Origin of the sequence: Ensifer adhaerens, from assembly GCF_020035535.1 — a bacterium.
Classification (GTDB): Bacteria; Pseudomonadota; Alphaproteobacteria; order Rhizobiales; family Rhizobiaceae; genus Ensifer.
In genome coordinates this window covers 1,667,050-1,780,652 of sequence record NZ_CP083350.1, presented here as the reverse complement: position 1 = coordinate 1,780,652, position 113,603 = coordinate 1,667,050, and the positions used below count along the sequence as shown (strand labels likewise).

Below are 113,603 nucleotides of genomic sequence, written 5' to 3'. Positions count from 1 at the left end.
AGGCGCCCGCGCCTTCGAGCGAGGAAACCGGATCGATCATGCCGGAATACTGGATCGCCGGAATGAGCGTCAGGATCGCCGTGCCGAAGATCGCGGCGATCTGGCTCGACATGAAGGTGGAGATGACCAGCCCCATGGCCGTTGCCGCCGAGACATAGATCAGCCCCGCGACCGTCCAGGCAAGCAGGCTGCCGGTAAAGGGCACCCGGAAGACGAAGACCGCAAAAGCCGTCAGCAGCACGAAGTTGAGCATCGCCAGGGCGATATAGGGCATCTGCTTGCCGATCAGGAATTCGAGCCGCGTCACCGGCGAGACGTAGAGATTGACGATCGACCCCAGTTCCTTTTCGCGCACGACGCTGAGGGCCGAAAGCATGGCCGGGATCAACATCAGCAACAGCGGGATGACCGCCGGCACCATGGCGACGATGCTCTTGACGTCGGGATTATAGCGGAAGCGCGTCTCGATCTTGAACGCGCCCGTGGTTGCGGCCGCTCCATAGCGCTCTCGGATCTTGCCGGTCAGCCAATGGGCGTGCAGCCCCTGCACGTAGCCTTTGACCGTTTCGGCACGGCTCGCCATCGCGCCATCGATCCAGGCGGCGATTTGCACCGTGTCGCCGCGCGCCGCATCCCGGGCAAAACCCGGTGGGATCTCGATCGCGAGGCTCAGTTCGCCGTTGCGCATGCGCCGGTCCAGATCGGCATAGTCGGTGATCGGATCCTTCTCGATGAAGTAGCGCGAGCCGGCAATCTCGAGAATATACTCGCGGCTGGTCGTCGTCTGGTCGCGGTCGAGCACCGCAAAGGTAAGGTCCTCAACGTCCATGTTGATGCCGTAGCCGATGACGAACATCAGGATGACCGTGCCGATGGTGGCAAGCGTCGCGCGGATCGGATCTCGCACCAGTTCCAGCGCCTCGCGGCGGGTATAGCTGAACATGCGCCCGACGTCGAAAAAAACCGACTTCGGAGGCCGTGTCGCCTGAGCCGTTCGCTTAGCGACCGGCTCCAGCGGCGGCTTGGCCCTGACCACTGCGGGCATCGGCTGTTTCGCCCCGGCGATCGCCTCTTCCAGATAGGCGATGAAGGCCTCCTCCAGCGTCGCGGCGGAACGGCTTTTCATGATGCCCGCCGGCGTATCGCTGACGAGCACCTTGCCCGCATGCATCAACGACATGCGATCGCAGCGCATCGCTTCGTTCATGAAGTGGGTGGAGATGAAGATCGTCACCTGATCGTTGCGGGAGAGATCGACGAGGATCTGCCAGAAACTGTCGCGCGCCACGGGATCGACGCCGGAAGTCGGCTCGTCGAGGATAAGGATATCGGGCGAGTGGATCAGCGCGACCGCGAGCGACAGCCTCTGGCGTACGCCAAGCGGCAACGCGTCCGGCAAGGTTTCCATCACATCAGAGAGATCGAAACGCTTCGCCAGTTCCTCGATCCGCTTGGGAATGCTGTCCGCCGCCATACCGAACAGCTTGGCATGCAGTTCCAGGTTCTGCAGGACCGTGAGTTCGGTATAGAGCGAGAAGGCCTGCGACATGTAGCCGACGCGATGGCGCACCTCCATGTCGCGCGGATCGACCTCGCGTCCGAAGAGCTTTGCCGTGCCTTCGCTGGCGGCGAGCAGGCCCGTCAGCATCTTCATCGTCGTCGTCTTGCCGCAGCCGTTGGAGCCGAGGAAACCGAAGATCTCGCCACGGCCGATGCGGAAGCTGACATTGTCGACGGCGACGAAATCACCAAAGCGCATGGTGAGGTTGTTCGCCTCGATGGCGATGTCTTCGCCCGCGCCTTCCGGGCGCGGCGGGATGACGACGTCGTGATGCTCGCCCCTGATTTCCTCGGGCAGGAGCGCGATGAAGGCAGCGTCGAGCGTGTCGACCCCGGTCTTTGCAAGCAGTTGATCAGGCGTGCCCGTCGCCAGCACCCGGCCGGCATCCATCGCGACCAGCCAGTCGAAGCGTGCGGCCTCCTCCATATAGGCGGTCGCAACGATGACGCTCATGCCCGGCCGCTCAGCGCGGATGTCGTCGATCAGTTCCCAGAACTGTCGCCGCGACAAAGGGTCCACGCCGGTCGTCGGTTCATCGAGGATCAGGAGATCGGGATCGTGGATCAGCGCGCAGCAAAGCCCGAGCTTCTGCTTCATGCCGCCGGAGAGCTTGCCCGCGGGGCGCTCCGCGAAGGGAGCAAGCCCGGTGCTTTCGAGCAGGCTGGCTATCCGCCTTTCGCGTTCCTCGCGATCATGGCCGAAGAGTCGGCCGAAGAAATCGACGTTCTCGAAAACGGAAAGCGTCGGATAGAGGTTCTTGCCGAGGCCCTGCGGCATGTAGGCAATGCGCGGGCAGGTCCGGCGGCGATGGCCGGCATCGGCAATGTCGCCGCCAAGCACCTCGACGCTGCCCACCTGCACGGCGCGGGCGCCAGCAACGAGAGACAGCAGGCTCGATTTCCCGACGCCGTCCGGTCCGATCAGCCCGGCCATGCAGCCGGACGGAATATCCAGCGTCACCTCGTCCAGAGCCTTCGTCTTCCCATAGGAAAGGGTGACGGCGCTCAAGCGAACCACGGGCTCTGCCGGCGGCAGGCCGGCCCGATCAGGATCCGCCATCACTGCACCAGCGTGCCGGTCTGGCTCGCCGGCCACTCTGCATTCGGGTCGACCTTCACATAGGCAACGCCCGGAAGACCGGTTTTCACCATGCGGATGTACTTCTTCAGGAGTTCCTTCGGGATCTGCGCCTTGATGCGGAAGGTCAACTTCTGCCGTTCCTCGGCGGTCTCGACCGTCTTCGGCGTGAACTGCGCGACATCGGCGACATAGGAGACCTTGGCAGGAATGATGTATTGCGGGGCGGCATCCAGCACCAGCCGGACCTCGCTGCCGATCGACAGGCGGCCGGCCTGATCCGTCGGCAGGAAGAACGTCATGTAGACATCGCCGAGATCGACGAGATTGAGGACGCGTCCGCCGGCGGCCAGCACTTCGCCGGGCTGGACCACACGATACTGGATACGGCCGTCGCGCGGCGAGATCAGGGTGCTGTCGTTGATGTCGGCGATGATGCTTTCGACCGACGCCTTGGCAGCCTCGACCGCGGCTTCGGCATCAACGACCTGGGACTTCGCCGAATTGATTGCCGCGCTCGACGCGGCAAGCGAGGCTTCCGCAGCACTGGCGGCAGCACGTGCGCCTTCGGCGGTCGCCCTGTCATCATCCAGCACCTGCTGCGAAACGGTGCTCGTCCTCACGAGTTGCTCGGAGCGGGCAAGCCGCCGCTCGGCGGCGTCCAGTTGTGCCTTGCGCTGTGCCAGCACAGCCTCAGCCGCCGCCTTTTCGGCTTCGCGCTGCGTTACGAGGTTCTTAGCCGCTTCGACGCTGATGATCGCGCGCTGCTGCTGCGCTTCGGCCTGCCGCTTGTGCGCCTCCAATTGCACGGTATCCATCTGGGCGAGCACCTGCCCGGCAGTGACGAAGTCACCCTCGTCCACAAGGATTTCCTTGATCCGGCCCGCCGTCTTGGTCGAGATGTCGATCTCGACGGCCTCGATGCGTCCGTTGCCGCTGGCGATCCCGGCAGGCAGCGCATTGCGATCCATGTTCTGCCAGGCATAGTAGCCGCCGGCGAGCGCCAGAATGACCAGACCGACCAAGAACCAATTCTTCCGGGCTTTTTCCATTTCAGCGTCCCATCATCAAAACAGACCACGAGAATAGCCCGCGACCACTTAAACACAACCGGGAATAGGCCAGACGGACGAGGCTGCCGCATTGACTCATGTCAATTGCGGGTCAGCCGGGTTGGAGCCGATTACAGAACCAAATGCGGCGGTTGGTTCCTTGGGGGCCAGGCTCCAGCACCCGTCGTAGTCGCGGCTGAAAGCTTGATTGCAATGAACGGCTGGTTGGTAAACTCTGTTCCCACAGATCGTACCGGCGTCAAACGCAAGGCCGGCGGTAGCGGCGGCTGTGGTGAAGCGGTTCGGAACGTGACGCCAGGATTTGGGGCGGCGTGCGTAGGGCCGCAGCCGAGCGAAATCCAGAATGGCACTGCACATTTTTTCTCTCATAACGAGCATTTCGCCGAGGTTGTTAGTTGGACCTTAACAACTGATGACGCCTTCTGGTTGTCATAACTTCTAGTACAGGTTGATGAATGACTGACCAGATTGGTGCTGTGAGGCCGTTGTGGCCGGCATGGGCGCTCATTTTCGCCTACGGATTGACGCACATCATCGTTTACACGATCGATGCCGATCCTATCACCATCCTCTATGCGTTTCCGGCCACAGGGCTCGCGTTCATCTTGATGCGACTCGGACGCCGCCGCCCGAGCGCAACCCCGGCTGCGGGCTGGTGGTTGCCCATCATTCCCCTCGCGCTTTGGATGACATGGCACATCTTCGTTGAAGTGTTCGGCGCCTTTTCGATTCCTGCCATCCTCTTTCACCTGCAGTACGATCTCGGATCGAACGACCTCGCCTTGCAAATCGTTCTGCAGATCGTGAGCGCTGCTCTCCCCTTCGCTCTGGTCGTCACCTGCTGGATTGCGTTTGCTCGGGGCAATCCCCGGCTCCAACGTCTCGGTAGCGCGATCGTGTTGCCTCTTTTCATTCTCAACCCATTTACGCTGGCAACTGGGATCTACTTCACGCGCGCGTATTCAGCGGCCACGATTGCCCTGGACACATATTACTCAGATCCTCGGCTGGCAGTGGCACCGGCGGGAAAGCCCAAAAATCTCATCCGTATCATTCTGGAAAGCACCGAGCGGACCATTTGGCACGAAGAGGTGTTCAGCGACATTGCAGCGCCGTTGAAGAAACTGGAAAAACGCGGATTTTCAGCGATGGGAATCGAGCAGGCGGAGCTTACGGGATGGACCCTCGCTGGAATGGTGGCAAGTGATTGCGGTGTGCCGCTCTTCGGTCTTGGGGCGATCGACCGCAATGAGTTTTCAACAATTTCCGATTTCATGCCGAATGCGACATGCCTAAGCGATCTGCTTGCGAGAGACGGCTACCGACAGGTGTTCATTAAAGGAGCGCAGCTTAGTTTTTCGGGAACGGACCGGTTCCTCGCATCCCACAACTACAAGGAAGCACTCGGCTTTGACGAGTTGGCAGGCGAAGAGCGCGTAGCCGAGAATGACTGGGGATACGACGACGATCGTGTTTTTGAAATAGCGCTTCAAAGAATTGAGCAACTGAGCCGTGAGCCGAAACCGTATCAAGTAACGATCCAAACGCTGGGCGGTCACAGCCCGAAAGGCTATGTTTCAAAAAGCTGCACAACGCGCTCCGACATCATGAGCTACCCCAATGAAACCATGAGGGCGTTTGCGTGTACCAATACATTGACTGCGGAATTCATCGACCATCTGGATAAACGTGGCCTGTTGAACAATGCTGTTCTTGTCGTGCAAAGTGATCACCTTGCCATGCGCAAAGAATTTTACTCCGAACTCGAAAGGCAGGATCGGCGCAACACGCTGATCATTATTAAAGAAGGACTTTCGGGCGAAGTAAATCGCACGGCCGCCAGCATGGTCGACGTCTTCCCAACGATTCTGGACGCCATGAACTACAGGCTTCCCGACAACCGGGCCGGTTTGGGAACTTCGTTGTTTTCGTCGGAGCCCACGATCGTCGAGCAATTCGGCTTGGCCGCCTTCGACCATTCAATTCTGGCTGACACCGCATTGCGCGATCGTCTCTGGGGCCTGAGACCTTCTAACTGATCCACGTCCGCCGCGACCAAAGCAGGAGTCCCGAGGGGCGGCCCGACGTTCTCTCCCACCGTGGCCGCGCGGCTACCGCGCCAGTGCGACGCGACGTCCGCTGACGGGTTGTTCCAGCACATCCATCTGCACATCGTAAATCCGCGCCAGCTCTTCCGGCGTCATAATGTCGGAAGGCGTACCCTCGGCGATGAGGCGACCGGAATGAAGCGCCACGATGCGATCGCAAAAACGCGCGGCCATATTGATCTCGTGCAGCACCGCGATGACGGTGATGCCCTTTTCCCGGCAAAGATCGCGCGTCAGTGCCAGAACCTCGAGCTGGTGGCCGATGTCGAGCGCGGATATCGGCTCATCGAGCAGCAGGCAGGTCGCGTCCTGGGCGACGAGCATGGCGAGCCACACCCGCTGGCGCTCGCCGCCCGACAGGCTGTCGACCTCGCGGTTGACGAACGGGCCGATACCGGTGACTTCGATCGCCTCTTCCACCTTTGCCTTGTCGGCCGCGCCGAAGCGGCCGAGCGCGCCGTGCCAGGGATAGCGGCCGATTGCCACCAGTTCCCGGGCAAGCATGCCGGGCGCCGGCGGCGTATTCTGCGGCAGGTAGCCGAGCCGCCGGGCGAAAGCCCGCGTTCCCCAGCCAGCAAGCGGCTTGCCCTCGAAATCGATCCGCCCCGTCGTCGGCACGATCTGCCGCCCGATCAGCTTGAGCAGGGTCGACTTGCCGGAGCCGTTGTGGCCGATCAGCGCGATGGAATGCCCTGCCGGAATTTCCAACGTCAGCGGATGCAGCAGGTTGCGCCCGTCGATGGCGTAGCTCACATCATGAAGCGACAGGACGGCCTGGTCGCGGGCAAGAGGCGGAGCTTCAGTCGTGTGGTTCTGCATCTCTTCGTTCCGGCGCAGGATGGCTGGACCTGCTGTTTGCTCTATCGGTAGACATCATTGGTGGCGGAAGGTCGAGGCATCGATCGGGCAGGCCATGCCGCATTTCTTCAATCCATCGAGGTTGTAGCGGATGCAGCAGACCTTGCGCTGCAGGCAGGTGCCGCCCGAGGCGTCGGGGGTCGTCTGCGTCAGGCGGACCAGTGGATGGTCCGATGCCATCAGCGCCTGCATCTCGTCGAGCCGCGCGCGACATCGCCCGACATCGCGCCCAGCTGCCAGAGGTCGCGGACTTGGCTGCAGGCGCGGCAGAAGGCGTAAGACGCGTTGCTCCAGTGCACCCGCTCCGAGGTGTCTGTCACCTTCGCCATCCGCGCGATCAACGGCCTCACATTGTCTTCGACAATTGCGTGCAGATGCATGCTCAAGGAAGCGGGGGCTGCCCGCTTCAGCACGAAGCGAACGGGCGTCGCCATATCCGACAGGCCGACCTGAACGTCCGGCAAAGTCATCGAAAACCAGATGTCGTGCACGAGCCCATAGGCGATGACGGGTCGGAGCAATCGGCCGAAATAGCCTTGCGTCCACAGTGACGCGGCGGCCCGGCGGTCGCCCGGCCCCCAACGCCGCAACAGGCCATCCAGCGCGCGGGCAACCGGCCCCGGTTCGAGAATGCTGTCCAGGCTGACGAGATCATCGTCGTCAGCCGGCCAGGCGTGGCTCAAGGCCGCATCTGCGAACGGGACCGGAAGTGCCAGAAGCTGGCTCACCATCATCTCTTCCGCCCCAGAAGCCAGATGAGGTAGGGCGCGCCGACGAGCGCGGCGAAGAGACCGAGCGGCAATTCATAAGGGAAGGTCGCGGAGCGGGCGCCGAAATCGGCAAGGGCCATCAGCATGGAGCCGAGCAGGAAGGAGCCCGCCAGGTGCTGCGGCGCCGTGACGAGACCGGCGCGCAGGACGATATGCGGCGCGACCAACCCAACAAAGCTCAAGGGGCCGACGAGCAGGGACGCCGCTCCGGTCGCGGCACCCGAAAGAAGCAGGAGAAGCACGCGGCTCAAGCGTACCGACAGGCCGAGCGACAGCGCGATCGACGGCCCGAACGGCAGGATCGTCAGCCAGCGGCTCAGCATCAGCGCGACGGCAAGGACAAGCAGAGAGAGAATGCCGAGGAAAATTGCAGTCGCCGGCGTTGCCGTGGATGCCGAACCGCCGAGCCAGGAGAGAATCTGCCACGACCGCTGGTCGCCGATCGCGAGCAGCGCCGAAAGGACGGCCGAGCTGAAGGAACCGACCGCTACACCGGCAAGCAGCAATTTTTCCGGCGGCAGATGCCGGCGGCTGGCGAAGACCAGCACCGCCAGCATGGCGAGAAGCGCACCGAGACCGGCGCCGATGAAGACCGAGGCCGTGCCGCCATCCGGCGCGAAGGTAAGCGCTGCGGCGAAGCCGAGGCCGGCACCGCCGCTGACGCCGACCACTTCGGGGCTGGCCATGGCATTGCCGGTCATGCGCTGCAGGATCGCGCCGGTCACGGCAAGCAGACCGCCTGCGGCGGCAGATGCCATCAGCCGAGGCCATCTGAGCGGTGCCAGGTCGAGCGTTTCGGCCCAGCTCAGGATCTTCCAGCCATGTCCCGATGGTCCGACGAAGAATGCGACCGCGACAATGACGGGCACCAGGGCGAGAACCACAGCCAATGCCGGCATCAACCTCGCGCGACGAATGCTCTCCCGTGCCTCATGCGGCACTTCCATGCTGCGCACCTTGGGCAGAAGCCAGAGAAGCAATGGGCCGCCAACGAGTGCGGTGACCGCACCCGTCGGAAAATTCTCGCTGGAGGCGCGAGCAAGGGTCTGCACGATGCCGTCGCAGAGCCAGAGGAACAAGGCACCCGCAAGCGGCGACAGCGCGACAATCGCCGCAGGCCGGCGGGCTCCGCAGGCGCGCACGAAGGCCGGGGCGGCGAGGCCGACAAAGCTAACGAGCCCTACCGCAGCAGCGACGAAGCCGGCCAGCGCCGTAGCGATTGCAGCAATCGCAAAGCGGATACCGCCGAGGTTGACCCCCAGGCTGCGCGCACTGGTATCCCCGAGACCGAGAACCAGCAGTGGGCGGATCAGCATGCTGGCGAGCACGCCGAGAAGCGCGAACTCCAGCGCAAGGCCCTGGAACACGGACCAGTCCTGCTGGCTGAGCGACCCACCGTTCCAGGTCACGAGCGACATGAGATATTCGCCGCGCGCGAGCGTCATCGCCGCCGAGAGCGCAGCCGCCGTCACGCCCACGAGAAGACCGGAGACCACCATCGTCACCGGCTCGAAAGCCCGACGCCAGCCGAGCGCGAAGACAACCGCCGCTGCGCCGGCGGCACCGGCGAGCGCAACCAGGGTTCGGTGACCATCGACGATCTCGGGGACATAAAGCGTCGCCGCGACGATCGCGAGCTGGGCGCCCGCCGAGATGCCAAGGGTCGATGGATCAGCGAGCGGGTTGCGCAGCAATTGCTGGAGAAGCGCGCCGGAAAGACCGAGCGCTGCGCCCGCGACCAGCGCGACCGCCGCCCTTGGGAATAGGCTATAGGCGAGGATGATCTTGTCGAGGCTGAGGTCTGCAGGAGAAGCAAAGAGATCGCCCCATTGCGAGACCGGGACCTGGCTCGACGCGGCCAGCGCGAAGAGGGCGAGGCCGACCAGCAGGCTGGCCGATAGGAAAGACCATGCCCGCATCGTCATCCGCGCGGATCCCCCGCCTGCATCGCCTCGGCGAAAAGGCGCGCAAACCGCAGGCCTGCGGTGACGCCGCCATAGGGATTGACATTGGCGAGCTGGATGACACGCCCCTGGCGAACCGGCTTCAGCGAATTCCAGATGATGCTGTTTCGAAGGCCGCTGCGCGCCTCCACCGGCACCTCGGAGACGATGACGATGCGCGCATCGGGATCGGCAGCCAGGTTTTCGATCGGCACGGGCGCCGCGAAAGTAAAACGCGAGCGATCCGTCCAGGCATTCGGCAGACCCAGCCGGGCAAGCATGTCGCCGAACATGCTGTCGAAACCAAAGACGCGCACATGCCGTGCATCGCCGATGTTGACGACGTAGGTGGATCTGCCCGCGAAGGGAGCCATCGTCTGCCTGAAACCTTCGATTTCTCCGGCAATCTCCTTAAGCAGCGCTTCGGCCCTTTCCGAGCTTTCGAGCCGTTCGCCGAGCGCCTTGACCGCCGCCAGTGCCTTCTCAAAGGGCGGCTCGCCGCGAACATAGAACGACAGTGAGAAGAGCGGCGCGATCCGGCCGAGTGCTGCCTCATGACGCACATAGAACGGCGAAATCAGAATAAGGTCAGGCCGCAGAAGGTGAAGCAGTTCGAAATTAGGCGAGCCGCGCAATCCGAGATCGACGACATCGTTCGGTAACGCCGGCTCCACCGCGCCGCTTCGAAACTGGATGAGTTCCGTCGCGGCAACCGGCGTGAGGCCGAGCGCGCAGAGCGTCTCCAGCATCGCCCAGTCGATCGCGGCAATGCGCAAGGGCATGCCGGCCCGGACATCCGGCGCGGCAAGCAACAGCGCCGCGCCGAGAAGCAGTTCGCGGCGGCTGACGAAAGGACCCAATGCCCGCTCTCTCAATTCGCTACCAGCTATAGGTCAGCTTCCCCGTGAATGTGCGGCCGTCGCCGTAGTAGCAGCCGAAGGAGCTGCAGCTTGCGACATAGTCCTTGTCGAACAGATTTTGAACGTTGAGCGAGGCCTTGTAACCATTCTTCTGATAGGAGAGCGCGAAATCGGCGAGCACGACCGAATCCAGGTTGAAGGTGTTGGCGCTGTTGCCGTAGCGCTGGCCGACATAGCGCACGCCTGCCCCGACGCCGAGACCTTGAAGCGCCGTGTCTTCCTGGAAGATGTAGTTTGCCCAGAGGCTTGCCATATGCTCGGGTACGTTTTCGACGCGGTTGCCATCGTCAGCGCCGACGGCGATCCGGGCATCCGTGTAGGTATAGGCCGCACGCAGATCGAGCCCTTGCGTTATGCTGGCCACGCCTTCGAGCTCCAGACCGCGGACATTGACCTCGCCGATCTGCGAGGAAATGCCGGCAATGGTGCGCAGCACGTTCTTCTGCTTCAGGTCGTAGACGGCTGCCGTGAAGAAGCCGTTCCAGTCCGTCGGCTCATATTTCACGCCAAGCTCGACCTGCTCGCCCGAGGTCGGTTCGAAGGGCGTGCCATCCGGCCCGGCCCCGATCACCGGCTCGAAGGACGTCGAATAGCTGACATAGGGCACAACACCGTTGTCGAAGACGTAGCTGAGGCCGGCCCTGCCGGTCAGCTCGTGATCGTCCTGGTCGAGCGGACGGGAAACCCGTGTCAGCCCATTGAGCGACGTTCCTGAACTGCTGGTCCAATCCTGCCTGAGACCCAACGTTGCGCGCCAGCCTCCGAGCGCCAGCTCGTCCTGCACGTAGAGGCCAAGCTGCGAAAGTTCGCTGTCGACAGTCGTATCGAGCGTCGGCGCGATCAGCCGGATCGGCCCGCCATAGCTTGGCGAGCGCACGTCGATGGGCGTCGCCTGGAAGAAGCGGGTCCGCACATTGTTGTCGAAGTAGCGATAGTCGAGGCCGACAAGCAACGTATGGTCGACTTCGCCGGTCGAGAATTCGCCCTGCAGATTGTTGTCGACGTTGACTGTGTTGAGCGCTTCGTCCTGGAAGGTCGCGTTTCGCCGCAGCGTGCGGCCGTCAGCCGCAAGACCAAGCGTCGACATGCCGAGCGACTGGTAGTCCCAGTCGAAATCGGTGTAGCGGAAGTTCTGCCGGAAGATCCAGCTTTCGCTCAGGCGATGCTCGAGTTCGTATCCGAGGTTTGTCAGCGTGCGGCTGGAACGGTCGAAGGATTCGTCGCCGACATAGAAGTCGCGCGGCAGGCGAAAGTCGGTTGCGTTCAGAGTGTATTGCGGCGGCAGGCCCGAGGGCGTGCCGGGATTGTCGTGCTGGACGCTCGCAAGGATCGTCAGCTTGGTATCCTCGTCCGGCTGCCATGTCAGTGCCGGTGCGATGAAATAGCGGTCGTTGTCCAGTTCATCGACCTGGGCAGCGGCATTTTTGCCAACACCGGTCAGCCGGTATGCGAAATCCGAATCTTCAGCCAGCGTGCCGCCGAAATCAAAGAAGCCACCAAAGGTCTCGTAGCTGCCACCCTGCACGCCGACTTCGCCAACGGTCTCGAAGACCGGCTTTTTGCTGATCATGTTGATGATGCCGCCCGGATTGCCCTGACCGTACATGACCGAGGCGGGCCCGCGCAGAACGTCGATGTTTTCGAGCCCGTATATTTCGACTGCCGGTGCGCCGGCGGTGCGCATCATCCTCAGACCGTTCAGAAACTGGACCTGCCGGCCATCGAAACCTCGGATGATCGGCGTGTCGAAGCGCGGATCCGTACCGAAGGGCTGCGCCAGTACGCCGGGCGTATAGTTCAACGCCTGCCCCACCGTCTGGGCACCCTGCGCCTCGATCTGGTCATGGGTGATGACGGACACCGATTGCTGCGTCTCGATGAGCGGCGTGCCGGTCTTCGAAGCGGTCCGGCTCGACTTCGCCACATAGCCCTCGACGGGACCGCCGGCATCCCTGTCGCCCTTGGCGACGATCGCCTCGAGCTTGGTCTCGCTTTGCTGCTGCGCCATGGCGGCCTGTCCGGCATATCCCACCAAAGCGACGGACGTGAGCAGCAACCAATGAATGCGTGACATGTGACGACGAAAGCCTCTACGCGCCCCGTGTAGCGCGCTCAATCTGGAGTAATTTTATCATCTTTCTCAATGCAAAATTTCCCGCATTCCAATAAGTCGGCACCGGATTTTTCAGAACTATTGATTATGATATGAGGCGGCAGTATCGCTTTCAGTTATTACACCACGAGGCCTCATGTCGGCTCCAAAGTCGCCGCGCGCCGCAACCTTCGAGCTTCGGCACCTGCGTTATTTTATCGCCCTGGTGGAGGAGAAAAATTTCGAGCGCGCCGCCGCCCGGCTCGGGATTGCCCAACCCGGCCTCAGCCAGCAGATTCTCAATCTGGAAAGCCTGGTCGGCATCCCGCTGCTGAATAGGGCGAAGCGTTCGGTACAGCTGACGCTCTCCGGACAATTGCTGTTTGACGAAGCCCGAAAGATCGTCGCGCAGGCCGACCTCGCCTTGTCGGAGCTGCAGCGGGTCGGCCGCGGCCAGACCGGCAAGATATCGATCGGCTATGTCGCCTCGGCCGCCTATTCCGGCGTGTTGACGGAATCACTCACCTCTTTCCGTCAGGAGTTTCCCGACATCGAACTTCAACTTGTCGAGATCGAAATGCGCCAGCAGCTGACGATGATCGCGGAAGGCGAGCTCGACTTCGGCTACATTCGCCCGCCGGCGCCGATCCCGGCCGGCCTGATGACGACCACGGTTCTGCGCGAGCCGCTCGTGGTGGCGCTGCCGACGGCCCATCCGCTGGCCGCCCAGCATGCCATCGAGCTCGCGGCCCTCTCCGACCACACCTTCATAACCCCGCGCCAACCTGCCGATGTCGGCTTCCACTTAAACACGCTCGACGCCTGCAAGGACGCCGGCCTTACCCCGAAGATCAGCGCGACGGGCCGGGATTTCACCACCATCATGAGCATGGTCGCCGTCGGGCTCGGCAGCGCGCTCGTGCCGCAGTCGCTGCAATGCCTGCAGCTTCCCGGCGTGCGTTATGTTTCACTGGCGCGAAACCGGGTCACGTCGGATCTCGCGGTCGCCTATCGCAAGGTCGAAGGCTCGGCAGCCGTGCGCGCCTTCGTCGCCCATCACCGAGCACGGTATGGGCGAACTGCCTAGCGCTTCACACCGGCCTTCGCCGTTGGCGGCATGCGCTCAAGGATGCTGCGGATGACGTGGATCGTCGTGCGGCTTCAGGAGAAACCGGCGTGCAACATCGAGATAGCCGCGATAGACGAGGCCGCCGTTGATCATCAGAAGTGCGCCTCTGTGCCGGCGATAGAGCGCCGGGATCTGATACCAGGGAACACCCGGCCGCTGGTGATGCAGCACATGCAGATTGTTGTAGAGAAACAGGAGACCGAAGAGCGGCGTGCCTTCGACGATCGCCGTCCGCTCGTCGTGATGGCCGGCGTAACGGTGCTCCGCATAGGAGCGAAGCCTCGTCAGCGCCGCACCGACATAGACGAAGCCGAAGAGATAGAGCCAGAGCGGCATGCCGCAGACCACGAGGACCCAGATGAGCACGACGGCGACGCCTGCCGCATGCGCGAGCCAGATCCTTGTCCGCTCCCTGTCGCCCTGCACTATCTGCGCCAGCTCCTGCGCGAGGAAACTCAGGATCATGACCAATGGTCCGAGTGTCAGCCGGCCGAGCAGGGTCGTGTTCCACTCGGCAAGCTTTCGTCCCACCTTGCCCATGCCTTCCCAGGCGGCTCGGGTAAAATAGGAGGACTCCGGATCCTCGATCGGATCCGTCAGGTGTTCGTCGCGGTGATGGACGAGGTGGCCTTCCCGATAGATCCCGTAGGGCAGCCAGAGGGAGAGCGGCACCGATCCGATCGCATCGTTGATGCGTTGGTCGCGCGTCGGATGGCCGTGAATGACCTCATGCTGTAGCGACCCGTGCCAGGCAATCAGCCAACCGCCCAAGCCGATCACCACCGCGACGGGAAGTGACTGCCAGAACCAGGTCAGAGCGAGAAAACCGCCATAGATGGCCACGGCCAGGGCGACGGTCTGCCATTCGATGCGGGCGATTGCAGACAGGCTCGATTGCGGGGGCAGTGCGTCAGTCGACATAAGGTCTCCGGCCGGAAAAGCGATAGATTTCAATCGCCAATATAAAAAGCCGGCCAAGGCGAGCGCGCCGCATGACTTTGCGGCGAAGACACGCAAATGGGAATAGTGGTCGTGCGAAACGGCACGCCCTTAAAATATTTATTCTATGTAATTTGTGTTCTACAAAATCGCCGTGAGCCTGATGTTCGCGACGGCCATCACGAAGCGTCGCCGCCGAACCGTCAGGCGATCGTCGGGTATCCCTGACCGGCGGCATCGCGATCGAAAGCCGCCAGAGCCTCGTAGTCGCTATCTGCCAGCAGGCTGATGCCGCGCAGCGAAAGCGTGTCGCAGATTTCGGCAAGCTCCGGGTCGGCAATGGTTTCCGCAAGCACGCGGCGCAACAACACCAGGTCCTTCGCTGGCGTCGATGCTGCGGTGATGAACGGCAAGCCCGGACCTTTTTTTGTCTCCGCCAGGATACGCACGCCGGCGACGCGATCGGGGTCGAAGCGCAAGGTGTTGCCAAAGGTCACGCAGTCGATCGCCGCGATATCGGCGGCCCCGCTGGACACGGCGTCAATGCTCGCCACATGACCGCCGGTCTGCAGCACCGACGAGAAGAACCGGCCGTCGACCGCATGGGGCGCCACGAAGGCGCGAAACAGGTTGTAGCCGGAATTGCTGCCGGGATCGTTGATCGCCGCCCGCGCGCCGCGCAGATCCTCTATCGAACGCGCCGAGGATCCGGCGTTGACGATGATGAAGCTGCATTTGAGCGGACCATCGCAGCCCGGCAGTCCGTAGACCGGCGTCGCCACCAGTTGCACCTGACCGCGCAGGCGCTGGACATAGGGATAGCCGCAGGTCTGCGCAAACAGGAGATCCGGGCGAAGCCAAGGCTCGTCGTAGCGCATGTCCTCCTGCAAGGCCGCAGGCGCATCAAGCCCAACGGCACGGAGGCGATCCGCCAGCGTCTCCCAGAACAACCGCGTCGCGTCCTTCAGCGGCGCCGGGCTGACATACATGGCAAGGCTTGCGATGGGCATGGGCGACCTCGGAGCGACCTCGTGAAGGCGATCGAAAACCTATGCATTGCATAGACTTAATTCGCAATCGAAATCTACGCGAACCGTAATGGCCGCTCCAGCTCGCCAGCAGCATAGAAATCGCCTAGATTGTCTGCAATCGACGCAACACGTCAAATGCGGCCACATCCAGATCGAGGCGGACGCGCATGAAGGAGAAAACGAGAACAATCGTGATGGTGGCGCTGCCCGGCGTGCAACTGCTCGACGTCTCGGGTCCGTTGGATGTGTTTGCGGAAGCGAATGCGCAGGTCGGGCGCGAGGCCTATCGCCTCCTTGTCGCTGCGACAGAGCCCGGGCCGCTCCGCAGTTCGTCCGGCGTGCGATTGATGGCGGACTGGGTTATCGGCCGCGATTTCGACGATCCGATCGACACGCTGCTTGTTGCCGGATGCCCGAATGCGACGGAGCTACCGGCGGATGGTGTGGTTCTGGATTGGCTGCGGCAGCGCGCGCCAACGGTCCGCCGCTATGGCTCGGTCTGCAGCGGCGCCTTCTTCCTTGCCGCGGCGGGACTGCTGGCGGGGCGGCGCGTGACGACGCATTGGGCGGTGGCCGAAGCGCTCGCGCGGCGGTTCCCCGAAGTGACCGTCGAGGAAGATTCGATCCATGTGTGTGACGGGCCAGTGCGCACGGCCGCCGGGGTGACGACCGGGCTGGACCTGGCGCTGGCCCTGGTCGAGGAGGACCTCGGGCATGAAGTCGCCAAACGGGTGGCGAGCCAGCTCGTGATGTTCTTCAAGCGGCCCGGAGGGCAGCTGCAGTTCAGCCGCAAGGGGGGAGCGGCACCGGCCGGCCGCTCGGCGCTCCAGGAACTTCAGCGCTGGATCGCCGTCAATCCCGCACAGGATCACAGCGTTGCCAACCTCGCCAAGCGGATGGATCTCAGCCCGCGCCACTTCTCCCGGCTTTTCCGCAGCGAGGTCGGCATCACGCCGGCAAGCTGGATTGAGGAGGCGCGGGTTCATGCGGCCCGCCGCCTTCTCGAACGGGGCCATGAGGCGCCCAAGCAGGTGGCGGCCCAGTGCGGCTTTGCCGATGCCGATACGCTGCGTCGCGCCTTCACCCGCCATGTCGGCGTAACGCCGGCCGAGTACCGAAAGCGCTTCGCCAGCCCGGCGCTTCCCGCCAGGTAAATTGGCGGGTCGCATCCCCCTATTCGGCCGCCTGAACCCTGCCTTGCGGCTTGCTCAGATAGGGCAGAACGAAGAGATAGAGGCCGGTCGGCAAAAGCACGAACAGCGGCGGCAGGGGCAGGTAGTAGACCCATTCGGGAAGCGTCGCCAGGGGCATGCCGATAAAGATCCCGGCAACGGCCAAGGAGAATAGCAGGGACGTCCAGCGATGGATTATCCGGATCAGAGAGGTCATTCTGGCACCTTGAATTCGGGCGGTGGAGCGAGCGGTGGAGCGATCAGTCGAGCTTTGCGACGACCTCTTCCAACTGCGTGAAAAAGCGCTGCCATCCAACGGTTGCGCCCTGGAAGTAGGACTTCTGGTCTGCCCGGAAGCCGCGCTGTTCCATGCGCAGGCTCGTGCCGCCATTGGCGGGAGCGAGCGTCCAGGTGACAACGCTGGTCAGGTCCTTGGTGTCCCAGCGATAGGCAAGCGAGCGGTTCGCCTCGATCGTCTGAACCTCGCAGTCGACCTGTCCCCAATCAGCGGACAGGGTAAAGCGACGACCGACTTCGGGCACGAAATCGTTGCGCATCAGCCATTCGGCGATCAGATGCGGTTGCGTCAGTGCGCGCCAGATTTTCTCCGGCGGATGGGAAAAATTGCGTTCGACCACGACAGAGCGTGTAGTTTCGGTTGTTTCGATCATTGGTCCATTCTCTTCAGCAAATCATCGAGATCATCGAAGCGGTCCTGCCAGAAGCCGGCCATCTCCGTCGTCCAGTCAACCAGGGTCGCAAGCGCCTCGCGCTTTGCGCTGTAATAGGTGTAGCGGCCCTCATGCCGGTCGTGCACGAGCCCTGCCCCCTTCAGGATCTTCAGATGTTTGGACACGACCGGCTGCGAAACCCCGGCATCGGCCAGCAACCCGACGACGGTCGTATCTCCCTGGCGGCAGAGGTGCTCGAAGAGCCCACGACGGGTGGGATCGGCGAGCGCCCGAAAAACCGCATCCTGCAACTGCGACATATCTCATACCCAATTGGCTATACGTCATCATATAGCCAATTAGGTATGCGTTTGTCAAACGCGTAGTGATTGCGGCCCGCGCACAGATCATTTCCTCAACTGTCGGGAAAGATCAGCCTACTGGGAGGATACGTCGATCGCTTCGCCGATCGCGTAGAAGTGTCCGCCCGCGACATAATGCAGGCTGCGCAGGGCCGGGTCGGCGGTCTCGAACATCCAGTGCCCGTCCCGAAATACGCGATCGTCCGCCCAGGCGGCGATGATCTCGCCGATAAACAGGTCGTAGCGGCTTTCGATGGACGGCTCGGAGATCAGCCGACACGCCAGCCAGGCCGAACAGCCGGCAACGAAGGGCAGTTCATGCTCTGGCATGTGGAAGAGCGCGACACCGGCTTTGCCAAGCTTGTCCGGATCGTCGTGCAGGCTCGTGGTGCCGACCGCATGGGTCAGCACCGCCTGGGTCGCGGTTGGAACCTGGATGCAAAATAGGCCCGCCTCCTCTGCAAGGCTACGGGTGCGGGTGGCACTGTCGAGCACGACGGTCAGCTTCGGCGGATCATAATCGAGAGCACAGGCCCAGGCCGCCGCCATCACGTCTTCCACCCCGGCATGGCGGGCGGAGACCAGAACGGTCGGGCCATGGTTGAGCAACCGATAGGCCTTTTCGAGCGGAACGGGACGAATATGCGAATCCATCAAAACCTCTGCCACCGCGGCGAACCTGATCGATGGCCATTTCTATAGTGACACCACATCCCACCAACAAGGGTTGGGCTTCGCCTAACGACATCGGTTGCGATGCCGCCCCTCGTCAAGCCGGACCGCCGCCCGTCGCGCCGGCGCCCCGGCTTCCCTTCATCGCAAAATCCGGATATATTGAATGAACGTTCAGCAAATATGGAGACCGTGATGAACGAGTTGGTCCGCGACATTTCCGTTCCGAATGACTGGGATCGCCGTGGGCTGCCCGGCTGGTGCTACCACAGCGACGCCCTGCTGGAGCTCGAGAAGGAGCATGTCTTCAGGCAGCATTGGCAGATCGCCTGCCATGTGTCCGACGTGCCGGAGCCGGGCAATTACGTCGCCATGGACGTCGTCGGCGAGCGGGCACTGATCCTGCGCGACCAGGACGGCACGCTCCGCGGATTTCACAATATCTGCCGCCACCGCGGCTCCCGCGTCGTCGTCGACGACAAGGGCAGCTGCCGCAACGCACTGGTCTGTCCGTTCCATGGCTGGGTCTACAATCTCGACGGAACGCTGCGCGGCGCCGCGCGCCCACGCTCCTTTCCGCCGCTCGACAAGCAGGCCTTCGGGCTGATCCCGCTGGAACTCGAGGTCTGGATGGGCTTCGTCTTCATCCGCTTCCGTCCCGGTCCGCAGCCGTCGGTCGCCGAGGTCATGCGGCCCTTCGCCGAGGAACTCGGGCACTATGGGACGGACAACATGGTGCCCACCCAGGGCATCTGGACGCAGGAAAGCCCGGTCAACTGGAAGTCCGTGCGCGACGTCGACAATGAGGGCTACCATGTCGCCATGGCCCATCCGGCGCTGCAGGATCTCTACGGCTCGACCTATTACGACGAGCCCTTCGTCAACGGGCTTTGCCGCTCCTTCGCGACCTACAATCCGCATGCCGGCCGGCGCTGGAGCGTGAAGCAATATGTCAGCGTCGCGCCGGAAGCGACGCACCTGCCCGAGCGGCTGCGCAAGGCGTGGATCTATTTTGGCCTGTTTCCGAACGCGGTCATCGCGGTGACGCCGGAAAGTGTGCAGTTCTACCAAGAGTTCCCGCTCGCAACGGGCAAAACGCTGCTACGCGGCGGCATCTATCGCTATCCCGGTGAGACGCGCCAGCAGCGGCTCGCCCGCTACCTCGCCTTCCGCATCGACCGCGACACCCAGGCCGAGGACGTGCAGCTGACGATCTGGTCGAACGAGTCGATGACGTCGAAAGCCTTCGGCGGATTCTATCTCTCCGACCTCGAATACGGCGTGCGCACCCACCACGATCATCTTCGGGCCGTTCTGCCCGTCATGACGCTGGATCAGGCGCCGCGTGAAGAGGAAATAGCCGGCGTCAATGCGACGATGACCACGCGCTAAAACCGAAACAAAAAAGAAGGGCCGGAGTTTCTCCGGCCCTGAAATCGGCCTCGCCGGGGAATGCTGGCGGGGCCGAGGCATTTCATGCCACCATCAGCCCTTCCAGAGCCCCTCGCGCACCAGTTCGTCCATCGTCCTTCGAATACTGACATCGAGGATATCGGCCATGACGTCGATCTGGCCCGTCGTGATCGTCAGCGGTGGCGACATCACGCACATGTTGATCAGCGGCCGCACGAGCAGGCCGAGTTCCTGGCAGTGCCGATCGATGCGTTTGCCGACTTCCAAATCGAGCATCAGCGGATTGTTGCTGACGCGATCGGCGACGCATTCGACGCAGGCCATCAACCCCAGGCCACGCACCTCGCCAACGAGCGGCAGCGCTTCGAGCCGTTTCAGTGCCGCTTGGAAATGACCGGAGATCGCCCGCGCATGGTCGAGCAGCCCGCCTTCCAGGATATCGAGGTTCTTGAGCGCCACCGCACAGCCGATCGGGTGGCTGGAATAAGTGAGGCCATGGGCGAACATCGCGTCGGAATGATTGGACTGGCGCAGCGTTTCCAGAAGTTTCGACGAGATCATCACGCCGCCGAGCGGGAAATAGCCTGACGTTACCCCCTTGGCGAAGGTGATCATGTCGGGCTCGATCGAGAAGACTGCTTTGGAGGCGAAGACCTCGCCGAGGCGGCCGAAAGCCGTCACCACCTCGTCGGCGATGAAGAGGATGTCGTTTTCGGCGCAAAGCGCCCGCATGCGCGGAAGGTAGCCCGCCGGCGGCACGATGACGCCACCGGATGCCATGACCGGCTCGGCGATGAAGGCGCCAATCTTCTCGGCACCGCGCGCTTCGATCACGGCGCGGAACTCCGCAACGAGGAAATCGCAGAACTCGGCTTCCGACTGACCCGTCGGGCGGCGGAAGGGGTTCGGACAGGTGAGCTTGATCACCTGATCCGAAGCGCTGTCCATCCAGTCGTGATCGCGCGGCCGACCATTGAGCGAGGCCGAGAGATAGGTGGAGCCGTGATAGCCGCCCTGACGCGAGACGATCAGCTTCTTGTCCGGCTGGCCGCGCACATTGTTCATGAACTGCATGAAGCGCAGGGCCGTCTCAACCGCCGAGGATCCGCCCGTCGTGTAGAACACGTGGCCGAGGTCTACGGGCGCCTGTGCTGCCAGTCGTTCGGCGAGATCAACCGAGGGCGTGCTCGTCGTGTACCATGGCGAGTTGTAGGAGAGAGCCAGCGCCTGATCATGCAGCACCTGAGCCAGCTCGGCCCGGCGATGACCGACATTGACGCACCACATGCCGGCAGGCCCATCGATCAGTCGGCGCCCCTCGCCGTCCGTCACATAGATTCCGTCGCCGCTTTCGATCGCCCCGCGCGACTCGGCGCCGATGCTGCCGGCGACAGGCCAAGGCTGGACGAGATGCCGCGCGGCGAGCGCGGCGGTTTCATCCGCCTCGCGGTTGTGCACAACTGCAGGATCGAGCTTCGCGGCCATCACGGAATCTCCCATTAAATCCGGTGTCTTCCTCCACTCAACAAGTTGATAACAATCGATAATGACTACTTTTATTGAATGGCTATTCAATCAATATTGCAGAAATTCCGCTTGCGTTCAATCCCGATTTGCGTTTTGCTAATTGAGGGAACACAAAAGGCGGATACCGCCACGGGATGGATAGAATGAAGCGATCGCTGCATTTCCAGTGTCCACGCTCAGCATATCGCGCGAGGACATGCTGATGGCAGTCCTGTCGGGCGCGGGGGTGGAGCATCGGCCCGCAGAACCACCGAAAAGCCGCACACGCTGGATTGCCAGCGAAGAGGCCAGCGGCCTCGCTCTCATCTCACCAACACTGCTTTACGCGCTTGCCCTGCTCTTCCTGCCCGTCCTGATCGTCATCGCCTACAGTTTCTGGACCCAGGACTATCTGACGATCGACCGTACCTTTACCCTCGAAAATTATCGCACCGCCCTTGGCGAACCGATCTACCAGGACCTCCTGGTGCGCTCGCTGGTCATCTCGCTGGTCGTCAGCGTCGTCACCGTCACGGTCTCCTATCCGATCGCCTGGTTCATTTCCTTCCATGGCGGCGTGCACAAGAACCTCTGGCTGTTCCTGATCACCGTGCCCTGCTGGACGAGCTATCTTCTGCGCGTGATGTCGTGGAAGGTCATCCTCGGCTATGGCGGCGTGATGAATACGGGGCTTCTATCGATCGGCCTTATCGACAAGCCGCTGACGACGCTGCTCTACAATTCCAATGCCGTCGTCATTACGCTCGTCCACAGCTGGGCGGCTTTTGCGATCCTGCCGATCTACGTGTCGCTGGAAAAGGTCGACCGCTCGCTGATCGAGGCTGCGCACGATCTCGGTGACAACAAGGTGATGAGCTTCCTGCGTGTCACCCTGCCGCTTTCCCTGCCGGGCGTCATCTCCGCCTTCCTGATCGTGATGATCCCGACCGTCGGCGACTACGTGACGCCGAAGCTCGTCGGCGGCAAGGATGGGGTGATGATCGCGACCGCGATCCAGGCACAGTTCGGCAAGGGCGCCAACTGGCCGCTCGGCGCGGCACTTTCGGTGACGACCATGGTGGTCGTCTCGGCGATGGCGGGGCTCGTCGTCCTCGCGCTGAAACTCACAATGAGGCTGGCGAAATGAGCGGTCGTCACGGCATCCCGAAGTCCCGCTGGCTGCCGGCCTATGTCGGCCTCTACCTGCTCTTCCTTTATTTCCCGATCCTGCTGCTGCCGATCTTTTCCTTCAACAACGCCTCCACCACGACCTTCCCGCTGGCCGGCTTCACCACCAAGTGGTACGTCACGCTCTGGGGCAATTCGGCCATGCTGGAAGCGGCACGCAACAGCATGATCGTGGGCGTCTCCGTGGCGCTCATGAGCACCATTCTCGGCATCTGCGCCGCGCGCGCACTGACGCGCTATCGCTTCCGCGGCAAAGGGCCGGCGACAGGCCTGATCATGGCGCCCCTGTTCCTGCCCGAGATCATCGTGGCGGTCTCGCTGCTGATGATCCTGCTGCAGCTCGGCATCGAGCTTTCGCTCGTCACCGTCATCCTCGGCCAGGTGGTCTTCTGCCTGCCCTATGCGATGTCGGTACTGATCTCAGGCTTCGACGGCTTCGACCGGTCGCTGGAAGAGGCTTCGCTCGATCTCGGCGAAACGGCGATCGGCACCTTCCGCCGGGTGACCCTGCCCGTCGTCGCGCCGGCGATCGTCTCCAGCCTGCTCGTGTCTTTCACGGTGTCGCTCGACGAGTTCATCCTAGCCTTCTTCCTCTCGGGAACCGAGCCGACGCTGCCGGTCTATATCTGGGGCCAGCTCCGCTTTGCCGCAAAGCTACCGGGCGTGCTCGCGCTCGGCAGCCTGATGCTGCTCATCTCGATCCTGCTTCTCACTCTTTCGGAAATCATACGCCGCCGCGCCGAATACAGGCTCAGGGCACAGGGAGCGCAGCATGGCTGAAACACCGACGATCGCAATCGAAGGCGTCAGCAAGTTCTACGGCATCTACAAGGCGCTCGACGACGTCTCGCTCGGCATCGCCGCCGGCGAATTCTTCTCGCTGCTCGGCCCTTCGGGCTGCGGCAAGACCACGCTTCTGCGCTCGATCGCCGGCTTCGACACGCCGACAGAAGGCGACATCCGCATCGACGGCCAATCGGTGATCGGCGTGCCGCCGAACCGCCGCCCTACCAATATGGTCTTCCAGAACTACGCGATTTTTCCGCATCTCGATGTCGAGGAGAATGTCGCCTATGGCCTGAAGCGCCTGAAGCTCGATGCGACCGAGGAACGCCGCCGTGTCGGCGCCGCACTCGAACAGGTCAGGCTCGGCCATCTCGGCAAGCGACGGGCGCATGAACTGTCAGGCGGTCAGCGCCAACGGGTGGCGCTCGCGCGCGCGCTGGTAATGCGACCGAAGGTGCTGCTCCTCGACGAGCCGCTTTCCGCGCTCGACAAGAAGCTGCGCGAGGAAATGCAGGTGGAACTGCGCACGCTGCAGCGCGCCGTCGGCATCACCTTCATCCTCGTCACTCACGATCAGTATGAGGCGCTGGCGCTTTCGGACCGCATCGCCGTGATGTTCGGTGGCCGGATCGCGCAGGTGGCGACGCCGAAGGAGATCTACCAGCGCCCCAACACGCGCCAGGTGGCCGATTTTCTCGGCGGCATGAATTTCATGAAAGCGCGGGTGACCAATGAGACGGCGACGCGCATTTCGGTCGAGACCTTGCGCTTCGGCGGCGTCACCATCGACAAGCCGCTCGGCTTTGCTGCCCGCAACGGCACGGCGACGATCGGCATTCGCCCGGAACGGCTGCGTGTGCTGTGGGATGACGCGCGCTCCGATTTCGAGGTCGCCGGCAAGGTCGTTGATCGACACTATTTCGGCGAGATCACCCATCTGATCGTCGATATCCCTGGCCTCGAGCAGCCGCTTTCGGTATCGGAGACCAACAATTTCGGCGCGGACGACATTCCGGTCGGCGACACGATACGGCTGGCCTACGATCCGGATGCGCTGGTCGCCGTTGCCGACTGACGAAGTTTCGGCGGGACGCGGTCGCGTCCCGCCGATTTCGCTTCTCAGTAGCCCGACTTGATCTTCTCGAACTCGGCGATCATGCGCTGGCGCAGCTCGACCGGCATCGGCGACTGGAACAGCGTGTTGGCCAGGAATTTCGAGATGTCGGCATAGCCCTTGTCGGCCAGGATCTTCGGATCGACCTGCGCCATGCCGCGGGCGTTCGCATGGCCATACCCCCAGGACTCGACCATATAGGCCGTGATCGCGGGATCGGAGATCGAGTTCAGGTAGTCATATTGTTCGTCGAGCGGCGCTTCGGCCCCTTTGAGGCGGACATAGCCGCAGACCCAAGTCGAAAGCCCCTCGGTCGTATCCTTCTTGATCGCCGCCGGAACTCCATCGGCCTGCAGGGTCGTTGCCGTCTCGTTCCACGCCCAGGCAAGGTCGACCTCGCCGCTGGCGATCGCCTGGCTCAAGTCGGTGTTGTCGGTCCAGTAGAGGCGGACGTTCTTGTGCACTTCGCGCAGGAAATCGGAGGCCTGCTTGAACTGCTCGTCGGTCATCGTCGTCCAGTCCTTGACGCCGATGGCGAGGCTCGCCAGCGCATAGGCGTCATCGACATTGTCGCCGATCGAGACCCGGTCCTTGAACTTCGGATCGGCAAAGGCGCGCAGCGACTTGATCTCATCTTCCTTGACCGTATCGGTGCGGTAGGTGAGCACGGTGTTGCCCCATTCGAAGGGCAGCAGCCAGGCCTTTCCGTCCGGCGTCGTCATCAGCCCCTTCATCGCGGCAATGCCCGGATCGATGTCGTTCCAGTAGGTCAGTTTCGAAGTGTCGAGCGGCTCGATCAGTCCAGCCTCGCGCCACTTCGCCACGCTCTGCGAACAGGGATGGGCAAGGTCGGCCTTGAAGCCGGAGCGCAGCTTCTGGAAGGCCTCCTCCTCGTCACCGAAGAAACTGAAGTCCGGTTCGCTTCCGTGCTTGGCGGTGTAGGACGGGTGGAAGGCCGGATCCTCGTAGCCGGACCAGTCGAAGATCGTGAGGTTTCCGGCGGCGTGCGCCGGCAGGGCGGTGGTCGAGACAAGCGAGGCGATGACGGCGCCTCCCAAGATTTGCCTGCACGCGTTCACCAATGTCATGCCAACCTCCTCTATTCGGCCGTTCCGGCGTTGTTGTTCCCTATTTCGGCCCTTCCCGGGTGAAATGCCTGGGGAAGGCGACGAGCAGATATTCGACGGCCGCCGCATGCGCCTTTTCGCGCGTCAGCCCGTCGCCCATCATCAGCCTCAGCCACAGCCCTTCCATGCAGGCGCAGAGCGCCAGCGTCATGCCCTCGGGCTCATAGGCGTAGCCGCCCTCGTCCTTCAGCCTCTGGCAGAGCGCCAGGAAGATCTCCTGGTATTTGACGTCGCGCGCGCCGCAGAGCGCCTGATAGGTCGGCCGCGATTTCGCCTCACCCCAGAAGGCGCACCAGGCCGCGAGCTTGCGCTTGGTGCAGATCTTGCGATCGAAATCACAGGCGACAAGGGCCCAGAGCTGGGCCGCCGCCTTGTCACCGGCCTTCTCCAGCGCCGCGCCCCAATTGGCCGCGTATTCGTCGGCCATATATTGCAGCGTGGCGATCAGCAGCTTTTCCTTGCTCTCGAAATGGAAGTTGACGATGCCGCGCGAAAGGCCGGCGCCATCGGCAACGTCGGCAAGGGTCGTTTCCGAGTAGCCGCGCTTTGCGAGCGAATCGATCGTCGCCTCGATCAGCTGTTGCCGCCGGGTTTCCTTCGAGGCCTTGCGGCCACGCTTTTCGCCTTCCGCCGCTTCCTGCACTTCAGGGGTGAGTTTCATCCGTACCGCCGTATCGATCTTCTTCAGGCGCAGATGCATGTCATGCGTCCCGCCGCATCGGCTTGATGCCACGCAGATGAGTGGGACAATGCTCCCCACTGTCAAGCACCTTCTGCATGGCCGCCCAGGTCCGGATATTCTTGGCCACATAGGCCTCGCCGACCGCCGCAACGGCCGCCGAATGCAATATTCCCTGCAGTCGCGAAAGCTCCTGCCGCGCGACGTCGCGATACCATTCGTTGCGGCTTTGCGCACGCGTCTCGACAAAACCCGCTTCTGCCATCGCCGTGAGATACGTCGCCGCCGAAGCCATGCCGAAACTCAGCCCCTCGGCCGCGAGATAGGCCTTCATCGCATCGGACGGCTCGCCATCGTGGGAGATCAACCAGTCGGAGGCGACGAAGATGCCGCTGGGCGAGAGCACACGGTAGATTTCGCGAAACACGGCCAACTTGTCCGCAACATGAACCAACGCGTCCTTCGAGAAGACGACATCGAAGCTGCCGTCGACAAAAGGCAGCGGGCCAGCCGGCGCCTGAACGAAAGTCACGTCCGCAACGCCATTGCGCGCCGCCTCCGCGCGCGCATGCGCGACGACCGGCGCCTCGACGTCAAAGCCGGTGATCCCAAGGGGATGATAGGTCCGGGCGATATGCAGCGTCACGCCGCCGGCGCCGCAGCCAAGATCGAGGACGCGTCTGCCCGCGATCTCGACCCCATCAAGCACGCGATCGACCTCGTCGGGACCGCCGGGCGAAAGATAGCCCTCACCCCAGAGCACCTCGAGGAAACGGATGGCCGTATCGTCATATTCGACGGCATGTTCCGCATCCTGATCGACCGATGACATCAGACCTCCAAGCCGTCTCGACCCCTCGCTAAAAATCCTATCGCATTATCAGCAGATTGCAACATATTTGCTGAACGCTCATTCAAAATGGATAGACAACATTCTGCTTTCCGTGTCATTTTTTTGATCAACGACAGGGGGAGCCACATGAAAAAATACGACGTGGTGATGATTGGAGGAGGTCATAACGGCCTGGTCGCCGCCTGCTATCTGCAGCGCGCCGGGCTGAATGTCGTCGTCCTCGAAAAGAACGATTGGGTTGGGGGGGCGGCCACCAGCCGCGAACTCACCCCCGGCTTCCTCTATTCCAACTGTTCCTACGTCTGTTCGCTCTTCCGCCCGGAGATCATGCGCGATCTCGAACTGCCGAAGCATGGGCTGCAAGTGATTTCTTACGAGGGCGGCGCCGTTTTCACCCGCGACGGCGACTATCTCGCCTCCTACCGCGACCACGATTCCCATCGCCGCGAGTTTGCCCGCTACTCGAAGCGCGATGCGGAAGCCTATGACCGCTATGCGCGCGACGTCACCCGGCAGTGCCGCTTCATCCAGCCGCTGCTCATGCGCACAGCACCGGACCCGTTCAGCTTCAAGCCACGCGATATCTCCGAACTCATCTATCTCGCAAAGAAGTTCGGCGAATTTTCACCGGCCGAGATGGCGGCAACCTTGCGCTTCTGGACCATGTCGATTGCGGATTTCCTCGACGAGTACTTCGAGACCGACGTGATCAAGGCCTACCTCGCGCTTTCCGGCATCATCGGCACGGCACTCGGTCCGATGTCGCCGGGCACGGCCTATGTACTGCTGCATCATTATATGGGCGAGGTCGACGGTTCGGTCGGCGCCTGGGGTTATGCCCGTGGCGGCATGGGCGCCGTCACCAAGGCGCTCGCCTCGTCGTTCCAGGCGTCGGGCGGCACCATCCGCACCGGCGCCGATGTCGCCAAGGTGCTGACCCGCAGCGGCCGCGCCCATGGTGCAGTGCTTGTCGATGGCGAAGAGGTGCACGGCAATCTCGTCGTCTCCAATGCCGACGTCAAACGCACCTTCCTCAAGCTCGTCGACGAGGACGATCTGCCGGAGCGCTTCGTCCACCGGGTCAGACACTTCAAGATGCGCGGCTCCTCCGGCAAACTCAACATCGCGCTCGACAGTCTGCCGGAGTTCCCGGCCCTGCCGGCGGGTTCCTCCTGCATTCGCGGCGACCTGCATTTCACCGACAGTATCGAGCGCATGGAGCGCGCCTATGACGACTGGAAAGCCGGGCGCTGGTCGGCCGATCCTTTCGTCGACATGATGATCCCGACAACGCTCGATCCGACGATGGCGCCACCGGGAAAACACTTCGTCTCCTGCTTCGTTCAGTACTGTCCGCCCAAGGTGGAAGGCCGGGACTGGACCGATGCCGACCGCGACGCTTTCGCCGAGACGGTCGTCAAGCAGATCAGCGACTACTCGCCCGGTTTCCGCGAACGCATCCTGCACATGGAGGTGCGCACGCCGCGCGAGATCGAACAGGAAGTGGGGCTGACCGAAGGCAATATCTTCCAGGGCGAACTCACCTTCGACCAGTTGCTCTTCAACCGCCCGGTCCCCGGTTATGCGCAGTATCGCAGCCCGGTGCGCGGCCTTTATATCTGTGGTTCCTCGACCCATCCGGGCGGCGGCGTCATGGGCGCCCCCGGCCGCAACGCCGCCGCCGAAATCCTGCGCGATCTGCGCCACACTCCCTCCGACAAGATGAGCCCGGCCCATGACGTCATTTGATGCGATCGTCATCGGCGGCGGCCACAATGGCCTGACCGCTGCGACCTTCCTCGCCCGCTCAGGCCGCAAAGTCCTGCTCCTGGAAGCCAGCGACATGCTCGGCGGCGCCGCGCGCAGCTACGCCTTCCATCCCGGCTATGCGAGCCCTGGCCTTGCCCACATCGTCAACCGGCTCGATCCGGAAGTCGCAGCAGCTCTCTCGTTCGAAAGTGGCAGCGAGGGCGAGGCACCGACGGTGGTGCTTTCGCCGACGGGGCGTCATGCCGTGCTGCGAGGCGGCTACGGAGAAGCCATCGACGGGGTGACCGAAGAAGAAGCCAGGCGCTTCCAGGACCTGCGCGGCAAGCTGACCTTCCAGGCCGCGATCCTGAAGCGGTTCCTGAAACGCAGGCCGCCGGAGATCGGCGGGATGGCGCTGGCGGATTTCGCGACGCTCGCCGGGGCCGGTCTCGGCCTTCTGCGCAAGGGACGAGAGGAAAGCCGCGACTTCCTGCGCATGCTGCTGATGAATGTAGCGGACATCGCCGACGAGTACCTGACCGACGACCGGCTGAAGGCGCTGCTTGCCTTCGACGCCACGCTCGGTATCCATCTGGGACCCCGCTCACCGACGTCGCTGCTCGGCCTTTACTACCGCCTCACCGGAGAAATGCACGGCGTGACCGGCGCGCAGGTCGTCGCCGGCGCCGGCGGCCGATCGGTGGCGACGGCCTTCGAGAGCGCGGCGACCCGCGCCGGCGTCACGATCAGGACGGGCGTGCAGGTCTCCCGCATCGTCGCCGATCGCGGCCGTGCCAGCGGTGTCGTCCTCTCCACCGGCGAGACGCTCGAAGCCGGAGCCATCGTCGCAGCCATCCATCCGAAGGCCACGTTCCTCGCCCTCACCGACGCCGCCGAGATCGGCACCGGTTTCCGCCGCGCCATCGGCAACATCCGCTCGAAGGGCAATGTCGCCAAGCTCGACCTGGCGCTCGACCGCCCCCCGAACTTTCCCGGCGTCGCGGCGGCTGATCTCCGCGGTCGGCTGGTGATCGCCCGTTCGATCGACCATGTCGAAGAAGCTTTCAACCCGGCGAAATACGGCGCGTTTTCCAGCGACCCGGTGATGGAGATCACTTTGCCGAGCCTCGGCGATCCCTCGCTGGCGCCGGCTGGCGGTTGTACGCTTTCGGCGCTCGTCGAATTCGCGCCCTACGCGCTTGCCGACGGTTGGGAGACGGGCAAGCCGGCATTCCAGAAGATCGTACTTGAGACGCTCGAAAGCTATGCCCCCGGTCTTGGCGTGAGCATCGTCGCCACGAGCCTCATGACCCCCTTGGATATCGAGGCGCGCTACAACCTGCCTGGGGGACATTGGCATCATGGCGAACTGCAGGCCGATCAGTTGCTTGTCAACCGCCCGGTCAACGCAGCGTCCGGCTACGCGACGCCGCTTCGGGGTCTTTATCTCGCCAGCGCCGGCTCGCATCCAGGCGGCGGCATTTCCGGCCTGCCCGGCCTGCTCGCCGCCCGGCAGGTCCTATCGGAGAAACGTGCATGATGATGCATCTCACAGCCTTGCGCCGCGCCCAGCAGGGCCATATCCTGACGCCCCGTCTCGAAACGCCGTTTCATCAACGCCTTACCGCACTCAGCGAGACCAATGATTGGTACAGCTGGGCGGGCTACAAGGCGCCGCATTCGATCTTCGACACGGAACTCGAATACTTCGCGATCCGCTCGACGGCCGCCCTGTTCGACATCTCGCCCATGGTGAAGTACCGCGTTCGCGGCCCTGACGCCGAGCGCTATCTCAACCGGTTGACACTGCGCAACGTCGCCAAGCTTGGCATAGGCCGCGTGCACTACACGGCCTGGTGCGACGACCATGGTCATGTCCTCGACGACGGAACGCTCTTCCGGCTTGCCGCAGATGATTTCCGCCTCTGCTGCCAGGAGCGGCACCTGCCCTGGCTTCTCGACAGCGCGGCAGGTTTTTCCGTCGAGATTAACGAAGAGACCAGCGAGATTGCTGCCTTGGCGCTGCAGGGACCAACCTCCTTTGCAGTTCTCGAAGCGGCAGGCTTTGCCGGCGTGGAAAACCTCAAGCCGTTCCAACTCGCCGAGTTTCCCGATCTCGACGGCAAGATGACCGTCTCGCGTACCGGTTTCACCGGCGACCTCGGCTACGAGCTCTTTGTCGATGCCAAGCGCGCGCTCAACCTCTGGGACCGGCTGTGGGCAGCGGGTGCGGGTTTCGGCCTGAAGGCGATCGGCTACGATGCGCTCAACCGCGCCCGCATCGAAGCCGGCTTCATCGTCACCAATGCCGACTTCATCACCGCCGAAGCCGCGCTTCGCGCTGACCGCGAACGCTTGCCCGACGAGGTCGGGCTCGACTGGCTGGTCGATGCCGAGAAGTCCTACTTCAACGGGCGCGACGCCATCTTCCGGGCTCGCGAGAAACGGGCCCTGAAGCACGTTCTCGTCGGGCTCGAAATCGAGGGCAACATCCCGGCCGAGGGCGCGATCGTCTATCACCGCGGCAAGAAGGAAGTGGGCCTCGTCACGGCGGCGATCTGGTCGCCGCTCGCCAAGCGCAACATCGCGATTGCCAGCCTTGCGCGCCCCTACGGCAGCCGGATCACCGACGATCTCTGGGTCGAAATCTATGCTCTGCGCGAACTGCGGTATCAGAAACTGATGAAACGGGCGCGTGTCGTCGCCCGGCCCTTTGTCAAACTCGACCGCCGCTCGGCCAATCCGCCCGGCCGTTTCTGAGACCGCGCGCATGGACGACGAGACGAGACGGCACTGGGAGATGATCAAGATGGCGCCCGGCATCGAGTGGTCCGGCCGCGCTCGATACGCGGCAGCAATGTTCTTCTACCAGCGCGGCTTGTTGGATGCTGAAACACTCGAAGTCTACCGCATCTGCTCTCGCCTCGATGCGGAAGACCCAGCCATGGTCCTGCGTCGCCAACAGATCGGTTCGGAATGGCTGTCCCGTCTGGGGGACGACGGCATTGCCTGAGATCGGCGGGACCTGTTTATCGGATGCCGATCGGGCGATGACGTTATCGACCGCCGAAGCGTTTAACGCCACGGGTGCTCGACACCAATCTTGCGGCGCACCCTATATCCGGCGATCGTGCGATCTTCGACCCGAGCGGCGGCAAGGGCACCAACAATGGTGCCCCCCAATTGTCAGAAGCGAACGCGGGCACCGACCTTGGCGCCGGCCGATTGCGAACCGTCGCCTTCGATGTTGAACAGCAGCGAGAAGTCAAGGTCCCAGTTGTCGTTGTTCGACAAGGCCAACCCGGCTGAAACCCGCCCGAACAGGCCTTCGCCGTCGAGCGAGGCGAAGCCGACATCGGCACCGACCGACGGCGACAGGATCAGGCCGTTTTTCAGTTCCAGCGTCCGCTCGACGTCGAAGCCGATGCTGAGACGCGCCTGCTCCTCGATGAAGCCCTTGAGATCGATGACCTCGCCGAGCGCGTTCTTCACGCTGTTATCATCGGTCTCTTCGTTGAAATAGACCGCCCGGAGCTTCGGCGTCAGCACCGTGATCTCGTCGAGCTGCCATTCGCCGGTCAGCTTCACATCCGCCATCCAGCGGGTGGTGTCGAAACTGCCCTTGAAGATGCCGGTGTCGATGTCGTTCGAGGAGCCGCCATAAAGCAGGTTGGCATCGAGGAACACGCCCTTGCCGAGTTCGAACGAGGCATAGGGGCCGGCCAGCCAGCCATTGCCCTTCAGTTCGGCATCCTCGTCGGTCGGATCGGTCATGTAGTCGTAGTGGAACGACAGGCCGAAGAGCGCCCGGTCATTGACGAGATAATCGGCACCGACGGAGAACAGCGCGAAGTTGCCCCACTTGTCGCTGGCGTCATCCTCGTCCTTGTGGAACAGGAAGCTGCCGTTCATCCAGATGTCGAAGGGCCGGTCGGTCTTGACGAAGGTTTCGCCGGCCGCCGCCGCTTCCGCCGCATCGCGCGCCGCCTGGATCTGGGTGAGGCTGGTCGAGAAGCCGAGCCGTGCACCCTTGTCCGATGGCGTCACCGCCGTCGTCACCGGATCGGTACCGGCCGCCGCCCGCCGCCGGTCGAGCAGACCGGGCGTCTGCACCGTCGAGGACAAGAGGTTCTGCCGGGTGCGGACGAAGTCGCGCACGAGCCCGTCGATTTCCTCGCCGGCGGCCACACGATCGAGCGCGATCCTGTAGGTGACGCGGCCGACATTCGACGAGCCGAGCGCGCTCTTCAGGGTGTAGCTCACGACGACGGAGCCGGAATAAGCCGGGTTCGGCGTGAACTTCAGGTAATAGCCGACCGGAGTGAAGCTGCCTGCAGCCGCTAGTTCGCCTTCGACGATCTCCGCCTTGCCGGCGATCGGCGGCGAGACCGCGGCCACCGCCGCCCCGACGAACGGACCACCGGTGGCGCCGGCATTGAGATAGACGTTGTTCGGTGTCGAGCCGGCGGGAACCTCGACGACGATATCCGGCGCCGTCACCGAGCGTGCCTTCAGTTCCAGCGAATAGACCGCCGAACCACTGGCGCCGCGGCTGTCGACGACGGCGATGGTGAAGGAATAGGTATCCGGTGTGGCGTCTGCCGCCAGCGGCCCGGTCAGTTCGCCGGTGGAGACGTTGAGGACCATGCCCTTCGGCAGGTCGCCACTCTTGACGCTGTAGATCAGCGCACCGACGCCGCCGGTGGCGGAGATCCGCGACGCATAGGCCTCGCCGACCATCGCATCCGGCAGTGCTCCTGCCGACGGGCTGAAGACGAAATTGCTGGAGAGGACGGCGATCTGATAGCGCGCCTGCCCCGTCGCGCCATTGGCGTCGGTCGCCGTCACCGCGAACTGGAAGTCGCCGTCGCCGGCCGGCCGGCCGGAGATGGTCCCGCTCGATGCGTCCAGCGCGAGGCCCCCCGGCAGCGCGCCGGATGTCACCGAATAGGTGAACATGCCAACACCACCACTCGCCGAGATCGACGTGTCCGTATAGGCAACGCCGACAGTACTTGCCGAAAGCGCTGTGCCGCTTGCCGGCGTCAGCACGATCGGCGGAGCGCCGACGCTAATCGTATAGCTGGCTGCAGCCGTACCGCTGGTGGCCGCCGTCGCGGTCACCGTGAAGGTCGCCGTACCGAAACCGGCCGCCGTTGGCGTGCCGGTAATCGCGCCGCTCGACGCGCTGAGGCTCAGGCCCGCCGGCAACGACCCGGATGTCACCGCATAGCTGATCGCACCGACGCCGCCGCTTGCCGCGATCGATGCGTCCGAATAGGGCGTACCCACTATGCCGGCCGAAAGCGCCGTGCCGGTTGCCGGCATGATGACGAAGGCCGGGGCCGTGGTGGCGATGGAATAGCTTGCGGAAGCCGACCCGGTGACGGCCGCCGTCGCAGTTATGGTGAAGTTGGCCGTGCCGAGTGCGGCGGCCGCCGGCGTGCCGGTGATCGCACCGCTGGTGGCGTTCAACGTGAGGCCATCGGGAAGCGCCCCCGCTGTGACCGCGTAGGTAATCGTGCCAGCGCCGCCAATCGCCGCGATCGACGTGTCCGAATAGGGCGCACCGACTATACCCGCGGCGAGCGCCGTGCCGGTCGCCGGCGTCAGCACCAGGGAAGGCGCGCCGACCACGATCGAATAGCTGGCCGAGGCCGAACCGCTGGTTGCCGCCGTCGCCGTCACCGTGAAGGTCGTCGTGCCATATCCGCCAGCCGTCGGCGTGCCGGTGATCGCGCCGGTCGTTGCATTGAGCACCAAGCCCGCCGGCAAAGTCCCCGACGTCACCGTGTAGCTGAACACACCAAGACCACCGCTTGCGGCGATCGATGTGTCCGAATAGGACGAACCGACCATGCCGACCGAAAGCGTCGCGCCCGTGGCCGGTGCCAATACCACCGGCGGAGCACCCACATTGATCGTGTAGCCGGCCGCAGCCGATCCGGCGGTTGCCGCCGTCGCCGTGACCGTGAAGGTCGCGGTACCAAATCCGGCGGCCGTTGGCGTGCCGGAAATCGCACCGGTTGAAGGATCAAGCGTAAGGCCCGCCGGCAGCGACCCGGATGTCACGGCAAAGCTGATCGCGCCGACCCCGCCTGTTGCCGAGATCGACGTGTCCGAATAGGAGGCGCCGACCGTGCCCGTCACCAAAGCTCCGCCAGCGGGGGCGAGCACCACCGCTGGTGCCGCGATCGTGATCGAATAGTTGACCGAGACCGTCCCATTGATCGCCGCCGTCGCCGTCAGTGTGAAATTCGCCGTTCCGAGTGCCGCGACCGTCGGCGTGCCGCTGACCGCACCGGTCGACGGATCGAGGTTCAAGCCAGCGGGAAGTACGCCTGACGTCACCGCATAGCTGAGCGCGCCGATACCGCCGCTCGCGGAGATCGAGGTGTCCGAATAGGGCATGCCGACCGTGCCGGCCGTAAGTGCCGAGCCGGCTGGCGGGTTCAGCACCACCGGCGGTGCAGCCACGACTATCGAATAGTTTGCCGACGCGCTGCCGCTGACCGCGGCCGTTGCCGTTACTGTGAAACTCACCTGACCGAGTGCCGCGGCCGTCGGCATGCCGGTGATCGCGCCGGTCGATGCGTCGAGGCTCAGCCCGTTCGGAAGTGAACCTGCCGAGATCGCATAGGTGATCGCACCGGCGCCGCCGCCCGCCGAGATCGAGTCTGAATAGGAGGAACCGACGGTTGCCAGTGCGAGCGCCGCACCGCTTGCCGGCGTCATGATCACGGATGTCGCCCCAACAGTGATCGAATAGCTGGCGGAAGCTGAGCCCGCAGATGCGGCCGTGGCCGTCACCGTGAAGTTGGATGTTCCGAAACCCGCGGCCGTCGGCGTACCGGAAATCGAACCTGTTGCCGGATCGAGGACAAGCCCGGCCGGCACGGAGCCGGAAGTGACCGCATAGCTGATCGCGCCGACGCCGCCGGTCGCGGAAATCGACGTATCCGAATAGGACGAACCGACCAGCCCCGCCGAAAGTACCGTGCCACTCGCCGGCGCCAGTATCACCGGCGGCGGCACCACGTTGATCGAGTAGCTTGCGGATGCCGTGCCGGCGGTTGCCGCCGTCGCCGTTACCGTAAATGTCGCCGTCCCCAGTGCCGCGGCACTCGGCGTGCCGGTGATCGCACCGGTTCCGGTATCGATCGCAAGACCGGCGGGAAGCGAACCGGTAGTGACACTGTAGGTGAATGGACCCAAACCACCGCTCGCCGAGATCGATGCACCCGGATAGGGCGTACCGACCACGCCGGCCGCGAGCGCCGTGCCGCTTGCCGGCGCCAACACCACCGGCGGCGCGCCCACCGCTATAGAATAGCCCGCCGACGCCGAACCGCTGGTCGCAGCAGTCGCCGTGATCGTGAAGTTCGCCGTACCAAAGGCCATTGCGGTCGGCGTGCCCGTGATTGCGCCGGTCGTAGCGTCGATGACGAGACCATCGGGCAGCGTGCCACTGCTGACCGTGTAGGTGAATGCGCCGGCGCCGCCGGTTGCCGAAATCGTCTGCGAATAGGCCGAACCGATCGTACCGCCAGCAAGTGACGAACCGGTCGTGGGCGTCAGCACCACCGGTGATGCGCCGACGACGATGGAATAGCTGGCCGTCGCCGCACCCGTGACTGCGCCCGTCGCCTGCACCGAGAAGGTCCCCGTGCCGAAGCCGGCGGCCGTGGGCGTGCCGGAAATGGCGCCCGTTGCGGGGTCGAGAGACAGACCGGCCGGAAGCGAGCCTGATACGATCACGTAGCTGATCGTCCCCGCGCCGCCGCTGGCCGAGATCGACGTGTCCGAATAGGACGAACCAACCAGGCCAGGAGACAGCGTCGTACCGCTTGCCGGCGTCAATACCAACGGCGGTGCCAACACGGCGATCGTGTAGTTCGCCGTGGCAAGACCGCTTGTCGCAGCCGTTGCCGTGACTGTGAAATGCGATGTCCCCCAGCCTGAGGCGGCCGGAGTCCCGGTAATCGCACCGGTCGTCGAATCCATGGTGAGCCCGGCCGGCAGAGCGCCTGCCGTTACGGCATAGGTGATTGCCCCCGCCCCGCCACTCGCCGAGATCGATGCACCCGGATAGACGGTATCGACCGTGCCATCCGGAAGCGCCGCGCCACTTACCGGCGTCAGCACGAGAGGCGGCGCCGCGATCGCGATCGAATAGTTGGCTGACGTCGAACCCGCGGTGGCGGCTGTCGCCGTCACGGTGAAAGTCGCCGTTCCGAATGCGGCGTTCGTCGGCAAACCGGTGATTGCACCGGTCGACGTGTTGAGGCTGAGGCCCGCCGGCAGTGCGCCCGTCGTCACCGCGTAGGTGATGGCGCCCACCCCTCCGCTAGCCGATATCGAAGTATCAGAGTAGGCAAGCCCCACCGTTCCCCCCAGGAGAGCGCCGCTCGCGGGTGTCAGCACCACCGGCGGAGCCGTGACCGCGATCGAATAGCTGGCCGAAGCCGAGCCCACGGTCGCAGCCGTCGCCGTCACCGTGAAGTGCGCGGTACCGATAGCCGCGGCTGGCGGCGTACCGGTGATTGCGCCCGTCGATCCCAGAGTGAGCCCAGCCGGCAACGAGCCCGACGTCACCACATAGGTGATCGGGCCCACGCCGCCGCTGGCCGAGATCGTTTGCGAATAGGCAGTGGCCACCGTGCCACCCGGCAAGGCGCCGGCAGCCGGGCTCAGCACCACTGGCGGCGCAGCCACCGCAATCGAATAGCTGGCCGAGGCCGAGCCCGCCGTCGCCGCCGTTGCCGTCACGGTGAAGTTCGCCGTGCCGATGGCCGCGACCGTCGGCGTGCCAGAGATCACGCCGGTCGCCGGACTGAGACTGAGCCCGTCGGGCAGCGAACCTGATGACACCGCATAGCTGATCGCTCCCGAACCGCCGCTGGCCGAAATGGTTCGCGAATAGGCAGCACCAACAGTACTCGCCACAAGCGGGCCGCCCACTGGATTGATCGTTACGGGGGGATAGGAATTGATGGTAACGGTGACGTTCTGCGTTATGAAATGAACCCCGCCTGTCGAGATCGTGGTGCTGTCCTGGACCTTCAGCCTGAATGTCGCGCTGCCCGCGGCCGTCGGCGTACCGGACAGGAGCCCGCCTGTCGAAAGCGTCAGGCCAGCCGGCAAGGTGCCGGTATCGGGCGTAAACGTGTAGGGTGCCGTGCCGCCGGAGGCGGAAAACTGCAGACTGTAGGGAACATTCACCCCGCCATCTGGTGGATTGTCCGGTGTCGCATCGATCACCGGTGCAGCGATCGTGACGTTGTAGCCCTTGTCGACCACGATTGGCGTCGGCGCGGTCGAATCCGTCACACGCACGGTGAAATTGTACGGACCGGAGCCGGTCGGCGTTCCCGAAATCACACCCGTGGGTGAAAGCGCGAGGCCCGGCGGCAAGACACCGCTGGTGCGCGTATAGCTATAGGGCGCAACGCCCCCGGTCGTGCTCAGCGTCTGGCTGTAGGGGCTGCTGATCGCCGGCGTCGGCAAGCTTGCAGGCGTCACCGTCAACGGCGAGCTCGACGGTGCAATGGTCACAGTGAAGGTCACCGGGGTGGCGTCATCGTCCTTGACGATGAAGCTATCGGACGTCGCGCCGTCGCCGTTGTTCGTATAGACGAGCTGATTGAGGAGTGGGATGTTGAACGTCAGGCTTCCGTGGGAAGGCGACTGGACGGCCGGCTGAATGAAGCCCCAATCGGAACAGGTGATGGTGACACTGCCGCCGGACGGAACCGAAATGTTTTGCGAGGTGCCGCAGAGACCCGCCTGCGCCGAAGAGGCGGCGCCCAGCGTTGCCAGGCAGAGCAACACCAGGAAGCCAAAAAAGAAGGCCAGATGGCCACGCACCCGGCGCGCTCGACCTAACGATTGCTGAAACATTGCCCCGCCCCTGTGCGCACTGCGCGCCACATGGATCGAAGTCCATCGTCGCGATCAGTCCGTTCGCTGCCTCACCCACTGACTGACACGAAATTTTGAGTCATACAACCCACGCTAGTGCGACCTATGCGAGAATTCGGGGTAGGAAGGACACGCAACCGCTCTTCCCAAGATGCTCGTTATGAGAGAAGGTGCCGCGCAGGGGCATATTCAGAGTCGTCAGATTATTGGGGGCAGCGATGACCGAAGTCTATCTCGGGCAGATCATGATGACCGGATTCGGCTTTGCGCCGAAGACCTTTGCGCTCTGCAACGGACAGTTGATGTCCATCAGCCAGAACCAGGCGTTGTTCTCCTTGCTGGGCACCTATTACGGCGGCAACGGTACGACCAACTTCTCCCTGCCGAACCTGCAGGGCCGCACTCCGATATCCTACGGCAATTCGGTGGACCAGAGATGGCAGCCCACCTATGCGATGGCGGAAGTCGGCGGCGCTGAAGCCGTCACTTTGAATTCACAGCAGATTCCCGCCCATTTTCATCAGGCGAACGGCACGACGTCCAATGGCGACCAACGCGCCCCGACGGATGCGCTCTTCGGCAAGACGGCCCTGGCGATCTATGCGCAGACCGGCGGGCCGCAGGTACCCTTGTCGCCGCAGAGTGTGGCGCCCAATGCCGGCGGGCAGCCACACGACAACCTGCAGCCCTTCAACGCCATCAACTTCTGCATTGCGCTTTCGGGCGTATACCCGTCCCGCAGTTGAACCCAGCCACCGGAGGTCAAGGATGAGCACGCCCTATATCGGGGAAATACGGATGTTCGGTTTTCCCCGTGTGCCGACGGGATGGCAGGCCTGCGACGGTTCGCTGATTTCGATAGCCGAATACGAGGCACTCTACATGCTGATCGGCACCACCTATGGCGGTGATGGCCAGCAGACATTCCGTGTGCCCGACCTGCGCGGTCGCGTGCCAATGCACTGGGGCACCGGGCCAAGCCTGTCGCCACGTGTACTCGGACAGATTGGCGGCACCGAAAACGTGACGCTGACGAGTGCGCAGCTAGCGGCGCACAGCCATACGATTTTTGCGACGACAACGACGGCGGAGGCAACGTCGGTCGGGCCGACTGTCGAGTTCGGGGCGGTGGCGAGCGATACTTTCTATGCCACGGACGTGACCGGCCTCACCGGGCGAACGACCTCGTCTGCCTCGACCGGCCCTTCAGGGGGCACTCAGCCTCATGACAACACGATGCCCACGCTCACGGTGCAATTCTGCATCGCGCTCGATGGCATCTTCCCGCAGCAAAGCTGATCCGGACCTTCACGATAAGGGGATAGAAATGACAGAGCCTTTCATTGGTGAAATCCAGCTTTTCGGCTTCAACTTCGCACCTTATGGCTGGGCGCTTTGCAACGGCACACTGCTTCCTATCCAGCAAAATACTCCCTTGTTCGCCCTGATTGGCAACTCCTATGGTGGCGACGGACGAAGCAATTTTCAGTTGCCGAATTTTGCCGGCCGCGCCGGTTGCAGTCAGGGCAGTGGTCCAGGCCTAACGCCCCACGCCATCGGGGAGGTCTTCGGATCGGAGAGCGTCACACTGCTCTCCACCGAAATGCCCGCCCACACCCACGCGTTGACGATCTACAACCAGACTGACGTCTCGAAGAGGGCGAGCACGCCGTCTGCCGGGAACTCGCTGACCCTGCCGGCTCAAAATACGGTCATGGCGGCGGTCGCCGCAAAACCGGATGCCCAGTTTGCACCCAGCATGATCGGCCCCACAGGCGGGAACCAGCCGCATGAAAACCGCCAACCTTTCCTCGCCGTCAATTTCTGCATTGCCCTTCAAGGCGCGTTTCCGTCGTTCCCGTGATACCGCACGACATTGCCGCGATCAGCTTTCCGACGCGGCTTGCGCCTGCTCGCCTGTCGGTCGCACATTTCGTGCTGCGTCATGCCACATCGGCGGACGTTCCGTTTCTGCTCGGTCTCTATCGCTCGTTTCGGGCAGACGAACTGGCAGCGATACCCTGGCCGGACGAGCAGAAGCATGCCTTTCTCGACCAGCAGTTCGCCTTCCAGCACCGCCACTACATGGCGACCTTTCCCGAAGCGGATTTTCTCGTCGTCGAGCTTGAAAGCAGGCCCGTCGGCCGCGTCTATCTGGATTTCACGCGAGACAACTGGCTCATCATCGATATCGGTCTGCTGCCGGAATGGCGCGGATGCGGCAGAGGAAGCGCCATCCTGTCGGCCATTCTCCGGCAGGCGAGCCAGTCGGGCGCCGTTTCGGTGACCCTGCATGTCGAACAGCACAATGTCCGCGCGCGAGCGCTCTACCAGCGTCTTGGATTTCGCGTAGAAGCCGATGGCGGATCACATATCCGGATGGGATGGCCTTGCGACGATGTCCGTTGCTGAAAGCTGAGGCTCCGTCAGTTGAAGATCGCCTGATAGACGATGCCCTGTTTGTCGCGGGCGACCGGCACGAGGAAGATCTCCAACGCGCCGAGCGACGCGTTGTTCAGCTTGTAGATCTGCTGCGGCAGCACCACTGCCGAACTGCTGCGGAACATGAGGGAGAAAGGCGCGCGGCGCATGCCGGGCAGAATCTGGGTCGCACCCGGCGTCGCCTCCGCCAGGGTCAACGGCATCGTGCTTTCGCCAAGAGAGAGATCGAACGCCTGGCCGACGCAACCCGCAAAATGTTGAAGCGTCAACAGTTCCATCCGCCATCCCCTCAGTGATTCCCGCTTAGGTCGATGGTGTCATTGCTACATCATTATGGTTGCGCGCAAAAGCGACAAAGGCGGGCCCCAAGGAGAGATCGACACCAACCAGCGCGCGTCGAACGCGGATCGGCGCGGACGTGGCATTCGGCCACGCCGATGCAGTGCGGGGCCGGTTCGCTCCGGCCCCGCATGGGTTCAGATTACCATGTCTTGCTGAGCTTGAGCGTGACGGTCCTTGCGTCGCCGTAACCGCAGACGAGCACGCCGCTGCAACCGCTCACATACTTCTTGTCGAAAAGGTTGGTGACGTTCAGGGCAGCGCCCCATCCCTCCTTCTCATAACGCAGCCCCGCATCGAAGACCGTCGCGGAGGGCACCTTCGCCGTGTTCTCCTTGTTCGCCCAACTCTCGCCGCGATAGCGAACACCAGCACCGAGGCTGACGCCCTCGAGCGCGCCCTGCTGCACGGTGTAGTCGATCCATAACGAGGCCTGCGTGTCGGGGACGAGATAGGGCGATTTGCCGACCAGTGCCCGGTTCGCGTCCTCGGTCACCTCGATATCCATGAAGTCGAGGCCCGCGATCACCTTCCAACTTTCGTTGAGATTGACCTTGCCCTCAAGCTCGATGCCGCGGGAGCGCACTTCGCCGGTCTGGGTGGATATGCTCGTCAGCGGGTCGGTCACGAGCGCGTTGCGTTTGGTCAGCTGGTAGATGGATGCCGTCAGCATGCCATCGAAGAAGGTCGGCTCGTACTTGACCCCGGCTTCGAACTGCTCGCCTTCCTCCGGCTTGGTGTTGCCGGTAGCTGTCACGGCCACGACCGGATTGAAGAAGGTGGCGACGCTCGCATAGGGGATCAAGCCATTGTCGAATTCATAGGCAAGCCCGGCGCGGCCGGTGACGGCGCCTTCGCTGTAGCCGAAGCTCGAGTTTTGCGTCGGAGCCCAGAAGGTGGGGCCGTTGTCGGTCTTGGTGTCGACATAGTCGTAGCGGCCATTGAGCGTGACGAGCCAAACGTCGCCGAAGCGGATCTGGTCTTGAGCGTAGACGCCAAACTGCTGCTGGGTGATCACCTGGTTGATGTAGATGGCGTTGGCCGGCTGAGGCGCGCCATAGACCGGATCCGTTGCGCTGATCGGCGTTCCCGCAGACGACGCCTGCACGTGATCCAGGCGGAAGAGCTTGTAGTCGATACCGACCAGCAGCGCATGATCCAGCGCACCGGTCTCGAACTCGCCTTCAAGACGGTTGTCGACGCCGAATGTATCGACCCTGGAGGTTGCCTCGAAGCCAAGGCGATAGAGCAGATTGTCGGGCGTTGCCGGCGTCGGCGAAACCGGGAACGGCAGGCTCGGATCGTAGTAGCCGTAGGTGTAAGGGCCGTTCTCGTGCTTGTAGAGATGACCATAGCGCAGGTTCTGGCTGAGCTGCCAGCCGCTGTCGAATTCGTGCTTGAACTCGTAGCCGAGCATCTGCTGCACATAGGTGCCGGTATCGATTGCCGGTTCACCGAAGAAGGCCTTGCGATCGATCTTGCCGAAGGGCGCATCGACGACCGTACCGACATAGGGCAGGAAACCGCCGCCGGTGTGGACCTGATCAAGGCACTGCAGCAGGCCGTAGACCGCCAGGCTGGTCGCATCGTCGGGCTCGTAAGTGATCTGCGGCAGGATGAAGCCGCGCAAATCTTCCGAATGGTCGGTGTAGTTGTTGCCGCCGGAGACCTTTCCGGTGACGCGATAGTTGATCGCGTCGTCCAGCGGGCGGTTCACGTCGATGCCGAGGAAGGCATTGCCGTTGTTGGTGATGCCGGTCTCCACATAAGCAGAGGTCTCATCACTCGGCCGCTTGCTGATGAGGCTGACGATGCCGCCCGGATTGGCGCCGCCATAGAGCACCGACGCCGGCCCTTTCAGCACCTCGACACGCTCCAGCATGAACGGATCGATCTGGAATCCGCCGAAACCATAGGAGAAGAGGTTGAGGCCGTCGAGGAAAACGCCGGTCTGCGTCGCATCGAAACCGCGGATGTAGAACCAGTCGGTGTCCGGATCGACGCCGAAGGGCTCGGCCATCACGCCTGGCGTATAGCGAAGCGCCTCATCGATCTTGTTGACGACGCCGCGATCATCCAGCTCATCGCGACCGATGACCGATACGGACTGGGGAACTTCGTTGATCGGGGTGGCAGATTTCGAACCGGTGGTCGTGGCCTTGGCGACGTAACCCTCGACCGGGCCGGTCGCATCGTCCTTGGTCGTCCCGACCTGCACCTCGATCTTTTCCAGCCGGGTCGCCGGCGCATCCTGCGCTATCGCGGCGCCCGCCGCCAGAATTGCAATGCCGGCTACTCCTCCAGCCAGCCATTCGGCCAAACCCGCCGCCCTGCCACCTACCATCATCTCTTTCATCACCCCGAGCCGCCATCGCGCCAATCCCCCGGGCGATCTGCGGCGTTAAAAAGCAAACATCAGATAAGATGAGTGTTTATATCAACTATTATGCCGGCGCTTGGAGCGATCCGCGATAATTGAACGATCCTGGGCTATTCACAGCGAACATTCGCCCGCGCGTGAGACAATTTGCTCAGGCCAAGCGGCTCCGCCTCCACTGCGCTGGCGTGGTGCCGACGACCTTGCGGAAGACCCGCGTGAAATGCGCTTGGTCCGCGAACCCGGTTTCGACGGCCGTCGCCGTCAGCGACGCGCCATTCTTCAGCAGGAGTTGCTTGGCCCGTTCGATGCGCGCATTCGTCTGCCATTGATGCGGCGCCATTCCGGTTGAGGCCTTGAAGGCGTGGCTGAAATGCGATTGCGACAATCCCACAAGCGCCGCCAGCTCCTGGAGCCGAATGCTGCGGCCGAAGTTTTCCGCGATGTAGTCAGCCACGCGGCGCATTTGCCAGGCGGCAAGCGGGCTGCGCTTGCGCGGATCGGCACGGTTGAGCTTCATCAGGTCGATGAACAGCGCGACCGTCAGACCATCACCATAGAGATCATGCAACGGCTGCGGATTGAGGCACTCCGCAGCGATGAGCCGCGCGAGTTGCAGGAAACGCTCATCATGAAACATCAGCCGGGGCCCATCGCAACGGCTGGCGTCGAGATCCTCCATCAGCCGTCGGCTGAGGACCTCGAGATTGAAGTGCAGATCGAGATGGCGGATGTATTGCACGTCGACGACATCGGCCCAGATCTCCATGCCCGCCGGGATGTAGGAAAGTCCCTGTTCGCGGTAGTTCTGCACCGTCCCAGGGCCGCCGGGCGAGAGCTTGACATTGCAGCGGCTGCCACCTTGCGCATCGAGCACGATGAACATGCGCGGATCGTCGGACACGTAGTGACCGCCGGCGCGCGCCTCGCACTCGACATCCCAGACGTCGGCTATGATCCCGTTCCATTCGCGACGGTGCAAACCGCCGAGGACCTTGAACCCGGAGATCCTGTTCTGCATCCGTGGCTGGAATGTCATCAAATGCCCAATGCTCGGGAAACCTGAGGCTGCGCCTCGATCTTTATTCCTTCCTTCTTTACTCATCTTTAATGCGCAACGGAAGCCCCGATAGGGGCACGCTTTGAAGTCCGCTATCCCAAGCGGATCAGGCCGGCATCGGTGGGGACAAACTTGCAGGCTTCAAGATAGAAATCGCGAAGATGGGGCTCGAAGTCGACATGCAGCCATTCGCAGCCTGATTGCCTTGCGTTTGCCACCGCCTCTTCGACGAGCCGGCGCGCATAGCCCCTTCGCCGCCACGGCGCCGAGACCATGGTGTCGAGCAGAAAGGCGTGCACGCCGCCGTCCCAGGCAACATTGACGAAGCCGGCAAGATTTCCCTCGAGACGCAGACAAACCCAGCCTAGGCTGAAATTGTTCACCTGTTTCCTCCAATCGTCATCGAGTACGGCGTGTTCGAAGCACTCGGCATGCAGCGCGTTCAGCTCGGCATTCGTGAAGTCGCCACGCCATAGGAAGTACGGATCGTCAGCGCGGTTTTCAGTCGTCATCTTTTCCATCCCGAGGCGGGTGTCTGTCGACCGACATGGCCTGCTCGGCGATTAGCGATAACCTCAGCTTTGCAAACTCGTCCAGCAATGCGCTCTCCGCCTTGTCGAAGGCCCGCACCAGGGCGGCATTTGCTGCCCGCTCCACCGGACAGGTGGGATGATCCTCCGAAACACCTGCGGCCAGCACCTCGCCTTCATCCAGCGCCTTCTGGATATCGAGGACGGTGAGATCGTCGAGCGGCCGCAGCAGCACCCATCCGCCGCCTCGCCCTCCCTCGGAACCAACCACGCCCTTGCGCTTCAGGGCTGCCATCGTACGGCGCACGACCACCGGATTGGTGTTCAGCATCTTCGCAATGGTTTCCGAGGTCTCGCGCCCGCCCAGGAGCCCCATATGGATGAGCACATGGATCATCCGCGCCAGCCGACTGTCTCGTTTCATATGCACCCCTATAGCGTAACTATTAATGTTACACACACTTGACCTCGCCCTATTCTGTAACTTAGATGATTACAGAATCAAGGACCCAAGGATGAAAAGACGAACGATGTTGGCCGCTCTGCTGGCGGCCGCATGGCCGGCCCATGCCGCGCCGGGTACCATCCAAGCCACGATATCAAGAGCGGAAGGACCGAATATGGCTGCTCGCACCATCGAAACGAGAACAATCCGGATGAATGTCGTCGACCAGGGAGAAGGGCCGCTCGTCCTTTTCTGCCACGGCTTTCCGGAAACCTCCCATGTCTGGCGCCACCAGATTGCGGCGCTCGCCAAGGCCGGATTTCGTGCGGTTGCGCCGGACATGCGTGGATACGGGCACACGGAATGCCCCTTGGCGATCGACGAATACACCCTGTTTCACATCGTCGGGGATATGGTCGCACTCCTGGATGCGCTCGGCGCGGAGACGGCCATCATCGTCGGCAACGACTGGGGTGCCTCGGTCGCGTGGCAGGCGGCACAGATGCGGCCGGACCGCTTCCGCGGCGTGGTCGCGATCAGCGTGCCTATGATGGCTCCGCCGCCCGTGCCGCCGACCCGCATCTTCCCGCAGACCGACGAGGCGCAGCTTTACACGCTCTACTTCCAGAAACCCGGCGTCGCCGAAGCGGAACTGGAGCGAGACATTCGACAGACGCTCCGCAAGATCCTCTTTGCGGCTTCGGGAGACGCCGGCCCCCGGCAAGCCGGGGACCGGACGCCAAATCCGTTCGGGATGGTCCCACGGCGAGACGGACTGCTCGCACGCCTCCCCGATCCGAAAGCGATGCCGGACTGGCTGACGGCTGCCGATCTCGACGCCTATGCCGAGTCATTCGCCCGTTCCGGTTTTCGCGGCGGGCTCAACTACTACCGCAACCTCGATCGCAACTGGCAACTGCAAGCATCGCTCGCCGGCGTGACGGTCGATGTGCCGGCCCTGTTCATGGTTGGCGAACGGGACACCGGGCTCAGCATCCCGGGGATGCGCGACATCATCGACGCTATGCCCCGTCTCGCACCGCAACTCATGGGCAAAGTTGTCGTGCCCGGCAGCGGGCACTGGCTCCCACAGGAGCGTGCGGACGTTGTGAGCGATGCGATCATCGATTTCGCCCGCCGCATCTGACGGCGTGAGAGCTGCGCGCCGCACCCGCGGGCGCGCAGCTGTCCATCGGCTCAGTCCGCAAGCGCGCCCGCCAGACGCAAGACGTCCTGGAGCGGAATGAGACCTTTCATCGAACCGTTGCCGGCGGCAGGCTCACCGTCTTCGATCGCCAGCGCGAAGCGGAACGCAGGGTCGGCCTCAATGCGTTGGCGCAGCGCATGGACGCGCGGGTAGCTGCGCGCGTAGTCCTCGGGCGCGATCGCCTCGTGAAAGTCCACCCAGCGTGCGACGCCGACGAACACTGCATCGGCGAGCGTCGGGCGGTCGCCCAGCAGATAGTCACCATCACCCATCATCGCCTCAAGCTGGGCATGGCGCCTGGCGACGAATTCGCGGCCGAAGACGCGTAGCGTCTCACGGTAGTCCTCGGTCGCCTCTTCCGCTTCCAGCGCCACCCACAGGGGGAAGAAGGCTCCGGTGAAGCCGGTATTGAGGAAGGCGATGAACTGGTGCATCCGGTCCGCCTCGTACGTGCCCGGCGCAAAGCTGATGCGACGCTCATGGTCGCGCGCCTCGAGCCATTGGGCGATCGCCATCGTCTCGGTGATGACGCGCCCTTCGCCGGTCACGAGCACAGGCGTTTCCACCCGGCCATTCAGGCGCTGGTAGGCGTCCGTGCGCATTTCTCCGAGCATATCGACGCGGGTAAGACGGTAGGGCTGGCCGAGCCATTCGAAGGCAGTGACCAGTCCTGCGGAACTACCGAGCGGGAAGCCCGCGGTGAAGATCGGTTCAGCGATAGTGTGCATTTCGGTTCTCCATGGTTGATGCCATGGATGTAGATGAATGGACGCTATCCCTGTAGCCGGCCAGAACAGGACTTATCGTCTATGAATGTGGACGATAAGTCCTGACATCGCTCGCTCGGGATCAGATCCTTCCTGAAGGATGGAGGCCACCTTCGTCGGCATCGACCGTGATCGACAAGGTCACATGCCGGGGACGCGTCAGCGCAAACAGCACGGCGTCGCAGACGTCACGATTGGTCGCCGCCTCGCCCTTCTTTCGCGCGCCGGCTTCGTGCCACGCTTCCACCAGTGGCGAGACGTCATCGAGATAGGGCGGATGAACGACGATCGAGCGCACGGGCGTGCCTGCGAGTTTCTGGCGCAGGCCGTCCGCCAGCGCGGCCTGTGCGCGCTTGGCGGCGTAAAACGGTACGGACACGGTCTGCAGCGGCGCATTCGGGAGACCGCTGATCGAACCGATGGTGACGATATCGGGCCGAGGCGATTGGTTGAGCAGCGGCAGCAGGCCTTGGGTCAACAGGAACGTTCCGGTGACCGCCGCATTGACGACGCCGAACACGTCGTCGGCCGAATGATCCACCTCGCTATCCTCGAGCCACATCGCGCCGTTGTTGACGAGGATGTCGACGCAGGCGTTTTCCGCCTTGATGCGCGTAACCGCTGCCGCCACGCTCTCCGCATCGGAAAGATCGAGTTCAACCGTTTGCACGCGCCTTCCGAGATTCTGGATGATCGCCTGGGTCACGTCTCCAAGCGCGTTCGCGCTGCGCCCGCAAAGCACGAGATCGCATCCTGCTTCGGCGAGCGTATAGGCCAATGCAGCGCCGAGGCCGCGGCCCGCTCCCGTCACCACGGCAAGGGTTCCATCCATCTGATTCATTTGAATTCCTTTGAAGCATGCGTTGGCGATCTCGCGCGGGCGAGCATCGAACCGTTCATCTAGGGATTGCAGCGCGGCTTTCCAAACAGATGGCTACGCGATCGAACAGATGCGCACCAAAGCAAAGTCACGTGGTCGTCATCATGCATGCTCAGCCAAGCGCGCTAGCACTTTCGGGCTGGAGAAAACCGGGCCGCTACCTATTTCGTAGGAGACCCCATGAAGAAGGCGGCAAGCCTTCAACGCGAAAGGAACACGTTATGGCAAAGAACACGATCTGCCTCTGGTACGACAAGGACGCCGAATCCGCCGCGCGGTTCTACGCCGAGGTCTTTCCCGACAGCCGTCTGACCTCAGTGCACCGGGCACCCGGCGACTACCCGTCCGGCAAGGAGGGCGATGTGCTGACGGTTGAGTTCACCGTTGCCGGCATCGCCTGTCTCGGACTGAACGGCGGTCCGATGTTCAAGCACAACGAGGCCTTCTCGTTCCAGATCGCCACCGACGATCAGGAAGAGACCGACCGCTATTGGAATGCGATCGTCAACAATGGCGGCGAGGAGAGCGCCTGCGGCTGGTGCAAGGACAAGTGGGGAATCTCCTGGCAGATCACGCCTCGCGTTCTGACGGATGCGATGGCGGCTGGCGGCGGCGAGGCAAAGCGCGCCTTCGAGGCCATGATGACCATGCGGAAGATCGACGTGGCTGCGATCGAGGCGGCACGGCGCGGTTGACGCTTGGCCACGACAGGTGATCGACCACCGCCTGTTCTGCGCCGGCCAAAAAGGCGAGTGCGAGCCGAAGGCGTTGCGCTTCTTCTGGACTTGCTTGCTAGCGCGTGCGCAGGAAGCGAAACCGTTTTTCTGGAAGGCGCCGAAAGGACGGTATAGAACAGCGCGAAGCAGCAGGCCGACACCCAATGTTTGTGGCGTCGCTTGCCCGTTGGACATGCCCTTTAGACGACAAGGATTGATTTCATGACCGAGAAGTCCCTCGCCGACAGTTTCCCCGCCGGCTATCAACCTCCGAAAGTCTGGAGCTGGGAAAAAGGCAATGGCGGCGCATTTGCCAGCATCAATCGCCCGATCTCCGGGCCGACCCACGAAAAGGACCTGCCTGTCGGGAAGCACCCGCTGCAGCTCTACTCGCTCGCAACGCCGAATGGCGTGAAGGTCACGATCATGCTCGAAGAGCTTTTGGCCGCCGGCCATTCGGGCGCCGAGTACGATGCCTGGCCGATCCGTATCGGTGATGGCGACCAGTTCGGTTCCGGCTTCGTCGAGATTAACCCGAACTCAAAGATCCCGGCGCTGACGGACCATAAGCCGAAGGGCGGCGGCGCACCCGTCCGCGTCTTCGAGTCGGCCTCCATCCTCACCTACCTCGCTGAGAAATTCGGCGCCTTCCTGCCGAGCGAACTTCGCGCCCGCACCGAGACCTTGAACTGGCTGTTCTGGCAGATGGGCTCTGCGCCCTTCCTCGGCGGCGGTTTCGGCCATTTCTACGCCTATGCGCCGATGCACATCAAATACGCCATCGACCGCTACGCCATGGAAGTGAAGCGCCAGCTCGACGTTCTCGACCGTCATCTTGCCAACCACCGGTTCCTGGCCGGCTCCGAATACACCATTGCCGACATGGCCACCTGGCCCTGGTATGGCAACCTGGCACTTGGCCAGGTCTATGGCGACGCCGGTACCTTCCTCGAGGTCCAGAGCTACGAGCACGTCCAGCGCTGGACGGCCGAAATTGCCGCTCGCCCGGCAGTCAAGCGCGGCCGCATGGTCAACCGTCTGAGCGGCGATCCGGCCGAGCAATTGCATGAGCGTCACGACGCCTCCGACTTCGACACGAAGACTGAGGACAAGATCGTCGAGAAGCAGACCGCGTAAGGAGAACAGAATGGCCAAGCTGGCTGATATGACGAAACATCGGGGTTTTCCCTACGCCATGCCGGGCACGGGCATCCAGTTCGTCATCCGTCGGGCCAATCCCAAGGGGGCAACGCCGATCAAGGCGCTGCCTCGCCATGCCCGGCCGGGATCTGGGGCCCACCGCATCGATGCGGCCTTCCTCCACGCTCTCTGGCATCATTTCGGTGCGGAACCGTTCGAGCGCGGCAATCTCGATGCCGCCCGGCTGAACCTCCTGTTCGGGCGCGAAGTGCTACCGGTGGACAAGGATTTCGATCCCGTGTCCTATGAAGCCTTGCTCGTCATCAATGAGAAGGTTGCCCGCCAGAGCTTCCCGGAATCGTTCGAGGACGTCTTCGAGGTATGACCGCTGCGATTGGGCCCTGAGCGTCTGATCGCCTGAGCCCGATCTGCCACCTCCGCCTTTTGGCATTCTTCGTTCCCGTCTTGCTACGCGCTGACGGGAACGCGCCTCTCGGCTCTCCAACTGCAGCGATGTGGCGATCGGATCGCCTGAGAATTTCCTACCCCGACCGACGGAGTGCCGCAGGAAAATCGTTCTTACATAATACACAAAATACATGGATTTTATGTGTATTGTAGTTCTCTTCTGCCGCATGATGCTGAAGCAAGGTCGAAAGGTGCACCCCATCGCCGACCGCCAGAACTCAGATCTCGACGGAGGATCCCATGTCCAGTTCCATTTTCGGCCAGGCCTATCGCCGCCGCAGCGTGCTGAAATCGCTTGCCGCCGTGGGTACCCTGCCCTTCATCACACCGCTTGCTTCCTCGACCGCGCTTGCCTCCGGCAACAAGTACGCCGGGCGCACGATCAATCTCCTGATCATCCAGCCGCATGTCGTCACCGGCAAGAAGATCGCCGAGGACTTCGAGCGGCTGACCGGCGCCAAGGTCAACGTCACGGCGGTGCCCTACGACCAGGTCAGCGTCAAGGCGACACTGGACGTGCAATCGGGCGCAAACCAGTTCGACATCATCGACTACTTCTACACCTACAAGGGCCAGCTTGCCGAAGACGGCGTGATCGAGGACGTGACGGATCTGATCGAGCGCGACAAGGCCGAGATCCAGCCGGAAGACTTCATCCAGACGATCTACGACCAATACACGCTGCACGACGGCCGCCGCTACGGCCTGCCCTATGACGGCGACAGCCACCTGTTGTTCTACAACCGCGAACTCTTCGACCGCTACGGCCTGAAGGCGCCCTCCACCTGGGACGAATACAACGAGAACGCCAAGGTGATCACCGAGGCCGAAGCGAAGAACGGCATCTATGGCGCGGCCGTTCTCGGCGCCAAGATCCCGGTCATCATCCTCTCGACGTATGCGAACCGCCTGACTGGCTTCGGCGGCAATTTCCTGAAGGCTGACGGCACCTCCGCACTCGACAGCACGGAGGCCGTCGAGGCCCTGAAGTCGCTGCTCGCCTCTGCACCCCATGCGCTGCCGACTCCGCTCGAGACACGTTTCGAAGAGGGGCTGCCCGCCTTCCTCAACGGCAAGGCGGCGCAGATCGATTTCTGGACGGATCTTGGCGGCTATGCCCAGGATCCCAAGGGTTCGAAGATCGTGGACAAATGGGGTGTGGCTCGCATTCCGACCGGCGGCAGCAACAAGACGCCGCGCCTCGCCTTCAACGCCGGCTTCGGCTTTGCGATCACCAGCGGCTCAAAGAACAAGGATGTCGCCTGGGACCTGATCAAGCTCGCCACCAGCAAGGACTATCACGAGCAACTGCTGGCCTTGACCGGCTCGGGCATCGACCCGGACCGCCAGTCAGGCCTGAAGTCGGAGAAGTTCAAGGCATTCCAACCGCTCGTGCAGCCACTGCTCGACGACGGCGCATTGGAGAACAGCCTCGCCTGGCCGACCGCCGTCTATGCGCCGAAGCTCGAAAATGCGCTGACCGACGAGCTGGCACTGGCGCTTGCCGGCAGCAAGAGCGCAGAACAGGCGATCGCCGATGCCCACCAGGCCTGGACCGAGATCATCGAGACCAACGGCTGATTGCTCCCTGGGGGCGTTCGCTTCCTCCCGGCTGCGCCCCCTCCTCTATTCAAAGGTGAAAGACCATGACCTCGGAAACCTTGCCGAAACGCAGGCTCGGCCACACCGGCTTCGATATCACCCCCGTCGGCTTCGGCGCCTGGGCAATCGGCGGCCCCGATTGGGGATGGGGCTGGGGAAGCCAGGACGACAGTCAGTCGATTGCGGCGATCCGCCATGCGGTCGAGCGCGGCATCAACTGGATCGACACGGCTCCGGTCTACGGCCTCGGTCATTCCGAAGAGATCGTGCGTGAAGCGCTCTCGACGATACCGAAATCCGAGCGGCCGCTGATCTTCACCAAGGCCGGCCTGGTCTGGGACCCGGACAATCGCAACGCCCTTCCGGCCCGTATCGGCAAAGCACAATCCCTTCGCCGCGAGGTCGAGGCTTCGCTGAAGCGGCTCGCCGTCGAGGCCATCGACCTCTACCAGATGCACTGGCCGGCCAATGACGGAACGCCGGTCGAAGACTATTGGGCAACCTTTGCCGACCTCAAGAAAGAGGGCAAGGTCAGGGCGATCGGGCTTTCGAACCATGACCGGGACCTGCTGCAGCGCGCGGCAACGGTCGCGCCCGTCGATGTCGTGCAGCCGCCCTTTTCCGCAATCAAGCGCCAGTTCGCCGAAGCGGACCTGCCCTGGGTTCGGTCGCATGGCGGCGGCGTCATTGCCTACAGCCCGTTGCAGTCGGGCCTGCTCACCGGCGCCTTCACGCCGGCCCGCGCCCGGGCGCTTCCGGCAAACGACTGGCGATCGCGCGACGAGGAGTTTTCCGGCGAGGCGCTGCACCGCAATCTCGCCTTCGCCGAGGGGCTGAGACCGATCGCCGCGCGCCACGACACGACAGTTGCAGCGATCGCTGCCGCCTGGGCGCTCTCCTGGCCCGGCGTGACCGGGGCGATCATCGGCGCGCGACAGCCCACGCATATCGACGGCTGGATCGCTGGAGCAACCGTCGCGCTCACCACCGGCGACCTCGATGATATCGAGGATATGCTGTTTGCCACGCGGGCCGGCAGCGGACCGACGCGCCCGGTTCTGGCAGAGGCGACATGACCGTCGTCACCCTCGACGCCGTTGGGCCAGACGCCAATCGATTTTCCGCGCGCCGGGGCGACCCATGGGAACGCTTCGGCCGCGCCCTGTGGATCGCCCCCGTCGTGTTCGCACTTGCCGTCACGACGCTCTACCCGACGGTCTTCCTGCTTGGGCTCGCCTTTAGCAAGAGCACGCTTGGAAAACCGTTCCGCGGCTTCGTCGGCGTCAAGCATTTCGCAACCGCGCTTCAGGATCCGATCTTCCTTTCGGCAATCGGTAGAAGCGTCGCCTATGCGCTTTCGACGTCGCTGCTGCAGCTTGCGCTCGGTTTCCTGATCGCCCTGCTGTTCACGTCGCTGCTGAAAGGCGGCCGCTTCCTGATGAGCCTTGTGTTGCTGCCGTTGATGACGCCACCCGTCATGGTCGGCATCGCCTGGAAGCTGATCTTCGCGCCGGCAGGCGGGCTTCTGAACGGCACGTTGATCAACTACGGCGTGATTTCCCAGCCGATCTCTTTCCTCGGCCACCCCCTATTGGCTTGGCTGGCGATCGCTGTCGCCGATCTCTGGCAATGGACGCCCTTCATCGTCATTCTCTGCTTCGCGGCGCTTTCGACCATCCCGGAGGGTGTGCGCGAGGCCGCGCTCGTCGATGGCGCGAATGGCTGGCAGCGCTTCTGGCACATCACGCTGCCGCTCGTCGCAGCACCGCTATCGTCGATCTATCTCCTGAAGCTGATCCTCTCGTTCAAGCTCTTCGACCTCGTCTACATCCTCACCTTCGGCGGACCGGGCTTTGCGACGACCTCGGCCGGTTTCTCCATCTATCGCCGGGCGATCGAACAGTTCGATGTCGGTCGAGCGGCCGCCGAGACGATCATCTATGCGCTGGTCATCGGCCTGGCGACGCTGCCGGCGGTGCGCCTGCACCAACGTTTCGAAAGGCGCGAGATATGAGGTTGGCCGGACGGCATCTCTGGCTGGGCCTTGCGACGGCGCCGATCGTCGGCTTTTTCGCCCTGCCCATCCTCTATCTCCTCGCCGTCTCCCTGAAGACGAAGGACGACGTGCTGAACGGCGCCTTCTGGCCGACGGCGACAACGCTTGCCAATTGGCCCGCGGCCTTCGAGGCCGCCAACGTCGTCGGCTTCATCGTGAATTCCGTGACCGTGTCGCTGCTGGCGGGCTTTCTCACCATCGCACTCACGCTGCCTTCGGCCTACGCGGTGCTGCGGTTGAAGATCGGCGGCAAATGGCTTTCGGACGTAACGCTCTCAAGCTACATGGCGCCGCCGATCGTGGCGCTCATACCGCTGTTCTTCCTCTTGAAGACGAGTGGACTGCTCGACACGCGGGCCGGCCTCGCTCTGATTTACGGGCTTGCCAATGTGCCGGTCGCCTTCTGGCTGCTGACACCGTTCCTGCGCCGGATGCCGCTCGAGATCGAGCAGGCGGCCGCAATAGACGGAGCCGGGCCGTTTCGCATTCTGCTGCAGATCGTGGTTCCGATCATTTCGCCCGGCATCGTGGCGACCTTCATCATTGTCACGGTGCTCGCCTACAACGAGTTCCTCTTCGCCTCGGCCTTTACCTTTTCCGACGCGACTCGAACGTTGCCGGTCGGCATTTCGCTCTTCCAGGGCGACAGGCTGGTGAATTTCGGCCAGATGGCCGCAGCCTCGCTTGCGGGCATCGCCCCGGTCTACCTGATCGCCCTGTTCATGCAGCGCTACCTGGTCAGCGGGCTGGCGCATGGCGCGGTGAAGTAGGCGTGAAGGGCGACCGTGTTTACTGCGCCTTCTCCACCTGGCCGCGGATCTCGCCGTCGGGGAATTTCGCCGTGTGGATGTTGAGATACCATTTTCCGCCTTGCAGATCGGCGAGCTGCTGATCGGTAAGCTCGGCAGAGCCCGACTTCATCGATGTCGAGATGTCGACGACCGGATCGGCTTTCTCGCCCGCGGCTGCCGGGCCGTGGAAATGCGCGGCGGTCGCGTCTCCCGACAGGCCCGTGGCGGTCACCGTCCAGGTCGCCTTCTTCGTCGTCGTGTCGACGGTGAGTTCGCCGGTGCCCTTGCCCGCGCTTTCGTTGGGCGGCACCTCACCCGATCCCGTCATATCCGCCTTGAACTTCAGGGTTTCGGCCGAAACGCCGCCGGCCGCCAGGATAGCAATGGCCGCGACGCCAGCCAGAAGGGAATTCTTGTGGATCGGTCGCATCTCGCATCCTCCAGAACAGGTGTTGAGCAGACCTTCCAACCCCGGAAACCGGTTTGGGTTCCGATTGCCGGACCCCAGACGGAATGTGGGCTCTATCGTTCTCGGAAATCCGGCACCTCAGGGCGCAGGTTTCGATGCCAGCGACGCCGTCACCAGGCGCTCGACATGCGCCGCATTCGGCGCGCCGCCAAAGAGGATTCGGTACATGATCGGCGCGACGACCCCGTCCATGACGGTCTCGACATCGGGAAAGACTTCGCCACGCTGCTCGGCGCGCTCGGCGATCGCCTCGATCTGTTGCCGGGTGAAGTTGCAGCACTGATAGGCGCCGGTTCCGTCCTGTGCTGCAAGCACGTCCCGGATCATTTCGCGGCCCGGCCCCGAGGACATTTCCTCGGCATATTGCTCGGCCCAGGCCATCAGGTCACTGCCGAAGCTTCCAGTGTCGACCGGCACCATGTCCGGCCGCAGCCGCTCGACCGCGACGTCGGCGAGCAGTTCCTGAAGGTCGCCCCAGCGACGATAGATCGTCGAAGGCGTGACACCCGCTTCCGCCGCGATCAGCGGCACCGTGACCTCGGTGCGCTCAAGCGTCGTCAGCAAGGTCTGCACGGCCTTGTGTACCGATGCCTGAACCCGGGCGCTTCGGCCGCCCGGTCGCGGACCTTCCCTTGTCGCCATTCGCTCCAACTCCGTCTTTCTCCGACCGATCGGCCGATGCTTCAGAAATTCTCACAGCAGCATAAAAGCAAATAATTTGCTTTTAGCGGAAAGCCCACCTACATCTGCCAAACGCAACGATTTAGCTTTAAGGGTGATATAGATGTCTTCCTCCTCCGAATCCAGAGAGAGCGCGCGCCCGGCAAATCCCATTGCCTTCTACGCCGTCACGCTCGCGACATTCTTCGGCGCGTCCTCGGCGCCAACCCCGCTCTACCGCTTCTATCAAGAGCACTTCGCCGCCAGCCCGGTGGAGATGACGGTCATTTTCGCGGTCTATGCCTTCGCACTTCTGGGAGCATTGCTGATCGTCGGCTCGATCTCGGATCATCTCGGGCGCAAGCCGGTGATTTTCGGAGCACTGATCGTCGAGATGGCCGCCATGGCGCTGTTCGTCCTTGCCGACGGAACCGGCTGGCTGATCGCGGCACGCATCGTGCAGGGGCTTGCGACCGGCGTTGCCGGCGCGTCGATCGGTGCGGCGCTCGTCGATGTCGATCACGCCAGAGGGCAGCTCGTGAACTCGCTCGCACCGTTGATCGGCCTTGCCGTCGGCGCGCTCGGCACCAGCGCGCTGATCCAGTACGGCCCGTTTCCGCTTCACCTCGTCTATGTGCTCCTCTTCGTCGGTTTCATAGCGCAGGCGGGGGCGATCTGGCTTATACCTGAAACCGGCGCGCGCCGTCCCGGCGCCCTGTCCTCGCTCATGCCACGGGTCGCCATTCCGCAGCGCGCCAAGCGGCCGCTGGCGCTGGTCACGCCCGTGAACATCGCGAACTGGGCGCTTGGTGGCTTTTATCTCTCGCTTGTCCCCTCGCTGGTCGCCGCCACCACGGGCAGCAAGAACCCGCTCACCGGGGGCGCGGTGGTCGCGGCGCTGATGACCGCCGGCGCGCTCGGCGTCTTCTTTCGCCGCGCCCGCGCCCCTCAGGCAAATCTGATGTTCGGCGTCTTGAGCACCACCCTTGGCATGCTAACCGTGGTTGCCGGAACGCACCTCGCCCATGTGCCGGTCCTGATCGTCGGCACGCTGGTAACCGGCGTGGGCTTCGGTACCAGCTTCCTCGCCACGATCGGCTCGGTCATGCCGCTGGCAAAGGCGGATGAGCGCGCCGGTCTGCTCACCACCATCTACATCCAGAGCTACCTGGCCTTCAGCCTTCCCGCGATCCTCGCAGGCTTTCTGGCAAAGGCGCTCGGCTACCAGCTGACGACCGACATTTACGCGGCAGCAATCATCGGCATCGGTATCCTGGGCCTCATTACCAGCCGGACGTCTCCGGAGAAAGAACCAAGCATGGCCTGACCAGCGGCTAAATCCGCACCCGCGAAAGCCACTCCTCCGTCGTCGTCACCTCCACCTGGACCGAGAAACGGCTGCCGAGGAGGTCGAGCGCGGCATTGTGTGTCTGATCGAGCGAACTGCAGACGGCATCCTTCAGCAGGATCACCCGGTAGCCAAGGTCGATCGCTCCGAGAGCGGTCGCCAGCACGCAGACGTCCGTTTCGCCACCCGTCACCACGACGGTTCCGACATCCTGATGGGCGAGCACGCTTTCGAGCTTGCCGCTCAACCAGGGCGAATAGGTGCGCTTGTCGAGAACGCGGGCAGGCGGCACCAGGCGCTGCAGGGGAGGAATGAGATCGACCAGACCCGGATCCAGCCGTGTAGCCGTCATCATTGGCCATTTTTCATAGTAGGGTCGCCACATGCCCGGCATTTCGGCCGGCGTGTGTGGGGGGACGAAGCGGGTAAAGACGGTGCGGTCAGGAACGCGGCTCGCAACCTCGACCACCTGATCAGAGATCGTCGCCATCCAGTCCGTCTGCCACGGCGTTTCCTCGTTGAACATTCGCTGCATGTCGACGCAAATATGAATCCAGCGTTCGGCGTTCATGATCACAATCCACCCGACACATTGGGCCGCCCGACGTATTCGGGTCCGACGAACAAACGCCGCGGGATGAAATGCGGTTCCTTATCCCGACGGTGCGCAATCGACGCATGCATCACCAGCCAAGCCCGGCCCCGGCCCTTCACGAGGGGCTCCCTTCGAAAAGGGCCTTGAGCGCCTCTACCAGTGCGGCACTGGCGAAGGGCTTGGAGAGGATTGGAGCCGCATGATGCGTTCCGCTCAGGGCCGTTTCGCCATAACCGCTCAAGATGAGAAAGGGGATCGATCTTTCATCGCAGGCGTCCGCGACCGGGAGCCCGCTATGCCCCTGGAGGTTCATATCCAGAACGACGGCATCGATTTTCGCCTCGTCCCGCAGAAGCCCCAATGCCTGCCCCACGGTGGGGGCTGGGCCGATCACTTCACCGCCGGCATCGAGCAACGTGTCCTCGATCGACATGGCCACCAGCATCTCGTCTTCGACGACAAGGATCCGGTGCCCCGCCAATATGCCAGACATGCTCACTCCCCCCTGTCGTCCATGCCGGCGTGCTTACCGTCGACGAAGTCCATCCCGATCGTGCAGCTGACACCCTCCGGCTCGAATCGGAGATCGACGGGATGCCCGAGTTCGTTGGCGAGGCCACGATTGAGAACGCGCAGCCCGAAACCCTGGCGGCGAGGGGGCGAAGCCGGTGGCCCGCCGCGCTCTTCCCATCGGACCGAACACACTCCGTCGCAATGCCACGAAAGTCCGACGCGGCCACCGGGGCTCGATAGAGAACCGTATTTGATCGCATTGGTCAGCAACTCGTTGAACGCCATCGAAAGGGCGAGCGCCTGTTTCGGGCTGATGCGGATCGCAGGTCCGTGGAGCGACACGCGCCCATCCTCGATCCAGGCTGCGAGTACCGCCTGAACGATGTCGTTCAGGTACACCGCCTGCCATGCCTCGCGGGTCAAGAGGTCGTGCGCCTTGGCAAGCGCAAGCAGTCGGCTATTGAAGGCTTCGGCAAACGCTTCTGGAGTATCCGCGCTTTTCAAACTCTGATCGGCAAGGGATTGCACGGTCGCAAGCGTGTTCTTCACACGATGATTGAGCTCGCCGATCAGCAGCTTCTGGCGCTTCTCCGCCCTGCGCTCCTCGGTTCGATCCCTGAAGATCTTGAGGTAGCGATCGGGTCCGCTCTCTTCGACTGGAAGCATGACGCCCGAACCCCAGAAACGGGATCCATCCTTGCAGTAGTGCCAGCGTTCGTTGGTTGCGCGGCCCTCTTCTCGCGCCTCTCGCATTTCCTGTTCGGGCACATCCGACGCGCGGTCTTGCGCGCTGAAGAAGATGCCGCCGGGCTGACCAAGAATCTCGGTGTCGCGATAGCCGAGAAGCCGTTCGGCGCCACTGTTCCAGCTCGCAATCCGCCCGGCACCGTCGAGGGTGATGATTGCGTACTCGCTGGCACTATCGAGGATGATCCGCAGCCGCTCATTGCTGCGGCGAAATCCCTCTTCGGCTCGCTGGTGCGCCTCCTCGATGCGCCTGCGCTCGATGCTGAAGCCCAGTTGCCGCGCGATGGTCAGGGAAAGGGCGGCTTCCTCCTCCGTGAAGACGTGCGGGACTTCCCGGTAGGTCATGAACTTTCCGATGACCACGCCGTTGGCAGTCAGGGGAATGAAGGCGAGCGCACGGATACCCTCCCCCCTGATGGTGTCCTTGAGCGCCTGGGATTCGTCGGCAAACTCGATATCGCTGACGAAGATGGGGGTGGCGTCGCGGTCGCCGGGCCGCCACGGCGAGTGACCATCGACGGCCCGTCGATAGCCCTCGGAAAGCCCGCGCGAGGCAACGAAACGCATCACCCCCGCATGGTCGAAGAGCAGGATCGAAGCGCGGCTGCAACGCAACGCCCGCTCGATCGCATCGAATGTGGCGTCGAATATGGCGGCGATCGAATTGGCGCGGTAGAGCGCATCCGTGAACTGGAACAGAGCCGCCAGCTCATCCGCCTTCTTGATCCAGGAGCTGTCGACGCCGGATGAGTTTTGCCTCATGTCTGCACCCCGATTCCCAGCGATAGGTCTGCCGGGATCGACCCCTTGCAAGGCTGCCACCACGAATCCGCTTGTGAGATGGGTCCCACGCCCGGTGGCCAAAAGAAAACAACTGTGGCGGGGCGCCTCGAATTCAAGCCCGGAGCGGCGGTCGACTGGGCAAATCACGGACAAGTGCAAAGAGTGGCCAGCGCGCGAGGACTGCCGATATCCGCAGCCAGCATCTTTGAATCTGCTCGAAGAATTGCACGCGGCGGCTCATGCTCCTTCTCAAGGTGCGCCGGACTGGTTCACCGGCAGGCTATGCAGCTTAGCGCGGGCGCTCACTTTGATACGAGCGACCCAGCACCGCTGAACGCCCGCGTCAGGGCGCCTCGACAAGCGACTTCAGCCGGCCGAGCGTCTTGTCCCAACCCTCTGCGATCGCCGCGAGGAACGCGCGCGCCTCCTCGATACGACGCGGATCGACAGCGTAGAGCACCTCCTTGCCGTGACGCTCGTGCACCACCAGCCGCGCCGCGACCAGCACCTGCAGGTGCTTCACGATCGCCTGCCGGGTGATTGCCTGCCCGTCGGAGAGCGCGGTTGCCGACAGGGCACCGGCCGCCAGAAGCCGCGTGACCAGCGCAAGGCGGGTCGTATCGCCCAGCGCCGCGAATACGCCCGCCAGGTCCCGCTCAGGCGTGTTCGACATGGCGCTTGATGTTTTCGATCTGGGCACTCCAGCCGCCGTCATTCATCAGAAAGGCGCGCTTGCGGCGATGCGTTGGCACCGCTTCGAAGCCGGATTCCGTGACCGTCACGCGCGTATCGCTACCAACCGGTTCCAGCCGGAATTCGACGAGCGTCGTCGGCTCCCGCACGGGATCGCATTCGGCATCGAGACCGTAGGGGATCCAACGGAAGCTGAAGAGCCGCGGCGCATCCATCGCCTCGACCGTGCAGAAGACCGCATTCGGCTCGGGCTGGCGGATCGGCGCCGGCTCAAGACCGATCGAGGCCTGATATTTGGCGATGTTTTCTTCCTTGAACTCTCCTTCGAAGGAGCCGGTTATGGACCGCCCGGGAGCAAAGGGCTCGTTCAGCCTTACACCGAACCACTGCCCGAATTCGGTGACATCGGTTATCGCCCGCCAGACACGCTCGATCGGCGCGCGCAGCAGGATTGCCTTTTCGATACGATCGAATGAGCTCATGTCGCTTTCCTTTCGTGCAACGATTTGGTTGCAGCATAGAGGCCATCGAAGGATGCGCAACCAAAACGTTGCACATTATGCTGACTGCCCCGACGCGGCGGCGGTACTCACTTCGTCGGCACAACCCGCCACACCTTGTTGCCGACATCGTCGGCGACGAGCAGCGCGCCGTCACGAGCGATCGCGACGCCGACCGGCCGCCCCAGCGCCCTGCCGTCATCGGTCAGGAAGCCGGTCAGGATATCCCGCGGCGGGCCCGCCGGTTTGCCGTTGGCGAAAGGCACGAAAATGACCTTGTAGCCGCTGCGCGGAACCCGGTTCCACGAGCCGTGCTGTCCCACGAAAGCGCCGTTCTTCATCTCCGGCCCGAACAGGTCGCCGGCATTGAAGGTCAGGCCGAGCGAGGCGGTATGCGGGCCGAGCGCATAGTCCGGCTTGATCGCGCGCCCCACCAGCTCGGGGTTCTGCGGCTTGACCCGTGGGTCGATATGCTGCCCGTACCAGCTGTAGGGCCAGCCGTAGAAGGCGCCATCCTTGACCGAGGTCATGTAATCGGGAACGAGATCGGGCCCGAGTTCGTCGCGTTCGTTGACGGCAACCCAGAGCGCGCCGCTATCCGGCTGCCACGAGAGGCCGTTGGGGTTGCGAAGTCCGGAGGCGAACTGCCGCATCTGCCGGGTGGAAAGGTCGATCTCGTGCACGGCGGCCCGTCCCGTTTCCTCGACCATGCCGTTTTCGCCGACATTGGAATTGGAGCCGACGGTGACATAGAGCTTGGTCCCGTCCGGGCTGGCGATGACGTCCTTCGTCCAATGGTAGTTGCGGCCCGCGGGCAGGTCGACGATCTTCTCGGCCGGCGCCGTAATCTCGGTCACACCTTGCCGATAGGGAAAGGCGACGATCGCGTCGGCGTTGGCGACGTAGAGCTTGCCGCCGATCAACGCCATGCCGAAAGGCGAATTGAGCCCGGTAATGAAGGGTGTCTTCGTTTCCGCCACACCGTCACCATCAGCGTCGCGCAGCAACGAAATGCGATTGGCGCTTTGGCTTCCGGCGCCTGCCCTGCCCTGGATGAGATGGGCAGCAAACGCGCGCACCGAAAAGCCGGGCTCGGGCTTTGGCGGCGCGTTGCTCTCGGCAACCAGCACATCGCCGTTCGGCAGTACATGCAGCCAGCGCGGATGGTCGAGGCCTCCCGCAAATTCCTTGACCGATAGTCCCTGCGCGGCTGTCGGCATCGTGCCCGGAGGCCAGGGCGTGGCCTCCGCGACATTCACGGACGGCACGAGCTCCACCTTTGGATCGACCAGAGCCGGATCAGAGCCATAGGTCTTTTCGATCGGCACCGTTGCCTGCTGTCGCGACAGGTAGGCGAAGCTCGCTCCGCCGGCGGCCAAAAGCACGCCGAAGATCAGAAGGACGACGAGAAGCTTTTTCATGCGGTTTCCTTCGATGTCCAAACCTAACGACAGCCGGCTACAGGCGTTCCAATCGCCGGAGGAAAAGTGCTGAAAAATTCACACGGAATCAACGTCGGCGGATCGTCTCCCGGAACGATTGATCGCGGATGCGGGACGACCACGATGAGCGTTGCTGCGCAATTGGCTGCCCGGCGCGAAGCGCCCTGTTGATGCGGCTGAAAAAGCGCTGGACGAACGCCGCTCGCTCAAGCTTTAACGGAGGCCGAGGAGAGCTCCTTCGGGGGCTGCAGTCTACCGATCGGAATACCATGCCAATTCATGAACTCGCCGCGCTTGGCGCCGCGACCTGCTGGGCGCTCACGGGGTTGATCTCGGCCGGGCCGGCCGGCCATCTTGGGGCACCTGCCTTCAACCGCCTCCGGCAGATCTTCGTCACAGGACTTTTGGCGATCTATGTGCTCTCCACCGGGACGTGGCGTGAGCTGGATGCCACAAGCGTCACACCGCTGCTCCTGTCAGGCTTGATCGGCATTTTCATTGGCGACACACTGCTCTTCGCTGCGCTCAACCGGCTCGGTCCGCGCCGCTCCGGCATCCTATTTGCCCTCAATGCGCCGATCGCTGCGTTTCTCGGCTGGCTGGTGCTCGGCGAAGCGCTTTCGCCCACAGCGGTTGGCGGCATCGCGCTCACGGCCACGGGCGTGTTCCTTGCCATTCTCTTCGGCAAGCGCCGGGCGCAGATGCATGAATGGGAAAAGATCAAGGGACCGCTTTGGATCGGCGTCCTGCTCGGCCTTGGCGCTGCCACCGGCCAGGCGATCGGCTCGATCATCGTCCGCCCGGTCATGGCCTCCGGCATCGATCCTTTTGTCGCCTCCATGCTGCGCGTCGGCATTGCCGCCTTCTGCCTGAGCATCCTGCTCCAGCTCCCCATTCCATCGGTCAAGCCGAGGGCGCCGCTGACCCTCAAGGTCGCGGCAATGACGGCGCTCACCGGGGTACTCGCTCTTGGCATGGGGATGACGCTGCTGCTCTTTGCGCTCTCCGGCGGCAAGGTGGGCATCGTATCGACGTTGTCCGCAACGTCGCCGGTCATGATCCTGCCGATGCTGTGGCTCAGGACAGGCGAACGCCCCGCCGCCGGCGCCTGGGCCGGCGCTGCCCTCGTCGTCTGCGGCATGGCGCTGATCTTCATTCGATAAGGCCTCGCGCCCCCTACCGAGGCGCATGCGAACACGGTGCGCGGCGGTGCGCTATCGCTCAACGCGACGACAACCCTTGCGGTCAGCGGATTTTGCGATGGCGCGCTCCGAATTCGCGGAGCATGGCGTCTCGATCCTTGATCATGCCATTGAATTTATTTTTATATTCTCAGCTTCGACCGCCGATGCTCAAGCGGTGGTAGCGAATCATTAACCATGATTAGATACCCACAGCCTCCTAAACCGCTGGCTGATTCGCGAGCGTTCGTTAGCATCGGCAGCATCCAATGCGAAAATCACCGCTCGCGGTCCACTCCCGACGTCTCGGCCTTTTCACGGCATTGGCCTCTTTCGCAATGACGATGCCCTCACTTGCCCAGTCCGTCTGGACAGGCAGTGCCGACAATGAATTCAGCAACGGCTCGAACTGGTCTCCCGGCTTGCCCGGCACCGGCGACGCTGCCGAAGTGGAAAATGGTTCGCCGCAAGTTACCGACGACGCTGAGATCCGCACGCTCTACGTCGACGGCGGCAACGTCACGATCTCCAATACCGGCGCGCTGACCGTCGCCAACGGTACTGCGATCAACACGGGCAGCGTCAGCATCAACGCCGGCGGCGCTCTGAACTCCAACGTCGATCTGAACGGCGGCAACCTTTCGGTCGACGGCGATCTCAACGGCAGACTGACGCTGAACAACGGAAACGTATCCGTAAACGGCACGCTCGGCAGCGCCGTCGTCGGTGCGACGACATCGCTCTCCAACAACGGGCAAGCCGGCGACCTCGACGTTTCCCAGGGCGGGACTTTCGTCAACAACAGCGGCGCCGAGGCCGGCGCCACCACCAATGCCGGGACCACGTCCAACGCCGGAACGATTGCCTCGCTGACGAACACGGCCGGAAATTTCACCAACAACACCGGCGGCACCGTCACCGGCAAGACGACCGTCTCGGGCGGAACCGTCACCAACAACTTCGTCGTGACCGACGCGGACGTCGCTGCCGCTGCCGCCTTCGTCAACAACAACGGCGCGACCGCCGGAAACATCAGGAACGCCGGCACCCTGTCAAACGCCGGCACCATCGCATCGGTCCGGAACGACGCCGGAAGCTTCACGAACAATTTTGGCGGAGAAGTCACCGGTGAAACGACGGTGACCGGCGGCAGCGTAACCAACAACGCGACGCTCGGTTCCGTCTCGGTCGGCCAAGGCGGTACGTTCGCAAACACCACCGGCGCCAAAGCCGGCGCGGTCACTAATGGCGGCGCCGCATCGAACGCAGGCACGATCGCCTCTCTGACGAATACGGCGGGCAACTTTGCCAACAATGCCGGCGGCACCATCACCAGGACGACGACGGTTGCCGGTGGATCCGTGACGAACAACTTCGTCGTGACCGACGTGGACGTCGCAGCGGCTGCCGCCTTCGTCAACAACAACGGCGCCATCGCCGGTAACGTCAGCAACGCCGGCACGGTCTCGAATGCCGGAACCATCGCGTCGCTGAATAACCGGGCCGGTCATTTCACCAACAATGGCGACGGCAAGGTCACCGGTATGACGACGGTCGCCGGCGGCACCGTCGTCAACAATGCCGTGCTCGGGGACGTGCAGGTCGGCGCCGAGGGCACGCTGACCAACAACAGCGGCTCCAGCGCCGGCAACGTGACCACGGCCGGCAAAGGCGCGAACGACGGAACGATCGCCTCGCTGAGCGTCAGCGACGGGCGGTTCGCCAACACCGGCACGATCAGCGGGACAGCAACGGTCAGCGGCGGTTTGCTGGTCAATGACGGCACGGTCGGCGGTCGGATCGACATCTATGACGGCGGCCTGCTCTCGGGCAGCGGCGTGGTCGGCGGTCTGACGGTCGGCGCAGGCGGCGTACTTTCCCCGGGCCCGGGCATTGCGGTCACCACGGTTAATGGAGACGTGACGTTCCGCTCCGGCTCGGTCTACCAGGTGGACGTGGACGCGGCCGGCCTTTCCGATCTTTTCGCCGCCTCCGGTGCAGTCACCATAGAGGGCGGCCGGCTGGACATCCTTGCCGGCACCGGCGGCCACGGCCCCGCAACCGACTACAGTATCCTGACCGCCAGCAGCGTCACCGGGACCTTCGAACAGGTGACAAGCAATTTCGCCTTCCTGTCGCCGACGCTGAGCTATGGCCCGACGAGCATCGATCTCCGGCTTGACCGCAACGCCGTTTCCTTCACCGAACTGGCGGAAACGGCAAACAGCCGGGCCGCGGCCGGGGCCATCGAAGCCCTGGGGCCAACGAACCCGCTTGCCCTGGCCGTGCTGTCGCTGGATGCCGGTACGGCCGGCCACGCCTTCGCGCAGTTGAATGGGGAAGTGCATGCCTCGCTGAAGAGCGAAGTGCTGTGGGAGAGCCGTTTTCCGCGGGAGGCAATACTCGACCACACGGCCGCCCCACGCACGAGCCGCAGCCAAAAACCGGACGACGGCGCGTTCTGGACCGCGGCCTATGGCGCAACGAACCGGCTATCCGGCGATGGCAACGCGGCAAGTGTCGACTCTCACACCGCCGGCGTGGTGTTCGGCGCTGACGCGGAGATCTCCAGCGAATGGCGTCTCGGCGGCATCCTCGGCTACAGCCATCTCACCATGCAGCCGCAAGCCACGGTCGATTCCTACCATGCCGGCCTCTATATCACCGGCGAAGCCGGGCCACTCGACCTCACGGGCGGCGCGGTCTATTCGCGCAATGAAGTCGCGACGCGGCGCGACATCGCCTTCGGGCAGTTCTCCGATCGGCTGCGAGCCGACTACGAGAGCGATACGGCGCAGGTCTTTGCGGATCTTTCCTGGACGCTGGAAGCCGACCCGCTCAAGCTGCAGCCTTTCGCAAACGTCGCCTATGTGCATCTCGATACCGATGCCTTCCGTGAAACCGGCGGCGCGGCCAAGTTCTCGTCGAGCGATGCCTCTGATGAACTGACCCTATCGACAATCGGCATTCGCTGGTGGGCCGACCTCCCAGCCGCCGAGATGCCGGTCGAACTCTCCGGCATGTTGGGTTGGCGACACGCCATCGGCGACCTGTCGCCCTCGGCTCGGCTCGCTTTTGCCGACCCCGGCTTTTTCACGATCGCCGGTGTGCCCTTGCCGCGCGATGCGCTGGTGGTGGAGGCCGGCCTTTCCGCCAGGATTTCGGAAACGGCCTGGCTGGCACTCACCTATGTCGGCGAATTTGCCGACGGCGTTCAGTCGAGCGCCGGACGGGCAAGTCTACTCGTAAACTTCTGAGCCGCGGCGCAGTTTCCTTACCGCCACCCCCCTGCTGCGTCGCGCTTGACGCCTCAGGCTCGGCAAGGGCATTCTCCACAAGCTGCATCCGGAACTGACTGCAACCATTGGGCAAGCACGAATTGCAGTGGCCGAACGTCCGCGGGAATACCTGTCTGCGACGTGAATGGATTGCGGACGACCCCTCGACTTTGCGGCGGGCCGGCATCTTGATGCGAACGTTGTCGCCAGCTTCGGGAGCGAGGGCCATGACTGGAATAGCATCCACGGACAGAGCAAGGGAAAGCACCGGTGCTGCTGTCGAGCCCAACACGGCCGCAGCACCGGCAAAGATCGCCGAATTTCTCGCCGCGCATGGCGGCCCGTTCTACGAACTTCAAGCCCGCCTGAAGCTGTTGCATGCGAATGCCTTGCAGTCGGGCAGGCGGGCGGTGCTCTTCGTTGCCCTTGCCTGGGGCGGGCCGTTTCTACTTGGCTTGCCGCAAAGCCTGTCGATCGACCAGGGTGCCTACCTCGCCGATCCCGGCGCCTGGGCGAAGTTCTTCGTGGCGATTGCCGCCTTCGTGCTGGCGGAGCAACAGGTGGAGCGCGGATTGCGCATCAAGCTCGGGCAGTTTACCCGGGCGCCGCTCATTGCGCCTACCTCCATGCCGGCCGCCACCCACGCGGTCTCGGTCGCACTTCAGCGACGCGACTCGTGGCTTGCCGAACTTGTCTGCCTCGCCCTCGCCGCGATCGCCGCGCTGCTGTCCTTCCTCAATTTCCATATGTCCGACGTCTCGTTCTGGGCGGTCGAACATTCGGCTGAGGGCAACCGGATCACGGCCGCGGGCTGGTGGTCGATCTGCGTCAGCCTGCCTCTGTTCGTTTTCCTGTTCCTGCGCGGCGTCTGGCGGCACTTGGTCTGGGCACAGCTTCTGCGCAAGATCGCGCGGCTGGAACTTCGCCTGGTGGCAGCCCATCCGGACGGCAAGGGCGGGCTCGGTTTCCTTTCACAATACCCGAACGCCTATGTCTTCTTCGTCTTCGGCATGAGCGCAGCGATCGCGGCCGCCGTCATGAAGCATCTGCTGCAGCAGTCGGTGTCGATGACCACGTTCAGCATGATCATGAGCGGTTGGCTCGCAATCGTGATCGCGTTCTTCGCCTATCCCCTGTCGGCCTTCTCCAAACCGCTCGCACGACTGAAGGAGGCGGGGCTGCTGATGCTCGGCGTCCAGGCAACACGCTTCCACCGTGCCGCCGAACGCAAGGTGCTCGGCCGCAACGTGCTCGCCGATACCGCACCGGAGCCGGACGAGGAGATGGCGGACCCGAGCAAGCTCTTCGATACGACCAACAAGCTCTCTTCCGTCCTCGTCAGCCGTGCCTCGGTCGTGCCGGTTGCGGCCGCCGCCCTCATACCCTTCGCATTCGCCGGCGCAACCAGATTGCCTTACAAGGAAGTCTTCTCGGTGCTGAAGAAGCTCCTGCTGCTGTGACCCGCCAAATTCAGGCGCCGCGGCCAGTACGCGCTCATCAGGACCGATGGCGCAGGCTGGCGAAAAACCTACCAGCGCCACCGCGCCGCGCGCCCGACGGCCAGAGGCGAAGCTTGCAGCCCGCGCTCGATGGCGCCGCCGAGCGACAGAACCTCTTCGTCGGCATAACGGTGGCCGACGATCTGCAGGCCGACCGGCAGACCGTTTTCGGCAAGGCCGGCAGGTAGCGAGAGAGCGGGGCACTGCGGCAAGAGATTGAACGGGCAGGTCATGTCCAGCCCGAGAAAACGCCCGTCCGGCGTATCGCCGACGTAGTCGTCGTCGTCAGCCTCGGCGAAGGGCGCGGTGACTGCACATGTCGGACAAAGCAGCGCATCATAGCGGGCAAGGATGGCGGCGAGATCACGCCACATCCCGGTTCGCAGCAGCTCCACCCGCTTGTAGTCGGCGGCCTTCATGCCAAGTCCACGCTCGATCAGTTCGACCACGATCGGGTCCATGCGCTGACGATGATCGTCGATCGCATCGCCAAAGAACGCGGCCATGAACACGCACCAGAGATCGTACCATTGGTCGTTGACGGCTCTGGACCAGCCGATGTCCACGAGGTCCACTGTGGCGCCCGCCGCGCGAAGCTGCTCGACCGCGGCAAGGATCACGGCCTGCACGGAGGCTTCGACGCTGTAGTAGCCAAGATCCAGCGAAAGGGCGAAGCGGCGGCCCACAAGGAAGCCTGCCTTTGCCCGCTCAGGCGCAAAGGAGAGCGGCAAAGACGAGATATCCGCATCGTCCGGCCCCGCCGTCGCGGCCATGAAGGCGATCGTGTCGCCGACGGTGCGCGCCAGCGGGCCGAAATGGGAGATGTTGTCGAAGACGCTGGGCAGGATCGTCATTGGGATCCGGCCAAGGCTGGGCTTGAGGCCGACGGCGCCCGAGAGCGCGGCAGGGATACGTATCGATCCACCCATGTCCGTGCCTTCGGCGAAGGGGACCACCCCGGTCGCGACGGCGACCGCCGAACCACCGGACGAGCCGCCGGACGTGCGCTCGGGATTCCAGGGATTGCGGGTCACGCCCCAGCGCGGGCTCGCCGTGAAACTGGAATGGGCGAATTCCGGCGTCGTCGTCTTGCCGATGAGGATCGCGCCGGCAGCTTCCAGCCGCGCGATGCAGAGTGCGGTCTCCTTGGGAATCCAGTCCCCACGCGTCCAGGAGCCGAGGGTGGTGAGATCGCCCCTGGTCGGCGTCAGGTCCTTGGCCGCGAAGGGAACACCCAGAAGGGCGGGCGCCTCGCCTCCGGCAGCGGTCAACGCGTCGGCCGCCCGTGCCGATGCGATTGCAGCCTCTTCGCGCAGCAGCGTGAAAGCGTTCAGTTCCGCGTTGACGATTTTCGCGCGGCGCAGCGATTCGACAACGACCGCTTCGGCCGAAAAATGGCGGGCGCGAATACCGGCGGCAATCTCCGTTGCGGAGAGATCGAGCGGATGCGGGTGCGCCGGGGCGCGAGAAAGCGTCTGCATGGCTGCGGACTCCGTGCTAGGTCTTCTGTTCGACAGGTGGGGATTGGACGTGGCAGCAACATCCGGCGGAGCGAGCGCCTATATCGATGCCTGGAACGCCGGGCTTGCCGAAGCGGTATCGAATCTCGGCGAACCCGGTTTCCCGGAGGCTCTGGAGCGGTCGCTTCGGCAGCTCGTCTCCTTCGAGATGATGAACGGCTTCGCCTATTCGCCGGGCGGCAAGGCCTTCGATCTCCATAACGAGCGCATCGTGGGCGACCGCGACACCATCGTCGATCACTACCTTGCCGGCGCCTACATCCTCGACCCGTTCTACGATGCCGTCCGTAACGCAAGACGCGATGGCGGCGTGCTGGTGATGCGGCGGTTGGCGCCGGACCGCTTCACCGAGACGGAGTACTTCCGCCGCCACTATCAGGCGACCGGCATTGTCGACGAGATCGGCTTCATTCTGGCGCTTCCGCATGTCGATGCGGTGCTGTCGCTTTCGCGTATCGGCGACGTGCCCGGTTTCTCCCGCAGCGACATCGCACGGCTGGAAAGTGCGGCGCCCGTCGTGCGGGCGCTCGCCGAACGGCACTGGCGCACGCGGTTCGACCCGCCGCGCGAGGAGGATGGTGCGGCAGCGACGATCAGCCATCCGTTGCTTTCGAAACGGGAACTGGAGATCGTGACCCTCATCCTCAAGGGCCACTCGACCTATTCTATCGCTGCGACGCTGGGCCTGTCGCCGAACACGGTCAAGGTGCATCGTCGCCAGGCCTATGCCAAGCTCACCATTTCCAGCCAGGCGGAGCTCTTCCATCTTTTCCTCAGCCGCCGCTGATCACTCGACGAACTCGACTTCCGGCGGTGCAAGCTGGAAGAACCGGGTGAGATAGGCGAGATAACACACGCCGACCGCCAGCCAGATGATACCCAGCAGCTTGGCGTGGCCATCGAGGTTCCACAGCAGGAACAGGTCGCAGACCGCGCCGACGGCCGGCACGACAAGCCCCAGCAAGGCGCCAAGCGGCCGCACGATCGCATTGCCCTGCAGATAGAGCGCGATCACCGAGACATTGACTGCGGTGAATGCGAGGAAAGCGCCGAAGTTGATGAAGGACGTCGAGGTCGTCACGTCGAGCGTGAGCGCAAGCAGACCAACGATGCCGACGAGCACGAGATTGAACACGGGCGTGCGCCATTTCTCATGCAGCCTGCCGAAGACCCCCACCGGCAACACGCCGTCGCGACCCATGGCGAAAAGCAGCCGCCCGACACTCGCCTGTGCCGCAAGCCCCGAGGTGAACTGGGCCACGACCAGAGTGGCGAGGAACAGTGTCACGAAGAGATCACCGCCGATCATCAGGGCGATTTCCGTAGCGGCGGAGTCGACCGACGTGAAGACGCCGCCGGGGTGGGCAAGCTGCGTGACATAGGCCGACCCCGTAAAGAGAATCCCGCCGATGACCGCGATGATCATGATCGCCTTCGGCATGGTGCGGGTCGGGTCACGGGTCTCCTCCGTCAGCGTGGAAACCGCATCGAACCCCAGGAAAGAATAGGCCGCAATCGCCGCGCCGGCGACGGATGCGCTGAACGGCACGTTCGCCTCGAAGAATGGTCGTATCGACGCAAGCCCGCCGACACCATTGATCGCCGCGACATAGCGCGCCGCGAGCGCAACGAAGGCCACAAGCACGATGAGCTGTACCAGCATCAGTACAACATTCACCCGGTTGGCAAAGGCGATACCGATGACATTCACGGCCGTTGTCAGCACGATGAAGCCGACGATCCAGAGCCACGCCGGAACGGTCGGAAAAGCCGAACTCAGATAGGCGGCGCCGATCAGCCATATGACCATCGGCAAGAAGAAATAATCGAGCAGGACGGCCCAGCCGACGAGGAAGCCCGCGCCGGAATTCAGCGCCTTGCGGGCATAGGTGTAGGCGGATCCGGCGACCGGATAGACCTTTGCCATGATGCCGTAGCTAACGGCCGTCAGGAAAATCGCGAGCGCGGCAATGAAGTATGCCATCGCGGTCGTTCCCTGGCTTGCGGATGCGAGCGCCCCGAACGTGCCGAACACGATCATCGGCGTCATATAGGCAAGCCCGAACAGCACCACGGACCACAGGCCAAGGGTTCGATCGAGTTTAATGTTTTGCGTCATGTTCCCCTCCTCCAACGAACAGACCGGAAGCGTCGGGGAAACCGGGGGCTATGCCAATAACCCTAGGGTGTTATGGCAGTCGACCGTGCCGCAACGCGGCTGGGAGAGGTGGCCGACTGACGTAGAGAGCGCAGCCGTTCACCTCTTTGGTCCGCCGGCGCGCTCACGCCGAAAGCAAGGTTCGCGTCAGCGGGTGCCTGGCGTCGGAAAGGCCGTCGATGACATTGAAGTGGTGCCGGTCCGGCTCCACGACGGTCGCCGTGGTCGCGCCCAGCCCGGTCCAGATATTGGCGAGCAGATCGTTCTGGCGCAGGAACTCCGCGCGCTCGCCGCCACCGACCCAGCAGGTGATGCGGGCATCTTTCATCGGCCGCAGCAGCGCCGGGCTCTCCGAAAGAGCCTCGGCCTCGTCGATCGCGAGCTTCTCGTTCATCCCGGTCGACATGATCGGACGCAGATCATGCACGCCTGAGATCGAGACGACGTTGCGGATACGCCCCTGGACATCGGGCGAAAGCGGCGCGGTCGCCGTGATCATCCGGCTGACGAGATGGCCGCCGGCCGAATGGCCGGTCAGCATCACCGGACCATCGACCAGTTTCGCCGCCTCACCGACGGCGACCGCCACCTCCTCGACGATCCCCGCGATGCGGATGTCCGGGCAGAGTGTGTAGGACGGCATGGCAACGGTATAGCCATTGGCGACGGCGCCTGCGGCAAGGTGCGACCAGAAGCTCTTGTCGAGTTGCAGCCAGAAGCCGCCATGCACGAAGACGACGAGGCCTTCGGCCGGGCCATCCGGGAAGAAGAGGTCCATGCGGTTCCTGGGCCGCTCGCCATAGGCAACTTCAAGTTTCGCCAGCCCTGACGCGGAAAGCGCATTGCGGAATGCTTCCGATGGCCCGGTCCATGCCTCCGGCCAGCGATCGCCGCGCGCAATGTTCACGCCGTTGGCATAGGCGTCATTCCAATCGGAAACACGGTGTTCCAGCATCGATGCAATCCTCCCTCGGATGTCTCCCCAAGCATAGAAATCGCCTGCCACACCAAGAAACGCAATGCATCATTCGAAAAAACTTTAGGCTTGAAATAATTTTGGACTGGTGCGATGCTGCCCCATGTTCAGCCGAGAAGTGGAGGTCTCGCTGTGCCTGTCTCGATCCCTGGAACCGTCGCCGCGACGGCACGCCCCATCGGCAGCGATGCGGCGATGGCCGCGACCTGCACGCACGCCAGGGTTTCGCATCACCGCAAGACTTTTATCCGGCTTTGAAAGATGCCTGGGCAACAGGCAGGAACTGAACAAGGGAACAGCCGCCACATGCTTGGACCGACTTCGCACGTCGATACGTTCACACGCGACCACCTGCCGCCACCAGAAGAATGGCCGGAGTTCCTTCTCGAAGGCTTCGACTATCCGGACCATCTCAACGCCGCCGTCGAATTGACGGATGCCATGGTCGCCAAGGGTTTTGGCGACCATACCGCGCTGATCGGCAACGGACGCCGGCGAACCTACAAGGAGTTGTCCGACTGGACGAACCGGCTCGCCCATGCGCTCGTCGAGAACTACGGCGTGAAGCCCGGGCACCGCGTGCTGATCCGCTCGGCGAACAATCCGGCCATGGTCGCCTGCTGGCTGGCCGCCACCAAGGCCGGCGCCGTCATCGTCAACACCATGCCGATGCTCCGCGCCGGTGAACTCGCCAAGATCGTCGACAAGGCCGAAGTCAGCCTGGCGCTTTGCGACACGCGGCTGATGGAAGAGATGATCGTCTGCGCCAAGGACAGCCGCTACCTGAAGCAGGTCGTGAGCTTCGACGGGACCGCGAACCACGACGCGGAACTCGACCGCATCGCGCTCGACAAATCAGTGGTGTTCGAGGCAGTGCATACCGGTCGCGACGATGTGGCGCTGCTCGGCTTCACCTCGGGCACGACGGGGATCCCGAAGGCGACCATGCACTTCCATCGCGATCTCCTGGCGATCGCCGACGGCTATGCCCGAGAAGTGCTCGGCGTCACGCCTGACGACATCTTCGTCGGCTCGCCGCCGCTCGCCTTCACCTTCGGCCTCGGCGGCCTTGCGATCTTCCCCTTGCGCTTTGGAGCCGCGGCAACGCTGCTTGAGCATGCGACACCCGCGAACATGGTGGAAATCATCGAGAAATACAGAGCGACGATCTCCTTCACAGCGCCGACCGCATACCGGGCGATGATGAAGGCGATGGACAACGGCGCCGACCTCTCTTCACTTCGCGTTGCGATCTCGGCGGGCGAAACCCTTCCAGGGCCCGTCTTCGAGGAGTGGACGGCGAAAACCGGCAAGCCGATCCTCGACGGCATCGGGGCGACCGAGATGCTGCATATCTTCATTTCCAACCGCTTCGAGGACCGCAAACCCGCCTCGACCGGAAAGCCGGTCGGCGGCTACGAAGCGCGGATCGTCAATGACGACATGCAGGAAGTCCCCCGCGGCACGATCGGCAGGCTTGCGGTGCGCGGCCCGACCGGCTGCCGCTACATGGCCGACAGCCGCCAGCGCGACTATGTCCGCGACGGTTGGAACCTGACCGGCGACGCCTTCTACCAGGACGCGGACGACTTCTTCCATTTCGCCGCCCGTTCGGACGACATGATCATCACCGCCGGCTACAATATCGCCGGTCCCGAGGTCGAGGCCGCCCTGATTTCGCACCCGGAAGTCGCCGAATGCGCCGTCGTCGGTGCGCCCGATACGGAGCGCGGCCAGATTGTCGAAGCCTATGTCGTTCTGATATCTGGCGTGTCGGCGGACGACGCAACGATCAAGCGTCTGCAGGATCATGTGAAGGCGACGATCGCGCCTTACAAATATCCGCGATCGGTAAAGTTCCTGGACAACCTGCCGAAAACAGCCACAGGCAAGATCCAGCGGTTCCGATTGCGGTCGGAGAACTGAAAACAATGAGCAAATCATACGACCCTTCGAAAGAAGGCGCCCAAATGTCGTTCAAGGGACGCATGTCCTATAGCGACTACCTGATGCTGGAAAAGGTGTTGGACGCGCAGGAGCCACTTTCCAAAGCCCATGACGAGATGCTGTTCATCATCCAGCATCAGACGTCGGAGCTCTGGATGAAGCTCGCGCTGCACGAGATCAACGCCGCCGTCCGTTCGATCCGCGACGACCGGCTGGAACCCGCATTCAAGATGCTGACGCGCGTCGCCCGCATCTTCGAGCAGCTGAACAGTGCCTGGGACGTGCTGCGCACGATGACCCCCAGCGAATACACCACATTCCGTGAATCGCTCGGCCAATCCTCCGGCTTCCAGTCGTGGCAGTACCGGGCGATCGAGTTCCTCGCCGGCAACCGCAACGTCGCGATGCTCGGGCCGCATGCGCACCGTCCTGACATCATGGAAAAGCTGGAGGCGATTCTCGCCGCGCCGTCGCTCTACGACGAGGCGATCCGGCTGCTTTCGCGCAACGGCTTCGATGTCGGCGAGGAAGCGGACAAGACGGATTGGCGCGAGACGCGCGCGGAAAGCGACAAGGTCTTTGCTGCCTGGCAGACCGTCTACCGCGATCCGGAGCGCTACTGGATGCTCTACGAACTCGCCGAGAAGCTGGTCGATTTCGAGGACTATTTCCGCCGCTGGCGCTTCAACCACGTCACGACCGTCGAGCGCATCATCGGCATGAAACGCGGAACCGGGGGCACATCCGGCGCGTCCTATCTGAAAAAGATGCTCGAAGTGGAACTTTTCCCCGAGCTCTGGCACGTGCGCACGGGTCTCTGATAGAACACAACCCATAAGGGAACCAACAAAGGGAGAACAGCATGAACCGCATTCTGGCCGCGAGCCTTCTTGGCCTTTCGCTTGCGACATCGAGCCTTGCCCATGCCGAGCCGGTGAAGATCGGCGTCATCACCACGCTTTCGGGCGGCGGTGCCGGCCTGGGCATCGACATGCGCGACGCCTTCACGCTGGCGATCAAGCAGTCGGGCAACAAGGACGTGGAACTGGTGATCGAGGACGATGCCCAGAAGCCGGAACTTGCGGTACAGATCGCCGAGAAGATGATCCAGGGCGACAAGGTCGACCTGATGACGGGCATCATCTGGTCGAACCTCGCAATGGCCGTCGTGCCAAACACGGTCGCGCAGGACGTAATCTATCTCTCGCCCAACGCCGGTCCCTCGGCACTTGCCGGTGCGAACTGCAATCCGAACTATTTCAACGTCGCCTACCAGAACGACAATTTCCATGAGGCGATGGGGCAATACGCCAACAAGGACTACAAGAACGCCTTCATCCTGGCGCCCAACTATCCGGCCGGCAAGGACGCGCTGACCGGTTTCAAGCGCTACTACAAGGGTGCGCTTGCCGGCGAGATCTACACGCAGGTCGGCCAGACGGACTATGCCGCCGAAATCGCCCAGATCCGCGCCTCGGGCGCCGACACGGTCTATTTCTTCCTGCCCGGCGGCATGGGCATCGCCTTCATGAAGCAATATGCGCAGTCGGGCGTCAACATCCCGGTCATGGGCCCCGGCTTCTCCTTCAGCCAGGACGTCCTGCCGGCGATCGGTGATGCAGCCCTTGGCGTCAAGAACTCGGCGACCTGGTCGAAGGACCTCGACAACGAGGCCAACAAGAAGTTCGTCGAAGCCTTCAGGACCGAATACAAGCGCCTGCCGTCGATCTACGCGGCGCAGAGCTGGGATACGGCAAACCTGATCCTCGCCGCCCTTTCCAAGGCAAGCGTCAAAGACAAGGACGCCTTCCGCGCAGCACTTAAGGCAGCAGACTTCCAGTCGGTACGCGGCAAGTTCGTCTTCAACAACAACAACCACCCGATCCAGAACATCTACGTGCGCGAGGTGGTCAAGGAAGCCGACGGCGTGCTCACCAACAAGATCATCGCCACCGCCTTCGAAGACCATAAGGACGCCTACGCCGAGAAGTGCAGCATGTAGTGCCCTGCACCTGTCGTTGCCCGGGTGCGCGGCCCTGATGCCGCCATCCGGTCGATGATCCATGTCCTTCTGACATCAAGCTTGGACCGGTCTCTTGTTCACCGCACTCCTGATCGAACAACTGCTCAACGGGCTCCAGCTCGGTGTGATGCTGTTTCTGATGGCCGCCGGCCTGACTCTGATTTTCGGGGTCATGGGCCTCATAAACCTGGCGCACGGCTCACTCTACATGATCGGCGCCTTCGCCTGCGCAACGGTCGCAGCCGCCACCGGCTCCTTCTGGATCGGCCTCATCGCCAGCCTTGCGGCCGCCGCCGGTGTCGGCGCGATCATCGAGGTCGCCGTCATCCGCAGGCTCTATGACCGCGATCATCTCGATCAGGTGCTCGCGACCTTCGCGCTGATCCTGATCCTGTCGGAAGGCGCGCGCTGGCTCTTCGGCTCGTTCCCGCTTTATCTCGACATACCACCCATACTGCAGGGTGCGGTGCCGCTGCCGGGCGGCGGCCAGTACCAGCTCTACCGCCTGGCGATCATCGGCGTCGGCATTGCCGTTGCGATCGGCCTCTATCTCCTGATCTCCCGTACCCGGCTCGGCATGCGCATCCGAGCGGGCGAGTCCGATCGCGAGATGATCGGAGCGCTCGGTATCGACATCGGCACGCTCTATACGGTCGTCTTTGCGCTGGGAGCCGCGCTTGCGGGCTTGGCCGGCGCGCTGGTCGGTGCGCTGCAATCCGTACAGGTAGGCATGGGTGAGCCGGTGCTCATCCTCGCCTTTGTCGTCATCGTCATCGGCGGCATCGGCTCGATCAAGGGCGCGCTCGTCGGCGCAGTGATCGTCGGCGTCGTCGACACCATGGGCCGCTTCCTGCTTCCTTCCTTGCTCGCATTGACCATGCCCGCGTCGCAGGCGACCACCATCGGTGCGGCGCTCGCCTCAATGCTGATCTACGTCGTCATGGCCCTCATTCTCGCTTTCAGGCCAAGCGGCCTGTTTGCGGCGCAGTCGTGAGGTCGAGATGAACCGCGAAACCACAATCAACCTGCTGCTCGCCCTTGTGCTTCTCGGTGCGCCGATGCTGGCCGTAAGCTTGGGCGAACCCTTCTACGTGACGCTCGCAACCCGCATCGTCGTGCTGGCGCTTGCCGCCGTCGGCCTCAATATGGCGCTCGGGCTCGGCGGGCTGCTTTCCTTCGGACATGCGGCCTTCTTCGGCCTCGGCGGTTATGTGTCCGGCATTCTCGCCACGCACGCCTTCAATGCCGAGCCGCTCTTTGCCGGCATTCCGGCGACGACATCGATGCCGCTGATCTGGGTCGCCGCCGTCGCAGTCGCCGGCCTCATCGCGTTGCCGATCGGTGCGATCAGCCTGCGCACATCGGGCGTCTACTTCATCATGATCACGCTCGCCTTTGCGCAGATGATCTATTACTTCGCGATCTCCTGGCCGGCCTATGGTGGCGAGGACGGCCTGTCGATGTCGATGCGCAACGCCTTTCCCGGCGTCAACACGGCCAAGCCCCTGCCCTATTTCCTGATCTGCTACGCGGCACTGATGGCGACGCTGCTTCTCTTTCACGTGGTAGAGGGTTCACGCTTCGGCAGCGCCCTGCAGGCGGCGAGACAGAACGGCACACGCCTTGCCGCAGTCGGCATCGCACCTTTCAACATCCGCCTCGTCGCCTTTGCCGTCTCGGCGATGATCACCGGATTTGCCGGCGCGCTCTATGCGGACCTCAACCGTTTCGTCGGCCCCTCGATGCTCTCCTGGCACATGTCGGGCGAACTGATCGTGCTGATCATCCTCGGCGGCAAGGGCCGCCTGTTCGGTCCCGTCGCCGGCGCGATGATCTTCGTCTTCTTCGAATATGTGCTCGGCGGCATCACCGAGCGCTGGCAGTTCTTCCTCGGCCTCATCCTGCTTGGCATCGTGCTCTTTGCCCGCGGCGGGCTGCTGGGTCTCCTCTCCGGAAAGCCGCGCCATGTCTGAGCCCGTCCTCGAAATCCGCGACCTCAGAAAATCCTTTGGCGCGCTGAAGGCGACCGACGGCGTCAGCCTCGATCTTCGCCCCGGGCAGATCCATGCGCTGATCGGCCCGAATGGCGCCGGAAAAAGCACGCTGATCCACCAGATCGCCGGATCGCTGAAAGCCGATAGCGGCACCATCCGCTTTCGTGGAGAGGATATCGGCGGCCTCGACATGGCCGCCCGAGCCCGGCTCGGCCTCGCCCGCAGCTTCCAGATCTCCTCGCTGGCGCAGGAATTCTCGGCCCTTCGCAACGTCATGCTGGCGGTGCAGGCGCGCCACGGCAGCAGCTTCCACTTCTTTCGCCAGGTCAGCAACGACAAGGAACTGACCGAACCGGCCATGGCGATGCTGGAGCGCGTCGATCTCGCTGCGCGTGCCCATGTGCCGGCGGCCGAACTCTCACACGGCGAACGCCGGCAACTCGAAATCGCCATCGCACTGGCGCTGTCGCCGAAAGTCTTTCTGTTCGACGAGCCCATGGCTGGCATGGGACCGGAGGGCTCCAAGCGGCTGACTTCGTTCCTTGATGGGCTGCGTCACGAAGCTCCAATGCTCTTGGTGGAGCACGACATGGATGCGGTCTTTGCGCTGGCGGATCGCATCTCCGTGCTGGTCTACGGCCGCATCATCGCCTCAGGCACGGTCGATGAAATCCGCAGCGATCCAGATGTGCGCCGGGCCTATCTGGGAGAAGCCGCGTGAGCCTGCTCGAACTCAAGGGTCTCGAAACCTTCTACGGCGCATCCCAAGCGCTCTTCGGCGTCAACCTCGATGTGCGCGAGGGCGAGGTCGTCGCGCTCATGGGCCGCAACGGCATGGGCAAGACCACGACGATCAACTCGATCCTCGGGCTCGTGCGCCCGCGTTCAGGCGCCATCTCCTTTGCTGGCAAGACCATCTCCGGCCTGCGCCCGCACCGGATTGCGAGGCTCGGCCTCGGTCTCGTTCCTGAAGGACGGCGCTGCTTTCCCAATCTCACCGTCATGGAGAACCTCATTGCCACCGCACGCGGCAACGAATGGACTTTCGAGAAAGTGACCGCGCTGTTCCCTCGCCTCGGCGAGCGGCGCGATCAGTATGCCAACACCCTTTCGGGCGGCGAGCAGCAGATGCTGGCGATCGGCCGGGCCTTGATGACCAATCCCAGCCTGCTCATTCTCGACGAGGCAACGGAAGGGCTGGCGCCGGTCATTCGCCAGGACATCTGGTCGGCGATCCGCACGCTCAAGGCAGCGGGACAGTCGATTCTTGTCGTAGACAAGACGCTCTCGGAGTTGCTGCCCGTTGCCGACCGCTGCTTCGTCTTGGAAAAGGGCGCGACAGTCTTTGAGGGCTCTCCAACGGCGCTGACGCCAGAGCTTCAGGACCGTTATCTTGGCGTTTGAGGCTATCGCTCAGGCTGAGGGAATGCCACCGCCGAGCACAGTGGAATAGGCAGCCGCGTCGATGTTGCCGCCCGAGACCACGCAGACGATGTTTCCCTTGAGATCCGGTCGCGCGATTGCGGCGGCAAGCGAGGCAGCACCCGCGCCCTCGGCAACGATCTTCGCCTTCTTGAAGAGGAGCCGCATCGCTTCGGTCACCTGCCCCGGGCTGACCGCAATCGCCCCATCGATCAGGTCCCGGACCACCGGCCAGATCTGCGGCACCAGCGATGGCGCGCCGATGCTCTTGATGAAGGAGGGACGGGTTTCGATCGTGACGATTTGGCCAGCGGCAAGGGCTGCTGAAACCGGGGCGGCGCTGTCATCTTCGACGGCAAAGACACGGCAGCGGTCAGAAGCGGCCTTGATAACGCTGGCCACCCCGGTGGTCATGCTGCCGCCGCCATAGGGAGTAAGCACGACGTCGACATCGGGCACATCGTCGATGATCTCCGTGCCGATGGAACCGTTGCCGGCCAGCACCGCCTGATCGGTCACCGGATTGATCAACAGTTCCGGCGCATCCGGATGATCGGCGCCAGTGATGTAGTCCCACCAGGTCTCGGCACTGACGAACCGTACTTCTCCGCCGAGCGCACGCACACCGTCGATCTTGGTCTGGGGTGCGCCGCGATACATGTAGGCAACCATCGGCACACCGATGAGGCGCGCGGCCCAGGCCATGCCATAGGCCATGTTGCCGGAGCTGGTGACCGCCACGCCGCTTTCGAGTTCGGCCGGATCGCGCGACAGCACGGCGTTCAAGGCGGGACGGAGCTTGAACGCGCCAATTGGAGATAGCGTCTCCAGTTTCAGGAAGATCTGACGGTCCGGAAACCCAAGATCGAGCCTGACCAGCGGCGTGCGCGCGAAATGCGGCGCGATGCGTTTACGAGCATCGGCGATTTCGTCCGGGGTCGGGCGGTGTGGCGCGATCATTGCTTAAATCCCCCGTTTAGCCGTCCTCTCGCCTCTAGGCACAGTGGCTCTGAACAAGCCCGCTGCGGGGCGGCAGCCTCAGTATGTGTCTGAACAGGAGGCAACGGGCGAAATACCGCCCGCTGCTCTTCGGTGCCATCAATCAGGTCACGGCCGCACGGACCGCGAAGCGCGCATCCTGCCATGCACCGGTCTTGAGGATGTCTTCCAGGATTTCGACCGCCTGCCAGACGTCGGCATAGCTCACATAGAGCGGCGTGAAGCCGAAGCGCATCGTCGTCGGTGCGCGGAAATCACCGATGACGCCACGGGCAATCAGCGCCTGCATGATTTCGTAAGCGTGCGAGTGACGGAACGACACCTGGCTTCCGCGCCTGACGCCGTCGCGGGGGCTTTCGAGCGCCAGCCCATAAGCACTGCATTTCGCCTCGACGAGCGCGATGAAGAGGTCCGTGAGGCCGATGCTCTTCTCACGCAGCGTCTTCATGTCGACCTCGTCCCAGACGTCGAGCGCGCCCTTTAGTGCCCGCAGCGACAGGATCGGCTGTGTTCCGCAGAGGAAACGGCGGATGCCCTCACCGGCAGCATAGTGCTTTTCGAAGGCGAAGGGGCGGGCGTGGCCCCACCAGCCGGTGAGCGGCTGGCGGATATCGCCGTGGTGACGAGTCGCGGCGTAGATGAAGGCGGGGGCTCCGGGGCCACCGTTCAGGTACTTGTAGGTGCAGCCGACGGCGAAATCGACGTTAGCACCGTCGAGATCAACCGGCAGGGCGCCGGCCGTATGGCAGAGGTCCCAGATGACCAGTGCGCCATGTTGGTGCGCCTTGCGGGTCAGCGCCGCCATGTCGCGCAGTTCGCCGGACTTGTAGTTGACGTGGTTGACGAGAACGACGGCGACGCTGCCATCGATCAGATCCTCGATCTCGGGCGCATCGACACCTTCGAGCCTGAGTGAGGTGCCCGGACGCGTCGAGACCACGCCTTCGGCCATATAGAGATCGGTCGGGAAACTGCCGCTTTCGCTGACGATCACCGACCGATCGGGCCGCAGTGCCATGGCCGCATGGAGAGCCTTGTAGATGTTGATCGACGTGGTGTCGCAGACGACGGTCTGGCCGGCGGCCGCCCCGATCAGCCGCCCGACCCGGTCGCCAAGGGTCAGCGGCATCTCGAACCAGCCGGCCGTATTCCAGCTGCGGATGAGGTCCTGCCCCCATTCCTCGGTGGCGGCCTTGCGAAGCTCGTCGAAGGCGGCGGTCGAGGCAACGCCGAGCGAGTTGCCGTCGAGATAGATAAGACCCGGCGGCAGGATGAAACGCTCGCGCATGGGGCTCAGCACATCGGCCGCATCCATGGCCTTTATCGCGGCAAGATCAGGAACTGCATTCATGAAGGTGGTCCTCATTTATTCGCGAACGGTTTCGCGGGCGGGCGCAGGTCCGCGGCTTCGCTTGAGGCTCGGAAGAGCCAGCATGGCGAGAACGAACAGGCCGGTCGCAAGTTTCAGGTCCGGCGGCGGCATGCCGGCGGCCAAGCAGAAGGAGACGAGCTGGTAGTAGACGATCGCACCAACGAACGGCGCGGCGAGCTGACGCGCCACGCTCTGTTTGCCGACGATCGCTTCACCGATCATCAAGGCCGCAAGACCATTGATCAGGATGCCGAGGCCCATGTTGACGTCGGCAAAACCCTGCGACTGCACCATCAGCGCGCCGCCTGCCGCCGAAAACGCGCCCGCAAGCCCGACGCCGCCGATCGTCGCCATCCAGACGTTGATCCCTTGAGCTTCGGCCATATCAGGGTTCGCGCCGACGGCGCGGACGGCCGTACCCTTCTCCGTCCGGAAGAAGTGATAGAGTAGGAAGAAGACGATGAGAGCAATCAGCCCGGCAACCACGATCTTGCTGGCCGGAAAGCCCGGCTGCAGCCCCGGCGCCCAGTCGAACACCGTCGGCGCACCGAAAACGGAGAGGTTCGAGCGGCCCATGATCCTGAGGTTGATCGAATAGAGCATCGTCATCATCAGGATACCGGCGAGCAGCGTGTGGATCCGGAACCGCAGGTGGATGAAGGCCGTGCAGCAGCCGGCAACGAATCCGGCGAGAAGCGCGATGGCAATCGCTGCAAGCGGCGACATGCCGGCCGCCATCAGCACGCCGCAGACGCAGCCGCCGAGCGGGAACGCGCCTTCGCTGGTCAGGTCCGGAAAGCTCAGCATGCGGAACGGGATCATGATCCCGAGCACGACGAAGGCGAGGATCAGGCTCTGCGCGAGCGTGACGGGAACGAGCGAGACGAAGCTCGCGAAGGTATTTTGAAGAATATCCATGATCGTCAGCTCGCCAGGAACATGCGGTCGGTTTTGACGGAGAAGTGGCCGATCAGATCCGGCACGGTCGTCTGCGCCTTTTCCTTGCCATCGATCTCGAGGCGCACGCGCCCGGCGTCGAGCATGATGACCTTGTGGCCGAAATCCACGGCGTGCTGCATGTTGTGCGTCACCATCAGCGTCGTCAGCTTCAAGGCTTCGACCGCGCGGATCGTCGCCTGCATGACGATATCGGCCGTGCGCGGGTCAAGCGCTGCGGTGTGTTCGTCGAGCAGTAGCAGTTCCGGCTCGCCGCCAACCGCCATGATCAGGGACAGCGATTGCCGCTGGCCGCCGGAGAGCAGTTCCACCCGCGTATCGAGGCGGTTTTCGAGGCCGAGCCCGAGCAGCGACAGACGTTCCCTGTAGGTGGCGAGCCGTGTAGCATTCAACCCGCGCCGCAAGGTGCGCTTGTTGCTACGCAATTCGGCAAGCAACATGTTTTCCGCCACCGTCATGCTGGCGGCGGTGCCGCGCATCGGGTCCTGGAAGACGCGGGCAAGCCGCATCGCGCGCTTGTGCACGGGCGTCGCGGTCACATCGTCGCTATTGATGACGATCTGGCCGCTATCGAGCACCAATGCCCCCGAGATGGCGTTGAGCATGCTGCTCTTGCCGGCGCCATTCGAACCGATGACGACGCCGAATTCGCCCGTGGCAAGGCTGAGATTGAGGCCGTCTAGCGCGACCTTTTCGTCCGCCTGCCCCTTGTAGAAGACTTTGCGGGCCGATCTGATTTCCAGCATTGGCTCCCCCTAACCATGGAGTAACGGCGCCCTTGGCGCCGTTACTGTTGAGACCAACTGGAAATCAGTCGACGACGCAGTTGCATTCGGTCGCGAGCGCTGCCGGCACTTCGATGCCGAAGGCGGCCGCAGCCTTCTTCGAGATCAGCGGTGCGTGATCTTCATAGGCCGGGCGCGACGGAGCGATGGTCTTCGGGTCTGCACCTTTGAGGATCTGGGCGGCGATCTTGCCGGCATTGACGCCGACCTGCTCGTAGTTGACGGCAAAGCTTGCCGGCACGACGCCGTCGCGCACTGCACCGTCGTCGGAGTTGACGATCGGGATCTGTGCCTGGCGCGCGGCTGCAGAAACGGCGCCGATCGCCGGCTGCAGCAGGTTGGATGCGGGCGTGTAGATCACGTCGGCCTTGCCGGCGAAGGAGGCGATGCGCTGCTGGATGTCGTTGACGTTGTCGACGCCGACCTCCACGACCTCGAAGCCTGCGTCAGGCGCTGCTTCCTTGATCTTGTCGAGCAGGGCCTGATCGTTCGCCTCACCCGGATTATAGGGCACGCCAAAGCGCTTCGCGTTCGGCAGCAGCTTGTGCGTGAAGGCCATGACGGCGGCCACGTCCTGAAGGTCGGTCGCACCGGTCATGCCGTCGTCGCCCGCCTCCCAGGACGGAACGAGCTTGGCAGCCACCGGATCGGTGACGGCGGAGAAGACCACCGGAATGCCGGAGCCGGCGAGCGCCTTCTTGGCGATCTGCGAGACGGGCGTGGTGATCGTGTAGACCAGCTTCGGCTGTTCGGCCTGCAACTTGGCGATCATCTGCGGAACGAGCGAGGCGTCGAAATTGGTATGGCTCTCGGTGTAGACGACATCCTTACCTTCGACGAAGCCGTTTTCGGCCAGCGCCTTCTTGAAACCGGCGATCGACGCGTTCAATTGCGGATGTTCGCCGAAATTGGCGATGCCGATGCGGATCGGATCGGCGGCAGCCACGCCCAGTCCCCATGCCATCGCGCCGGCGACGACCAATCCCGAAAGCCAAGTGCTCTTAAGCATGCTCATACATCCCTCCCAGAATTTGACGAGCGTTACCGCCCTCCTCGGCGGCGTGCGGGGATGATGGCGAGGGTCGGAGTTCTTGTCAAACAAATATATATATTTTCATCTTCATCGCAGAACTATATATATTTGTGTCGATCCGACGCGGGCGTTAAGGGAACTTGATGCAAGACCACGAACAGTCGACCAAAACCGAATCGGCCTACCGGCTGCTCCGTCGCGACATCCTAGCGACGCGGCTCCAGCCCGGTGCGCCGATGAAGCTGAGCGCGCTGCGTGAAAGCTATGGCATCGGGTGGACGCCGCTCCGCGAGGCGCTGTCGCGGCTGGAGGCAGAAGGACTGGTCACGGCGATCAGCAACCGCGGCTTTGCTGTCGCCCCGGTTTCACGCGACGCGCTTGACGACCTCACCAAGGCGCGACAGGTCGTCGAAATTCCGCTGCTGATCGAGTCGATCGAAAATGGCGACAGCGCCTGGGAGTCGGCCGTCGTCACCGCCCACTATCGTTTGTCCCGGTGCAAGATCGCCGTCGAAAACGTCACCGAAAGCGAGATCGACGAGTGGGACGAGAAACACGCCGCCTTTCACACAGCCCTGATCGGCGCGGCAAGATCGAGCTGGCTTTCCCGCTTCCAGGCGACGATCTCCGACCAGCTCCGCCGCCACCACCGTTTCCTCAGTCTCGCGCCCACATTGCGTGCTGCCGCCGGGATGAGCGAGGGCTACGAGGAAGCGGTCGCCGCCCTTGAGGACGCAATGGCGATCGAACATCATACGGAACTGATGGAGGCCGCACTCGACCGCGACATCGAGCGCGCGCGCAAGCTGATGACCGACCACATCGGCTTTACCGTCAATGTCTACGACCAGTCCGAAGATGGCGGCCGTATCGCACCGGCATCGCCGCGGCATGCGGCCAAATGACGGCGCGTGACAGCCTGTCCAAGAGCCGGAAACCTCTCTAAAAGCAAAGAGACAGGGAAGTGCCTGCCATTTTGGCGCAGGATAGGAAGCGGACGTTTGCAATGATGGGTGAAGACAAGTTCGATACTTCGCCGGATTGGGTGGATGGCGAGACCAAGGCGCTCGAAGCGCCGGGCGATCACCGTGCCGAGCTCAGGCTATGGCTGCGCCTGCTGACCTGTTCGACCCTGGTAGAGAGCGAGATCCGGCGCCGGCTCCGGGAGGAATACGATTCGACCCTGCCGCGCTTCGACCTGATGGCCCAGCTCGAGCGCGCTCCTGACGGCATGGTGCTCGGCGAAGTCTCGAAGCGCATGATGGTTTCGCCCGGCAACATCACGGTTCTGGTGGAGCGCCTGACCGAGAGCGGCCACATCAGCCGCACGACACTTCCGACGGATCGGCGCGTGCAGGTCATCGCGCTGACGCCCTTTGGCCGCGCCGAATTCGAGAAGATGGCGGCAACGCATGCCGACTGGATCTCCGACCTCTTCGCCGGCGTTTCGGCGCAGGACGGTGGCGTGCTGATGGATGAACTGGCCAAACTCAAGCGCTCGATCATCGCCGCACTGGCGCGCAATTCCTGAAGCCCACCCCTTCCCCTCTTGCCAGGATCTGAAAGGGCGCGACGCCCGCGCGCCGTCCTTTGACCGCGCATATACGCGTCGCATCTGGCCAAAACAATTTTAAGCTTGAAATTTCTCCGGAACGAGTCCACCTTATTTCCAGCAGTCTGGGATGACGCCAACGGCATCTCGACGGCGACACGCGCAGCGGGAACTCGGGAGGAGAACCATATGCGGATCGTCTGTATCGGTGGCGGGCCTGCGGGCCTCTATTTTGCGCTGCTGATGAAGCGCCAGCACCCGGAGCACCACGTTACCGTGGTCGAGCGGAACCGCGCCTTCGACACCTTCGGCTGGGGCGTCGTCTTCTCCGACGCGACCATGCAATCGATGCGCCAGTGGGATCCGGAGACGGCCGAGGCGATCGAGGTTTCCTTCAACCATTGGGACGATATCGAGCTGGTCTTCAAGGGCCGCAAGATCCGCACGACTGGCCACGGCTTTGTCGGCATCGGCCGCAAGAAGATGCTCAACATCCTCCAGGAACGCTGCCTCCAACTCGGTGCCGAACTGCTGTTCGAGCAGGACGTCGAGAGCGACGAGCAGTTCGCCGACGCCGATCTGATCATCGCCTCCGATGGCGTCAATTCGCGCATCCGCAACAAATACGCCGGCGTCTTCAAGCCGGACATGGTCGTCCGGCCGAACCGCTATGTCTGGCTCGGCACGGACAAGAAGTTCGACGCCTTCACCTTCGATTTCCAGCGCACCGAACATGGCTGGTTCCAGGCACATATCTACCGCTTCGACGAGAACACCTCGACCTTCATCGTCGAAACCACCGACGACGTCTTCCGCGCCCATGGCCTCGACAAGATGGACCAGGACCAGTCGATCGCGTTCTGCGAGAAACTCTTCGCCGGCACGCTCGACGGCCACAAGCTGATGACCAATGCGCGGCACCTGCGCGGCTCCGCCTGGCTGAACTTCGGCCGGCTGATCTGTGAAAAGTGGAGCCATTTCAATGGCCGCAGCCATGTCGTGCTGATGGGAGACAGCGCCCACACCGCCCATTTCGCGATCGGCTCGGGCACCAAGCTTGCGATCGATGATGCGATCGAGCTCACCCGCCAGTTCGACATTCTCGGCCACGACAAGGCGAACATTCCCGCGGTGCTCTCGGCTTACGAAGAGGTGCGCCGGGTCGATGTCGCCCGCATCCAGAACGCGGCCCGCAATGCCATGGAATGGTTCGAAGTGGTCGGCACGCGTTATGCCGATACGCTGGAGCCCGAGCAGTTCATGTATTCGATGCTGACCCGCTCGCAGCGCATCAGCCACGAAAACCTTCGCCTGCGCGACAAGGACTGGCTCGAAGGTTTCGAGCGCTGGTTTGCCGAACGCGCCGGTGTCGAGCCGGCGGCGAACGGGGCGGTTCCGCCGCCGATGTTTACGCCGTTCAAGCTTCGCGGCCTGACACTGAAGAACCGCATCGTCGTTTCGCCGATGGCGATGTATTCGGCGACCGACGGCGTGCCCAACGATTTTCATCTCGTCCATCTCGGCGCGCGCGCCATGGGCGGCGCGGCCCTCGTCTTCCCGGAAATGACCTGCGTGTCCGCCGACGCCCGCATCACGCCCGGATGCCTGGGGCTCTGGAACGACGAGCAGGCCCACGCCTTCAAGCGCATAGTCGACTTCGTGCACCAGCAGACCCCCGCCAAGATCGGCATCCAGCTCGGCCATGCCGGCCGCAAGGGTGCGACGAAGGTCGCCTGGGAGGGGATCGATCAGCCCTTGGCCGAAGGCGGCTGGCCGCTCATCTCCGCGTCCGCCCTGCCCTACCTCAAGCATTCGGATACACCGCGTGAAATGACGCGCCAGGATATGGACCGGGTCATCGCCGATTTCGTGCGTGCCACCGAGCGGGCGCGCGACCTCGGCTTCGATATCCTCGAACTGCACGTCGCGCACGGCTACCTGCTGTCGAGCTTCCTGTCGCCGCTCACCAATCTGCGCACCGACGACTATGGCGGCGATCACGCCGTCCGCGCCCGCTTCCCGCTCGAAGTGTTCCACGCGGTGCGCAAAGTCTGGCCCGAGGACCGGCCGATGTCGGTTCGTCTCTCGACCCATGACTGGCACGAGGGCGGCAACACGCCCGAGGATGCGGCAATTTTCGCCCGCCTGTTCAAGGAGGCCGGCGCCGACATGATCGACTGCTCGTCCGGCCAGGTGGTGAAGGAAGAAAAGCCGGTCTATGGCCGCCTGTTCCAGACGCCGTTTTCCGACAAGATCCGCAACGAGATCCAGGTTCCGACCATCGCTGTCGGGGCGATTTCCGAGGCCGACCACGCCAATTCGATCATTGCCGCCGGCCGCGCCGATCTCTGCGCGATTGCCCGCCCGCATCTGGCCGACCCATCCTTCGTGATGCACGAGGCGGCAAAGATCGGTTATGACGGTGAGCCCTGGCCGAAACAGTATCACTCCGCCCGCGCGCAGTACGTGAACAACCTGGCGCGCGCTGCAACGACGGCAGGCAAGCCATGAGCAGGCACGCCCTCGTCACGGGCGCCGGCAGCGGCATCGGCAAGGCGATCGCCCTTAGGCTCGCAGCCGACGGCCATGTGGTCAGCCTCGCCGGTCGGCGCGCAGCACCGCTTGAAGCGGTGCGGGACAAAATCCTTGCGGCCGGCGGACAAGCCTTTGTCCGCAACGGCTTCGACGTGACTAACCCGGACGCCGTCGAGCAAGGCATCGCGGCCGCAATCGCTGAAGCCGGAGACATCGCCGTTCTCGTCAATTGCGCAGGCGAAGCGCCCTCGGCGCCGTTCGAAAAGACCGACTTCGCGCTTTGGCAGCGGGTGCTTTCCATCAACCTCACCGGCGTCTATCTGGTGACGCAGGCAGCGCTTGCCTCCGTGCGGCGGGCCGGCAACGGCCGGATCGTCAACGTTGCGAGCACCGCGGGCCTGACCGGCTACGCCTATGTTTCGGCCTATTGTGCATCGAAGCACGGCGTTATCGGCTTGACGCGCGCGCTGGCGCTTGAGTTTGCCCGCAGCGACGTCACCGTCAATGCCGTCTGCCCCGGCTTCACCGACACGCCGCTGATCGACGGCGCGCTCGATACGATCAGCGAAAAGACCGGCCGCTCGCGCGAGGAAGCACGTGCCAGCCTTGCTCGCTCCAACCCACAGGGACGCCTGGTGACGCCGGAAGAAGTCGCCCACACGGTCTCCTGGCTCGTGTCGGAAAAGGCGACTGCAATCACTGGTCAGTCGATCGCTGTCGCCGGCGGCGAAGTTCTCGGAGGATAGAGATGACAAACCCGATGCAGGCCAAGAAGCGCGCCTTCAAAGACCACAAGGCCAAGCACTTCCTGTTCGAAACGGATGCCGACGGACGCGTCGCCACGATCACCCTCAACCGTCCGGAAAAGAAGAACCCGCTGACCTTCGAAAGCTACGAGGAGCTATGCTATCTCTTCCGCTCGCTTGCCCGCGCCAGCGACGTGCGTGCCGTGGTGCTGACTGGTGCGGCCGACAATTTCTCCTCGGGCGGCGACGTCTTCGAGATCATCGAGCCGCTGACGCGCATGTCGATGCCCGATCTTCTCGATTTCACCCGTATGACCGGTGAACTGGTCCGCCAGATCCGCGCCTGCCCGCAGCCGGTCATGGCAGCGGTCGACGGCATCTGCGCCGGCGCTGGTGCCATTCTGGCCATGGCGTCGGACTTCCGCGTGGCTACGCCCGAGGCGAAGACGGCCTTTCTCTTTACCCGCGTCGGGCTGGCCGGCGCCGACATGGGCGCCTGCGGCATTCTTCCCCGCATCATCGGCCAGGGCCGCGCCGCCGAACTGCTCTTCACCGGCCGCGTCATGACCGCGACGGAAGGCAGTGCCTGGGGCTTCTATAACGCCCTGCACGAGCGTCCGACGCTGCTGGCTGAAGCCCAGAAGTTTGCGCGCAATATCGCCGACGGCCCTTGGTTTGCCCATGCAATGACCAAGAAGATGCTCGACCAGGAATGGGCGATGGGCATCGACCAGCTGATCGAATCGGAAGCTCAGGCGCAGGCGATCTGCATGGCGACCGGCGACTTCCGCCGCGCCTTCGAGGCCTTTGCCGCCAAGGCGAAGCCGGAATTCAAGGGGAACTGAGCATGGGTTCCCCTGATACCGCCATAGGCGCACCGACCCGCGACCATCTCGACTGGCCGTTCTACGATGACAGCCACCGTGCGCTCGCTGCGGAACTAGACGCCTTCGTGGCCCGTGGCGGCCTCGGGGAAATCGATCACGCCGATGTCGATGCGGCCTGCAGGAAGCTGGTCGCAGCGCTCGGCGCTACGGGCGTGCTTCGCCATTGCGTGCCGAAGACGTTCGGCGGTGTTAGCGAAGAGATCGACAGCCGATCGCTCTGCCTCATCCGCGAAACGCTCGCTTACACAGACGGACTTGCCGACTTTGCCTTCGCCATGCAGGGCCTCGGGACGGGCGCGATCAACCTTTCAGGGTCGGAGGCGTTGAAACAGGCCATCCTGCCCAAGGTCGCCCGCGGCGAATGGATCTCCGCCTTTGCGCTGTCTGAACCCGAGGCCGGCTCGGATGTCGCGGCGATGGCGTGCGCAGCACGCCGCGACGGCGATCACTTCGTACTCGACGGCGAAAAGACCTGGATTTCGAACGGCGGCATCGCCGACGTCTACACCGTCTTTGCCCGCACAGGCGAGGCGCCGGGCACGCGCGGCATTTCCGCCTTCGTGGTCTTTGCCGATACGCCGGGTTTTGCCATCGCTGAGCGCATCGAGACGATTGCGCCGCATCCGCTCGCCCGCCTTCGTTTCGACAATTGCCGCATCCCGGCGTCGCAGCTTCTGGGCGCGTCTGGCGAAGGTTTCAAGATCGCCATGCGCACCCTCGACATTTTCCGCCCGTCCGTGGCTGCCGCCGCGATCGGCTTTGCCCGCCGCGCGCTCGACGAGGCGATATCGCATGCGAAGAACCGCAAGATGTTCGGCGCGACCCTTGGCGATCTTCCGACGGCACAAAGCACGCTTGGCGAGATGGCGACGGCTGTCGACGCGGCAGCACTCTTGACCTGCCGCACCGCCTGGCAGCGCGATGTGCAGAAACGACCAACGACGCGCGAAGCGGCGATGGCCAAGATGACCGCGACCGAGAACGCACAATGGGTCATCGACCAGGCGCTGCAGCTCTTCGGCGGCCGCGGCGTGCGCGTCGGCGAGATCATCGAGCGGCTCTATCGCGAGATCCGCGCGCTCAGAATCTACGAGGGCGCGACCGAGGTTCAAAAGCTCATCATCGGCCGCGAGCTGATGAAGCGCGCGGGGCGATAACGAGGGGGTGTCGAACATGCATGGTTCTAAGGCGTCATTCGACTGGCAGGATCCGTTCAACCTGGATGCGCAGTTGACCGAAGAAGAGCGCATGGTGCGGCACACCGCTCAAGGTTATGCCGAGGACCGGCTGGCGCCCCGCGTGCAGGAGGCCTTCCGCCACGAAAAGACCGATCCATCGATCTTCGCCGAGATGGGCGAGCTTGGCCTGCTCGGCCCAATGGTGTCGGAGGAATACGGCGGCGCCGGCCTCAACTACGTTTCCTACGGCCTGATCGCCCGTGAGGTCGAACGCATCGACAGCGGCTACCGCTCGATGATGAGCGTGCAGTCTTCGCTCGTCATCGTGCCGATCTATACTTTCGGCAGCGAAGCGCAGAAGCGCAAATACCTGCCGGGACTGATTGCCGGCACCAAGATCGGCTGCTTCGGCCTGACCGAACCCGACCACGGCTCTGACCCGGGTTCGATGATCACGAAGGCCGCCAAGGTCGATGGCGGTTATCTGCTCTCCGGCTCGAAGACCTGGATTTCCAACGCGCCGATCGCCGACGTCTTCGTCGTCTGGGCGAAGACGTCGGATGGTCTGATCCGCGGCTTCATTCTCGAAAAGGGATGGAAGGGTCTGAGCGCGCCGGCGATCCACGGCAAAGTGGGACTTCGCGCCTCGATCACCGGCCAGATCGTCATGGACGAGGTATTCGTTCCGAGCGAGAACATGCTGCCTGAGGTGACCGGACTGAAGGGCCCCTTCACCTGCCTCAACTCCGCGCGCTTCGGCATCGCCTGGGGCGCGCTAGGTGCAGCGGAGTCCTGCTATGAGACGGCGCGGCAATACGTGATCGACCGCAAGCAGTTCGGCCGGCCGCTTGCCGCCAACCAGCTGATCCAGAAGAAGCTCGCGGACATGGCAACCGAGATCGCCCTTGGCCTGCAGGGCTGCCTGCGCCTCGGACGCATGAAGGATGAAGGCAATCCGCCGGTCGAACTGACCTCGATCCTCAAGCGCAATTCCTGTGGCAAGGCGCTGGAGATCGCCCGAACCGCCCGCGACATGCTCGGCGGCAACGGCATTTCGGACGAATTTCCGATCGCCCGCCACCTCGTCAATCTCGAGGTGGTCAACACTTATGAGGGCACGCACGACATCCATGCGCTGATCCTCGGCCGTGCCATCACCGGCATTGCCGCCTTTGCGAACTGAGGTCCGACACGAATGTTCAGGACCAGGAGACCGCTGCGCTTCGGAGACTGCGATCCCTCGGGGATCGCCTATTTCCCGTCCTACCTCAACATTCTCGTCGGGGTGACGGAGGACTTCTTTGCGTCGCTCGGCTTTCCCTGGAAAGCCATGAACGACGAGCGTCGGATCGGCGTGCCGACGGTGCGCCTCGACCTCACCTTCTCTCGTCCGGGTTTTCAGGGCGACGAACTGGATTTCGCGCTGGCGGTGCTCGGCATCGGCCGCTCGTCGCTCGACATGGAGCATTCGGTCTCCGCGAGAGACACCGTGCTCTGGACCGCGAAGCATCGCGTCGTTGCCACTTCACTCGACAATCACGCTTCTTTTGCCTGGCCGGATGATATCCGCGCCGCGCTGACCCAACATCTGGAGACGACCGATGCACACCATCCTGCAACCTGAAGGCTGGGCTAAGCCCATCGGCTATGCCAACGGCGTTTCGGCCAAGGGCCGCACCGTCTTCGTCGGCGGCCAGATTGGCTGGAATGCGCAGTCCGAGTTCGAGACCGACGATTTCGTCGAACAGGTGCGCCAGACGCTGAAGAACGTGGTCGCGGTGCTTGCGGCCGGCGGCGCCGAACCGCAGCACATCACCACCATGACCTGGTACTTCACCGACAAGCAGGAATATGTCGGCAATCTGCGCGGCATCGGCCAGGCCTATCGCGAGACCATCGGCCGGCATTTCCCGGCGATGGCGGCGATGCAGGTGGTGTCGCTCGTCGAGGACCGCGCCAAGATCGAGATCCAGGCCACCGCCGTCGTCCCCGATTGAGGTTGGCAGCATGGCCGAGATCCGATTTTCCGAGAGTGTGTCCGCCCGACTTCAGGATGGCGTTCTCGTCGCTACCATCGACAACCCGCCCGTCAATGCGCTCTCCGCGCATGTCCGGTCCGGCCTGACGGCGGCGCTCGATCATGTTGCCGAGCACCCGGCGATTGCGGGTCTCGTCATCACCGGTGCCGGCAACACCTTCATCGGCGGCGCGGATATCAGGGAGTTCGGCAAGCCGCCCGTCGAACCGGTGCTTCCCGAAGTGATCGAGCGCATCGAGGCCTTCAACAAGCCGGTTGCCTCGGCCGTCAACGGCGCCGCCCTTGGCGGCGGCTGCGAGGTAGCGCTTGCCTGCCACGGCCGCATTGCCGGCGAAAAGGCGTCGTTCGGCCTGCCGGAAGTAAAGCTCGGCCTTGTCCCGGGCGCCGGCGGCACGCAGCGCCTGCCCCGCCTGATCGGCATGGTCGCAGCGATCGATCTCATCGGATCCGGGCTTGCCGTCAAGGCCGCCGAAGCTATGGCGCTTGGCCTTGCCGACAGCGTTGCCGCCGATCCCGTCGCCGCCGCGCTGGCTTTCGTGCAGAAACAGGCCCGCAAGCCGCTTCGTCGGACCGGCATGATCGTGGTTCCGCCGGCGGACGGCGAAGCCATCGGCGCGGCGGAAGCGAAGGTTCTGGCGAAGGCCCGCGGCCAGGCTGCCCCCGCCGAGGCAATCCGCCTCGTCAAGGCTGCCGGCGAACTCGATCTAAGGCAGGGACTGGCTGAGGAACGCGCGACCTTCCTGAGGCTTCGCGATTCCACGGAGTCGGCAGCCCTCAGGCATGTGTTCTTTGCCGAGCGCGCCGCCGGCAAGGTCGAGGAGCTCGACAAGGTTTCGCCTCGGCCGATCGTGACCGTCGGCGTGGTCGGCACCGGGTTGATGGGGTCCGGCATCGCCGTCTCCGCCCTGACCTCCGGCTACCGCGTGGTTGCGTTGGAACAGACGGAAGAAGCCGCCGCCGGCGGACGGGTGCGCATCGCCGAGACGCTCGACAAGACCGTGCGCGCCGGTCGGTTGCCTGCTGATGGACGGGACGATTGCCTCGCGCGGCTGCAGACGACTGCGGACGCCGCGGAGCTCGCGGAAGCTGACCTCGTCATCGAAGCGGTGTTCGACGACCTCACGGTCAAGAAGGAGCTGTTTCAGAAGCTCGACGGCATCGTCGCCCGCGGCGCCATTCTCGCGACCAACACCAGCTATCTCGATCCCGACACGATCGCGGCGGCCACGGCCGATCCGTCGCGAGTGGTAGGCCTGCATTTCTTCTCGCCCGCCAATGTCATGCGGCTCGTCGAAGTCGTCGATTGTGCCGAGACGGCGCCGGATGTACTGGCGAGTGCGCTTGCCTTCGTCAAACGCCTCGGCAAGCTGCCGGTCGTAACCGGCGTCGCCGAAGGCTTCATCGGCAACCGTATCTTCTCGGCCTATCGCCGCGAGGCGGAGTTCATGTTGGAGGATGGGGCACTCCCGCAGGAGATCGACGCCGCGCTCGAGGCCTATGGTTTTCCGATGGGCATCTTCGCCGTCAACGACATGGCCGGGCTCGAGATCGCCTGGGCACGACGCAAGCGACAGGCAGCAACCCGCGATCCTGCCACACGCTATGTCGAAATCGCCGACAGGCTCTGCGAGGCCGGCCGTCTCGGCCGCAAGAGTGGCCGCGGCTGGTACGCCTATCCCGATGGGCAGCGGACAGTCGATCCCGACGTCACGGCGGTGATCGAGGCGGCGCGCGCAGCCAAGGGCATCACGCCGCGCGCCTTCGCGACAGGAGAGATCATGAACCGCCTGCTGAGCGCCATGGACGATGAAGGCAGGGCACTCTTGGCAGAAGGCATCGCGGCACGTCCCGGCGACATCGATCTCGTGATGATCAACGGCTACGGATTTCCCGCGCACAAGGGCGGGCCGATGTTCGCCGTCGGGCAAAGCAAAGGATAAATCTCATGGCTGAAGCCTACATCGTCGGCGGCGTGCGCACGCCCATCGGCCGCTACGGCGGTGCGCTGTCGAGTGCCCGCCCAGATGATCTCGCAGCGCATGTGATCCGCGAGGCGCTGGCGCGTGTCGCATCCGTTCCGGCCGAGGCGATCGACGAGGTCGTGCTTGGCTGCGCCAACCAGGCGGGCGAGGACAATCGCAACGTCGCCCGCATGGCCGCCTTGCTCGCCGGGCTACCGGAGACGGTCGCCGGAACGACAATCAACCGCCTCTGTGGTTCCGGTCTGGACGCGGTCGGTTATGCCGCCCGAGCGATCCGGCTGGGCGAAACCGAAATCATGGTTGCCGGCGGCGTCGAGAGCATGTCGCGCGCACCCTTCGTCATGCCGAAGGCGGAGGGCCCCTTCCAGCGCAGCACCGAGATCCACGACACGACGATCGGGTGGCGCTTCGTCAACCCGGTCATGAAACACCAATACGGCATCGACTCGATGCCGGAGACCGCCGAAAACGTCGCCGCCGAGTTTTCCATCTCGCGCGAAGACCAGGACGGCTTTGCGCTGCGCAGCCAGGCGCGCGCAGCGGCAGCGCAAAAGAGCGGACGTTTCGCCCGCGAGATCGCCCCCTATGCGATCAAGGGACGCAAGGGTGAAACGCCCCTTGTCGAACACGACGAACATCCGCGCGAGACGACGATCGAAAAGCTCGGCAGCCTGCCGACGCCATTCCGCGCCAATGGCACGGTGACCGCCGGCAATGCTTCCGGCGTCAACGACGGTGCCGCCGCGCTCATTCTCGCCTCGGCCGGCGCAGTCCGCCGCTACGGACTTCAGCCCTTGGCCCGGGTCGACGGCATGGCAACGGCGGGTGTCGCACCGCGCATCATGGGCATCGGCCCCGTCTTTTCCACGCGGAAGCTGCTGGAGCGCCTTGGTCTCGGCATCGGCGACATCGATATCGTCGAGTTGAACGAGGCCTTTGCGGCGCAGGCGCTCGCCTGCATGCGGCAGCTCGGCCTTGCCGACGATGCGCCTCATGTCAATCCGAACGGCGGCGCCATCGCGCTTGGCCATCCGCTCGGCATGTCCGGTGCGCGCCTTGCGTTGACCGCCGCATTGGAGCTCGAAGCGCAGGGCGCGAGGCGTGCGATCGCCACCATGTGCATCGGCGTCGGACAGGGCATCTCCATGCTGCTCGCGCGGCCGTGACGCCTCCATTTCCAACGTCCGCCGGAGATGATCTTCGATCAGATCGAACGCGTGACAGCATCGGGCGGCGGATCCGATGGGTGTGCGCCTGACAAATCGCGTCTTGATATTGTCGGCGGAAGCGCCCAACTGATCCGCATCGCGCGCCTTTCGACTTTCCACAGCGGCGCGTCCTCATTCGAAGCGATAGACGTCAATCTCCAAAGGTTCCCCCATGACCCAGTATCCGGATATCCTCCTTCACATCGACGGCACCTGGCGGCCGGCACGCGCGGGCAAGACCATTCCCGTCATCGACCCAGCCACCGAGGAGGCCATCGGCCATGTGGCGTGGGCGGAAATCCCGGATCTGGATGAAGCGCTGAGTGCTGCCCAGAAAGGCTTCCAGGTCTGGCGGTCGACCTCGGCATTCGACCGGGCAAAAGTCATGCGGACGGCAGCCGGTCTGCTGCGCGAGCGCGCCGGCGACATCGCCTGGCTGATGACGCGGGAACAGGGCAAGCCGCTTGCCCAGTCCAAGGGCGAAATATTAAGCGCCGCCGAGATCATCGAATGGTTCGCCGAGGAAGGAAAGCGCGCCTATGGCCAGATCATTCCGCCGCGCGCGCCTGATGTCACCCAGATGACGGTCAAGCTGCCGGTCGGTCCGGTCGCCGCCTTCACACCCTGGAACTTCCCGATCAATCAGGTGGTGCGCAAGCTCTCCGCCGCGCTGACGACCGGCTGCTCGATCATCGTCAAGGCGCCCGAGGAAACGCCGGCCTCGCCGGCCGAACTGATCCGCTGCTTCGTCGATGCGGGCATTCCCGCTGGCGTCGTCAACCTGGTCTACGGCGTGCCGGCAGTCATCTCGGAGTATCTGATCTCCCATCCGGTGATCCGCAAGATGTCCTTCACCGGCTCGACACCTGTCGGCAAGATACTGGCATCGCTCGCCGGCCAGCACATGAAGCGCGCGACGATGGAACTCGGCGGCCATGCCCCGGTCATCGTCACCGAAGACGCCGACATCGAGCAGGCCGTCGCGATCATGTCCGGCAGCAAGTATCGCAATGCCGGGCAGGTGTGCGTGTCGCCGACCCGCTTCCTGGTGCAGGAACGAGTGGCGGACCAGTTCCTCGAAGGCTTCGTTGCCGCATCGAAAAAGATCAAGGTCGGCAATGGCCTGGAAGCCGGCGTCGACATGGGACCGCTTGCCAATGAGCGACGCATCCCGGCGATCGAAAGCCTGGTCGCCGATGCCGTCGAGCATGGCGCGCGACTGGCAACCGGTGGCCATCGCATCGGCAATCGTGGCTACTTCTTCGAGCCGACGGTTCTTGCCGATGTACCGCTCAGCGCCCGCATCATGAATGACGAACCCTTCGGCCCCGTTTCCATCATCAACCGCTTCGGCCAATTGGATGACGCGATCAACGAGGCCAACCGCCTTCCGTTCGGGCTTGCGGCCTATGCCTTCACCGAGTCGGAAAGAAGCGCCCATCGCCTTGCCACCGAGGTCGAGAGCGGAATGGTCTCGATCAACCATCTTGGCCTGGCGCTGCCAGAAGTCCCCTTCGGCGGCATCAAGGATTCCGGCTACGGCACCGAAGGCGGCTCCGAGGCGATCGAAGCCTACCTGGAAACCCGCTTCGTCACGCGCAAGAGCCTGTAACCTTTGCTTCGATGCTTCCCGTTCGCGCCTGATTGCGCGGGCGGGAGGCACGCTTGCCAAGCGCCTCGCTTGCAGCGATCCACGCCAGACCCGCATAAGTAGCAACCACAAATTTACGTACTCGTTACCAAATATGGCCACCATCCCCGCCAGGCATGATGCCGAGGGAGAGCAATGATGGGCTATGATTGGGATGGCGCGCGCGGCCGCCGCATGAAAATCGCGCGATTTGGCACGGCCGTTGCCCTGGCCGCCCTGCTGGTATCGGTCGCGGCGCAGGTCGTGACCCGGGCGATCTGAGCGCGCCCCTTTCGATCTCTTCCGCGTAATCTCCCGGGGGCTGTCGGCACATCGGTATGAAGCGGCGATCGGCGAAGGTCCGAAGCCCGTTCCTGAGACTGCATTCTTGCGTTGCACGTCGGTCAGCGACCTGGTGATAGCCCGGTGTGCCGGGTTTCCAGCGGCGATCGAAGCTGATACGTTCCATTTTTGTTCCGAGTCATCTGCCGAAAACGATGGGTCAGATCTCCGTGAACCGGAATCCGTGAAGTCTTTCAAAGACATGAACGGGAACAATTCGGAAATCTTGCTGAGAACGCCTGGACACGAATGAGCGCCGCCTATCTCGAAAAACTGAATGACCGCCAGCGCGAGGCGGTGGTGCATGGTGTGGGATTGCCGCATGGCGAGGCCGGTGGCCCTCTGCTGATCATTGCCGGTGCCGGGTCTGGCAAGACGAACACGCTTGCGCATCGGGTCGCGCACCTGATCGTCAACGGCGCGGACCCGCGCCGCATCCTACTGATGACCTTTTCGCGCCGCGCCGCCGCGGAGATGACGCGCCGGGTCGGGCGTATCTGTCGCCAGGTGCTCGGCGACAACGCCGCCGTCATGACCGACGCGCTTTCCTGGGCCGGCACGTTCCACGGAATCGGCTCGCGGATCCTGAGGATCTATGCCGAACAGATTGGCCTCGGCGCGGATTTTACCATCCACGATCGCGAAGACAGCGCCGACCTCATGAACCTCGTCCGCCACGAACTCGGCTTCTCCAAGATGGAAAGCCGCTTTCCGACCAAAGGCACATGCCTTGCGATCTACTCGCGCGTCGTGAATTCGGAGAGCTCGATCATCGATGTCCTGAAAACCGCGTATCCCTGGGCCGTGAGCTGGGAACAGCAACTGAAGGAACTGTTTGCCGGCTACGTGGAGGCCAAGCAGACGCAGAACGTGCTCGATTACGACGATCTCCTTCTCTACTGGGCCCAGATGGTGTCCGACGCAGAACTGGCACAGGATATCAGCGGCCGTTTCGATCACATCCTGGTCGACGAATATCAGGATACGAACCGCCTTCAGTCTTCGATCCTGCTGTCGCTCAAGCCCGAAGGCCATGGCCTCACGGTGGTTGGAGACGACGCCCAGTCGATCTATTCCTTCCGGGCAGCCACGGTTCGCAACATCCTCGATTTTCCAAACGCGTTTTCGCCTGAGCCTGCCGACGTCATCACGCTCGATCAAAACTATCGCTCGACCCAGCCGATCCTCGCTGCCGCCAACGGCGTGATCGGGCTGGCACGGGAGCGGTTCACCAAGAACCTCTGGACGGACAGGCAGTCGGAACAGCGCCCACAGCTTGTCACCGTCAAGGACGAGACGGACCAGGCGGCCTATATCGTCGAGCAGGTTCTTGCCAACCGCGAAGTCGGCATGACCCTGAAGCAGCAGGCGGTGCTGTTTCGCTCCGCCAACCACAGCGGCACGCTCGAAGTCGAGCTCACCCGCCGCAACATTCCCTTCGTGAAGTTCGGTGGCCTCAAGTTCCTCGATAGCGCCCACGTCAAGGATCTGCTGGCAACCTTGCGCTTTGCGCAGAACCCGCGTGACCGCGTCGCCGGCTTCCGCCTGCTCCAGATGCTGCCGGGGATAGGCCCGCAGACGGCCGGCAAGATCCTCGACGCGATCGCCGCCGATCCGGAGCCGCTGGCGGCACTCGCGGAAATCCCGGCCCCGCCGAAGAGCGGCGCGGATTGGACGAGTTTCGTCGAGCTTGTTTCCGCTCTGCGGAAGGCAGAAACCGGTTGGCCGGGAGAAATCGCGACGGCCCGCGCCTGGTACGAACCCCACCTCGACCGCGTCCACGAAGACGCCGAAACGCGCAAGGCCGATCTCGTGCAGCTCGAGCAGATTGCCGGCGGCTACCAGAACCGCGAGCGGTTCCTCACCGAGCTGACGCTCGATCCGCCGGATGCCACCAGCGACCAGGCGGGCGTGCCCCTGCTCGACGAGGACTATCTAATCCTTTCGACCATCCATTCGGCCAAAGGGCAGGAATGGCGCTCGGTCTTCATGCTCAATGTCGTCGACGGCTGCATCCCTTCCGACCTCGGCGTCGGCACGACTGCCGAACTCGAAGAGGAGCGGCGTCTGCTCTATGTCGGCATGACGCGGGCGCGCGATCATCTCCAGCTGGTGCTGCCGCAGAGGTTCTTCACCTACGGTCAGAACAGCCAGGGCGACCGGCACGTCTACGCCTCGCGGACCCGCTTCATTCCGGCGACGCTGCTGCAGTTTTTCGAGACGACGAGTTGGCCGAAGGTCTCGGCAGCCGCCGGCGAGCGCAGCGCCAAACAGATCCGCATCGACGTCGGCGCCCGGATGCGTTCCATGTGGAAATGAGGGTGGGGTTGGCGGGAGCGGTGCTCCAGCCCTGAACCACCGGGAGCTTAGCCGAAATTGCGCTTGTACGTCGCCGCAATCAGCGTCTCGGCCGCGGACGCTGCCGCCTCGCCGTCGCGTGCTTCGATCGCTGACAAGATCGCCTCATGCTGCGCCAGAGACTGGCCGAACCCGCCCGAAGCTGCCATGGTCTTCGGGATGCTGATCGACAACGCTGCCCGAATGACGGATGCGACGGGCAATAGAAAGCGGTTGTGCGCCGCCTGGAAGATCTGCAGGTGGAAGGCGATATCGGCCTCGATCGCGTCCTCAAGACGCACGCCCCCCTCTGCCATGCGCAGGAATGCGGCGCGTATGTCGGCAAGTTCGGCAGCGGAGCCGCGCTTTGCCGCAAGCCTTGCGGCAAGCGGCTCGATCGAAAGGCGGATTTCGAACAACTCTTCAGCGAGCGCCTCCTGGTCCTCGGCGTCGCCCTGCCAGGAAAGCACGACGGGATCCAGCGTGTTCCAGTGCTCCGCGGCGCGCACCCGGGTTCCGAGGCGGGGCTTCGCTTCGATGAAGCCCTTGGTCGAAAGGATCTTCAGCGCTTCGCGCAGCGTCGTGCGGCTGACGCCGAGCGTCGCCAGCATGTCGGCTTCCTTCGGCAGGGTATCGCCGACCTTCAGCTCGCCGAGCGTGATGCGGCGGCCGATATCGCCCGCAATACGGGCCGGCAGGCCGCGATCCTCCCGAGCGATTGCCTTCATGCCCGCACTCTCCGTTGCATCTCCGCCCCGTTCATAGCCGGTCGCCCCAGTCAGGAAAAGCCACCCATCGCAGCGGCGTAGCGGCGCGTCATCTCGATGCCAATTGCGGTCGGTCGCATGGCCGGCGCACGGTCGTGGATGGCTATGCCCGCCCGCTCGCCGAAAAGGCGCTTGCCGTAACAAAGCAGGGTTTCGATGCCCTGCATGGTAAAGACCACACCGGGCAGCATCTGCCGATAAGCCTCTTCCGCGTGCTCGTCCCAACCGTCTGAAAAGAACTCATAGGCGCGCACGGCGTAGTCGATCGAGTCAGGCGCGAGGATCAGACCATGGCAACCGATGCGCAGGTTCTCGAGCAGCTCAAGGCCCGCACGGCCGTTGAACACCGGCAGCCGGCCCTCGGTAACCTCGATGAGATGCGCTATGTCGACGACGGGCCCTCGCCCTTCACCAGCCGGATATTTGAATGCTGGCGTACAAGCTCGCGGATATCGGCGGCCGTCAGCCCGCGGCCCATCAAGGCCGGGGCATTCTGGATGGCAAGCGGCAGATCGGTCTGATCGGCGACGCGGCCGAAGAAGCGCATGTATTCGGCGGCCGAGAACTGGCCGACCATCGGCGGCTGGAGGATCAGCCAGTCGGCGCCGGCCCGTGCCGCATGCCGCGCCTGGCGCACCTGCTCCTCGACCGACGAGCCAAAGATCGTCAGCGCGACCGGTACACGGCCGCCCGTGTCCTCGACCAGCCACTCCATGATCGCCATGCGTTCGGCCTCGTCGAGCTTTGAGGCCTCGGTTGCCAAGCCAAGCCCGGCCATGCCGTGCACGCCGCTTTCCAGGCAGATTTCCGTCTGGCGTCGCATGGCGGCACGGTCGAGCTTTTCGTCTGCGTCGAACAACGCGTAAAGGATAGCGTGGATGCCGTGAAGGTTTTCGATGCGGAAGTCGTCCACCGTTGCCTCCTCAGTGGCTTTCGCGCGGAACCGCATGGCCGCGGCCGCCGACAAGGAAATCGAGATCCGCTCCGGTGTCGGCCTGCATCACGCGCTCGACATAGAGGCCCTGGTAGCCACCTGTCATTTCCGGGATCGGTGCGGTCCAGGCGGCTTTTCGGCGCGCCAGTTCCTCTTCGCTCACGTCGAGATGGAGGCGGCGGCCGACAACGTCGAGTTCGATCCAGTCGCCGTCTCGCACCAGCGCCAGCGGGCCGCCGACAGCGGCTTCCGGCGCCGTATGGAGAACGACAGTGCCAAAGGCGGTGCCCGACATACGGGCATCCGAAATCCTGACCATGTCACGCACACCGTTTCTCAGCAGCTTCTGAGGGAGAGCCATGTTGCCGACCTCCGCCATGCCTGGATATCCCTTCGGGCCGCAGTTCTTCAGCACCATGATAGAGGTCTCATCAATATCGAGATCCGGGTCATCGATACGCGCCTTGTAATGATCGATGGTTTCGAACACGACAGCGCGACCACGATGCTGCATCAGCGCCGGTGTCGCCGCGGAAGGCTTGATGATCGCGCCATCAGGCGCAAGGTTGCCGCGCAATACGGCAATCCCGCCGCTTGCGGTGAGAGCCCGATCGAGCGGCAGGATGACATCGGCGTCGTAGTTCTCGACGCCTTCTATGTTGGCGCCGACGTTCTGTCCCGTCACCGTCAACGCGCCGAGGTCCAGGAGGTCAGCGATCTCCTTCATGACGGCAGGCAGCCCGCCGGCATAATGGAAATCTTCCATCAGATAGCGACCCGAAGGCATGAGGTTGAGGATGGTCGGGACGTCGCGACCGAGCCGATCCCAGTCGTCAAGCGAGAGTGCCGTACCGATCCGGCCGGCAATCGCCAGGAGGTGCACCACCGCATTGGTGGAACCGCCGATCGCGCCATTGACGCGGATGGCGTTGGCGAAGGCCTCACGGGCCAGGATCTTCGACAGGCGCAGATCCTCTGCCACCATCTCGACGATCCGCCGCCCGGTCAGCCGCGCCAGCCGGGCGCGGCCGGCGTCAACCGCCGGACAGGCCGCATTGCCGGGCAGCGCAAGCCCGAGCGCCTCAACCATGGACGCCATTGTTGAGGCGGTGCCCATCGTCATGCAGTGCCCCGGCGAGCGCGACATGGCGCTTTCGGCGGCCATGAAATCCTGTTGCGACATGACACCTGCACGTACGTCTTCGGAAAACTTCCACACGTCCGTCCCCGAACCGATCGTCCTGCCCTTGAAACGGCCGTTCAACATCGGCCCGCCGGAAATGACGATCGAAGGAAGATCACAGGACGCGGCCCCCATCACCAGTGACGGCGTGGTCTTGTCGCAGCCTGCCATCAGCACGACGCCGTCGATCGGGTTGCCGCGGATCGCCTCCTCGACATCCATCGAGGCGAGGTTACGGAACAACATGGCGGTCGGCCGCAGGTTGGACTCGCCGCAGGAAAACACCGGAAACTCCAGCGGCAGCCCACCTGCCTCGAGCACGCCCGCCTTGATGTGCTCGACCAGTCCGCGGAAATGCGCGTTGCAGGGCGTCAGCTCCGAGAAGGTGTTGCAGATCCCAATCACCGGCCGCCCGTCGAAGACATCGTCGGGCAATCCGTTGTTCTTCATCCAGCTGCGATGAATGAACGCGTCCTTGTCCAGCCCGCCGAACCAATGCTGCGATCGCAATTTTCTGGTCATGTGCCCTCCGATGCCCCGCCAGGTCTCCCGTGATCCTGACTGTGTATTTCTCATATAATCGGAGTTATTTTTTGGTCAAGCATTTCTGCGGCTACGGAGATCGGCAATCAGGCGTTGGGGTCCGTGTGCGAACCATCGCGAACTGACGCTGAGCGTGGCAGGTAGAAGTGAGCGCTCAGCAGAGGACGCGGCAGACGGCCACGTCTGCGGGAGAGGACTGTCGCCCGCTCGTCTGACTGTCTTCATCTCATGATGGCAAAGACCGGTGAAGACAGGTGATCTACCGAGACGTCGCGGTCGTGGCCGATGTCGGCTCGCTCACGGCACGGTTTCTTCCGCGAGCTACATTCGGCAAAATCTCAATGCCCGAAGGGTTCGGGCCCCAACCAGCGGCGGACGCCGGCGACTGGAGGATGGAACGTGCCGTAGCAACCGGCGCCGGCCGCTCGCTGGCACCCGCCTCTGTGGATAGACTTGTTGCGGACCGAAGTCTCAGGGATGATGCAGCACGCTCATCCCGCCATCGACTGTCAGGCAGGTGGCATTCATGAACGGGCATTCGTCCGAGATCATGAAGAGCGCGGCCTTGGCTATTTCCTCTGGGCTGGCAATGCGGCCGCCGGGATGAAGCTTCATCGTGTCCGCCTCGGCGGCGACCGGATCGGGAAACGAATCCCAGTATTCCACCGCCTTCTGCGTGCGGACATAGCCCGGCGCCAGCGCATTCACACGCACGCCCTGCCCGGCATATTCGAGCCCCAGCGCCTTGGTCATGCCGAGAAGCGCATGTTTGGCGACGGGATAGGGGAAGGTGTGCGGGATGATGGTGAAGGCATGGGTCGAGGCGATATTGAGGATGACGCCGCCTCCTGCCTCGATCATGCCCGGCAGCACAGCCTTGCTGCAATTCCACGCGCCCTTGAGATTGATGTCGAAGCAGCGCTGCCAATCGGTATCCGAGAGTTTCAACGGCTCGAAGAAGACGTTGACGCCGGCATTGTTGACGAGCGCATTCGGTTTGCCGATCTCGCGGGCAGCGGCAGAAATGGCCTGTTCGATGGCATCGGCATCGGTGATATCGGCCGTGGTATAGCCGACCGTTCCGCCCGACGCACGCAGGCGCTCGGCTTCGCTCGCCAACAGGTCGCCGTCACGATCGATGAGGAAGAGGCTCGCCCCCTCGCCAAGGAAGGTTTCGGCGATCGCGAGGCCGATGCCCTGTGCGGCGCCGGTGACAACGACGCGTTTTCCGTCAAGACGACCCGCCATATTCGCGCTCCTTACCACTCGGCGACGCTGCCGTCGGCGTGGCGCCAGACCGGGTTGCGCCAGCGATGGCCTTCCTTCGCCCGTTCGATCACATATTGCTCATCCACCTCGATGCCGAGACCCGGTCCTTGCGGGATCGAGACAAAGCCATCCGCGTAGTGGAAGACTTCCTTGTTGGAGACGTAGTCGAGAATATCGTTACCGGTATTGTAGTGGATGCCGAGGCTCTGTTCCTGGATGAAGGCATTGTAGCTGACGGCATCGACCTGAAGGCAGGCGGCAAGCGCGATCGGCCCCAGCGGGCAATGCGGTGCCAGCGCCACGTCGTAGGCTTCCGCCATCGCAGCAATCTTGCGGCACTCGGTGATGCCACCGGCATGCGAGAGGTCGGGCTGCAGGATATCGACATAACCGTCGGCCAGCACCGACTTGAAGTCCCAGCGCGAATAGAGCCGCTCACCGAGCGCGATCGGCGTCGAGCAATGGTTGGCGATTTCCTTCAGCGCCTCGCGGTTTTCCGAAAGCACCGGCTCTTCGATGAACATCAGGTTGAAGGGCTGCAGCTCCTTCGCCAGAACCTTGGCCATCGGCCGGTGAACCCGGCCGTGGAAATCAACGCCGATGCCGATATGAGGGCCGATCGCCTCGCGGATCGTCGCGATGGTTTCGACCGCCTTCTCCACCTTTTCCCAGGTGTCGACGATCTGCATTTCCTCGCAACCATTGAGCTTGATCGCCTTGAAGCCGCGGGCGACGACGTCGCGCGCATTGTTGGCGACGTCGGACGGGCGGTCGCCGCCGATCCAGGAATAGACCTTGATACGGTCACGCACCTGGCCGCCGAGCAGCGCATGCACCGGCTGGCCGTATGCCTTGCCCTTGATGTCCCAAAGCGCCTGGTCGATGCCGGCAATCGCCGACATGTGGACCGCGCCGCCGCGGTAGAAGCCGCCGCGATACATGACCTGCCAATGGTCCTCGATCAGCAGCGGATCCTTGCCGATGAGATAGTCCGAGAGCTCGTTGACCGCGGCCTCGACCGTCAGGGCACGCCCTTCGACAACCGGCTCACCCCAGCCGACGATGCCCTCGTCGGTTTCGATTTTCAGAAACAGCCAGCGCGGCGGAACGATGTAGGTGGTGAGCTTGGTGATCTTCATGGTGCGATATCCGCTGGGTGAAACAAGGCGGCGAAGGCCGCCCTGGAAAGGGTTTCAGCGCGCCGACGGGGCGGGCCGGTGACGTTCGATGGCAAGTTTGAGATCGCGCGCGGCAAGATCCAGCATGCGCGTGGAACAGTCACGCGCCCGAGCCTTGTCGCGCAGGCGCAGGGCCTCGACCAGTTCGCCATGAATGTCGATTGCTTCGTCACGGCGCTCGGCGACCTCGTTGGAGGCGTGCAGCGAGAACTTCAGCGCCGCCTGGACGATGCCGACGAGCTGCAGGAACACCTGGTTGTGGCTGGCCTTGAGCAGGCACGTATGAAAGGCGACGTCGGCATCGGTGAAGCCGACGACATCGCGTTCACCGTCACGCATCGCCTGCCAGGCGCGCTCGAGGTCGGCGATTTCCTGGACGGTGGCGCGCGCGGCCGCAAATTCAGCCGCCGCCGGCTCGATCGCCCGGCGTGCCTCCAGAATGCAGTTCAAGAGGTCGAACTCGAAGATGCGCTCGCCGATCCATTCGAGCACCTGGGAATCGAGGATGTTCCACTCGTCCTTGTTGCAGACGATCGTGCCCACCCGAGAGCGGCCGCGAACCATGCCCTTCGATTCAAGGACTTTCAGTGTTTCGCGGATGACGGTCCGGCTGACGCCATAGCGCTCGCACAGGTCGTTTTCGCGCGGCAGAAAGGAGCCGACCGGAAAGACGTCGGTGCAGATATCCGAGGCGATGGCGCGCGTCACATTCTTCTGAACGCGAGGGCGACGCTGGCCGCGCTCCTCCACGCCGTTGCTGTAGTCCTGCTCTTCCACCGCCGTTTTCCTCCCGCTTCCTTCTCCCTGTCGCTCCATAGCGCAGACGCTTGAAGGCGACAACGCAGCGAAGCACATTATCGTTATACATCACTATATTATTCATCATACAAAGGCAATTGACGAATATGATGATTCATCATACACAAATGTTCACTGCAGGAGGCAGTTCACCAGGGAGAGACATCATGCGCTTTATCAAGGCAGCCATTCTGGCTGGTACCGTCGCCGTGTTCGCGGCAACTTCTGCGTTTGCTGCCGACGTCAAGATCGGCTTCATCGTCAAGCAGCCGGAAGAGCCGTGGTTCCAGGACGAATGGAAATTCGCCGACGTCGCCGCCAAGGAAAAGGGCTTCACGCTGGTCAAGATCGGCGCCGAAGACGGCGAAAAGGTTCAGTCCGCAATCGACAATCTTGGCGCCCAGGGTGCGCAGGGCTTCATCGTCTGCACGCCTGACGTCAAGCTCGGCCCCGGCATCGTCGCCAAGGCCGCCGCCAACGACCTCAAGCTGATGACGGTCGACGACCGTTTGGTCAACGCCGACGGCAGCCCGATCGAAGACGTGCCCCACATGGGCATTTCGGCAACGAAAATTGGCGAAGCCGTTGGTCAGGCCCTTGTCGACGAAATAAAGAAGCGCGGCTGGGACATGAAGGACGTCGGCGCGATCCGCGTTTCCTACGATCAGCTCCCGACCGCAGTCGACCGCGTCGAGGGCGCGCTTTCGGTGCTGAAGGCCAACGGCTTCCCGGAAGCCAACATCTTCGATGCGCCGCAGGCCAAGACCGACACGGAAGCAGCACTCAACGCCTCGACGATCGTGCTCAATAAGAATGCCGGCATCAAGAAGTGGGTCGCGATCGGCCTCAATGACGAAGCGGTGCTCGGCGCCGTGCGCGCGACCGAAACGGTCGGCATTCCCGCCGACAGCATGATCGGCGTCGGCATCGGCGGCGCGGATTCGGCGATCAACGAGTTCAAGAAGCCTGCAGCCACCGGCTTCTTCGGCACGGTCATCATCTCGCCGAAGCGCCACGGCTACGAGACCGCCCTCAACATGTATGAGTGGATCGCCAACGGCAAGGAGCCGGAAAAGCTGACCCTGACTGCCGGCCAACTGGCGCTGCGCGACACTTATGAAGCCGTGCGCAAGGACCTCGGCATCGAGTAAACGCCCCTTGCGATACCATCTGCCCGGCGGCTTGTCCGCCGGGCGTTCCGCTTCGGAGCCGCGCATGCAAGACTTTCTTGAATTCCGTTCCATCTCGAAAGGCTATCCCGGCGTCCAGGCGCTATCGGATGTCTCGTTTTCCGTGCGCAAGGGCGCCGTCCATGGGCTCATGGGCGAGAACGGCGCGGGCAAGTCGACGCTCATCCGCCTGCTGTCCGGCGACCAGGCCGCCGACGAGGGAGAGATCCTGATCGACGGCGCGGCGCAGAGCTATCGGTCCGTGCGCGACGCCTTTCGCGCCGGTGTGATCGTCATCCATCAGGAACTGCAGCTCGTTCCGGAACTGACGGTGGCCGAAAACCTCTGGCTCGGTCACTTCCCCGGCAAGGGCGGCGTCATCGATCGCCGCAGGCTGATCGGCATCGTCGGTGAAAAACTCTCCGAAATCGGTATCGACGTCGATCCGTCGGCCAAGATCGCCTCGCTCTCGATCGGCGAGCGCCAGATGGTCGAGATCGCCAAGGCGGTCATGCTCGATGCACGTGTCATCGCACTCGACGAACCGACCTCGTCACTGTCGTCCCGCGAAAGTGAAATCCTCTTTGCGCTCATCGAACGCCTGCGGTCGAATGGTACGGTGATCCTCTACGTGTCCCACCGACTCGATGAGATCTTCCGTCTTTGCGACAGCCTGACGGTGTTGCGCGACGGCAAGCTTGCCGCGCACCATACCGACATTTCCAAGGTGACACGCGACCAGATCATCGCCGAAATGGTCGGGCGCGAAATCTCCAACATCTGGGGTTGGCGAGCGCGCGACCTTGGGCCTGAGCGCCTGCGCGTCGAAGCGATCTCCGGGCCGAAGCTAAAAACACCCCTAAGCTTCTCGGTCCGGCGCGGCGAGATTCTCGGCTTCTTCGGCCTGATCGGCGCCGGCCGCAGCGAGATGGCACGGCTCGTCTACGGCGCGGACAACCGCTCCCAGGGAACGGTTACCATCGACGGTCAGAAGGTGCCGGCCGACAGCCCGCCGCACTCGATCCGCGCCGGTATGGTGCTGTGCCCGGAGGACCGCAAGTTCGACGGCATCGTGCAGGGACGCAGCATCGAGGAGAATATGGCGATTTCGTCGCGCCGGCACTTCTCGCCCTTCGGCATCCTCGATCTCAAGAAGGAAGCGGAGCTTGCCGAGCGTTTCATCGCCAAGCTTCGGGTGCGCACGCCCTCGCGCAAGCAGGACATCATCAATCTCTCCGGTGGCAACCAGCAAAAGGTCATCCTCGGCCGCTGGCTTTCCGAACAGGGCGTGAAAGTCCTTGTCATCGACGAGCCGACGCGCGGCATCGATGTCGGCGCCAAGTCGGAAATCTATGAAATCCTCTACGAACTCGCCGGTCAGGGCATGGCGATCGTCGTCATCTCCAGCGAGTTGCCCGAGGTGATGGGCATCACCGACCGCATCCTCGTCATGTGCCAGGGCCGCATCGCGGCGGATATCGCGCGCGCCGATTTCGACGAACGCCGCATCCTCGCCGCCGCCCTTCCCGATGTTCCAACCGAGCAGGTTCAGCCGTCATGACTTCCCTAAAAAAACTTCTTCTCGGCGAACAGGGTCTGGTCGTCATCTTCGCCGTCGCCTTCGCCATCGTGGCGCTGACGGTTCCAAACTTCCTGACCGAGCGCAACATGCTCGGCCTGCTGCAGTCGGTCGTGACCATCGGCATCGTCGCCTGCACGATGATGTTCTGCCTCGCCTCGCGTGACTTCGACCTCTCGGTCGGCTCCACCGTCGCCTTCTCAGGCATGGCCGCCGTCATGGCATCGAACGCCTCCGGCTCCATCCTCGTCGGCCTGATTGCGGCACTCCTGTGCGGCGGCTTCGTCGGCCTCGTCAACGGCGTGGTGATCGCCCATTTCCGCATCAATGCGCTGATCACGACGCTTGCCACCATGCAGATCGTGCGCGGCTTTGCACTGATTGCCTCCGATGGCCGCGCCGTCGGCATCAACGATCCGAGCTTCTATCAGCTGGCGCTGTCGAAGTTCATGGGCATCCCGACGCCGATCTGGGTGATGGGCTTCTTCTTCCTCGTCTTCGGCTTCGTGCTGAACCGCACTGTCTTCGGCAAGAATACGCTCGCGATCGGCGGCAATCCGGAAGCTTCGCGGCTGGCCGGCGTCAACGTCTCAAACATGCGCATCTGGATCTTCGCGCTGCAGGGCCTCGTCTGCGCCGTTGCCGGCGTGCTGCTCGCCTCGCGCATCACTTCGGGACAACCGAATGCCGCGACCGGTCTCGAGCTCTCGGTCATCTCGGCCTGTGTGCTCGGCGGCGTCTCGCTTGCCGGCGGTCGTGCGGCAATGACCGGCGTGATCGTCGGTGTGCTGATCATGGGCATCGCCGAAAACGTCATGAACCTGCTCAATATCCAGGCCTTCTATCAATACGTCGTGCGCGGCCTGATCCTTCTGCTCGCGGTGCTGCTCGACAATCTGCGCTCGGCCGCCGCCGGTCGTCGCAGTTAGGCATGACGGACGACATCGTCCTCCTCGAAAACGAAGAAGGGCTCACCGTCGAGGTGAGCCCGCTTGGCGGCGCCATCCACTCAGTCCTCTGGCGCGGGGTGCCGGTGCTCGCGCCGACGCCGACACCTGGCCTCGCCTCGCAGGTGCTCGGCGCCGAAGCCTGCTTTCCGCTCGTACCCTTCGGCAACCGCATCGAGGGCAATGGCTTCCACTTCGAAGGTCGAGACTATACGCTGGCGCCCAATACGGCCGATCCGCTCGTTCTGCATGGTGACGGCTGGCTTCGACGTTGGTCGATCCTGCGCCAGGACCGTCATTCGCTTGCGCTGCACTACCGGCAGGCGGCAAACGCCGCCGGGCCCTTCGCCTACGAGGCGGTGCAGACGATCAC

At 63.4% G+C, this 113,603-nt stretch carries 102 protein-coding genes (2 of these 102 only partly in view); 53 read left to right on the top strand and 49 right to left on the bottom strand.

Going from position 1 to position 113,603, the window contains the following annotated elements; translation table 11 throughout:
- Positions 1-2,620, bottom strand: the 5' portion of a protein-coding gene (rbbA, locus tag LAC81_RS28405; RefSeq protein ID WP_223728027.1) for a ribosome-associated ATPase/putative transporter RbbA. 167 nt of this gene lie to the left of the window's left edge; the window shows 2,620 of its 2,787 coding nt (coding positions 1-2,620); its start codon is at positions 2,618-2,620; its stop codon lies beyond the left edge, outside the window.
- Complete coding sequence (locus LAC81_RS28400; protein ID WP_223728026.1) at positions 2,620-3,690, bottom strand: HlyD family secretion protein; 1,071 nt, start codon at positions 3,688-3,690, stop codon at positions 2,620-2,622. Before LAC81_RS28400 ends, rbbA begins: the two co-directional genes overlap by 1 nt.
- Positions 3,691-4,166: 476 nt before the next feature.
- Here LAC81_RS28400 and LAC81_RS28395 point away from each other — a divergent pair, with 476 nt between their 5' ends.
- Entirely contained in the window at positions 4,167-5,750 is a 1,584-nt protein-coding gene (locus LAC81_RS28395; protein ID WP_223728025.1) for a sulfatase-like hydrolase/transferase, read from the top strand.
- Between the two features lie 72 nt (positions 5,751-5,822).
- Here LAC81_RS28395 and LAC81_RS28390 read toward each other — a convergent pair whose 3' ends face one another.
- Genes LAC81_RS28390 through LAC81_RS28365 form a run of 6 tightly spaced genes read right to left on the bottom strand, consistent with a single transcriptional unit; the run spans position 5,823 to position 12,384 of the window.
- Positions 5,823-6,638, bottom strand: coding sequence for an ATP-binding cassette domain-containing protein (locus LAC81_RS28390; RefSeq protein ID WP_223728024.1), 816 nt, complete (start codon positions 6,636-6,638; stop codon positions 5,823-5,825).
- A 54-nt stretch (positions 6,639-6,692) separates the two neighbouring features.
- On the bottom strand, positions 6,693-6,857 hold the full coding sequence (locus LAC81_RS28385) for a hypothetical protein (protein ID WP_223728023.1): 165 nt from the start codon (positions 6,855-6,857) through the stop codon (positions 6,693-6,695).
- The gene (locus tag LAC81_RS28380; protein ID WP_223728022.1) at positions 6,857-7,405 is read right to left on the bottom strand and encodes an IucA/IucC family C-terminal-domain containing protein; all 549 of its coding nucleotides are present in this window, start codon (positions 7,403-7,405) and stop codon (positions 6,857-6,859) included. Before LAC81_RS28380 ends, LAC81_RS28385 begins: the two co-directional genes overlap by 1 nt.
- Before the next feature lie 2 nt (positions 7,406-7,407).
- Positions 7,408-9,372: a Fe(3+)-hydroxamate ABC transporter permease FhuB gene (gene fhuB / locus LAC81_RS28375; protein WP_223728021.1), complete on the bottom strand. Its 1,965-nt coding sequence runs from the start codon at positions 9,370-9,372 to the stop codon at positions 7,408-7,410.
- A complete protein-coding gene (locus tag LAC81_RS28370) occupies positions 9,369-10,250 on the bottom strand; it encodes an iron-siderophore ABC transporter substrate-binding protein (protein WP_419195866.1) in 882 nt (293 codons plus the stop codon). The genes fhuB and LAC81_RS28370 overlap by 4 nt, the downstream gene beginning before the upstream one ends.
- A 19-nt stretch (positions 10,251-10,269) precedes the next feature.
- On the bottom strand, positions 10,270-12,384 hold the full coding sequence (locus tag LAC81_RS28365) for a TonB-dependent siderophore receptor (protein ID WP_419195867.1): 2,115 nt from the start codon (positions 12,382-12,384) through the stop codon (positions 10,270-10,272).
- Between the two features lie 175 nt (positions 12,385-12,559).
- On the opposite strand from LAC81_RS28365, the gene LAC81_RS28360 reads away from it, so the two are divergent.
- Positions 12,560-13,489 (top strand): LysR family transcriptional regulator, encoded by a 930-nt coding sequence (locus LAC81_RS28360; RefSeq protein WP_223728019.1) that lies wholly within the window; start codon positions 12,560-12,562, stop codon positions 13,487-13,489.
- 36 nt (positions 13,490-13,525) lie between these two features.
- Here LAC81_RS28360 and LAC81_RS28355 read toward each other — a convergent pair whose 3' ends face one another.
- Both LAC81_RS28355 and LAC81_RS28350 read right to left on the bottom strand, forming a co-directional pair.
- The gene (locus LAC81_RS28355) at positions 13,526-14,452 is read right to left on the bottom strand and encodes a fatty acid desaturase (RefSeq protein WP_223728018.1); all 927 of its coding nucleotides are present in this window, start codon (positions 14,450-14,452) and stop codon (positions 13,526-13,528) included.
- A 221-nt stretch (positions 14,453-14,673) separates the two neighbouring features.
- Entirely contained in the window at positions 14,674-15,480 is an 807-nt protein-coding gene (locus tag LAC81_RS28350) for a phosphate/phosphite/phosphonate ABC transporter substrate-binding protein (RefSeq protein ID WP_223728017.1), read from the bottom strand.
- 188 nt (positions 15,481-15,668) lie between these two features.
- On the opposite strand from LAC81_RS28350, the gene LAC81_RS28345 reads away from it, so the two are divergent.
- Positions 15,669-16,655: a GlxA family transcriptional regulator gene (locus LAC81_RS28345; RefSeq protein WP_223728016.1), complete on the top strand. Its 987-nt coding sequence runs from the start codon at positions 15,669-15,671 to the stop codon at positions 16,653-16,655.
- Between the two features lie 19 nt (positions 16,656-16,674).
- On the opposite strand, the gene LAC81_RS28340 is transcribed toward LAC81_RS28345, so the two are convergent.
- The 4 genes from LAC81_RS28340 to LAC81_RS28325 form a co-directional block, all read right to left on the bottom strand.
- Positions 16,675-16,890 carry a hypothetical protein gene (locus tag LAC81_RS28340; protein ID WP_223728015.1) on the bottom strand — a complete coding sequence of 72 codons (216 nt, stop codon included), beginning with the start codon at positions 16,888-16,890 and terminating at the stop codon, positions 16,675-16,677.
- A gap of 43 nt (positions 16,891-16,933) precedes the next feature.
- On the bottom strand, positions 16,934-17,344 hold the full coding sequence (locus LAC81_RS28335; RefSeq protein WP_223728014.1) for an SRPBCC family protein: 411 nt from the start codon (positions 17,342-17,344) through the stop codon (positions 16,934-16,936).
- Complete coding sequence (locus tag LAC81_RS28330; protein ID WP_223728013.1) at positions 17,341-17,664, bottom strand: ArsR/SmtB family transcription factor; 324 nt, start codon at positions 17,662-17,664, stop codon at positions 17,341-17,343. Before LAC81_RS28330 ends, LAC81_RS28335 begins: the two co-directional genes overlap by 4 nt.
- Positions 17,665-17,781: 117 nt before the next feature.
- On the bottom strand, positions 17,782-18,360 hold the full coding sequence (locus tag LAC81_RS28325) for a flavin reductase family protein (RefSeq protein WP_223728012.1): 579 nt from the start codon (positions 18,358-18,360) through the stop codon (positions 17,782-17,784).
- 213 nt (positions 18,361-18,573) lie between these two features.
- On the opposite strand from LAC81_RS28325, the gene LAC81_RS28320 reads away from it, so the two are divergent.
- On the top strand, positions 18,574-19,770 hold the full coding sequence (locus tag LAC81_RS28320; RefSeq protein WP_223728011.1) for an aromatic ring-hydroxylating oxygenase subunit alpha: 1,197 nt from the start codon (positions 18,574-18,576) through the stop codon (positions 19,768-19,770).
- Between the two features lie 93 nt (positions 19,771-19,863).
- On the opposite strand, the gene LAC81_RS28315 is transcribed toward LAC81_RS28320, so the two are convergent.
- On the bottom strand, positions 19,864-21,276 hold the full coding sequence (locus tag LAC81_RS28315) for an aminotransferase (RefSeq protein ID WP_223728010.1): 1,413 nt from the start codon (positions 21,274-21,276) through the stop codon (positions 19,864-19,866).
- Between the two features lie 244 nt (positions 21,277-21,520).
- Here LAC81_RS28315 and LAC81_RS28310 point away from each other — a divergent pair, with 244 nt between their 5' ends.
- The 3 genes from LAC81_RS28310 to LAC81_RS28300 are packed head-to-tail and all read left to right on the top strand — an operon-like array spanning position 21,521 to position 24,346.
- Entirely contained in the window at positions 21,521-22,444 is a 924-nt protein-coding gene (locus LAC81_RS28310) for an ABC transporter permease (RefSeq protein ID WP_113539163.1), read from the top strand.
- A complete protein-coding gene (locus tag LAC81_RS28305; protein WP_223728009.1) occupies positions 22,441-23,265 on the top strand; it encodes an ABC transporter permease in 825 nt (274 codons plus the stop codon). The genes LAC81_RS28310 and LAC81_RS28305 overlap by 4 nt, the downstream gene beginning before the upstream one ends.
- Complete coding sequence (locus LAC81_RS28300; protein WP_223728008.1) at positions 23,258-24,346, top strand: ABC transporter ATP-binding protein; 1,089 nt, start codon at positions 23,258-23,260, stop codon at positions 24,344-24,346. Before LAC81_RS28305 ends, LAC81_RS28300 begins: the two co-directional genes overlap by 8 nt.
- 44 nt (positions 24,347-24,390) lie before the next feature.
- Here LAC81_RS28300 and LAC81_RS28295 read toward each other — a convergent pair whose 3' ends face one another.
- Genes LAC81_RS28295 through LAC81_RS28285 form a run of 3 tightly spaced genes read right to left on the bottom strand, consistent with a single transcriptional unit; the run spans position 24,391 to position 27,023 of the window.
- Positions 24,391-25,473, bottom strand: coding sequence for an extracellular solute-binding protein (locus LAC81_RS28295; RefSeq protein ID WP_223728007.1), 1,083 nt, complete (start codon positions 25,471-25,473; stop codon positions 24,391-24,393).
- Positions 25,474-25,513: 40 nt separating this feature from the next.
- Positions 25,514-26,173 carry a TetR/AcrR family transcriptional regulator gene (locus LAC81_RS28290; protein ID WP_223730342.1) on the bottom strand — a complete coding sequence of 220 codons (660 nt, stop codon included), beginning with the start codon at positions 26,171-26,173 and terminating at the stop codon, positions 25,514-25,516.
- 40 nt (positions 26,174-26,213) lie between these two features.
- Entirely contained in the window at positions 26,214-27,023 is an 810-nt protein-coding gene (locus LAC81_RS28285; RefSeq protein ID WP_223728006.1) for a class I SAM-dependent methyltransferase, read from the bottom strand.
- A 147-nt stretch (positions 27,024-27,170) separates the two neighbouring features.
- Here LAC81_RS28285 and LAC81_RS28280 point away from each other — a divergent pair, with 147 nt between their 5' ends.
- The 4 genes from LAC81_RS28280 to LAC81_RS28265 are packed head-to-tail and all read left to right on the top strand — an operon-like array spanning position 27,171 to position 31,806.
- Positions 27,171-28,793: a phytoene desaturase family protein gene (locus LAC81_RS28280; RefSeq protein WP_223728005.1), complete on the top strand. Its 1,623-nt coding sequence runs from the start codon at positions 27,171-27,173 to the stop codon at positions 28,791-28,793.
- Complete coding sequence (locus tag LAC81_RS28275) at positions 28,780-30,333, top strand: phytoene desaturase family protein (RefSeq protein WP_223728004.1); 1,554 nt, start codon at positions 28,780-28,782, stop codon at positions 30,331-30,333. The genes LAC81_RS28280 and LAC81_RS28275 overlap by 14 nt, the downstream gene beginning before the upstream one ends.
- Positions 30,330-31,553, top strand: coding sequence for an aminomethyltransferase family protein (locus tag LAC81_RS28270; RefSeq protein ID WP_419195868.1), 1,224 nt, complete (start codon positions 30,330-30,332; stop codon positions 31,551-31,553). Before LAC81_RS28275 ends, LAC81_RS28270 begins: the two co-directional genes overlap by 4 nt.
- A gap of 10 nt (positions 31,554-31,563) precedes the next feature.
- On the top strand, positions 31,564-31,806 hold the full coding sequence (locus tag LAC81_RS28265; protein ID WP_223728003.1) for a hypothetical protein: 243 nt from the start codon (positions 31,564-31,566) through the stop codon (positions 31,804-31,806).
- A 173-nt stretch (positions 31,807-31,979) separates the two neighbouring features.
- Here LAC81_RS28265 and LAC81_RS28260 read toward each other — a convergent pair whose 3' ends face one another.
- The gene (locus tag LAC81_RS28260) at positions 31,980-38,693 is read right to left on the bottom strand and encodes a putative Ig domain-containing protein (protein WP_223728002.1); all 6,714 of its coding nucleotides are present in this window, start codon (positions 38,691-38,693) and stop codon (positions 31,980-31,982) included.
- Between the two features lie 239 nt (positions 38,694-38,932).
- On the opposite strand from LAC81_RS28260, the gene LAC81_RS28255 reads away from it, so the two are divergent.
- The 4 genes from LAC81_RS28255 to LAC81_RS28240 are packed head-to-tail and all read left to right on the top strand — an operon-like array spanning position 38,933 to position 41,126.
- Complete coding sequence (locus LAC81_RS28255; protein ID WP_223728001.1) at positions 38,933-39,460, top strand: phage tail protein; 528 nt, start codon at positions 38,933-38,935, stop codon at positions 39,458-39,460.
- A gap of 22 nt (positions 39,461-39,482) precedes the next feature.
- Positions 39,483-40,013 (top strand): phage tail protein, encoded by a 531-nt coding sequence (locus tag LAC81_RS28250; protein WP_223728000.1) that lies wholly within the window; start codon positions 39,483-39,485, stop codon positions 40,011-40,013.
- Between the two features lie 28 nt (positions 40,014-40,041).
- Positions 40,042-40,578 carry a phage tail protein gene (locus LAC81_RS28245; protein WP_113538506.1) on the top strand — a complete coding sequence of 179 codons (537 nt, stop codon included), beginning with the start codon at positions 40,042-40,044 and terminating at the stop codon, positions 40,576-40,578.
- Complete coding sequence (locus tag LAC81_RS28240) at positions 40,575-41,126, top strand: GNAT family N-acetyltransferase (RefSeq protein ID WP_223727999.1); 552 nt, start codon at positions 40,575-40,577, stop codon at positions 41,124-41,126. The genes LAC81_RS28245 and LAC81_RS28240 overlap by 4 nt, the downstream gene beginning before the upstream one ends.
- Positions 41,127-41,140: 14 nt before the next feature.
- Here the strand turns inward: LAC81_RS28240 and LAC81_RS28235 are convergent, their stop codons facing one another.
- From LAC81_RS28235 to LAC81_RS28215, 5 genes are all read right to left on the bottom strand, one after another.
- A complete protein-coding gene (locus LAC81_RS28235) occupies positions 41,141-41,434 on the bottom strand; it encodes a DUF6916 family protein (protein WP_113538505.1) in 294 nt (97 codons plus the stop codon).
- Positions 41,435-41,637: 203 nt separating this feature from the next.
- Entirely contained in the window at positions 41,638-43,851 is a 2,214-nt protein-coding gene (locus tag LAC81_RS28230; RefSeq protein ID WP_223727998.1) for a TonB-dependent siderophore receptor, read from the bottom strand.
- Between the two features lie 175 nt (positions 43,852-44,026).
- The gene (locus LAC81_RS28225; RefSeq protein WP_223727997.1) at positions 44,027-44,911 is read right to left on the bottom strand and encodes a helix-turn-helix domain-containing protein; all 885 of its coding nucleotides are present in this window, start codon (positions 44,909-44,911) and stop codon (positions 44,027-44,029) included.
- Positions 44,912-45,024: 113 nt separating this feature from the next.
- A complete protein-coding gene (locus tag LAC81_RS28220; protein ID WP_223727996.1) occupies positions 45,025-45,444 on the bottom strand; it encodes a GNAT family N-acetyltransferase in 420 nt (139 codons plus the stop codon).
- Positions 45,434-45,886, bottom strand: coding sequence for an Rrf2 family transcriptional regulator (locus LAC81_RS28215; RefSeq protein ID WP_223727995.1), 453 nt, complete (start codon positions 45,884-45,886; stop codon positions 45,434-45,436). The genes LAC81_RS28220 and LAC81_RS28215 overlap by 11 nt, the downstream gene beginning before the upstream one ends.
- 196 nt (positions 45,887-46,082) lie before the next feature.
- On the opposite strand from LAC81_RS28215, the gene LAC81_RS28210 reads away from it, so the two are divergent.
- Entirely contained in the window at positions 46,083-47,054 is a 972-nt protein-coding gene (locus LAC81_RS28210; protein WP_223727994.1) for an alpha/beta fold hydrolase, read from the top strand.
- A 50-nt stretch (positions 47,055-47,104) separates the two neighbouring features.
- Here the strand turns inward: LAC81_RS28210 and LAC81_RS28205 are convergent, their stop codons facing one another.
- Together LAC81_RS28205 and LAC81_RS28200 are read right to left on the bottom strand one after the other, a co-directional pair.
- The gene (locus tag LAC81_RS28205) at positions 47,105-47,842 is read right to left on the bottom strand and encodes a glutathione S-transferase family protein (protein ID WP_223727993.1); all 738 of its coding nucleotides are present in this window, start codon (positions 47,840-47,842) and stop codon (positions 47,105-47,107) included.
- A gap of 121 nt (positions 47,843-47,963) precedes the next feature.
- The gene (locus LAC81_RS28200; RefSeq protein ID WP_223727992.1) at positions 47,964-48,722 is read right to left on the bottom strand and encodes an SDR family NAD(P)-dependent oxidoreductase; all 759 of its coding nucleotides are present in this window, start codon (positions 48,720-48,722) and stop codon (positions 47,964-47,966) included.
- A gap of 260 nt (positions 48,723-48,982) precedes the next feature.
- Between LAC81_RS28200 and LAC81_RS28195 the strand changes: the two genes are divergently transcribed.
- The 7 genes from LAC81_RS28195 to LAC81_RS28165 all read left to right on the top strand — a co-directional run bounded on the left by LAC81_RS28195 (position 48,983) and on the right by LAC81_RS28165 (position 55,513).
- Entirely contained in the window at positions 48,983-49,456 is a 474-nt protein-coding gene (locus LAC81_RS28195; protein ID WP_223727991.1) for a VOC family protein, read from the top strand.
- Between the two features lie 243 nt (positions 49,457-49,699).
- Positions 49,700-50,614, top strand: a complete 915-nt coding sequence (gene yghU / locus LAC81_RS28190) for a glutathione-dependent disulfide-bond oxidoreductase (RefSeq protein WP_223727990.1) — start codon at positions 49,700-49,702, stop codon at positions 50,612-50,614.
- A 10-nt stretch (positions 50,615-50,624) separates the two neighbouring features.
- On the top strand, positions 50,625-51,002 hold the full coding sequence (locus tag LAC81_RS28185) for a hypothetical protein (protein ID WP_113538495.1): 378 nt from the start codon (positions 50,625-50,627) through the stop codon (positions 51,000-51,002).
- Positions 51,003-51,325: 323 nt separating this feature from the next.
- A complete protein-coding gene (locus tag LAC81_RS28180; RefSeq protein WP_223727989.1) occupies positions 51,326-52,666 on the top strand; it encodes an ABC transporter substrate-binding protein in 1,341 nt (446 codons plus the stop codon).
- Positions 52,667-52,731: 65 nt separating this feature from the next.
- Positions 52,732-53,763: an aldo/keto reductase gene (locus LAC81_RS28175; protein WP_223727988.1), complete on the top strand. Its 1,032-nt coding sequence runs from the start codon at positions 52,732-52,734 to the stop codon at positions 53,761-53,763.
- Positions 53,760-54,701: a carbohydrate ABC transporter permease gene (locus tag LAC81_RS28170; protein ID WP_223727987.1), complete on the top strand. Its 942-nt coding sequence runs from the start codon at positions 53,760-53,762 to the stop codon at positions 54,699-54,701. The genes LAC81_RS28175 and LAC81_RS28170 overlap by 4 nt, the downstream gene beginning before the upstream one ends.
- Entirely contained in the window at positions 54,698-55,513 is an 816-nt protein-coding gene (locus LAC81_RS28165) for a carbohydrate ABC transporter permease (protein WP_223727986.1), read from the top strand. The genes LAC81_RS28170 and LAC81_RS28165 overlap by 4 nt, the downstream gene beginning before the upstream one ends.
- Before the next feature lie 19 nt (positions 55,514-55,532).
- On the opposite strand, the gene LAC81_RS28160 is transcribed toward LAC81_RS28165, so the two are convergent.
- Positions 55,533-55,964 carry a CHRD domain-containing protein gene (locus tag LAC81_RS28160; RefSeq protein WP_223727985.1) on the bottom strand — a complete coding sequence of 144 codons (432 nt, stop codon included), beginning with the start codon at positions 55,962-55,964 and terminating at the stop codon, positions 55,533-55,535.
- A 117-nt stretch (positions 55,965-56,081) separates the two neighbouring features.
- Positions 56,082-56,645, bottom strand: coding sequence for a TetR/AcrR family transcriptional regulator (locus tag LAC81_RS28155; protein WP_223727984.1), 564 nt, complete (start codon positions 56,643-56,645; stop codon positions 56,082-56,084).
- A gap of 142 nt (positions 56,646-56,787) precedes the next feature.
- Between LAC81_RS28155 and LAC81_RS28150 the strand changes: the two genes are divergently transcribed.
- Positions 56,788-57,990 carry an MFS transporter gene (locus LAC81_RS28150; RefSeq protein WP_223727983.1) on the top strand — a complete coding sequence of 401 codons (1,203 nt, stop codon included), beginning with the start codon at positions 56,788-56,790 and terminating at the stop codon, positions 57,988-57,990.
- 7 nt (positions 57,991-57,997) lie between these two features.
- Here the strand turns inward: LAC81_RS28150 and LAC81_RS28145 are convergent, their stop codons facing one another.
- The 6 genes from LAC81_RS28145 to LAC81_RS28120 form a co-directional block, all read right to left on the bottom strand.
- Entirely contained in the window at positions 57,998-58,582 is a 585-nt protein-coding gene (locus tag LAC81_RS28145) for a cysteine hydrolase family protein (protein ID WP_223727982.1), read from the bottom strand.
- 139 nt (positions 58,583-58,721) lie between these two features.
- Positions 58,722-59,099, bottom strand: coding sequence for a response regulator (locus LAC81_RS28140; protein ID WP_223727981.1), 378 nt, complete (start codon positions 59,097-59,099; stop codon positions 58,722-58,724).
- 2 nt (positions 59,100-59,101) lie between these two features.
- Complete coding sequence (locus tag LAC81_RS28135) at positions 59,102-60,628, bottom strand: sensor histidine kinase (protein WP_223727980.1); 1,527 nt, start codon at positions 60,626-60,628, stop codon at positions 59,102-59,104.
- A gap of 364 nt (positions 60,629-60,992) precedes the next feature.
- A complete protein-coding gene (locus LAC81_RS28130) occupies positions 60,993-61,349 on the bottom strand; it encodes an ArsR/SmtB family transcription factor (RefSeq protein WP_223727979.1) in 357 nt (118 codons plus the stop codon).
- Positions 61,306-61,824, bottom strand: coding sequence for an SRPBCC family protein (locus LAC81_RS28125; protein WP_223727978.1), 519 nt, complete (start codon positions 61,822-61,824; stop codon positions 61,306-61,308). Before LAC81_RS28125 ends, LAC81_RS28130 begins: the two co-directional genes overlap by 44 nt.
- Positions 61,825-61,931: 107 nt before the next feature.
- Entirely contained in the window at positions 61,932-63,263 is a 1,332-nt protein-coding gene (locus LAC81_RS28120) for a PQQ-dependent sugar dehydrogenase (RefSeq protein WP_223727977.1), read from the bottom strand.
- Positions 63,264-63,553: 290 nt separating this feature from the next.
- Here LAC81_RS28120 and LAC81_RS28115 point away from each other — a divergent pair, with 290 nt between their 5' ends.
- From LAC81_RS28115 to LAC81_RS28105, 3 genes are all read left to right on the top strand, one after another.
- On the top strand, positions 63,554-64,447 hold the full coding sequence (locus LAC81_RS28115; protein ID WP_223727976.1) for a DMT family transporter: 894 nt from the start codon (positions 63,554-63,556) through the stop codon (positions 64,445-64,447).
- 356 nt (positions 64,448-64,803) lie between these two features.
- A complete protein-coding gene (locus LAC81_RS28110) occupies positions 64,804-67,722 on the top strand; it encodes an autotransporter outer membrane beta-barrel domain-containing protein (protein WP_223727975.1) in 2,919 nt (972 codons plus the stop codon).
- Between the two features lie 248 nt (positions 67,723-67,970).
- Positions 67,971-69,203 carry a hypothetical protein gene (locus LAC81_RS28105; RefSeq protein ID WP_223727974.1) on the top strand — a complete coding sequence of 411 codons (1,233 nt, stop codon included), beginning with the start codon at positions 67,971-67,973 and terminating at the stop codon, positions 69,201-69,203.
- Between the two features lie 68 nt (positions 69,204-69,271).
- Here the strand turns inward: LAC81_RS28105 and LAC81_RS28100 are convergent, their stop codons facing one another.
- Entirely contained in the window at positions 69,272-70,723 is a 1,452-nt protein-coding gene (locus LAC81_RS28100) for an amidase (protein ID WP_223727973.1), read from the bottom strand.
- Between LAC81_RS28100 and LAC81_RS28095 the strand changes: the two genes are divergently transcribed.
- Positions 70,722-71,549 (top strand): helix-turn-helix transcriptional regulator, encoded by an 828-nt coding sequence (locus LAC81_RS28095; RefSeq protein ID WP_223727972.1) that lies wholly within the window; start codon positions 70,722-70,724, stop codon positions 71,547-71,549. The two genes, LAC81_RS28100 and LAC81_RS28095, sit on opposite strands and share 2 nt — an antisense overlap.
- Here the strand turns inward: LAC81_RS28095 and LAC81_RS28090 are convergent, their stop codons facing one another.
- Together LAC81_RS28090 and LAC81_RS28085 are read right to left on the bottom strand one after the other, a co-directional pair.
- Positions 71,550-72,881 (bottom strand): APC family permease, encoded by a 1,332-nt coding sequence (locus LAC81_RS28090; protein ID WP_223727971.1) that lies wholly within the window; start codon positions 72,879-72,881, stop codon positions 71,550-71,552.
- A 163-nt stretch (positions 72,882-73,044) separates the two neighbouring features.
- Positions 73,045-73,875 carry an alpha/beta hydrolase gene (locus tag LAC81_RS28085; protein ID WP_223727970.1) on the bottom strand — a complete coding sequence of 277 codons (831 nt, stop codon included), beginning with the start codon at positions 73,873-73,875 and terminating at the stop codon, positions 73,045-73,047.
- 327 nt (positions 73,876-74,202) lie between these two features.
- Here LAC81_RS28085 and LAC81_RS28080 point away from each other — a divergent pair, with 327 nt between their 5' ends.
- From LAC81_RS28080 to LAC81_RS28050, 7 genes are all read left to right on the top strand, one after another.
- A complete protein-coding gene (locus LAC81_RS28080) occupies positions 74,203-75,822 on the top strand; it encodes a benzoate-CoA ligase family protein (RefSeq protein WP_223727969.1) in 1,620 nt (539 codons plus the stop codon).
- A gap of 5 nt (positions 75,823-75,827) precedes the next feature.
- Positions 75,828-76,664 carry a tryptophan 2,3-dioxygenase gene (kynA, locus tag LAC81_RS28075; RefSeq protein ID WP_223727968.1) on the top strand — a complete coding sequence of 279 codons (837 nt, stop codon included), beginning with the start codon at positions 75,828-75,830 and terminating at the stop codon, positions 76,662-76,664.
- 41 nt (positions 76,665-76,705) lie between these two features.
- On the top strand, positions 76,706-77,845 hold the full coding sequence (locus LAC81_RS28070) for an ABC transporter substrate-binding protein (RefSeq protein WP_223727967.1): 1,140 nt from the start codon (positions 76,706-76,708) through the stop codon (positions 77,843-77,845).
- Between the two features lie 94 nt (positions 77,846-77,939).
- Positions 77,940-78,860 (top strand): branched-chain amino acid ABC transporter permease, encoded by a 921-nt coding sequence (locus tag LAC81_RS28065; protein ID WP_223727966.1) that lies wholly within the window; start codon positions 77,940-77,942, stop codon positions 78,858-78,860.
- A 7-nt stretch (positions 78,861-78,867) separates the two neighbouring features.
- Positions 78,868-79,839 carry a branched-chain amino acid ABC transporter permease gene (locus LAC81_RS28060; RefSeq protein ID WP_223727965.1) on the top strand — a complete coding sequence of 324 codons (972 nt, stop codon included), beginning with the start codon at positions 78,868-78,870 and terminating at the stop codon, positions 79,837-79,839.
- A complete protein-coding gene (locus LAC81_RS28055) occupies positions 79,832-80,581 on the top strand; it encodes an ABC transporter ATP-binding protein (protein ID WP_223727964.1) in 750 nt (249 codons plus the stop codon). The genes LAC81_RS28060 and LAC81_RS28055 overlap by 8 nt, the downstream gene beginning before the upstream one ends.
- Positions 80,578-81,264: an ABC transporter ATP-binding protein gene (locus tag LAC81_RS28050; protein WP_223727963.1), complete on the top strand. Its 687-nt coding sequence runs from the start codon at positions 80,578-80,580 to the stop codon at positions 81,262-81,264. Before LAC81_RS28055 ends, LAC81_RS28050 begins: the two co-directional genes overlap by 4 nt.
- 9 nt (positions 81,265-81,273) lie before the next feature.
- Here the strand turns inward: LAC81_RS28050 and LAC81_RS28045 are convergent, their stop codons facing one another.
- The 5 genes from LAC81_RS28045 to LAC81_RS28025 form a co-directional block, all read right to left on the bottom strand.
- Complete coding sequence (locus tag LAC81_RS28045) at positions 81,274-82,242, bottom strand: threonine ammonia-lyase (RefSeq protein WP_223727962.1); 969 nt, start codon at positions 82,240-82,242, stop codon at positions 81,274-81,276.
- A 142-nt stretch (positions 82,243-82,384) separates the two neighbouring features.
- The gene (gene kynU / locus LAC81_RS28040) at positions 82,385-83,632 is read right to left on the bottom strand and encodes a kynureninase (RefSeq protein ID WP_223727961.1); all 1,248 of its coding nucleotides are present in this window, start codon (positions 83,630-83,632) and stop codon (positions 82,385-82,387) included.
- Positions 83,633-83,647: 15 nt separating this feature from the next.
- Positions 83,648-84,571 (bottom strand): ABC transporter permease, encoded by a 924-nt coding sequence (locus LAC81_RS28035; protein ID WP_223727960.1) that lies wholly within the window; start codon positions 84,569-84,571, stop codon positions 83,648-83,650.
- A gap of 5 nt (positions 84,572-84,576) precedes the next feature.
- Positions 84,577-85,356 (bottom strand): ABC transporter ATP-binding protein, encoded by a 780-nt coding sequence (locus tag LAC81_RS28030; protein WP_223727959.1) that lies wholly within the window; start codon positions 85,354-85,356, stop codon positions 84,577-84,579.
- A gap of 64 nt (positions 85,357-85,420) precedes the next feature.
- On the bottom strand, positions 85,421-86,410 hold the full coding sequence (locus tag LAC81_RS28025) for an ABC transporter substrate-binding protein (protein WP_223727958.1): 990 nt from the start codon (positions 86,408-86,410) through the stop codon (positions 85,421-85,423).
- 161 nt (positions 86,411-86,571) lie between these two features.
- Between LAC81_RS28025 and LAC81_RS28020 the strand changes: the two genes are divergently transcribed.
- From LAC81_RS28020 to LAC81_RS27960, 14 genes are all read left to right on the top strand, one after another.
- Positions 86,572-87,333 (top strand): GntR family transcriptional regulator, encoded by a 762-nt coding sequence (locus LAC81_RS28020; protein ID WP_223727957.1) that lies wholly within the window; start codon positions 86,572-86,574, stop codon positions 87,331-87,333.
- A 101-nt stretch (positions 87,334-87,434) separates the two neighbouring features.
- Positions 87,435-87,959: a MarR family winged helix-turn-helix transcriptional regulator gene (locus LAC81_RS28015; protein WP_223727956.1), complete on the top strand. Its 525-nt coding sequence runs from the start codon at positions 87,435-87,437 to the stop codon at positions 87,957-87,959.
- Between the two features lie 210 nt (positions 87,960-88,169).
- The gene (locus LAC81_RS28010; RefSeq protein ID WP_223727955.1) at positions 88,170-90,491 is read left to right on the top strand and encodes a bifunctional salicylyl-CoA 5-hydroxylase/oxidoreductase; all 2,322 of its coding nucleotides are present in this window, start codon (positions 88,170-88,172) and stop codon (positions 90,489-90,491) included.
- Positions 90,488-91,261: an SDR family NAD(P)-dependent oxidoreductase gene (locus LAC81_RS28005; protein WP_223727954.1), complete on the top strand. Its 774-nt coding sequence runs from the start codon at positions 90,488-90,490 to the stop codon at positions 91,259-91,261. Before LAC81_RS28010 ends, LAC81_RS28005 begins: the two co-directional genes overlap by 4 nt.
- A gap of 2 nt (positions 91,262-91,263) precedes the next feature.
- Entirely contained in the window at positions 91,264-92,106 is an 843-nt protein-coding gene (locus LAC81_RS28000; RefSeq protein ID WP_223727953.1) for an enoyl-CoA hydratase family protein, read from the top strand.
- Positions 92,107-92,108: 2 nt separating this feature from the next.
- Complete coding sequence (locus tag LAC81_RS27995; RefSeq protein ID WP_223727952.1) at positions 92,109-93,305, top strand: acyl-CoA dehydrogenase family protein; 1,197 nt, start codon at positions 92,109-92,111, stop codon at positions 93,303-93,305.
- A gap of 16 nt (positions 93,306-93,321) precedes the next feature.
- A complete protein-coding gene (locus LAC81_RS27990; protein ID WP_223727951.1) occupies positions 93,322-94,509 on the top strand; it encodes an acyl-CoA dehydrogenase in 1,188 nt (395 codons plus the stop codon).
- Positions 94,510-94,521: 12 nt separating this feature from the next.
- Complete coding sequence (locus LAC81_RS27985; protein WP_223727950.1) at positions 94,522-94,950, top strand: acyl-CoA thioesterase; 429 nt, start codon at positions 94,522-94,524, stop codon at positions 94,948-94,950.
- Positions 94,928-95,323, top strand: coding sequence for a RidA family protein (locus LAC81_RS27980; protein ID WP_223727949.1), 396 nt, complete (start codon positions 94,928-94,930; stop codon positions 95,321-95,323). The genes LAC81_RS27985 and LAC81_RS27980 overlap by 23 nt, the downstream gene beginning before the upstream one ends.
- A 10-nt stretch (positions 95,324-95,333) precedes the next feature.
- Entirely contained in the window at positions 95,334-97,304 is a 1,971-nt protein-coding gene (locus LAC81_RS27975) for a 3-hydroxyacyl-CoA dehydrogenase NAD-binding domain-containing protein (protein WP_223727948.1), read from the top strand.
- Positions 97,305-97,309: 5 nt separating this feature from the next.
- Complete coding sequence (gene pcaF, locus LAC81_RS27970; RefSeq protein ID WP_223727947.1) at positions 97,310-98,512, top strand: 3-oxoadipyl-CoA thiolase; 1,203 nt, start codon at positions 97,310-97,312, stop codon at positions 98,510-98,512.
- A 214-nt stretch (positions 98,513-98,726) separates the two neighbouring features.
- Complete coding sequence (locus tag LAC81_RS27965) at positions 98,727-100,166, top strand: NAD-dependent succinate-semialdehyde dehydrogenase (RefSeq protein ID WP_223727946.1); 1,440 nt, start codon at positions 98,727-98,729, stop codon at positions 100,164-100,166.
- A gap of 177 nt (positions 100,167-100,343) precedes the next feature.
- A complete protein-coding gene (locus LAC81_RS38355; RefSeq protein ID WP_268906910.1) occupies positions 100,344-100,466 on the top strand; it encodes a hypothetical protein in 123 nt (40 codons plus the stop codon).
- Between the two features lie 309 nt (positions 100,467-100,775).
- Positions 100,776-102,845: an ATP-dependent helicase gene (locus LAC81_RS27960; protein WP_223727945.1), complete on the top strand. Its 2,070-nt coding sequence runs from the start codon at positions 100,776-100,778 to the stop codon at positions 102,843-102,845.
- A 47-nt stretch (positions 102,846-102,892) separates the two neighbouring features.
- On the opposite strand, the gene LAC81_RS27955 is transcribed toward LAC81_RS27960, so the two are convergent.
- From LAC81_RS27955 to LAC81_RS27925, 7 genes are all read right to left on the bottom strand, one after another.
- Positions 102,893-103,591 carry a FadR/GntR family transcriptional regulator gene (locus tag LAC81_RS27955; RefSeq protein ID WP_223727944.1) on the bottom strand — a complete coding sequence of 233 codons (699 nt, stop codon included), beginning with the start codon at positions 103,589-103,591 and terminating at the stop codon, positions 102,893-102,895.
- 50 nt (positions 103,592-103,641) lie between these two features.
- Positions 103,642-103,977: a hypothetical protein gene (locus LAC81_RS27950; protein WP_223727943.1), complete on the bottom strand. Its 336-nt coding sequence runs from the start codon at positions 103,975-103,977 to the stop codon at positions 103,642-103,644.
- Positions 103,978-104,012: 35 nt separating this feature from the next.
- The gene (locus tag LAC81_RS27945) at positions 104,013-104,543 is read right to left on the bottom strand and encodes a dihydrodipicolinate synthase family protein (protein ID WP_223727942.1); all 531 of its coding nucleotides are present in this window, start codon (positions 104,541-104,543) and stop codon (positions 104,013-104,015) included.
- A gap of 10 nt (positions 104,544-104,553) precedes the next feature.
- Positions 104,554-106,269, bottom strand: coding sequence for an L-arabinonate dehydratase (gene araD, locus LAC81_RS27940; protein WP_223727941.1), 1,716 nt, complete (start codon positions 106,267-106,269; stop codon positions 104,554-104,556).
- Positions 106,270-106,761: 492 nt separating this feature from the next.
- On the bottom strand, positions 106,762-107,538 hold the full coding sequence (locus tag LAC81_RS27935; RefSeq protein WP_223727940.1) for an SDR family oxidoreductase: 777 nt from the start codon (positions 107,536-107,538) through the stop codon (positions 106,762-106,764).
- 11 nt (positions 107,539-107,549) lie between these two features.
- Positions 107,550-108,698, bottom strand: coding sequence for a galactonate dehydratase (dgoD, locus tag LAC81_RS27930; RefSeq protein ID WP_223727939.1), 1,149 nt, complete (start codon positions 108,696-108,698; stop codon positions 107,550-107,552).
- Between the two features lie 54 nt (positions 108,699-108,752).
- Complete coding sequence (locus LAC81_RS27925; RefSeq protein WP_419195869.1) at positions 108,753-109,514, bottom strand: FadR/GntR family transcriptional regulator; 762 nt, start codon at positions 109,512-109,514, stop codon at positions 108,753-108,755.
- Positions 109,515-109,702: 188 nt separating this feature from the next.
- On the opposite strand from LAC81_RS27925, the gene LAC81_RS27920 reads away from it, so the two are divergent.
- From LAC81_RS27920 to LAC81_RS27905, 4 genes are all read left to right on the top strand, one after another.
- Positions 109,703-110,686, top strand: a complete 984-nt coding sequence (locus tag LAC81_RS27920; RefSeq protein WP_223727937.1) for an arabinose ABC transporter substrate-binding protein — start codon at positions 109,703-109,705, stop codon at positions 110,684-110,686.
- A 64-nt stretch (positions 110,687-110,750) separates the two neighbouring features.
- On the top strand, positions 110,751-112,265 hold the full coding sequence (gene araG, locus LAC81_RS27915; RefSeq protein WP_223727936.1) for an L-arabinose ABC transporter ATP-binding protein AraG: 1,515 nt from the start codon (positions 110,751-110,753) through the stop codon (positions 112,263-112,265).
- Positions 112,262-113,212 carry an L-arabinose ABC transporter permease AraH gene (gene araH, locus LAC81_RS27910; protein ID WP_223727935.1) on the top strand — a complete coding sequence of 317 codons (951 nt, stop codon included), beginning with the start codon at positions 112,262-112,264 and terminating at the stop codon, positions 113,210-113,212. Before araG ends, araH begins: the two co-directional genes overlap by 4 nt.
- A gap of 2 nt (positions 113,213-113,214) precedes the next feature.
- Positions 113,215-113,603, top strand: the start of a protein-coding gene (locus tag LAC81_RS27905; RefSeq protein ID WP_223727934.1) for an aldose 1-epimerase. 496 nt of this gene lie beyond the right edge of the window; 389 of the gene's 885 nt are visible here — the first part of the coding sequence; it begins with the start codon at positions 113,215-113,217; the stop codon falls past the right edge of the window.

Excerpts from the sequence above, each read along its gene's own strand:
- LAC81_RS28390 (WP_223728024.1), bottom strand. The coding sequence starts at position 6,638 with ATGCAGAACCACACGACTGAAGCTCCGCCTCTTGCCCGCGACCAGGCC.
- LAC81_RS28100 (WP_223727973.1), bottom strand. The coding sequence starts at position 70,723 with ATGCAGACGCTTTCTCGCGCCCCGGCGCACCCGCATCCGCTCGATCTC.
- araG (WP_223727936.1), top strand. The coding sequence starts at position 110,751 with ATGCAAGACTTTCTTGAATTCCGTTCCATCTCGAAAGGCTATCCCGGC.
- LAC81_RS28145 (WP_223727982.1), bottom strand. The coding sequence starts at position 58,582 with ATGAACGCCGAACGCTGGATTCATATTTGCGTCGACATGCAGCGAATG.
- LAC81_RS28105 (WP_223727974.1), top strand. The coding sequence starts at position 67,971 with ATGACTGGAATAGCATCCACGGACAGAGCAAGGGAAAGCACCGGTGCT.
- LAC81_RS28325 (WP_223728012.1), bottom strand. The coding sequence starts at position 18,360 with ATGGATTCGCATATTCGTCCCGTTCCGCTCGAAAAGGCCTATCGGTTG.
- pcaF (WP_223727947.1), top strand. The coding sequence starts at position 97,310 with ATGGCTGAAGCCTACATCGTCGGCGGCGTGCGCACGCCCATCGGCCGC.
- LAC81_RS28060 (WP_223727965.1), top strand. The coding sequence starts at position 78,868 with ATGAACCGCGAAACCACAATCAACCTGCTGCTCGCCCTTGTGCTTCTC.
- LAC81_RS28165 (WP_223727986.1), top strand. The coding sequence starts at position 54,698 with ATGAGGTTGGCCGGACGGCATCTCTGGCTGGGCCTTGCGACGGCGCCG.
- LAC81_RS28205 (WP_223727993.1), bottom strand. The coding sequence starts at position 47,842 with ATGCACACTATCGCTGAACCGATCTTCACCGCGGGCTTCCCGCTCGGT.
- LAC81_RS28015 (WP_223727956.1), top strand. The coding sequence starts at position 87,435 with ATGATGGGTGAAGACAAGTTCGATACTTCGCCGGATTGGGTGGATGGC.
- LAC81_RS28000 (WP_223727953.1), top strand. The coding sequence starts at position 91,264 with ATGACAAACCCGATGCAGGCCAAGAAGCGCGCCTTCAAAGACCACAAG.
- LAC81_RS28110 (WP_223727975.1), top strand. The coding sequence starts at position 64,804 with ATGACGATGCCCTCACTTGCCCAGTCCGTCTGGACAGGCAGTGCCGAC.
- LAC81_RS28400 (WP_223728026.1), bottom strand. The coding sequence starts at position 3,690 with ATGGAAAAAGCCCGGAAGAATTGGTTCTTGGTCGGTCTGGTCATTCTG.
- LAC81_RS28305 (WP_223728009.1), top strand. The coding sequence starts at position 22,441 with ATGAGCGGTCGTCACGGCATCCCGAAGTCCCGCTGGCTGCCGGCCTAT.
- LAC81_RS28175 (WP_223727988.1), top strand. The coding sequence starts at position 52,732 with ATGACCTCGGAAACCTTGCCGAAACGCAGGCTCGGCCACACCGGCTTC.
- LAC81_RS28310 (WP_113539163.1), top strand. The coding sequence starts at position 21,521 with ATGGCAGTCCTGTCGGGCGCGGGGGTGGAGCATCGGCCCGCAGAACCA.
- dgoD (WP_223727939.1), bottom strand. The coding sequence starts at position 108,698 with ATGAAGATCACCAAGCTCACCACCTACATCGTTCCGCCGCGCTGGCTG.
- kynA (WP_223727968.1), top strand. The coding sequence starts at position 75,828 with ATGAGCAAATCATACGACCCTTCGAAAGAAGGCGCCCAAATGTCGTTC.
- LAC81_RS28035 (WP_223727960.1), bottom strand. The coding sequence starts at position 84,571 with ATGGATATTCTTCAAAATACCTTCGCGAGCTTCGTCTCGCTCGTTCCC.
- LAC81_RS27965 (WP_223727946.1), top strand. The coding sequence starts at position 98,727 with ATGACCCAGTATCCGGATATCCTCCTTCACATCGACGGCACCTGGCGG.
- LAC81_RS28210 (WP_223727994.1), top strand. The coding sequence starts at position 46,083 with ATGGCTGCTCGCACCATCGAAACGAGAACAATCCGGATGAATGTCGTC.
- LAC81_RS28275 (WP_223728004.1), top strand. The coding sequence starts at position 28,780 with ATGACGTCATTTGATGCGATCGTCATCGGCGGCGGCCACAATGGCCTG.
- LAC81_RS28385 (WP_223728023.1), bottom strand. The coding sequence starts at position 6,857 with ATGGCATCGGACCATCCACTGGTCCGCCTGACGCAGACGACCCCCGAC.
- LAC81_RS28235 (WP_113538505.1), bottom strand. The coding sequence starts at position 41,434 with ATGGAACTGTTGACGCTTCAACATTTTGCGGGTTGCGTCGGCCAGGCG.
- LAC81_RS28135 (WP_223727980.1), bottom strand. The coding sequence starts at position 60,628 with ATGAGGCAAAACTCATCCGGCGTCGACAGCTCCTGGATCAAGAAGGCG.
- LAC81_RS28345 (WP_223728016.1), top strand. The coding sequence starts at position 15,669 with ATGAAGGAGAAAACGAGAACAATCGTGATGGTGGCGCTGCCCGGCGTG.
- LAC81_RS27975 (WP_223727948.1), top strand. The coding sequence starts at position 95,334 with ATGGCCGAGATCCGATTTTCCGAGAGTGTGTCCGCCCGACTTCAGGAT.
- LAC81_RS28265 (WP_223728003.1), top strand. The coding sequence starts at position 31,564 with ATGGACGACGAGACGAGACGGCACTGGGAGATGATCAAGATGGCGCCC.
- LAC81_RS28025 (WP_223727958.1), bottom strand. The coding sequence starts at position 86,410 with ATGAGCATGCTTAAGAGCACTTGGCTTTCGGGATTGGTCGTCGCCGGC.
- LAC81_RS27985 (WP_223727950.1), top strand. The coding sequence starts at position 94,522 with ATGTTCAGGACCAGGAGACCGCTGCGCTTCGGAGACTGCGATCCCTCG.
- LAC81_RS28150 (WP_223727983.1), top strand. The coding sequence starts at position 56,788 with ATGTCTTCCTCCTCCGAATCCAGAGAGAGCGCGCGCCCGGCAAATCCC.
- LAC81_RS28085 (WP_223727970.1), bottom strand. The coding sequence starts at position 73,875 with ATGCTGGAACACCGTGTTTCCGATTGGAATGACGCCTATGCCAACGGC.
- LAC81_RS28245 (WP_113538506.1), top strand. The coding sequence starts at position 40,042 with ATGACAGAGCCTTTCATTGGTGAAATCCAGCTTTTCGGCTTCAACTTC.
- LAC81_RS28270 (WP_419195868.1), top strand. The coding sequence starts at position 30,330 with ATGATGATGCATCTCACAGCCTTGCGCCGCGCCCAGCAGGGCCATATC.
- LAC81_RS28195 (WP_223727991.1), top strand. The coding sequence starts at position 48,983 with ATGGCAAAGAACACGATCTGCCTCTGGTACGACAAGGACGCCGAATCC.
- fhuB (WP_223728021.1), bottom strand. The coding sequence starts at position 9,372 with ATGACGATGCGGGCATGGTCTTTCCTATCGGCCAGCCTGCTGGTCGGC.
- kynU (WP_223727961.1), bottom strand. The coding sequence starts at position 83,632 with ATGAATGCAGTTCCTGATCTTGCCGCGATAAAGGCCATGGATGCGGCC.
- LAC81_RS28250 (WP_223728000.1), top strand. The coding sequence starts at position 39,483 with ATGAGCACGCCCTATATCGGGGAAATACGGATGTTCGGTTTTCCCCGT.
- LAC81_RS28070 (WP_223727967.1), top strand. The coding sequence starts at position 76,706 with ATGAACCGCATTCTGGCCGCGAGCCTTCTTGGCCTTTCGCTTGCGACA.
- LAC81_RS28340 (WP_223728015.1), bottom strand. The coding sequence starts at position 16,890 with ATGACCTCTCTGATCCGGATAATCCATCGCTGGACGTCCCTGCTATTC.
- LAC81_RS28225 (WP_223727997.1), bottom strand. The coding sequence starts at position 44,911 with ATGACATTCCAGCCACGGATGCAGAACAGGATCTCCGGGTTCAAGGTC.
- LAC81_RS27960 (WP_223727945.1), top strand. The coding sequence starts at position 100,776 with ATGAGCGCCGCCTATCTCGAAAAACTGAATGACCGCCAGCGCGAGGCG.
- LAC81_RS38355 (WP_268906910.1), top strand. The coding sequence starts at position 100,344 with ATGGGCTATGATTGGGATGGCGCGCGCGGCCGCCGCATGAAAATCGCG.
- LAC81_RS28080 (WP_223727969.1), top strand. The coding sequence starts at position 74,203 with ATGCTTGGACCGACTTCGCACGTCGATACGTTCACACGCGACCACCTG.
- LAC81_RS28005 (WP_223727954.1), top strand. The coding sequence starts at position 90,488 with ATGAGCAGGCACGCCCTCGTCACGGGCGCCGGCAGCGGCATCGGCAAG.
- LAC81_RS28335 (WP_223728014.1), bottom strand. The coding sequence starts at position 17,344 with ATGATCGAAACAACCGAAACTACACGCTCTGTCGTGGTCGAACGCAAT.
- LAC81_RS27990 (WP_223727951.1), top strand. The coding sequence starts at position 93,322 with ATGCATGGTTCTAAGGCGTCATTCGACTGGCAGGATCCGTTCAACCTG.
- LAC81_RS28355 (WP_223728018.1), bottom strand. The coding sequence starts at position 14,452 with ATGTCGACTGACGCACTGCCCCCGCAATCGAGCCTGTCTGCAATCGCC.
- LAC81_RS28330 (WP_223728013.1), bottom strand. The coding sequence starts at position 17,664 with ATGTCGCAGTTGCAGGATGCGGTTTTTCGGGCGCTCGCCGATCCCACC.
- LAC81_RS27955 (WP_223727944.1), bottom strand. The coding sequence starts at position 103,591 with ATGAAGGCAATCGCTCGGGAGGATCGCGGCCTGCCGGCCCGTATTGCG.
- LAC81_RS28280 (WP_223728005.1), top strand. The coding sequence starts at position 27,171 with ATGAAAAAATACGACGTGGTGATGATTGGAGGAGGTCATAACGGCCTG.
- LAC81_RS28320 (WP_223728011.1), top strand. The coding sequence starts at position 18,574 with ATGAACGAGTTGGTCCGCGACATTTCCGTTCCGAATGACTGGGATCGC.
- LAC81_RS28010 (WP_223727955.1), top strand. The coding sequence starts at position 88,170 with ATGCGGATCGTCTGTATCGGTGGCGGGCCTGCGGGCCTCTATTTTGCG.
- LAC81_RS28260 (WP_223728002.1), bottom strand. The coding sequence starts at position 38,693 with ATGTTTCAGCAATCGTTAGGTCGAGCGCGCCGGGTGCGTGGCCATCTG.
- LAC81_RS28230 (WP_223727998.1), bottom strand. The coding sequence starts at position 43,851 with ATGAAAGAGATGATGGTAGGTGGCAGGGCGGCGGGTTTGGCCGAATGG.
- araH (WP_223727935.1), top strand. The coding sequence starts at position 112,262 with ATGACTTCCCTAAAAAAACTTCTTCTCGGCGAACAGGGTCTGGTCGTC.
- LAC81_RS28295 (WP_223728007.1), bottom strand. The coding sequence starts at position 25,473 with ATGACATTGGTGAACGCGTGCAGGCAAATCTTGGGAGGCGCCGTCATC.
- LAC81_RS28170 (WP_223727987.1), top strand. The coding sequence starts at position 53,760 with ATGACCGTCGTCACCCTCGACGCCGTTGGGCCAGACGCCAATCGATTT.
- LAC81_RS28255 (WP_223728001.1), top strand. The coding sequence starts at position 38,933 with ATGACCGAAGTCTATCTCGGGCAGATCATGATGACCGGATTCGGCTTT.
- LAC81_RS28140 (WP_223727981.1), bottom strand. The coding sequence starts at position 59,099 with ATGTCTGGCATATTGGCGGGGCACCGGATCCTTGTCGTCGAAGACGAG.
- LAC81_RS28395 (WP_223728025.1), top strand. The coding sequence starts at position 4,167 with ATGACTGACCAGATTGGTGCTGTGAGGCCGTTGTGGCCGGCATGGGCG.
- LAC81_RS28200 (WP_223727992.1), bottom strand. The coding sequence starts at position 48,722 with ATGAATCAGATGGATGGAACCCTTGCCGTGGTGACGGGAGCGGGCCGC.
- LAC81_RS28300 (WP_223728008.1), top strand. The coding sequence starts at position 23,258 with ATGGCTGAAACACCGACGATCGCAATCGAAGGCGTCAGCAAGTTCTAC.
- LAC81_RS28115 (WP_223727976.1), top strand. The coding sequence starts at position 63,554 with ATGCCAATTCATGAACTCGCCGCGCTTGGCGCCGCGACCTGCTGGGCG.
- LAC81_RS28155 (WP_223727984.1), bottom strand. The coding sequence starts at position 56,645 with ATGGCGACAAGGGAAGGTCCGCGACCGGGCGGCCGAAGCGCCCGGGTT.
- LAC81_RS27920 (WP_223727937.1), top strand. The coding sequence starts at position 109,703 with ATGCGCTTTATCAAGGCAGCCATTCTGGCTGGTACCGTCGCCGTGTTC.
- LAC81_RS28315 (WP_223728010.1), bottom strand. The coding sequence starts at position 21,276 with ATGGCCGCGAAGCTCGATCCTGCAGTTGTGCACAACCGCGAGGCGGAT.
- araD (WP_223727941.1), bottom strand. The coding sequence starts at position 106,269 with ATGACCAGAAAATTGCGATCGCAGCATTGGTTCGGCGGGCTGGACAAG.
- LAC81_RS28125 (WP_223727978.1), bottom strand. The coding sequence starts at position 61,824 with ATGAGCTCATTCGATCGTATCGAAAAGGCAATCCTGCTGCGCGCGCCG.
- LAC81_RS27935 (WP_223727940.1), bottom strand. The coding sequence starts at position 107,538 with ATGGCGGGTCGTCTTGACGGAAAACGCGTCGTTGTCACCGGCGCCGCA.
- LAC81_RS28285 (WP_223728006.1), bottom strand. The coding sequence starts at position 27,023 with ATGTCATCGGTCGATCAGGATGCGGAACATGCCGTCGAATATGACGAT.
- LAC81_RS28180 (WP_223727989.1), top strand. The coding sequence starts at position 51,326 with ATGTCCAGTTCCATTTTCGGCCAGGCCTATCGCCGCCGCAGCGTGCTG.
- LAC81_RS28095 (WP_223727972.1), top strand. The coding sequence starts at position 70,722 with ATGGCTGCGGACTCCGTGCTAGGTCTTCTGTTCGACAGGTGGGGATTG.
- yghU (WP_223727990.1), top strand. The coding sequence starts at position 49,700 with ATGACCGAGAAGTCCCTCGCCGACAGTTTCCCCGCCGGCTATCAACCT.
- LAC81_RS28220 (WP_223727996.1), bottom strand. The coding sequence starts at position 45,444 with ATGACGACTGAAAACCGCGCTGACGATCCGTACTTCCTATGGCGTGGC.
- LAC81_RS28055 (WP_223727964.1), top strand. The coding sequence starts at position 79,832 with ATGTCTGAGCCCGTCCTCGAAATCCGCGACCTCAGAAAATCCTTTGGC.
- LAC81_RS28090 (WP_223727971.1), bottom strand. The coding sequence starts at position 72,881 with ATGACGCAAAACATTAAACTCGATCGAACCCTTGGCCTGTGGTCCGTG.
- LAC81_RS27980 (WP_223727949.1), top strand. The coding sequence starts at position 94,928 with ATGCACACCATCCTGCAACCTGAAGGCTGGGCTAAGCCCATCGGCTAT.
- LAC81_RS28120 (WP_223727977.1), bottom strand. The coding sequence starts at position 63,263 with ATGAAAAAGCTTCTCGTCGTCCTTCTGATCTTCGGCGTGCTTTTGGCC.
- LAC81_RS28350 (WP_223728017.1), bottom strand. The coding sequence starts at position 15,480 with ATGCCCATCGCAAGCCTTGCCATGTATGTCAGCCCGGCGCCGCTGAAG.
- LAC81_RS28360 (WP_223728019.1), top strand. The coding sequence starts at position 12,560 with ATGTCGGCTCCAAAGTCGCCGCGCGCCGCAACCTTCGAGCTTCGGCAC.
- LAC81_RS28160 (WP_223727985.1), bottom strand. The coding sequence starts at position 55,964 with ATGCGACCGATCCACAAGAATTCCCTTCTGGCTGGCGTCGCGGCCATT.
- LAC81_RS27995 (WP_223727952.1), top strand. The coding sequence starts at position 92,109 with ATGGGTTCCCCTGATACCGCCATAGGCGCACCGACCCGCGACCATCTC.
- LAC81_RS28215 (WP_223727995.1), bottom strand. The coding sequence starts at position 45,886 with ATGAAACGAGACAGTCGGCTGGCGCGGATGATCCATGTGCTCATCCAT.
- LAC81_RS28020 (WP_223727957.1), top strand. The coding sequence starts at position 86,572 with ATGCAAGACCACGAACAGTCGACCAAAACCGAATCGGCCTACCGGCTG.
- LAC81_RS28185 (WP_113538495.1), top strand. The coding sequence starts at position 50,625 with ATGGCCAAGCTGGCTGATATGACGAAACATCGGGGTTTTCCCTACGCC.
- LAC81_RS28290 (WP_223730342.1), bottom strand. The coding sequence starts at position 26,173 with ATGAAACTCACCCCTGAAGTGCAGGAAGCGGCGGAAGGCGAAAAGCGT.
- LAC81_RS28030 (WP_223727959.1), bottom strand. The coding sequence starts at position 85,356 with ATGCTGGAAATCAGATCGGCCCGCAAAGTCTTCTACAAGGGGCAGGCG.
- LAC81_RS28045 (WP_223727962.1), bottom strand. The coding sequence starts at position 82,242 with ATGATCGCGCCACACCGCCCGACCCCGGACGAAATCGCCGATGCTCGT.
- LAC81_RS28365 (WP_419195867.1), bottom strand. The coding sequence starts at position 12,384 with ATGTCACGCATTCATTGGTTGCTGCTCACGTCCGTCGCTTTGGTGGGA.